This is a genomic window from Thermodesulfobacterium sp. TA1 (genome assembly GCF_008630935.1).
Classification (GTDB): Bacteria; Desulfobacterota; Thermodesulfobacteria; order Thermodesulfobacteriales; family Thermodesulfobacteriaceae; genus Thermodesulfobacterium.
This window is the reverse complement of the sequence record NZ_CP043908.1, coordinates 451,139-564,181: the sequence shown is the minus strand read 5'-3', so window position 1 is coordinate 564,181 and position 113,043 is coordinate 451,139. Positions and strand designations below refer to the sequence as shown.

At 36.1% G+C, this 113,043-nt stretch carries 124 protein-coding genes, 1 tRNA gene and 1 pseudogene (1 of these 126 running past the window's edge); 39 read left to right on the top strand and 87 right to left on the bottom strand.

The annotated features are described in order from the left end of the window. Positions 1 to 166: 166 nt before the first annotated feature. The 11 genes from F1847_RS09200 (at position 167) to F1847_RS09195 (ending at position 9,190) form a co-directional block, all read left to right on the top strand. Positions 167 to 325, top strand: coding sequence for a hypothetical protein (locus tag F1847_RS09200; RefSeq protein WP_168194248.1), 159 nt, complete (start codon positions 167 to 169; stop codon positions 323 to 325). A 478-nt stretch (positions 326 to 803) separates the two neighbouring features. Next, a complete protein-coding gene (locus F1847_RS02995; protein WP_150071625.1) occupies positions 804 to 2,084 on the top strand; it encodes an ATP-binding protein in 1,281 nt (426 codons plus the stop codon). Then, positions 2,077 to 3,174, top strand: a complete 1,098-nt coding sequence (locus F1847_RS02990; RefSeq protein ID WP_150071624.1) for a hypothetical protein — start codon at positions 2,077 to 2,079, stop codon at positions 3,172 to 3,174. Before F1847_RS02995 ends, F1847_RS02990 begins: the two co-directional genes overlap by 8 nt. Then, positions 3,171 to 3,374, top strand: a complete 204-nt coding sequence (locus F1847_RS02985) for a hypothetical protein (protein WP_150071623.1) — start codon at positions 3,171 to 3,173, stop codon at positions 3,372 to 3,374. Before F1847_RS02990 ends, F1847_RS02985 begins: the two co-directional genes overlap by 4 nt. A gap of 5 nt (positions 3,375 to 3,379) precedes the next feature. After that, the gene (locus F1847_RS02980; RefSeq protein ID WP_150071622.1) at positions 3,380 to 3,631 is read left to right on the top strand and encodes a hypothetical protein; all 252 of its coding nucleotides are present in this window, start codon (positions 3,380 to 3,382) and stop codon (positions 3,629 to 3,631) included. Between the two features lie 224 nt (positions 3,632 to 3,855). After that, positions 3,856 to 5,547, top strand: a complete 1,692-nt coding sequence (locus F1847_RS02975; protein ID WP_150071621.1) for a DUF2357 domain-containing protein — start codon at positions 3,856 to 3,858, stop codon at positions 5,545 to 5,547. 12 nt (positions 5,548 to 5,559) lie between these two features. Beyond that, on the top strand, positions 5,560 to 7,719 hold the full coding sequence (locus F1847_RS02970) for an McrB family protein (protein ID WP_150071620.1): 2,160 nt from the start codon (positions 5,560 to 5,562) through the stop codon (positions 7,717 to 7,719). Between the two features lie 30 nt (positions 7,720 to 7,749). Further along, positions 7,750 to 8,091: a hypothetical protein gene (locus F1847_RS09330; protein ID WP_240702838.1), complete on the top strand. Its 342-nt coding sequence runs from the start codon at positions 7,750 to 7,752 to the stop codon at positions 8,089 to 8,091. Between the two features lie 39 nt (positions 8,092 to 8,130). Continuing rightward, a complete protein-coding gene (locus F1847_RS09325) occupies positions 8,131 to 8,487 on the top strand; it encodes a PD-(D/E)XK nuclease family protein (protein ID WP_370516786.1) in 357 nt (118 codons plus the stop codon). Between the two features lie 246 nt (positions 8,488 to 8,733). After that, the gene (locus tag F1847_RS02960) at positions 8,734 to 8,985 is read left to right on the top strand and encodes a hypothetical protein (protein WP_206202418.1); all 252 of its coding nucleotides are present in this window, start codon (positions 8,734 to 8,736) and stop codon (positions 8,983 to 8,985) included. A 46-nt stretch (positions 8,986 to 9,031) separates the two neighbouring features. Continuing rightward, positions 9,032 to 9,190 (top strand): hypothetical protein, encoded by a 159-nt coding sequence (locus tag F1847_RS09195; RefSeq protein ID WP_168194248.1) that lies wholly within the window; start codon positions 9,032 to 9,034, stop codon positions 9,188 to 9,190. A 35-nt stretch (positions 9,191 to 9,225) separates the two neighbouring features. Here F1847_RS09195 and F1847_RS02955 read toward each other — a convergent pair whose 3' ends face one another. The 9 genes from F1847_RS02955 to F1847_RS02915 form a co-directional block, all read right to left on the bottom strand. Next, on the bottom strand, positions 9,226 to 9,840 hold the full coding sequence (locus F1847_RS02955; RefSeq protein ID WP_168194247.1) for a transposase: 615 nt from the start codon (positions 9,838 to 9,840) through the stop codon (positions 9,226 to 9,228). Next, the gene (locus tag F1847_RS09510) at positions 9,789 to 9,923 is read right to left on the bottom strand and encodes a transposase (RefSeq protein ID WP_150072748.1); all 135 of its coding nucleotides are present in this window, start codon (positions 9,921 to 9,923) and stop codon (positions 9,789 to 9,791) included. The genes F1847_RS02955 and F1847_RS09510 overlap by 52 nt, the downstream gene beginning before the upstream one ends. After that, positions 9,905 to 10,093 carry a hypothetical protein gene (locus F1847_RS02945; protein ID WP_150071618.1) on the bottom strand — a complete coding sequence of 63 codons (189 nt, stop codon included), beginning with the start codon at positions 10,091 to 10,093 and terminating at the stop codon, positions 9,905 to 9,907. Before F1847_RS02945 ends, F1847_RS09510 begins: the two co-directional genes overlap by 19 nt. A gap of 468 nt (positions 10,094 to 10,561) precedes the next feature. Next, the gene (locus F1847_RS02940; protein WP_150071617.1) at positions 10,562 to 11,083 is read right to left on the bottom strand and encodes a hypothetical protein; all 522 of its coding nucleotides are present in this window, start codon (positions 11,081 to 11,083) and stop codon (positions 10,562 to 10,564) included. Between the two features lie 329 nt (positions 11,084 to 11,412). Beyond that, positions 11,413 to 12,333 (bottom strand): M48 family metallopeptidase, encoded by a 921-nt coding sequence (locus F1847_RS02935; RefSeq protein ID WP_150071616.1) that lies wholly within the window; start codon positions 12,331 to 12,333, stop codon positions 11,413 to 11,415. 1 nt (position 12,334) lies between these two features. After that, positions 12,335 to 13,405: a hypothetical protein gene (locus F1847_RS02930; protein WP_150071615.1), complete on the bottom strand. Its 1,071-nt coding sequence runs from the start codon at positions 13,403 to 13,405 to the stop codon at positions 12,335 to 12,337. A 21-nt stretch (positions 13,406 to 13,426) separates the two neighbouring features. Continuing rightward, positions 13,427 to 14,800, bottom strand: a complete 1,374-nt coding sequence (locus F1847_RS02925; protein WP_150071614.1) for a caspase family protein — start codon at positions 14,798 to 14,800, stop codon at positions 13,427 to 13,429. After that, positions 14,785 to 15,471: a hypothetical protein gene (locus F1847_RS02920; protein ID WP_150071613.1), complete on the bottom strand. Its 687-nt coding sequence runs from the start codon at positions 15,469 to 15,471 to the stop codon at positions 14,785 to 14,787. Before F1847_RS02920 ends, F1847_RS02925 begins: the two co-directional genes overlap by 16 nt. A gap of 17 nt (positions 15,472 to 15,488) precedes the next feature. After that, on the bottom strand, positions 15,489 to 16,268 hold the full coding sequence (locus tag F1847_RS02915) for a DUF4384 domain-containing protein (protein WP_150071612.1): 780 nt from the start codon (positions 16,266 to 16,268) through the stop codon (positions 15,489 to 15,491). A gap of 740 nt (positions 16,269 to 17,008) precedes the next feature. On the opposite strand from F1847_RS02915, the gene F1847_RS02910 reads away from it, so the two are divergent. Further along, positions 17,009 to 17,197, top strand: coding sequence for a hypothetical protein (locus F1847_RS02910; RefSeq protein WP_150071611.1), 189 nt, complete (start codon positions 17,009 to 17,011; stop codon positions 17,195 to 17,197). Next, the gene (locus tag F1847_RS09505; protein WP_150071610.1) at positions 17,173 to 17,307 is read left to right on the top strand and encodes a transposase; all 135 of its coding nucleotides are present in this window, start codon (positions 17,173 to 17,175) and stop codon (positions 17,305 to 17,307) included. The genes F1847_RS02910 and F1847_RS09505 overlap by 25 nt, the downstream gene beginning before the upstream one ends. Positions 17,308 to 17,717: 410 nt before the next feature. Here the strand turns inward: F1847_RS09505 and F1847_RS02900 are convergent. From F1847_RS02900 to F1847_RS02875, 6 genes are all read right to left on the bottom strand, one after another. After that, a tRNA-Leu gene (locus F1847_RS02900) sits at positions 17,718 to 17,802 on the bottom strand. A 2-nt stretch (positions 17,803 to 17,804) separates the two neighbouring features. After that, a complete protein-coding gene (locus F1847_RS02895) occupies positions 17,805 to 20,324 on the bottom strand; it encodes an EAL domain-containing protein (RefSeq protein WP_150071609.1) in 2,520 nt (839 codons plus the stop codon). Positions 20,325 to 20,392: 68 nt separating this feature from the next. Further along, a complete protein-coding gene (locus tag F1847_RS02890) occupies positions 20,393 to 20,917 on the bottom strand; it encodes a nitroreductase family protein (RefSeq protein ID WP_150071608.1) in 525 nt (174 codons plus the stop codon). An 18-nt stretch (positions 20,918 to 20,935) separates the two neighbouring features. Beyond that, the gene (locus F1847_RS02885; protein ID WP_150071607.1) at positions 20,936 to 21,418 is read right to left on the bottom strand and encodes a TlpA disulfide reductase family protein; all 483 of its coding nucleotides are present in this window, start codon (positions 21,416 to 21,418) and stop codon (positions 20,936 to 20,938) included. A gap of 65 nt (positions 21,419 to 21,483) precedes the next feature. Beyond that, entirely contained in the window at positions 21,484 to 22,419 is a 936-nt protein-coding gene (lpxK, locus tag F1847_RS02880) for a tetraacyldisaccharide 4'-kinase (RefSeq protein WP_150071606.1), read from the bottom strand. Positions 22,420 to 22,431: 12 nt separating this feature from the next. Beyond that, entirely contained in the window at positions 22,432 to 23,406 is a 975-nt protein-coding gene (locus tag F1847_RS02875) for a flippase-like domain-containing protein (protein ID WP_150071605.1), read from the bottom strand. 107 nt (positions 23,407 to 23,513) lie between these two features. Here F1847_RS02875 and F1847_RS02870 point away from each other — a divergent pair, with 107 nt between their 5' ends. From F1847_RS02870 to F1847_RS02860, 3 genes are all read left to right on the top strand, one after another. Then, positions 23,514 to 24,008, top strand: coding sequence for an HIT domain-containing protein (locus tag F1847_RS02870; RefSeq protein ID WP_150071604.1), 495 nt, complete (start codon positions 23,514 to 23,516; stop codon positions 24,006 to 24,008). Between the two features lie 183 nt (positions 24,009 to 24,191). After that, the gene (locus tag F1847_RS02865) at positions 24,192 to 26,333 is read left to right on the top strand and encodes a methyltransferase domain-containing protein (RefSeq protein WP_150071603.1); all 2,142 of its coding nucleotides are present in this window, start codon (positions 24,192 to 24,194) and stop codon (positions 26,331 to 26,333) included. Between the two features lie 22 nt (positions 26,334 to 26,355). Further along, the gene (locus F1847_RS02860; RefSeq protein WP_150071602.1) at positions 26,356 to 27,081 is read left to right on the top strand and encodes a SapC family protein; all 726 of its coding nucleotides are present in this window, start codon (positions 26,356 to 26,358) and stop codon (positions 27,079 to 27,081) included. A 10-nt stretch (positions 27,082 to 27,091) separates the two neighbouring features. On the opposite strand, the gene pyrF is transcribed toward F1847_RS02860, so the two are convergent. From pyrF to F1847_RS02800, 12 genes are all read right to left on the bottom strand, one after another. Then, complete coding sequence (gene pyrF / locus F1847_RS02855) at positions 27,092 to 27,832, bottom strand: orotidine-5'-phosphate decarboxylase (RefSeq protein WP_150071601.1); 741 nt, start codon at positions 27,830 to 27,832, stop codon at positions 27,092 to 27,094. After that, a complete protein-coding gene (gene nrdR, locus F1847_RS02850; protein WP_150071600.1) occupies positions 27,813 to 28,274 on the bottom strand; it encodes a transcriptional regulator NrdR in 462 nt (153 codons plus the stop codon). The genes pyrF and nrdR overlap by 20 nt, the downstream gene beginning before the upstream one ends. A 46-nt stretch (positions 28,275 to 28,320) precedes the next feature. Further along, positions 28,321 to 29,283 (bottom strand): RsmB/NOP family class I SAM-dependent RNA methyltransferase, encoded by a 963-nt coding sequence (locus F1847_RS02845; RefSeq protein ID WP_150071599.1) that lies wholly within the window; start codon positions 29,281 to 29,283, stop codon positions 28,321 to 28,323. Further along, on the bottom strand, positions 29,264 to 29,923 hold the full coding sequence (locus F1847_RS02840) for an HAD family phosphatase (protein WP_150071598.1): 660 nt from the start codon (positions 29,921 to 29,923) through the stop codon (positions 29,264 to 29,266). The genes F1847_RS02845 and F1847_RS02840 overlap by 20 nt, the downstream gene beginning before the upstream one ends. A gap of 13 nt (positions 29,924 to 29,936) precedes the next feature. Beyond that, on the bottom strand, positions 29,937 to 30,212 hold the full coding sequence (locus F1847_RS02835) for a DUF167 domain-containing protein (protein WP_150071597.1): 276 nt from the start codon (positions 30,210 to 30,212) through the stop codon (positions 29,937 to 29,939). 13 nt (positions 30,213 to 30,225) lie between these two features. Then, a complete protein-coding gene (locus F1847_RS02830) occupies positions 30,226 to 30,510 on the bottom strand; it encodes a YggT family protein (RefSeq protein WP_150071596.1) in 285 nt (94 codons plus the stop codon). Then, positions 30,511 to 31,503: a PhoH family protein gene (locus F1847_RS02825; protein WP_150071595.1), complete on the bottom strand. Its 993-nt coding sequence runs from the start codon at positions 31,501 to 31,503 to the stop codon at positions 30,511 to 30,513. 82 nt (positions 31,504 to 31,585) lie between these two features. Next, the gene (locus F1847_RS02820) at positions 31,586 to 32,869 is read right to left on the bottom strand and encodes a diguanylate cyclase (RefSeq protein WP_150071594.1); all 1,284 of its coding nucleotides are present in this window, start codon (positions 32,867 to 32,869) and stop codon (positions 31,586 to 31,588) included. Between the two features lie 77 nt (positions 32,870 to 32,946). Next, positions 32,947 to 33,192, bottom strand: coding sequence for a transposase (locus tag F1847_RS09500; RefSeq protein ID WP_150071593.1), 246 nt, complete (start codon positions 33,190 to 33,192; stop codon positions 32,947 to 32,949). Continuing rightward, positions 33,149 to 33,565 carry a transposase gene (locus F1847_RS02810; RefSeq protein WP_240702836.1) on the bottom strand — a complete coding sequence of 139 codons (417 nt, stop codon included), beginning with the start codon at positions 33,563 to 33,565 and terminating at the stop codon, positions 33,149 to 33,151. Before F1847_RS02810 ends, F1847_RS09500 begins: the two co-directional genes overlap by 44 nt. Then, complete coding sequence (locus F1847_RS09495; RefSeq protein WP_150071591.1) at positions 33,514 to 33,654, bottom strand: transposase; 141 nt, start codon at positions 33,652 to 33,654, stop codon at positions 33,514 to 33,516. The genes F1847_RS02810 and F1847_RS09495 overlap by 52 nt, the downstream gene beginning before the upstream one ends. Before the next feature lie 21 nt (positions 33,655 to 33,675). Continuing rightward, the gene (locus tag F1847_RS02800; RefSeq protein ID WP_150071590.1) at positions 33,676 to 34,035 is read right to left on the bottom strand and encodes a transposase; all 360 of its coding nucleotides are present in this window, start codon (positions 34,033 to 34,035) and stop codon (positions 33,676 to 33,678) included. Positions 34,036 to 34,183: 148 nt separating this feature from the next. Between F1847_RS02800 and rpmB the strand changes: the two genes are divergently transcribed. Beyond that, positions 34,184 to 34,381: a 50S ribosomal protein L28 gene (gene rpmB / locus F1847_RS02795; protein ID WP_150071589.1), complete on the top strand. Its 198-nt coding sequence runs from the start codon at positions 34,184 to 34,186 to the stop codon at positions 34,379 to 34,381. Here the strand turns inward: rpmB and F1847_RS02790 are convergent. The 5 genes from F1847_RS02790 to xseA all read right to left on the bottom strand — a co-directional run bounded on the left by F1847_RS02790 (position 34,378) and on the right by xseA (position 41,036). Continuing rightward, complete coding sequence (locus F1847_RS02790) at positions 34,378 to 36,585, bottom strand: bifunctional (p)ppGpp synthetase/guanosine-3',5'-bis(diphosphate) 3'-pyrophosphohydrolase (RefSeq protein ID WP_150071588.1); 2,208 nt, start codon at positions 36,583 to 36,585, stop codon at positions 34,378 to 34,380. The genes rpmB and F1847_RS02790 overlap by 4 nt on opposite strands. 69 nt (positions 36,586 to 36,654) lie before the next feature. Further along, on the bottom strand, positions 36,655 to 38,526 hold the full coding sequence (dxs, locus tag F1847_RS02785) for a 1-deoxy-D-xylulose-5-phosphate synthase (protein ID WP_370516778.1): 1,872 nt from the start codon (positions 38,524 to 38,526) through the stop codon (positions 36,655 to 36,657). Next, complete coding sequence (locus F1847_RS02780; RefSeq protein WP_150071586.1) at positions 38,523 to 39,428, bottom strand: polyprenyl synthetase family protein; 906 nt, start codon at positions 39,426 to 39,428, stop codon at positions 38,523 to 38,525. Before F1847_RS02780 ends, dxs begins: the two co-directional genes overlap by 4 nt. Further along, positions 39,418 to 39,666 carry an exodeoxyribonuclease VII small subunit gene (gene xseB, locus F1847_RS02775; protein ID WP_150071585.1) on the bottom strand — a complete coding sequence of 83 codons (249 nt, stop codon included), beginning with the start codon at positions 39,664 to 39,666 and terminating at the stop codon, positions 39,418 to 39,420. The genes F1847_RS02780 and xseB overlap by 11 nt, the downstream gene beginning before the upstream one ends. A gap of 5 nt (positions 39,667 to 39,671) precedes the next feature. After that, a complete protein-coding gene (gene xseA, locus F1847_RS02770) occupies positions 39,672 to 41,036 on the bottom strand; it encodes an exodeoxyribonuclease VII large subunit (protein WP_168194245.1) in 1,365 nt (454 codons plus the stop codon). Between the two features lie 243 nt (positions 41,037 to 41,279). Here xseA and F1847_RS02765 point away from each other — a divergent pair, with 243 nt between their 5' ends. Beyond that, the gene (locus F1847_RS02765; protein ID WP_150071583.1) at positions 41,280 to 42,200 is read left to right on the top strand and encodes a TIGR01212 family radical SAM protein; all 921 of its coding nucleotides are present in this window, start codon (positions 41,280 to 41,282) and stop codon (positions 42,198 to 42,200) included. 3 nt (positions 42,201 to 42,203) lie between these two features. Here F1847_RS02765 and F1847_RS02760 read toward each other — a convergent pair whose 3' ends face one another. Then, positions 42,204 to 42,617, bottom strand: coding sequence for a BON domain-containing protein (locus F1847_RS02760; protein ID WP_168194244.1), 414 nt, complete (start codon positions 42,615 to 42,617; stop codon positions 42,204 to 42,206). Between the two features lie 13 nt (positions 42,618 to 42,630). On the opposite strand from F1847_RS02760, the gene F1847_RS02755 reads away from it, so the two are divergent. After that, a complete protein-coding gene (locus F1847_RS02755; RefSeq protein ID WP_150071581.1) occupies positions 42,631 to 43,020 on the top strand; it encodes a hypothetical protein in 390 nt (129 codons plus the stop codon). Here F1847_RS02755 and F1847_RS02750 read toward each other — a convergent pair. The 15 genes from F1847_RS02750 to F1847_RS02680 all read right to left on the bottom strand — a co-directional run bounded on the left by F1847_RS02750 (position 43,017) and on the right by F1847_RS02680 (position 53,766). After that, positions 43,017 to 43,952, bottom strand: coding sequence for a D-alanine--D-alanine ligase (locus F1847_RS02750; RefSeq protein WP_150071580.1), 936 nt, complete (start codon positions 43,950 to 43,952; stop codon positions 43,017 to 43,019). The genes F1847_RS02755 and F1847_RS02750 overlap by 4 nt on opposite strands. After that, the gene (locus F1847_RS02745; RefSeq protein ID WP_150071579.1) at positions 43,897 to 44,508 is read right to left on the bottom strand and encodes an HD domain-containing protein; all 612 of its coding nucleotides are present in this window, start codon (positions 44,506 to 44,508) and stop codon (positions 43,897 to 43,899) included. Before F1847_RS02745 ends, F1847_RS02750 begins: the two co-directional genes overlap by 56 nt. Before the next feature lie 8 nt (positions 44,509 to 44,516). After that, the gene (locus F1847_RS02740; RefSeq protein WP_150071578.1) at positions 44,517 to 45,293 is read right to left on the bottom strand and encodes a CDP-archaeol synthase; all 777 of its coding nucleotides are present in this window, start codon (positions 45,291 to 45,293) and stop codon (positions 44,517 to 44,519) included. Further along, positions 45,283 to 46,020: an isoprenyl transferase gene (locus F1847_RS02735; protein ID WP_150071577.1), complete on the bottom strand. Its 738-nt coding sequence runs from the start codon at positions 46,018 to 46,020 to the stop codon at positions 45,283 to 45,285. Before F1847_RS02735 ends, F1847_RS02740 begins: the two co-directional genes overlap by 11 nt. A gap of 5 nt (positions 46,021 to 46,025) precedes the next feature. Next, on the bottom strand, positions 46,026 to 46,580 hold the full coding sequence (gene frr / locus F1847_RS02730; RefSeq protein WP_150071576.1) for a ribosome recycling factor: 555 nt from the start codon (positions 46,578 to 46,580) through the stop codon (positions 46,026 to 46,028). Positions 46,581 to 46,595: 15 nt separating this feature from the next. Then, positions 46,596 to 47,312: a UMP kinase gene (gene pyrH, locus F1847_RS02725; protein ID WP_150071575.1), complete on the bottom strand. Its 717-nt coding sequence runs from the start codon at positions 47,310 to 47,312 to the stop codon at positions 46,596 to 46,598. A gap of 1 nt (position 47,313) precedes the next feature. After that, a complete protein-coding gene (gene tsf / locus F1847_RS02720) occupies positions 47,314 to 47,910 on the bottom strand; it encodes a translation elongation factor Ts (RefSeq protein WP_150071574.1) in 597 nt (198 codons plus the stop codon). A 21-nt stretch (positions 47,911 to 47,931) separates the two neighbouring features. Beyond that, positions 47,932 to 48,774 (bottom strand): 30S ribosomal protein S2, encoded by an 843-nt coding sequence (gene rpsB / locus F1847_RS02715; RefSeq protein WP_150071573.1) that lies wholly within the window; start codon positions 48,772 to 48,774, stop codon positions 47,932 to 47,934. A 166-nt stretch (positions 48,775 to 48,940) separates the two neighbouring features. After that, positions 48,941 to 49,567 (bottom strand): imidazole glycerol phosphate synthase subunit HisH, encoded by a 627-nt coding sequence (gene hisH, locus F1847_RS02710; protein ID WP_150071572.1) that lies wholly within the window; start codon positions 49,565 to 49,567, stop codon positions 48,941 to 48,943. After that, complete coding sequence (locus tag F1847_RS02705; RefSeq protein WP_150071571.1) at positions 49,564 to 50,019, bottom strand: hypothetical protein; 456 nt, start codon at positions 50,017 to 50,019, stop codon at positions 49,564 to 49,566. The genes hisH and F1847_RS02705 overlap by 4 nt, the downstream gene beginning before the upstream one ends. Before the next feature lie 4 nt (positions 50,020 to 50,023). Next, the gene (gene scpB, locus F1847_RS02700; RefSeq protein WP_150071570.1) at positions 50,024 to 50,563 is read right to left on the bottom strand and encodes an SMC-Scp complex subunit ScpB; all 540 of its coding nucleotides are present in this window, start codon (positions 50,561 to 50,563) and stop codon (positions 50,024 to 50,026) included. Between the two features lie 6 nt (positions 50,564 to 50,569). Next, a complete protein-coding gene (locus tag F1847_RS02695) occupies positions 50,570 to 51,523 on the bottom strand; it encodes a radical SAM protein (RefSeq protein WP_150071569.1) in 954 nt (317 codons plus the stop codon). A 105-nt stretch (positions 51,524 to 51,628) separates the two neighbouring features. Next, positions 51,629 to 51,973 carry a prepilin-type N-terminal cleavage/methylation domain-containing protein gene (locus F1847_RS02690; RefSeq protein ID WP_150071568.1) on the bottom strand — a complete coding sequence of 115 codons (345 nt, stop codon included), beginning with the start codon at positions 51,971 to 51,973 and terminating at the stop codon, positions 51,629 to 51,631. A 41-nt stretch (positions 51,974 to 52,014) separates the two neighbouring features. Further along, positions 52,015 to 52,362 (bottom strand): prepilin-type N-terminal cleavage/methylation domain-containing protein, encoded by a 348-nt coding sequence (locus F1847_RS09445; protein ID WP_150071567.1) that lies wholly within the window; start codon positions 52,360 to 52,362, stop codon positions 52,015 to 52,017. A gap of 204 nt (positions 52,363 to 52,566) precedes the next feature. Then, positions 52,567 to 53,766, bottom strand: coding sequence for an IS110 family transposase (locus tag F1847_RS02680; protein WP_150071129.1), 1,200 nt, complete (start codon positions 53,764 to 53,766; stop codon positions 52,567 to 52,569). Here F1847_RS02680 and F1847_RS02675 point away from each other — a divergent pair. Further along, positions 53,722 to 53,979 (top strand): hypothetical protein, encoded by a 258-nt coding sequence (locus F1847_RS02675; protein ID WP_150071130.1) that lies wholly within the window; start codon positions 53,722 to 53,724, stop codon positions 53,977 to 53,979. The two genes, F1847_RS02680 and F1847_RS02675, sit on opposite strands and share 45 nt — an antisense overlap. 26 nt (positions 53,980 to 54,005) lie before the next feature. After that, positions 54,006 to 54,512, top strand: a complete 507-nt coding sequence (gene purE, locus F1847_RS02670) for a 5-(carboxyamino)imidazole ribonucleotide mutase (protein ID WP_150071566.1) — start codon at positions 54,006 to 54,008, stop codon at positions 54,510 to 54,512. A gap of 4 nt (positions 54,513 to 54,516) precedes the next feature. Here purE and purD read toward each other — a convergent pair whose 3' ends face one another. Next, positions 54,517 to 55,797: a phosphoribosylamine--glycine ligase gene (gene purD / locus F1847_RS02665; protein ID WP_150071565.1), complete on the bottom strand. Its 1,281-nt coding sequence runs from the start codon at positions 55,795 to 55,797 to the stop codon at positions 54,517 to 54,519. A gap of 300 nt (positions 55,798 to 56,097) precedes the next feature. On the opposite strand from purD, the gene F1847_RS02660 reads away from it, so the two are divergent. After that, on the top strand, positions 56,098 to 56,301 hold the full coding sequence (locus tag F1847_RS02660) for a rubredoxin (RefSeq protein WP_150071564.1): 204 nt from the start codon (positions 56,098 to 56,100) through the stop codon (positions 56,299 to 56,301). A gap of 47 nt (positions 56,302 to 56,348) precedes the next feature. On the opposite strand, the gene groL is transcribed toward F1847_RS02660, so the two are convergent. The 3 genes from groL to F1847_RS02645 all read right to left on the bottom strand — a co-directional run bounded on the left by groL (position 56,349) and on the right by F1847_RS02645 (position 59,970). Further along, the gene (gene groL / locus F1847_RS02655) at positions 56,349 to 57,965 is read right to left on the bottom strand and encodes a chaperonin GroEL (protein WP_150071563.1); all 1,617 of its coding nucleotides are present in this window, start codon (positions 57,963 to 57,965) and stop codon (positions 56,349 to 56,351) included. Between the two features lie 61 nt (positions 57,966 to 58,026). Then, a complete protein-coding gene (gene groES, locus F1847_RS02650) occupies positions 58,027 to 58,317 on the bottom strand; it encodes a co-chaperone GroES (protein WP_150071562.1) in 291 nt (96 codons plus the stop codon). Between the two features lie 105 nt (positions 58,318 to 58,422). Beyond that, entirely contained in the window at positions 58,423 to 59,970 is a 1,548-nt protein-coding gene (locus F1847_RS02645) for an AAA family ATPase (RefSeq protein ID WP_150071561.1), read from the bottom strand. A 381-nt stretch (positions 59,971 to 60,351) separates the two neighbouring features. Here F1847_RS02645 and lon point away from each other — a divergent pair, with 381 nt between their 5' ends. Next, positions 60,352 to 62,718 carry an endopeptidase La gene (gene lon, locus F1847_RS02640; protein WP_150071560.1) on the top strand — a complete coding sequence of 789 codons (2,367 nt, stop codon included), beginning with the start codon at positions 60,352 to 60,354 and terminating at the stop codon, positions 62,716 to 62,718. Positions 62,719 to 62,795: 77 nt separating this feature from the next. Further along, on the top strand, positions 62,796 to 63,371 hold the full coding sequence (locus F1847_RS02635; protein ID WP_150071559.1) for an NUDIX domain-containing protein: 576 nt from the start codon (positions 62,796 to 62,798) through the stop codon (positions 63,369 to 63,371). On the opposite strand, the gene F1847_RS02630 is transcribed toward F1847_RS02635, so the two are convergent. From F1847_RS02630 to F1847_RS02615, 4 genes are read right to left on the bottom strand one after another with little or no spacing between them, the layout of a single operon-like run. Continuing rightward, positions 63,340 to 63,990, bottom strand: coding sequence for a bifunctional precorrin-2 dehydrogenase/sirohydrochlorin ferrochelatase (locus tag F1847_RS02630; RefSeq protein ID WP_240702874.1), 651 nt, complete (start codon positions 63,988 to 63,990; stop codon positions 63,340 to 63,342). The genes F1847_RS02635 and F1847_RS02630 overlap by 32 nt on opposite strands. A gap of 1 nt (position 63,991) precedes the next feature. Next, positions 63,992 to 65,155, bottom strand: coding sequence for an RNA ligase (locus tag F1847_RS02625; RefSeq protein ID WP_150071557.1), 1,164 nt, complete (start codon positions 65,153 to 65,155; stop codon positions 63,992 to 63,994). Then, on the bottom strand, positions 65,133 to 66,188 hold the full coding sequence (rtcA, locus tag F1847_RS02620) for an RNA 3'-terminal phosphate cyclase (protein ID WP_150071556.1): 1,056 nt from the start codon (positions 66,186 to 66,188) through the stop codon (positions 65,133 to 65,135). Before rtcA ends, F1847_RS02625 begins: the two co-directional genes overlap by 23 nt. Next, on the bottom strand, positions 66,176 to 66,910 hold the full coding sequence (locus F1847_RS02615) for a creatininase family protein (protein WP_150071555.1): 735 nt from the start codon (positions 66,908 to 66,910) through the stop codon (positions 66,176 to 66,178). The genes rtcA and F1847_RS02615 overlap by 13 nt, the downstream gene beginning before the upstream one ends. Positions 66,911 to 66,972: 62 nt before the next feature. Between F1847_RS02615 and miaB the strand changes: the two genes are divergently transcribed. Together miaB and F1847_RS02605 are read left to right on the top strand one after the other, a co-directional pair. Then, positions 66,973 to 68,313 carry a tRNA (N6-isopentenyl adenosine(37)-C2)-methylthiotransferase MiaB gene (gene miaB / locus F1847_RS02610; protein WP_150071554.1) on the top strand — a complete coding sequence of 447 codons (1,341 nt, stop codon included), beginning with the start codon at positions 66,973 to 66,975 and terminating at the stop codon, positions 68,311 to 68,313. 169 nt (positions 68,314 to 68,482) lie between these two features. Then, the gene (locus F1847_RS02605; RefSeq protein ID WP_150071553.1) at positions 68,483 to 68,839 is read left to right on the top strand and encodes a hypothetical protein; all 357 of its coding nucleotides are present in this window, start codon (positions 68,483 to 68,485) and stop codon (positions 68,837 to 68,839) included. 4 nt (positions 68,840 to 68,843) lie between these two features. Here the strand turns inward: F1847_RS02605 and F1847_RS02600 are convergent, their stop codons facing one another. Continuing rightward, on the bottom strand, positions 68,844 to 70,199 hold the full coding sequence (locus F1847_RS02600; protein ID WP_150071552.1) for a sigma-54 dependent transcriptional regulator: 1,356 nt from the start codon (positions 70,197 to 70,199) through the stop codon (positions 68,844 to 68,846). After that, on the bottom strand, positions 70,169 to 71,491 hold the full coding sequence (locus tag F1847_RS02595) for a nitrogen regulation protein NR(II) (RefSeq protein WP_150071551.1): 1,323 nt from the start codon (positions 71,489 to 71,491) through the stop codon (positions 70,169 to 70,171). Before F1847_RS02595 ends, F1847_RS02600 begins: the two co-directional genes overlap by 31 nt. A 39-nt stretch (positions 71,492 to 71,530) precedes the next feature. On the opposite strand from F1847_RS02595, the gene F1847_RS02590 reads away from it, so the two are divergent. The 3 genes from F1847_RS02590 to F1847_RS02580 are packed head-to-tail and all read left to right on the top strand — an operon-like array spanning position 71,531 to position 75,693. Then, complete coding sequence (locus F1847_RS02590) at positions 71,531 to 72,388, top strand: glycosyltransferase (protein WP_150071550.1); 858 nt, start codon at positions 71,531 to 71,533, stop codon at positions 72,386 to 72,388. Between the two features lie 32 nt (positions 72,389 to 72,420). Then, the gene (recG, locus tag F1847_RS02585; RefSeq protein ID WP_240702834.1) at positions 72,421 to 74,853 is read left to right on the top strand and encodes an ATP-dependent DNA helicase RecG; all 2,433 of its coding nucleotides are present in this window, start codon (positions 72,421 to 72,423) and stop codon (positions 74,851 to 74,853) included. A 21-nt stretch (positions 74,854 to 74,874) separates the two neighbouring features. Further along, entirely contained in the window at positions 74,875 to 75,693 is an 819-nt protein-coding gene (locus F1847_RS02580) for a prephenate dehydrogenase/arogenate dehydrogenase family protein (RefSeq protein ID WP_150071548.1), read from the top strand. Here the strand turns inward: F1847_RS02580 and lgt are convergent. Genes lgt through alaS form a run of 4 tightly spaced genes read right to left on the bottom strand, consistent with a single transcriptional unit; the run spans position 75,658 to position 80,329 of the window. Beyond that, entirely contained in the window at positions 75,658 to 76,449 is a 792-nt protein-coding gene (gene lgt / locus F1847_RS02575; protein WP_150071547.1) for a prolipoprotein diacylglyceryl transferase, read from the bottom strand. The two genes, F1847_RS02580 and lgt, sit on opposite strands and share 36 nt — an antisense overlap. Further along, entirely contained in the window at positions 76,427 to 77,065 is a 639-nt protein-coding gene (nth, locus tag F1847_RS02570) for an endonuclease III (RefSeq protein WP_150071546.1), read from the bottom strand. The genes lgt and nth overlap by 23 nt, the downstream gene beginning before the upstream one ends. Then, positions 77,031 to 77,729, bottom strand: a complete 699-nt coding sequence (locus F1847_RS02565; RefSeq protein WP_150071545.1) for a hypothetical protein — start codon at positions 77,727 to 77,729, stop codon at positions 77,031 to 77,033. The genes nth and F1847_RS02565 overlap by 35 nt, the downstream gene beginning before the upstream one ends. A gap of 2 nt (positions 77,730 to 77,731) precedes the next feature. Continuing rightward, on the bottom strand, positions 77,732 to 80,329 hold the full coding sequence (alaS, locus tag F1847_RS02560; protein WP_150071544.1) for an alanine--tRNA ligase: 2,598 nt from the start codon (positions 80,327 to 80,329) through the stop codon (positions 77,732 to 77,734). Positions 80,330 to 80,512: 183 nt separating this feature from the next. Between alaS and metK the strand changes: the two genes are divergently transcribed. The 4 genes from metK to F1847_RS02540 are packed head-to-tail and all read left to right on the top strand — an operon-like array spanning position 80,513 to position 84,502. Continuing rightward, positions 80,513 to 81,676 (top strand): methionine adenosyltransferase, encoded by a 1,164-nt coding sequence (gene metK / locus F1847_RS02555; protein WP_150071543.1) that lies wholly within the window; start codon positions 80,513 to 80,515, stop codon positions 81,674 to 81,676. A 24-nt stretch (positions 81,677 to 81,700) separates the two neighbouring features. Next, complete coding sequence (gene ahcY / locus F1847_RS02550) at positions 81,701 to 82,957, top strand: adenosylhomocysteinase (protein ID WP_150071542.1); 1,257 nt, start codon at positions 81,701 to 81,703, stop codon at positions 82,955 to 82,957. Positions 82,958 to 82,960: 3 nt separating this feature from the next. Beyond that, positions 82,961 to 83,614 (top strand): riboflavin synthase, encoded by a 654-nt coding sequence (locus tag F1847_RS02545; protein WP_150071541.1) that lies wholly within the window; start codon positions 82,961 to 82,963, stop codon positions 83,612 to 83,614. A gap of 27 nt (positions 83,615 to 83,641) precedes the next feature. Beyond that, positions 83,642 to 84,502 carry an NAD(P)-dependent oxidoreductase gene (locus F1847_RS02540; protein WP_150071540.1) on the top strand — a complete coding sequence of 287 codons (861 nt, stop codon included), beginning with the start codon at positions 83,642 to 83,644 and terminating at the stop codon, positions 84,500 to 84,502. 38 nt (positions 84,503 to 84,540) lie between these two features. Here the strand turns inward: F1847_RS02540 and F1847_RS02535 are convergent, their stop codons facing one another. Then, positions 84,541 to 85,740: an IS110 family transposase gene (locus F1847_RS02535; RefSeq protein WP_150071129.1), complete on the bottom strand. Its 1,200-nt coding sequence runs from the start codon at positions 85,738 to 85,740 to the stop codon at positions 84,541 to 84,543. Between F1847_RS02535 and F1847_RS02530 the strand changes: the two genes are divergently transcribed. From F1847_RS02530 to F1847_RS02520, 3 genes are read left to right on the top strand one after another with little or no spacing between them, the layout of a single operon-like run. Continuing rightward, positions 85,696 to 85,953: a hypothetical protein gene (locus F1847_RS02530; RefSeq protein WP_150071130.1), complete on the top strand. Its 258-nt coding sequence runs from the start codon at positions 85,696 to 85,698 to the stop codon at positions 85,951 to 85,953. The two genes, F1847_RS02535 and F1847_RS02530, sit on opposite strands and share 45 nt — an antisense overlap. A 25-nt stretch (positions 85,954 to 85,978) precedes the next feature. Continuing rightward, positions 85,979 to 86,533: a ferredoxin domain-containing protein gene (locus tag F1847_RS02525; protein ID WP_150071539.1), complete on the top strand. Its 555-nt coding sequence runs from the start codon at positions 85,979 to 85,981 to the stop codon at positions 86,531 to 86,533. Between the two features lie 8 nt (positions 86,534 to 86,541). Then, complete coding sequence (locus F1847_RS02520; RefSeq protein WP_150071538.1) at positions 86,542 to 87,153, top strand: phosphoribosylanthranilate isomerase; 612 nt, start codon at positions 86,542 to 86,544, stop codon at positions 87,151 to 87,153. Here F1847_RS02520 and amrB read toward each other — a convergent pair. The 23 genes from amrB to F1847_RS02405 all read right to left on the bottom strand — a co-directional run bounded on the left by amrB (position 87,150) and on the right by F1847_RS02405 (position 111,331). Further along, a complete protein-coding gene (amrB, locus tag F1847_RS02515) occupies positions 87,150 to 88,349 on the bottom strand; it encodes an AmmeMemoRadiSam system protein B (protein WP_168194243.1) in 1,200 nt (399 codons plus the stop codon). The genes F1847_RS02520 and amrB overlap by 4 nt on opposite strands. Further along, positions 88,349 to 89,131, bottom strand: coding sequence for a ParB N-terminal domain-containing protein (locus tag F1847_RS02510; RefSeq protein WP_150071536.1), 783 nt, complete (start codon positions 89,129 to 89,131; stop codon positions 88,349 to 88,351). Before F1847_RS02510 ends, amrB begins: the two co-directional genes overlap by 1 nt. A 26-nt stretch (positions 89,132 to 89,157) precedes the next feature. Then, a complete protein-coding gene (ftsZ, locus tag F1847_RS02505; RefSeq protein ID WP_150071535.1) occupies positions 89,158 to 90,285 on the bottom strand; it encodes a cell division protein FtsZ in 1,128 nt (375 codons plus the stop codon). Position 90,286: 1 nt separating this feature from the next. Then, positions 90,287 to 91,531, bottom strand: a complete 1,245-nt coding sequence (gene ftsA, locus F1847_RS02500) for a cell division protein FtsA (protein WP_150071534.1) — start codon at positions 91,529 to 91,531, stop codon at positions 90,287 to 90,289. Positions 91,532 to 91,535: 4 nt separating this feature from the next. Continuing rightward, on the bottom strand, positions 91,536 to 92,264 hold the full coding sequence (locus tag F1847_RS02495) for a cell division protein FtsQ/DivIB (protein WP_150071533.1): 729 nt from the start codon (positions 92,262 to 92,264) through the stop codon (positions 91,536 to 91,538). Then, the gene (gene murB, locus F1847_RS02490) at positions 92,257 to 93,168 is read right to left on the bottom strand and encodes a UDP-N-acetylmuramate dehydrogenase (RefSeq protein ID WP_150071532.1); all 912 of its coding nucleotides are present in this window, start codon (positions 93,166 to 93,168) and stop codon (positions 92,257 to 92,259) included. The genes F1847_RS02495 and murB overlap by 8 nt, the downstream gene beginning before the upstream one ends. Beyond that, a complete protein-coding gene (gene murC / locus F1847_RS02485) occupies positions 93,152 to 94,555 on the bottom strand; it encodes a UDP-N-acetylmuramate--L-alanine ligase (RefSeq protein WP_168194242.1) in 1,404 nt (467 codons plus the stop codon). The genes murB and murC overlap by 17 nt, the downstream gene beginning before the upstream one ends. Continuing rightward, positions 94,548 to 95,627, bottom strand: coding sequence for an undecaprenyldiphospho-muramoylpentapeptide beta-N-acetylglucosaminyltransferase (gene murG, locus F1847_RS02480; RefSeq protein ID WP_150071530.1), 1,080 nt, complete (start codon positions 95,625 to 95,627; stop codon positions 94,548 to 94,550). The genes murC and murG overlap by 8 nt, the downstream gene beginning before the upstream one ends. Beyond that, positions 95,624 to 97,018, bottom strand: a complete 1,395-nt coding sequence (murD, locus tag F1847_RS02475; protein WP_150071529.1) for a UDP-N-acetylmuramoyl-L-alanine--D-glutamate ligase — start codon at positions 97,016 to 97,018, stop codon at positions 95,624 to 95,626. Before murD ends, murG begins: the two co-directional genes overlap by 4 nt. 10 nt (positions 97,019 to 97,028) lie before the next feature. Further along, positions 97,029 to 98,108, bottom strand: coding sequence for a phospho-N-acetylmuramoyl-pentapeptide-transferase (gene mraY, locus F1847_RS02470; RefSeq protein ID WP_150071528.1), 1,080 nt, complete (start codon positions 98,106 to 98,108; stop codon positions 97,029 to 97,031). Further along, positions 98,109 to 99,512 carry a UDP-N-acetylmuramoyl-tripeptide--D-alanyl-D-alanine ligase gene (gene murF / locus F1847_RS02465; RefSeq protein WP_150071527.1) on the bottom strand — a complete coding sequence of 468 codons (1,404 nt, stop codon included), beginning with the start codon at positions 99,510 to 99,512 and terminating at the stop codon, positions 98,109 to 98,111. It abuts the gene before it with no gap. Next, entirely contained in the window at positions 99,509 to 101,011 is a 1,503-nt protein-coding gene (locus F1847_RS02460) for a UDP-N-acetylmuramoyl-L-alanyl-D-glutamate--2,6-diaminopimelate ligase (protein WP_150071526.1), read from the bottom strand. The genes murF and F1847_RS02460 overlap by 4 nt, the downstream gene beginning before the upstream one ends. Continuing rightward, the gene (locus F1847_RS02455) at positions 101,008 to 101,982 is read right to left on the bottom strand and encodes a hypothetical protein (protein ID WP_150071525.1); all 975 of its coding nucleotides are present in this window, start codon (positions 101,980 to 101,982) and stop codon (positions 101,008 to 101,010) included. Before F1847_RS02455 ends, F1847_RS02460 begins: the two co-directional genes overlap by 4 nt. Beyond that, positions 101,979 to 102,335, bottom strand: a complete 357-nt coding sequence (locus tag F1847_RS02450; RefSeq protein WP_168194241.1) for a hypothetical protein — start codon at positions 102,333 to 102,335, stop codon at positions 101,979 to 101,981. The genes F1847_RS02455 and F1847_RS02450 overlap by 4 nt, the downstream gene beginning before the upstream one ends. Beyond that, entirely contained in the window at positions 102,332 to 103,150 is an 819-nt protein-coding gene (gene rsmH, locus F1847_RS02445; protein ID WP_240702832.1) for a 16S rRNA (cytosine(1402)-N(4))-methyltransferase RsmH, read from the bottom strand. Before rsmH ends, F1847_RS02450 begins: the two co-directional genes overlap by 4 nt. Before the next feature lie 45 nt (positions 103,151 to 103,195). Further along, on the bottom strand, positions 103,196 to 103,645 hold the full coding sequence (gene mraZ, locus F1847_RS02440) for a division/cell wall cluster transcriptional repressor MraZ (RefSeq protein ID WP_150071522.1): 450 nt from the start codon (positions 103,643 to 103,645) through the stop codon (positions 103,196 to 103,198). Between the two features lie 496 nt (positions 103,646 to 104,141). Continuing rightward, entirely contained in the window at positions 104,142 to 105,500 is a 1,359-nt protein-coding gene (locus tag F1847_RS02435) for a deoxyribodipyrimidine photo-lyase (protein ID WP_150071521.1), read from the bottom strand. Next, a complete protein-coding gene (locus tag F1847_RS02430; RefSeq protein WP_168194240.1) occupies positions 105,500 to 106,399 on the bottom strand; it encodes an EAL domain-containing protein in 900 nt (299 codons plus the stop codon). Before F1847_RS02430 ends, F1847_RS02435 begins: the two co-directional genes overlap by 1 nt. Before the next feature lie 202 nt (positions 106,400 to 106,601). After that, a complete protein-coding gene (locus tag F1847_RS02425) occupies positions 106,602 to 107,297 on the bottom strand; it encodes a LytTR family DNA-binding domain-containing protein (protein ID WP_150071519.1) in 696 nt (231 codons plus the stop codon). Continuing rightward, the gene (locus tag F1847_RS02420; protein ID WP_150071518.1) at positions 107,275 to 108,369 is read right to left on the bottom strand and encodes a sensor histidine kinase; all 1,095 of its coding nucleotides are present in this window, start codon (positions 108,367 to 108,369) and stop codon (positions 107,275 to 107,277) included. The genes F1847_RS02425 and F1847_RS02420 overlap by 23 nt, the downstream gene beginning before the upstream one ends. Positions 108,370 to 108,380: 11 nt before the next feature. Then, positions 108,381 to 109,829 (bottom strand): FAD-dependent oxidoreductase, encoded by a 1,449-nt coding sequence (locus F1847_RS02415; RefSeq protein WP_150071517.1) that lies wholly within the window; start codon positions 109,827 to 109,829, stop codon positions 108,381 to 108,383. 13 nt (positions 109,830 to 109,842) lie between these two features. Further along, positions 109,843 to 111,051, bottom strand: a complete 1,209-nt coding sequence (locus F1847_RS02410) for a methyltransferase domain-containing protein (protein WP_150071516.1) — start codon at positions 111,049 to 111,051, stop codon at positions 109,843 to 109,845. 31 nt (positions 111,052 to 111,082) lie between these two features. Continuing rightward, a complete protein-coding gene (locus F1847_RS02405) occupies positions 111,083 to 111,331 on the bottom strand; it encodes a hypothetical protein (protein ID WP_150071515.1) in 249 nt (82 codons plus the stop codon). A 302-nt stretch (positions 111,332 to 111,633) separates the two neighbouring features. On the opposite strand from F1847_RS02405, the gene F1847_RS02400 reads away from it, so the two are divergent. The 3 genes and pseudogenes from F1847_RS02400 (at position 111,634) to F1847_RS02390 (ending at position 112,266) form a co-directional block, all read left to right on the top strand. After that, positions 111,634 to 111,984, top strand: coding sequence for a hypothetical protein (locus F1847_RS02400; RefSeq protein WP_150071514.1), 351 nt, complete (start codon positions 111,634 to 111,636; stop codon positions 111,982 to 111,984). Then, a pseudogene (locus F1847_RS09490) lies at positions 111,960 to 112,016 on the top strand (hypothetical protein); the annotation flags it as partial. The gene F1847_RS02400 and the pseudogene F1847_RS09490, both read left to right, overlap by 25 nt. A gap of 7 nt (positions 112,017 to 112,023) precedes the next feature. Further along, positions 112,024 to 112,266 carry a transposase gene (locus F1847_RS02390; RefSeq protein WP_150071512.1) on the top strand — a complete coding sequence of 81 codons (243 nt, stop codon included), beginning with the start codon at positions 112,024 to 112,026 and terminating at the stop codon, positions 112,264 to 112,266. A 179-nt stretch (positions 112,267 to 112,445) separates the two neighbouring features. Here F1847_RS02390 and F1847_RS02385 read toward each other — a convergent pair whose 3' ends face one another. After that, a protein-coding gene (locus F1847_RS02385; protein ID WP_150071511.1) for an ATP-binding protein crosses the window boundary here: on the bottom strand, positions 112,446 to 113,043 show its 3' portion. Its footprint extends 251 nt past the window's final position; 598 of the gene's 849 nt are visible here — the last part of the coding sequence; the start codon falls outside the window, past its right edge; it ends in the stop codon at positions 112,446 to 112,448.

Here is a 113,043-nt window from a genome sequence, read left to right as displayed (position 1 = left end):
TACCAAACTTGATATTGTATAACAAAAAAATACTTTATCCTCATAAATACCTCCTTTATAAAATCTAAATAAATTTTTTATAATTTAAATTTTAAAATTGTCAATATAGTAGTATTTAATTTCAAAAAGCAAATAGTGTCTCATTAATTGTGTAAAGACTTGAAAAATGATAGGAGGATTGGTAGCTTCCTCAAGAGAACAAGTAAAGATTACTAAAAAAGGAAGGGAAGCTACCGTGAAACAACAAAAGCTAAACTTACTTTTTCATTCCTTAGAAGAGACATTAAACTTGTCTCATCAGGAATTTAACAAGTATCTATCTTGAAAAGCAAAAATAATAGGCAAACGGTTTTTATACCAGAGATTTACTTTTCGTGTCTTCCTACTTCCTGAAAGATTATTATACTTGATCTTGAAAGAACTGAATGAGAGGTTAAACTCAAGGAAGTTAAGAGGGTTTAATGAAATTGAATTGGGGAACTACCATGCCTTTCCCGGAAAAATTTTTACACAATAAAAGGGACACTATGTTAAAATAATCCTAAGATTTAGCGAAATTTTCTTTAAATTATTAGAAATTTCTTTATTTTTGAACTTGACAAAATTATTGTTTTATCTATACATTAAATTAATCAAATATCAAACACATTCTGGATTTAACAATGGAAAATCCAGGGATCGAAGAAAAGGGATTTTCTCCCCACTTAAATTAAGTTTTATTCTTTTTTCTCGGCTAATACTTATTCTTTTTACTTTAATTACCATTATCCTTAAAATAACCCTTCTAAATAAGGAGGTAACCTATGCTTCCACCAAAAAGGAGAGATAATTTAAAAGAAAAGATAGAGGGAATAACTAATAAGCTTGGTGTTTCAGCTTATACCAGAGTTCTTGATTACGAAATCTTTCAGACGATAAAATCCTATCTTCTCAAGCTCTATAATGGAGATAAAGTCGTCCCTCCACCTTCTGAACTTCCCTTTAAAGTAGAAGATGTTTTTTCCTTTATTCCTCCTGGGATCCTTACTTTTCCTACTATTGTAGGAATTGATCCTCTTGAGAATTATGCTTCCTTTGAAAATGCTCTTCTTGCTATCGTTAGATATAACGATAAAAGATATTTCCTTTCACTTCCCATCATTCCAGATAGGTTTGGTAACCTTTATAGTATTTTTGTTGTAGGTGAGGATCCAGAGGAGTTGTACTCTATTGAACTAACAAATTTATTAACAAAGCTTGCTATAAGAAATTCAGGATATTATGGTAAATTCCTAAGATTATCTCTTGTTGGAGAAAATATTGAAAGAGTAAAATTTAAAGTTTTACCTTCTCCCACAATTACTCTTAATGATATTTATTTAAAAGACAAATCAGATCTTGAGGATTTCATTGAGGCAGTAAAGAGGAAAAACTACGGGCTTAGATACCTTTTTGTTGGGGAACCAGGGACAGGAAAAACTGATACAGTAAAGGCTATAATAGCTGAGTGTTTAAAATCAGAATCAGATGGAATTACCGTAATTGAGGTGGACGCAGGATGCAAAATACCTTTAAATATAATCTTTGAATACGCAGAAATATTTAGCCCGGTTTTACTCTGCATAGATGACATTGACCTTTTAGTTGGAACGAGGGATAAATTGTTTAACCCAAAAGAATTATCAAGTGCTCTTCAGGCTTTAGATGGCTTTGTTAAAAGGGATGATCATTACCTTATAGCTACCACAAACGATAGACATCTTGTTGATATAGCCTTAAGAAGACCGGGAAGGTTTGACCTTATCATTGAATTTAAAGAACTTGATCCAGACTTTTACCCTTCTCTAGTTTTAAGAGAATCAAAAGATGAACGCTTAAGCGAAGTCTTTAAAGAAGAAAAGATAAGAAAGAAGTTAGCCATCCTTAAAGTAACTGGAGCCTTTCTTGTAACCTTAGTTAAACATTTACTTAAACAACGGTATAACGAAACCAAATACGACCCTCACACAGTATTAGCCTTGATAGATAAGCTTCACAAATCTTTTAAGTTTGAGGTTAAACAAGAAGAAAAATTGGGATTTGTAGGGGGTTTTGAGCATGAATAAGATTGACCTTGAAGCCCAAAGACAGATTGCTAAAGAACTAACCGATGAGGCTATTGCTTTAGGGAATCCTTATATATGTCTTACCGGATTAGATAGTCTTTTAAGAAATAAAGGGGTAAATATTTACAGATATACCAGAGAACTTGATAAAAAGGAAAGGAGAGCCATAGACAGAGAGATTTGTAATCAGCTTATTAAATGTGCAAACGAGATTTTAGAAAGATTTGAAGCTGAACCTGTTTTAGATAAAAGAAAAAAGCTTGAACGAGAATTTTTAGAAATACTTAGGATGTTTGCTAAACTGAAAGATATTGATTCGGCATATCATTTAATGCATGATTTTTACTACTATTTCAATCCCTATGATTATAACTACATTCTTATTTTAAATGAACTGAGGAGACTGAATCTTGACCCTGAAACCGAGATGGTAGCACTTAAAGTTAAAGATATTATCAACATTGATGAAGATCAGAAATCAGCCGAAGAGCAAGAGGTAGTTCAAGATAAAGAAATAGAAAAGATGTCTGTTTGGGAATATCTTGAGCGTAGATGTAAGGATGAGCCAACAGTAGAGCTACCGCAATGTGAGTGCGAAGAGGAAGAGTATCCCCTTGACCCCATCATTCAGGCAATCGAAGAATTATTTGCCAACCAAGCTGATGCTAAACCAACCTTAGAGATGGCAAAGGATTATTTAAAAACTAAAGGGCTTACCCTTGAGACTTTCTCCAAGAGGGAGCTTATAGAGTTTTTAAACGTCTTAGCCTCTTTGATAGCAGATAGAATACTCTTTGATAACGAAGAGTTAGCTAAGATTTATGATAGTATGTGGCTTGAAAATATCAACGTCTATTGCTTAAAAAATCCAAGTCCTAAAAATCCTTACTGCAGGGTGATGTATCTCTTTTATTTGGACATAATCGGAAGGTATGGTGCTGAGAAGGCATCCTACGAAGCTTATGAATTTGTAAAGAAAAGGGTTGAACCAAACGAGGTTGAGAAACTTCTCATTGAACTTTTAGAGGATGAGCTTAGCAAAAGGCAAATAAGAGCCAAGACCAAACCAAGCAAAGGGGGTAAAAGATGAAGCTCTACAAAACTTCATCCAGTTCTAAATATTGTGCTACTTGTGAGTATTGGGGTGCAATGAGGCAAGCCAGAAGTTCTTACGTTGAAAGCGAAGAATGGGGCATATGTTCTAACAGAAGAGGCAGTTTTTATGGTAAGGAGGTGAAATACAAGGACCGTTGCACTAAATATGTGAAATGGATCGTGCTTGAGAGGTAGATTTTATGCAGATTTATTTTACTGAAGATAAGACGGTTGTTGATAAAGTAACAGGAGAAGTTTTTAATCTTGAAGAAGAATTAGGGGTATGGACTTGGGATAAGAAAATATATGTTTATAGCAGAATTCCAAAAAAGGAAAAACTTAAGACACTAATTCATGAGATTGTAGAGTGTTTTTTAGTGGTCTATTTAGGTATAAATCAAGAAAAAGCCCATAAGATAGCAAATTTAGTTGAAAGAATAGCAGGTTTTTGAAAATAGCAAAGGGGAAAGTTATCCAAATACTAATATGTTGTGTTACTTGTGAATTTTAGGAAAGATTTAATATGTATATATGGTTATCGTGTGGAAAATAAAAAAACGGGAAATGTCTTCCAATAGGTGCAATTATAGAAAAGAGAAAAATATAGAGATTATTGTGGTAAATACTTACATTACATTAGATTGCCTTGGATATGAGATAAAAAGGAGAGCAAAGTATGTGGAAAGAATACACAGACATTAACGATAAACGAAAAAAAATTTGTTGGGAAAAAGATGATTTTAAAATAATATTAGAAGGGGAAAATATAGAAATTACGAATGAAAGTGTAAAACAAAAATGTTCTGAACTTAATTTTGATATAGCTAATGTTATAGTTCAAGAATGGAAAGAAATTTGGGTATATGTAAAAGATGATATAGAAAAAATTGAAATTGAAAAGGTTTATTTTGGAGAAGAAAATGCTGAACAAAGACCTAAAGGTTGCTGGAGTTTTACCTTTAGAAATTATCTTGGAAAAAGTTTTATAAAAGTAAAATTTAAAAATGGTCAAGAAATTAAGACGGATCCAATAGAGATTATTTCAAGTAAAACCCCAATTAATAATGAAGAAGATCCTCTTTTTTATCCAAAATTTTTAAAAAACTTAATTGACGAAATAATAGAGTATATCATTTCAGCTCCATTTTATTTAGGATCACCAACTGAATTTCCAACTGAAGAACATACTCAAATTCAATCACCTATTTTTGTTCTTCATCTTTTAACCCAAAAAGCAGACGATATTATTCAAGCCTTACAAACAATTTCACAAAATCCTTATAGAAGCTTAATTACTCATGAAAGATGGGTATTACCTAATGAAGTAAAAAGTGTTGATGAAGACACTATTATTATGATGTTTCATCATCCAGAATATTTGCGTAAAGTTTCTTCAAGAAGTATTTTAAAATTCTTAGCAAATAGGCTAAAGGGATATCTCCCAGAGAGAGTTTTTGAGCGTCATGTTATAGAAACCCTTGATAATCTAGAAAATCGTTTTATTAAAAGTTTTATGGACATCATTCTCTATTGGTGTGAAGAATTTAAAAAGCGTAACTTTTGGGAAAAAGCTAAATCCTGTCAATCAAAATTAGAAGAATTAGAAAACTATGTTCGTTATTTTAGGAGTGGTTCGCTTTTTGGAGATGTAGGTAATGTGACTTTTTTGCCTTACTCTTCTCAAGTTTTGTTGAAAAGAGACGGATATCGCGAATGTTTGAGTATTTATCGACTTTTGAATATTTCAAGATTACCCTTGTTTAATGAGCTAAAAGATGCTATAGACAACAGAAGGATAGATAAACTCTATGAGTATTGGTGCTTTTTTGAGCTTGCCAAAAGATTGGCAAAAGCCTTAGGTAAAGACTTATCAGAGCTTAAATTTCAAATATTTGAAGCTCAAGAAGGTGGACTTGCATCAGAGATTAAAGCAGATTTAGGAGATAGTTATGAACTTGTATATAACAAAACTTTTAAAAGAGGAGAAGAAAGTTATTCGATTAATTTGCGCCCTGATTTTACACTTATTAAAAACAAAAGGGAGATAAAAGCTGTTTTTGATGCCAAGTTTAGGTTTGACTTAGTGAGAGAAGAGGAGATAGATAACGAACTTGAAGAAGAAGCCTTTAAAATAGGAGATTTAGAAAAGTTGGTAAAAATTCAAGACCTTTTTAAGATGCACACTTATAGGGATGCATTGGGATGTGAATTAGCATTAGTGTTGTATCCAGGAAGTGAAAATGTGTTTTATGATGCTAATAATACTAAAGAAAAAAATAAGTTTGATTTAGAATCAATTTTAAATAAACAGGGTATTGGTGCCATAGCTATGGTGCCAGAAAATAAAGATAAAAACAAGAGTAAATAAGGGGGTGATAAGATGGATAAGTTTCTCATTAACAAGCCAAGACTTGAGGCTTTGTTAAACATTTATGCTGGCTTTTTAAATGAAAACAAAGAATATTTAGAGGAAAGAGAAAGCAATTTAAAATTTTTTAAAGATATTTTAGAAAAAATTAAAATGAATCAACTTATAAAAGGAAATATAAAAGAAATTTTTAATAAAAAGAGACTTTATACTACTCCTCAATATTTAAAGCTTAATAACGAACTTAATAACAAATTAGTACAATGGCTGAATAATATAGTAGAAAGGGTGAATAAAGCAGAAAAAGAAAATAGAAGACTTTCAGATGGTGAAATTAAGGGAATTGTACTTAAACTAAAAGATAAAAAATATAAGGCTGTAACTACAGAAATACTCTGTGTTTTTTATCCACATCACTATTGGATTCAAAATGAAAAAAAATATAAAGAAATGATAGATAAATTAAAAAGTTTAAAAGTATTGGAACTTTTTAACTTTCAAATAAAAAATTATGTAGAAAATTATGAACATATTGGAGAGCTTCAACAAGAGATTTTAAACATTATGCAGAATAATAATAATTTATTGAACACTTATAACGAATTAATTGGTAGGAAAGAAATAAACTTTTATGATGTAGATGGATTTCTGTTTTGGTTGATAGATAAAAAATACGAAAATACATATAATGAAGATGTTTTAAATCAAGAAATTGAGAAATATCTAAAAAAAATTAATCTTGCTTCTTACTTTCTATCTGAAGGCTTTTATTTCAATCCTGATCAAATTACAGCTTTTTACTCTGCCCTCAAGACCAAAGGTTTTGTAATTCTCTCTGGACTTTCGGGAACAGGAAAGACAAAATTGGCTCAACTTTTTGCTGAACTATTGTGCCCCTGTGATAAATGCCATAAAAAAAACAGTCAAGAAACAGAAATTAAACCTGATACCGAATGTGATACTTGTACTCATATCTTTCTTTCTGTTAGACCCGATTGGAGAGATGGAAAAGCTTTGCTTGGATATTACAATCCAATCACAGAAAACTATGAAAGTACACCATTTCTTAAATTTATTTTGAGAGCAAAAAATGATTACCAGAAAAATAAAGAAAATGCTAATCCATACTTCATCATTCTTGATGAAATGAACCTTTCACATGTTGAATATTACTTTTCGGATTTTTTAAGTGTATTAGAATCTGGAAGAGATGAAAATGGTTGGACAAAGGAAAGCATAAAACTTCACTCACTTGAAAACGTTAAAGACCTAAGGGAAAATGAAATTCCTTCGGAAATTAAACTTCCGCCTAACCTCTACATCATAGGAACTGTAAATATAGACGAAACAACTTACATGTTTAGTCCAAAAGTTTTAGACCGGGCCTTTACTTTAGAGTTTAGAGAGATTGATTTTGATAAATATGCTTTTTCTAAAATTGACGAAGATGGATCAAACCGAACAGCCAAAGAAATTAGTCAAACAATACTTCAAGATTTTAAAAATAACGGAAATTTTTGCGGAGCTATAGCTGATAAAACAGAAGTTGAAGAGGCTATAGAGAACTTAAAAAACAACGGAAAACTAACTGAACTTATTAAATTAAACAATAATTTACAACCCTATGATTTACACTTTGGCTATAGAGTCTTAAATGAAATAGCCTTATTTGTAAAATATGCTACAAATGCACCAGATGTTGTAGGGAAATTGGATGAAAATACCGCCTTAGACTATGCAGTTTTAATGAAAGTTTTACCTAAATTTCACGGACCAAGGCAAAAATTAGAAAGACCTTTGTGGCTAATTTTGAATTGGTGTTTAAAAAATCCTGTAGAAAATTATGAAAATGAAAAATTTGATGACTTTAAAAAGAAAGTCTGGAAAATATTAACAGGGATTGAAAGAATACCAATTACTGATGATTTAGCCTTCTTCATTGAAAAATTTCAGGATAAAACCTCAAAAAATGTTTATCAAGAAAGTACCCAACAAGATCAATCAACACAGCAGAAACAACAGCTATCAGAAGAACCTAATCAATCTGAAAGTCCTGTCCAACAAGTAAAACAAACAGGACAGCGTGATGCAATTAAATATCAAAACGCAGCTAAAAAAATCTTGTTAATGCTTAGGCAACTTTATGAAACAGGATTTGCAAGCTTTGCTTAATAAAAATAATAAATTGCAGGAGGTAACGAAATGGCTAAAATTAAAACATCTCAAATTAAATTGAACCCCAGTAATCTTGGGCAGATTTTGCTTGAAGATTTTTGTCCTCAGTGTTTTTGGTTTACTAAAAAATTTCCTCTTGAAGATAAGCACCCCTTTAGTTCCCCAATGCCTGGAATTGTGGGTATAGCAGATTCTTATATTAAAAATGTAGTTAAATGGCACATACAAAATTTTAGAATACTTCCCTCGTGGATCTTAAACCAATTAAATACCATATACCCTAATTTTGATTTTCAAAATTCAAAACAAATTAAAACTGGATGGTGGGAAGTTCTTCTTTTTAACAATTCTTGCGTTTTAAGAGGATAAGCAGACGAAGTCCTTGAATTTCCAGATGGCTCTTGGTTTATCATTGACTACAAATTAGCTTCTCTCACCGAAAATCAGAAAAAATTACTACCTTTATACGAGGCTCAACTTAATGCTTATGCCTACTTAGCTCAGAAAAAATTTAGAAAACCGATAACAGGCTTAGCTTTATTATACTTTGTCCCAGAACACAAAGACCTTCAAGATGAAATTATTTTACACCGAACTAAAGACCAATTCCTTTTTGGCTTTAAACCAACCATCGTCCCAGTTAAACTTAGGGGACCTGAATGGGTAGAAGACTTGTGTAAAAATCTTTTTGAAATACTTTCTTCAGATAAACCTCCTAAAGGAAAACCAAATTGTCAAGGATGTAATCTCCTATTTGAATGCTAAGTAAAATTAACAATTATTTGTTATAAAATAACCTTAGAGGTAAAGACATAATGGAAGAAATCAAATACACAGGGTTTGGTGGCTTCCAGAAGCTTTATCTTTTAATAAAGTTAATTACTTCATTTAAATGCTTTTTAAATTTTTCTAAATCCTTTCCAAATATTATACTTTTAGACTCTGTAATTTCAATATTTTTTACCATGATAAGATGAATTTTAACTTTAACCTGCTAAGTATGAGCTCAAAATGAGCATATCTAAGCAAGGGTCGATTTTTCTCAGAAATGTCCTTTCCCAAATAGCAGTAGGTGTAGTAAAATGGAATTTTTACTTTAGGGCTTATTTTATACATAAGAAGAAAAACTTTATCAGTTATAAGAAAGCTATGATAGCAGTTGCAAACAAACTTATAAGGGGTATCTATGCAATTTGTATAAAAAGAACTTTCTTTAATCCTACTTTTTCTAAGTTTACTGTTCTGGAGGTCTCTCATGTTTAATTCCTATTTTCGGTAGTGTCTCATTAATTGTGTAAAGCCTTGAAAAATGATAGGAGGATTGGTAGCTTCCTCAAGAGAACAAGTAAAGATTACTAAAAAAGGAAGGGAAGCTACCGTGAAACAACAAAAGCTAAACCTACTTTTTCATTCCTTAGAAGAGACATTAAACTTGTCTCATCAGGAATTTAACAAGTATCTATCTTGAAAAGCAAAAATAATAGGCAAACCATAGTGTCTCTTTTATTGTATAAAAATTTTTCCGGGAAAGGCATGGTAGTTCCCCAATTCAATTTCATTAAACCCTCTTAACTTCCTTGAGTTTAACCTCTCACTCAGTTCTTTCAAGATTAAATATAACAACCTCTCAACAGAGCCTTCATCCGGAAATACTTCTATTACCTTTATCCTCCTTTTTATCTCTTTCGCTAACCTCTCAACCTGATTAGTTGTATAAATAAACTGCCTTATCTCTCTCGGATACCTCAAAAAGGTTAATAATGCATACGCTTTATCCTCCCATTTCTTCACTACCTTAGGATATATCTTACCCCATCTTTCCCTTAATCTTAATATCCCCTCCTTAGCTCTTTCTTCTGTTTCTGCTCTATATATCCTTTTTAAATCTTCTGCAAATAAACCTCTATCTTTTGCCCGCACCTTATTTAAAGAATTCCTTACAGTATGTAATACACAAAGTTGCCATTCCGAAGCTGGATAAACCATCTTTATGGCATTTTCTATCCCAGGCAAATCATCCGTAATAAAAAGTTGAACTTTCTTTACCCCACGCCGATTTAACTCTCTTAAAGGTTTTCCCAATTCCTGGCACTCTCCCTGGCATACCCAAATATCCAAAATCCAAGTATCTCTCTTCTCCCATCAGGCTTTATCCCTAAAACTAAATATACTGGCTCCTTTGCTACCTCATTTCGACGAATAGATAAATAAGTTTTTTAACTTCATCTTCAGTCACCTTTATTAATCGGGAAATGCTTTTCAGCCCTCCTTCTTTCAGGAAGTAGGAAGGCACGAAAAGTAAATCTCTGGTATAAAAACCGTTTGCATAGTCTTCTTGCTCTTCTAAATAAATCCTTCTTTCTTCAAGCATAAGGTTTTCTAAAAGGTTTTTAATAAGATTGTTGACTTCTTGCTGAAAAAAGTTTAGAATCCCTTCTATAGGTTGTTTTGTTAAAGTTTTAGTTTTTTTTCACGGTAGCTTCCCCTCCTTTCTGGTAGTTTTGGTTATTATGCATTGGGGAAGCTACCATACCCTTCCCTTTCCCTCAATGCTTTACACAATTAATGAGACACTACCTTTCGAAAAAACCATACTCGGAAGTATAATCAGAGTAAATGGATCAATGCGAAAGTTTTTCTCCATTTTATCCTCAAATAACAGTTCTTTTTTAATGACAATTACAACACTTAATACTGCTCCTTCTGCCTCAACAGCGATCTTAGTCTTTTATACAACTTCTGCTATGGTATAGACAAGTAATAAAGGCATGATAAAATTTTCATTCTTTGCCAGAGTTCATGGTCTATATCGTTTTAAAAGTCACACTTTGAGTACTGATTATTGGTCCGGTTGGTCCGGTTTATCTTTCCCCATAATCAAAGACATTTCTCTCTCCTGAATCAGGGAATAGATATTTACTCCTATGGCGAAAATAAAGAGGAGAGCTGTTAGAAAAAATCCAATCTCGCTATTTAATTGTAACATTCCTCCTGTTTCTTTCATAATATTTTTATCAAGCTTTAATTTAAGTATAAGAAGCAAACTTATCCCAGCACCTCCTACTGCAACGCTACCTACAGCCCTCCTTTTTCCCTTTAGTAAGAAATTCAATCCTAAACCAGCAATAGCAGCCAATAAAATGAGGATTGCAATGGGCTCGCCTTCTATCTTTCTTTTCTCATTTTTCTGGTTTACGCCCAACTCCAGAGGCATCTTAGGTTCCTCGATAGTCGTTCCTGTAACCAACTGAATCCCGGTAACAGTTATAATCTTTTGTCCTTGACAGGAGACACTAAACCATGGAAGAAAAAAACAGAGAATAACAATCCCGAAAAGTGCTGGTGAGATTTTTTTAGTCATTAAGGCCCTCCTTTTGATATTTATTTTATCGTTTTAATACTTTTTTAGCGCAAGCCATATTTTTTTACTTTCTTAAATTTACAGGTTTACTGGTGCCTTATAAACTTCAAATAACTCCATCTTATACTAAACTAATCCTATCATAAGAATTTTCAATTACTTTTTTGCCGTGTTTTAAATTCTTTTTTGTTGGCTATCAATGTTTTTTAGTCGTTGGAGTGTTTTCATCTTGCACTTTTAAATCTCCTCCTGTTCCCAAACCGCCTTCTTTATGTTGCATTGTAAAGGTTTTTATGGAATATTTTGGGCACTCCTCTTAAATTATTAGGTCATAGGCAAGGTTTAATTATTACCTTGTTTTGATTTAAAATAGAACAAAATTGTTCTTTTTTATGCACAAGAAGAGGCTGTAAATCAGCTCTTTTATAAAAATTTGGATCCGTGAATCCAAATTTAATTGCTTTCTCGATTGAAATAAGGGCATAGTCATACTCTTTGCGATTAATGTGAGCGATAGCTCCTACGTAATGAAGGAACCCATCGTCTCCTGCTTTTTCTAATCCTTCTTTATAGGTATCTACTGCTAAATTATAGTTCTTGGATTGAATGTATGCCGAAATTAAGTTAGCATATGCCAGAGTGCATTTTGGTGAGATAGCTATAGCCTCTTTAAATTCCTTGATAGCATCTTCAAATTTCTTGTTATTTGCAAACTGAACGCCTAAATCAATGTACCTCTTTGCGTCTGGACTGCATTCATTCTTACTTGCTACAGACTTACTTGCTTCAGAGGTCGGTTTGGGTTCTGATATTTCATCTTTTTTAGGTTGGGCTGAGGCAACGATAATTGGTTTCCCATCTATGATGATTACGGTTGCTTGTTCAGCTAAGGAAAAAATATCCATTTTGATGTTCTTTGCTTTATTTAGTTCTGTTTCGTTATACACTGCCTCATATTTTTTTAGTTTCTTCTCCCAGGTCTTTAGGTCAGATTCACCTCTTAACATATCTTGCCAATTATAGGTAATGACTTTCGCCTGTTTTCCATCAAAGAAATGAACTTTCATATTTCTAAGGCTATACTTAACATTTTGTTCTTTTAAGTAGTCTACATACTTAGAAAATAAATCCCAGGCATTACCACCAGCTAAAAAAACACTTCTCCCCTTAGCACCTTTATCAGAAGTACAAGAAATTATAAGAAAAAGGGAAATCAATAGGCAAAAGATTTTTGATTTTATATTCAACATATCACACCCCCTTCTGACTATGAGCTTGAATCTTTTGATTTATTTCCTCTATTTTTTGATTAATTTTGTCTTTATAAATCTTTAATCTGTCCTCTCTTTCAAACTTTGAACTAAACGATGTTCTTATTCTATTTTCAATTTCTTTATATAAGCTAAAATTATTTTCTTTAAATTTTTTATGTTTTTGGGTTGCCAATACTAATTGCTTCTTTTTAAGATAAACAAAAGCATCTTCTTGTCCTTTTTTAACCATAATATGTTTATACTCAAAAAAACTAACAACTAAACCTAACAAAACAGTAAAAAGAAATATTCTTACATCAAATTCGTCCCCTAAACCTCTAACTGCAGCAACAAACAAGATAAGAATAATTCCAATGAGTATGGGAGCATATATAGAAAAATACAATTCAGTTTTTGACTTAGGTTTATAAACCCCAGCTCTTCTTTCATTCGCAATTCTTTCAAGATGAGCAGCTCCATACCCAAGCAATCCGCTACCAACCGCTAATAAGCCACCGTAAATTAAAACAAAAGGATTAAAACCTTCCCCACCTAATATAGCTTGTATAAGAAGAATTACTACTTCTGCAATTGCACCAAGAATGAAAAGAATAAGCCACCTAATCGGATTTGCTCTACAAAGTTCGACTAAATTCCTGTCTCCATATAGTGTTTCATAGTAACTTATATCTTTTTGCCACTTGGAGTCTTCCTCTGTATATTTATTCAAATCACTCAAAATATCATTAACTAATTCTGGAGCGTAATGATCTTTCAGTCTCTTTAATATCTCATCTACTTTTAATTCTTTATTTTCCTTCTGCATCTGATCAAATATGAGGTTAAGGTCTTGATCAATCTGAGATTCTTTTAATTTTAAAAAATTTTCTATTGAATCATTCAAAATGTTTTGATCCACTTCTTGCTTGATTATATTATCTATTAAGTTTCTCTCGATTTTATATAAAGTATCCATCTCATTGCAAAATTCTTTTCTTTTATTTGGCGGAATATTCTCTAAACCAGCCCTATCTCCTAGCTCAAGTTTAATCCCCTCAAACTTTCCCATAGCCCCTCCTTTACCTTTTTTTTAAAAAACCGGATCTAAATTCTTCTTGTTCTTTATGTAAAGCGGAGTTTGCCCCTCATCAGAACATTTACTTTCTATATACCTTGACTTTATACTTTTGCAAGCCTTGGAGGAAGTTTTTTTTATGTCATCAAAAGTTAATCTATAAGTTAATTCACTGTTATACTCGCCCTTTGGTAGTTTGCCAAAGTAGAAATAAGTAAACACTCCGAAAGAAGTCCCTCCCATTTCATACTCCATGGCTAATTCATTGCCGCTTGCCGCAGAGATGTAAATAAGATCTTTATCAATTGAATGAATAAGTTGGCTAACCACCTTGGGTTCAGGGCTATACACCTCATCCTTTAATCTTTCTATTAAAGGCTTTAATGCAGTCCCGCTGTAGCAAGCATCAACAATTGTAATAACCCTCATAGGCTTATACGTAGAAGTTATAATCCTTAATACATCTGAAATTTTTAAGGAATTCTCTAACAATCTGCACATCTTGTTTGCCGTTACTATTATATCTCTTGCTCTGGCTGCTCCTTTTTCTCTTTGACTTACATTAGTTAACGCTCTTTCAAGTGTTTTACATTTTTCTTCTTTAATATTTGTATCATACATTACGAAACCGATTATGCCATTTGGTTCTATAGGTGCTCCATGAGTTGAGATATATAATAAAAAAGTCCCATATGGTTTTACTTCGTTTACTTCTTTTTCTATTGTCTGTATAACATTCCTAAGAGTTGCATTTTTATCTTTTAGCACTATAGTATTATATCCTTGTTTTTTTAGAACTTCAGTAACTAAGTTTGCATCATTTGTTGGACCATCAAGCTTTGAAATCTTTGTATCTTCATATTCTCCTACCGCTATCACAACGGCTGTTTTTTCTTTTAATTCTTTAGCCTCCTTTAAACATTTTTTTTTCTTTTCTTTATGTGGAACTTCTTTCCTCTCTCTCTCAGGTGGTAAGTAAACAAAGGTTTTCTTCTCTTCAAAATATGGCGAGTATGAATAAGTTTTACATTCTTTAGGATTTCCAAGTATTAAATAAGATAGACATTTTTCAGCTGTTTTAGTTTTGATTACCGTAACTTTTGGGTCGTAGGCAGGAGAAACCTTCCCAACACCTGCTCGTGCCTGTGCAATCATGAAGGCTGATAAAAACTCATCATAATCCTTATACACCCCCCTTAGTTCAATTTTTTTGTCAGCTTCATTAAGTTGAATATCCCCCTTTTCAATTCCAGCAACTTTAAATGCTTTTTTAATATCATCAAACAAATTCTCTATCTCTATTTCGGCATAATCTTGTCCTAACAGAGGAGTTTTTAATCCCAAAATAATAATACCCATTAATAACAATGTTCCTATCTTATTTCCCAATCTACTTCTCCACTTGTTTTTTGCCCTAAAGCTATGACCTCTAACTTTAGCTTATATTTTCCCTTGATAGCCCCAGGACAGACAGGAAAGAGCCATGATATTGCGGTCTCTCCCTGAATTATGGGAACTAATTCTTCAAATGTTCCGAGGTAATCAAAGTTTCTATATAAATGAAATAGATATCTCACATTTACTGCCTTTTTAGGGTCAAAATCAAGTAAAGTGTGCTTTATGACTAACATAACATATTCATTTTCCTTGAAGATTGTCTTTGGTCTTAGCGAAGAATGATCTACTGTCTCAATTTTGTTTATTTGTAAAAGAGGGGGGCGATATGTTTTAGGTAATTCATAAGGACTTTTTGAAAGAAGTAAGTTATACTCATTAATTGCGTATACTACCGCTACCCCCATTCCTGCGATCGTGTAAAATACGCATCTTTCTTTAGCTTTGTCTTTATCTTTGTGAAGCATATTGTCAAGTAGACAAACAATTAAGCCTCCTCCCAAACCTTTAATAATATCTTTTGATGCTCGATCTATAAGAGCAATCTTAGGACTATTATTAAATAGGTCTTCACAACTATTAGAAAATCCGAATGACAACAAAGGGGTTGATAGAATTAAAAAATTACTAATCAAAAAACATAAGAATTTCTTTGCTATAAACATTTCACAACTTTGAAGATTTACTTATGCCTCAACTCTATTAATGCTACGATAGGTTTTGTATTTTTATTATGAACCTCTGAAATCGCAAAATTAGCTCCATCTTCAAACTTAATCAAATCTGCAGTAGAAGTAAGAATTATATCTCTACTGCTTACTCTTTTGGTTTCAATTTGTGATTTCAATCTATAACATACCGGAAGATAATTTGAAAATTCGTCATTATATTTGATAGACTGTTGGTCAGTATTATCTACAAGAACGATGTCTCTAACTGATGTATATTGTTTAAGAATTTGTTCCTCAACTTTGCAAGGATAAAACTCAAAAATTAATTTTTCTTTACCTTTAGTATTTATAAATTTAAAAGTTCCTTCATTAGGTGGTAATTGTGTCATCATAAAACCTTTTTTGATTATCCATGTTCCAAGATGATTAATTCGATTCTTAGGATTTATGTTATAAACCTTAACTACTCCTGGAACGTTAGTCTGAAATTTCACAATAAATTCATCTCCGGTTTTGAAACGATACTGTTGTGGATTGACCGAAATACCTTTACCATTTTCAAATTTAACAACCTCTATACTCAAACCGCTTGGAATTTTTACTATACTTTTCGTATCTTTCTTTGAATCTTTTTTAGTTGTTGGTGAGGAACTTTGTTTTTTATCAGTTTCTACTACAGAGCCTGCTGTAGTCATAAAAAGGTTTCGTGCACTAACCTTTTCATTTGAAAAGGGATAAGCTTTGCTTGAAAAAAATAAAATTAAGACTGCTAAATAAGTTAATACTTTCATTCTAACCCCCTTCTTTTGATTAATTACACTTCATCTCATTTTTTAAAACATTTTTTATGCCCTAAAGTTGTAGAGGTCAGGTCGCAAATTCATTAAGCCAGATAACATCTTCTTTTATTGTCTTCATTTCATGATTCTTACAGAAGCAAGCATCTTTGGCCTTCGGATTGCAGAGGACTGCCATATCTAATACCGTTATCATAGAACTTTCCTCCCTCTTAACGAGAGGTTCCAACCAACTACCTTCTTCGTGTACCAGTCAAGCACTATTGCCAGATATACCCAACCAACTGCCTCGAGGCTCTCTACCTTAGGATTTCTCCCTTGAGACTTCATCTTTTGTCCACTTAATACCCTCTCTTTCTATCTCTACAATTTGCTTGCCAGTAAGAAGCTTCTTTAGCCTCTCTATCTCTGCCTTGTAATAGGGCTAAAAACAAGGTTAACCTCTACAACTTTAGTGTATCAAGATATTATAATAAAAAATTATGTAACATCATTTTTAAAAAAGTCAAGAAGGTTGTTGTTTTTTTAGTAGTGTCTCATTAATTGTGTAAAGACTTGAGGGAAAGGGAAGGGTATGGTAGCTTCCCCAATGCTTAATAACCAAAACTACCAGAAAGGAGGGGAAGCTACCGTGAAAGAAAACTAAAACTTTAACAAAACAACCTATAGAAGAAATTCTAGACTTTTTTCAGCAAGAAGTCAACAATCTTATTAAAAACCTTTTAGAAAACCTTATGCTTGAAGAAAGAAGGATTTATTTAGAAGAGCAAGAAGACTATGCAAATGGTTTTTATACCAGAGATTTACTTTTCGTGTCTTCCTACTTCCTGAAAGAAGGAGGGCTGAAAAGCATTTCCCGATTAATAAAGGTGACTGAAGATGAAGTTAAAAAACTTATTTGTCTATTCGTCGAAATGAGGTAGCAAAGGAGCCAGTATATTTAGCTTTAGGGATAAAGCCTGATGGGAGAAGAGAGATACTTGGATTTTGGATATTTGGGTCTGAAGGGGAAAGTGCTAAGAATTGGGAATAAATTTTAAGATGGATATATAGACTAGAAAAAGCTAAAGTAAGATTAAAGGGAAGATGGGGTAAGATATACCCTATAATTAAGCTTTGAGATGGTAGCAAAAGAGATAAAGAAAAGGGAGAAGGTGGTAGAGGTATTTGCGGGGTAAGGGGTAGTGTTTTTATTGTCCTTTTTCTCTGACGTAGGCTCTAAACACTAATTTTCCTTTAATTAGGTAAAGGTTTTTTATACCTTTATACATTGTATATACATCTTTTTAAGTTTTTAAAATCTAAAAAAGGCTTTTTTTATATATTTAAAAATTTGGTGTGGTGTGGTGGTGTGGTGTGGTAGGATCAGGTGTTCCTTCTACACCTGATAAAAAGCCAGATATTACACAGGGGGGTGTTACGGAGAATTTTGATTGTGAAAAGTGCCGGGGGCGGGATTTGAACCCGCACGGGATTAGCTCCCACTGGATCCTGAATCCAGCGCGTCTGCCTATTCCGCCACCCCGGCTATTAAACAGCTATAAAAGGATATTTAGCAAGAAGTTCTTCTTCTGGAAGAGGTATTTCAAACAAAAATCCTTGTACGTAATCGCAACCAACCTGTTTTATTATATCAAACTGTTCTTGCGTTTCAACACCTTCTGCTAAGGTCTCTAAGCATAATCTTTTAGCTAAAAAGCTTATTACCTCAACTAGATCCCTATCCTTTTGGTTGTGGGCAATATCTTTGATAAAACTACGGTCTATTTTTATCAAATCAACAGGTAGTTCCCTAAGATAGCTTAACGCACAGTATCCAGTTCCAAAATCATCTATAGCAATCTTTATGTCTTTTTCTTTGATTTTATTTATCGTGTTTGTAGCATATTCTACGTCTTCTATAAAAACCCTTTCGGTAATTTCTATATTAACTTTCTTACCTTTAAATTGCAACAAAAATTTATCTATAAAACCCTCCCGACTAAAAGACCTACCAGAAATGTTTACTGAAATAGGAACCTTAAACTTCTTTGTTTTCTGGCTTATCTCTTCTAACATCCATTCCTCAAACTTTGGTAAAAATCGACTTTTTTCTAAATAATCTATAAATTGATAAGGGGTATAAACCATATTATCTACCTTTATTCTAACTAAAGCCTCAACCCCTGCCAAGGAAAGGTCTTTTGTTCTAAAATAAGGCTGATAATAAAAAACAAAAAGCCTTTCTTTTAAAGCCTTTTCTAAAAGATGGTCTAAGGAAACCAACTCCTGCGCTTTTAGTTCCATTACTGGATTAAAAAATTTTATCTCCCCTGCCCCGATTCTTTTAGCCTCAGTTAAAGAAAGAGAGGCCTTCTCGATAAGATCTTTTAAATTCTTACCATCTTTGGGATAAAAACTTACACCGATATTGGTAGATATGTTAAATATTTTATTATCATACTTAACATTGATTTCCTTAAGCTGGGAAAGTTTTTCTAATAAGTCTTGAATATCTCTATATTCTTCTTTAGGTAAAAAACAGGCAAACGAGTCGGCACCTATACGAGCTATTAAACCATTCTTTGGAAAAATAGCTTTTAGAAACTTTCCTACCTTCCTTAAGATTTCATCGCCAACCTTAAAACCATAAATCTGATTTAGATATGCAAAGTAAAAAATGTCTACAACAAACAAACATCCCTCGAATACTTTATCCAAAACTTGGGCAAACTTTTTCTCTAATCCTTCTAAGTTTAAAAGCCCTGTAAGGGGATCGTTTAAAGTAACCTGTTCTAATTTCTCGATTAAAGCCTTTTCACGACTAATGTCCCTTGCTATAAATAAGAACCTTCTTTCCTTTTCAGAAACATTTATCCCATATATTTTGGTTTCTAAAAATCTTTCATGCACCGGACAATATAAAACATCTGAAAACACTCCTTCTCCCTGGGATACAAATTGTAAAAACCTTTGGTAAAAATCATAATCAATTCCTTGGATAAATAAGTCTTTTACATTTTTTCTTAAAATTTCTTCAGTGGGAACTTCGCATAAGTTTGACATCGTCTCGTTAGCATAAAGTATATTTCCTTTTTCATCTAAAATCATTATCAACAAAGGAGATTTGATAAGCGCTTGAGAGATGATTATATTATTTTTGATCTCTTCTATCCTTTTTAAGGCAAACTCTATGTCTCCCTTTAGTTCTTTCAGAAGGTCTAAAGTCTCATCTGTGAAGAAATTTGGCTCTTTGACATAAAGGGCTAAAACACAATAAGGTTTATCTTCTTTACAAATAGGTATAGCTGCTACCGAAAGATATTGCCTCTTTAACGCTTCTTCTCTCCAAGGGGAAAAATTAGGGTCGATCCTTGTTTCAGGAATTATAGTTACCCTGTTTTCTCTTAGAGCTGTGCCTACTGGTCCTCTTCCTTCTGGGGCATCGTCCGTTACCAAAACTTTAATCCTTTCTAAATATCCTGCCTCATATCCGAAATAGTATTTAGGCTTGACAAAGCCTGTTTCCCATTGAGGAAAACCTATCCAAACAAACTGAAGACCTATTTTTTCTACTAAAGCTCTACATATTTTTTCAAAAACCTCTTCCTCTGTAAGTGATGAGGTAATGGTTTGATTAACCTCTCTTAGCATTAAGACTATGTTTTCCAGTCTTTTTTGTTTGGTAAAATCTATAAAAACTACAAAACCTGCGGGCTTTTCTTGATAAAGGATGGTATTAGCAAAAGTAAGGGTATGTCTTATCTCTCCGTTTTTTCTCAAGATTTTCATCTCATGATAAACTCTGGTAAACTTTTCTCCTTTTAACCTTCTTTCAACCACAGCCTTCAAAGGTTCTCTCTCTTCAGGAGGAAAGATTTCTAAAATATTCATGTTGTTTAATTCTTCTAAGGAATAACCGGTTAGTTCTAAGAAAAACTCATTAGCATAAACTATGTTTTCTTGATAGATTAACACCCCTATAGCAGGGGCGTTTAAGATAGCTTGAGCGATGTCTCTGAGATGAGCACATTCTTTGAGGTTTAGTTCTTGAACTTCCAACCTTTTCACCTTTTTTATCTCTTTTATAAAATTTTAAAACAAGAATCTAACAAAGTAAAGGATAATTTTTTTAAAATTTATTCCTCCAAAACCACCTCTTTAATAGGTCTTCTTGGGGGAGGGGGCGGTATTTTAGCAGGATATCCCATAGGGATAATAGCTACAGGCCTTACTTTGCTGTTTAAACCCAAAATTTTTCTTACTGCCTCTTCGTCAAAGGCTCCTACCCAACAGCTCCCAATGCCTAAGGAAGCTGCGGCTAAAAGCATGTTTTGGATAGCGGCTGCTGTATCTTGAAGGCAATATAGTTCTTCTCCTCTTTTCCCATACCGAGAGCTTGATACCCAAGGCAAAGCACATACAACGATAACCACAGGTGCTTGAGAGATAAAGGTTTGGTTTAAAGCAGAGATAGACAAAAGCTTTTTCACCTCTGGATCCCTTACTACCACAAAATACCAGGGTTGTAGATTACCTGCCGAGGGAGCCCAGATTCCTGCTTCTAAAATTAATTTTAAATACTCTTCTGGTATGGGGTCCTTTTTAAAAGACCGAATACTTCTTCGGTTTTTAATGACCTCAAGCACAGGGTTTAGTGCCATCAAAGGACCTCACTTTATTTAATTACAGCTTACATATTTACTTAAAAGTTGTAAAAAGGCGTTCGATGACTTAAAACCTACTATTCGTTCTATCACCTTACCTTCTGGGTTTAAAAGATAGGTTGTGGGCACTTTAGAAAAATCTGGAAAAAATTTGTTAACGTTAGCTGGAGCTAAGCCAACCTCATAGGTTAAGCTTTTAGAAGCAACAAGCTTAGGAAGAAGATAGCTTGATTCTCTATCTACCATAAGAGATACTACTTGGACCTTAGAATTAGGACAGGCCTTAGAAACCTTGTTTAGGGAATTTAATTCTATCATGCAAGAAGGACAGTAGCTGGCAAATAAATTAAGCAAAACATATCTTCCTTTATGGTTCGCTAAGCTTTGTTTTGCCCCTTGGTAAGTATAGTATTCAAAGTTAAGGGTAGAAGCATAAACGCAAGAAAAACTAATAAAAAACAAAAAAATCAAAATCAGCACCCACTTTTTAACCACCATCTTGAACCTCCTTCCTTTTTTCCTTTTTTTAAGTATTATACCATTTTAAATTAAAAAAACAAAAACTAAAGATTTAGCCTTTCTTTTATAAAAGCTAACAACCCTTCCACCCTTATCGAAAAATCCAAAAAAAACAGGTTCTCAGACCATGGTAGTTTTACTCCGTCTTTTAAGGTAGTTAGATAGGTTTCATAAGGGAATAGATTAAACCCTCGGTAGTTGTAGTGGTCTGGTAAGGGAATAAACCGCTTAATTTTAAGGCCTAAATGGTTTAAGATGTGTAAAAACTGTTGATTATCTCCAAGCCCGCAAAAGGCTATAAACTCCATCTCCTTTGGATTAACCACTTCCAACCTATGGTTTAAAATCTGCCAGTTTTCTCGATAAAGTTTAAACACCGGTTTTTGGTTAAAGCTAAAATCAAAGGGAGAGAGTTCTTGATAGGTAAGGATGAAGGCTGTAGCCCTTTTTAAGGCAGAAAAAGGTTCTCTTAGTTTTCCAAAGGGCAAAACCCGTTGAGATAAATCTTTCTTTTTTAAAAGCACGAAATCTATATCTCTAAAAAGCCTTCTGTGCTGAAAACCATCATCAAGAAGGATAAGGTTTGCCCCAAAATCTTTAATTGCCTTTTTTGCCCCTCTTACCCGGTCTTCATCAACTATGATCACCAGGTCTACTCCCTTTTTCTCAAAGACCTTAGCCAAAAGATAAGGCTCATCTCCTGCGTTTTCTATGTTTTGAACTACCTTTTTTTGATGGTAAACCAGCTGAAACCCTTTAGACCTTCTCTTATATCCTCTAGAAACTATAGCAACTTTCCTTAAGGAGGAAAGCTCCTCAGCAAGATATCTTACTAAGGAGGTCTTTCCGCTTCCCCCTACCGAGAGGTTTCCTACAGAAACAACCGGGGCCTCTACTTTAAATATTTTTAAAAACCCATGGTCATAAAGCCAGTTTCTTAATGTAATCAAGTAGAAATAAGGATTTAGAAGGTTTAGCATTTTTAATGAAAACTATTTCTCATTATTGGATTTCCATAAAAGGTCTTTAGCTCCCATAATAAAAAAGATGATACCACCTATTACAGCACTGAGGTATTGGCTAATTATCCTCAAAAGCATCGCAAAAATCCCTAAGGCTGAGGCATCTAAAAAATCTTTAAAAATTACTATCGCCCCCAACTCCCCTACCCCACTTCCTCCAGGTGTAGGACTTATAAAAATAGCGTAAAGCAACGGAAGTTGGTTAAAAAAAACCTCTAACAAACAGACTTTTTGATTAAAAGCCTTAACTAAAAAAATACCTACCATAAGAAAGGAAAGATACATTAAAAGGCTAAACAAAATAGCTAAAAAAAGCACCTTTTTATTTTCTTTTACAAAGAACTTACAGGTAAGTAAGTACTTAAAGAAATTAAATTTGATTTTAAACCAGAGACTTTCAGAGACGATACGATGCCTTTTTTTAAACAAAACTTTTACTATCACATAACCTAAACCACCGATCAGAAATATCACCCCAACTATTAACAAAAGTTGTAGCCCCTCTTCCGGATGGTTTAAGAGGTTGTGTATCATAAAAGGGAAAAATAAAAGATAAAAAACCAGCCCTGAAAATCCTTTAAGGGTTATAATGCTCATGATTTTAGGTATTTCGCCACCAACCCTTCTTAATGTATAAAAAGGCAAAAACTCACCACCAAGATGAGCAGGGGTGATGGTAGCCCCAAAGGTGCTAACTAAAGAAACCTGATACCCATACCAAAAAGAATACCTTAAACCTAAGGTCTTAGAAATTAGAAACACCCGCAGATTATCGAAAGTATGATAAGAAAAAAGCGATAAAAAAGAAAAAAACAAATGCTTTTTGTTTAAAGAAAAAAGAACCCCCTTTAAATTAGGAGGAATATGTCTAAAAAAAATATATAGAAAAGAGAAGCCTACTACCAAAAGGGTTAGAAAAATGCCGTAAACAATATTTTTATACATATAAAGTTATAAATATCAAAAGCTAACAATTTACAACCATCCATTTTATGCTATGATTATGTATTTATCATTTTACCCTTAAACTTCATTTTAGAAAGGGGGAAATTATGGAACGAAAGATCTTGTGGGCTCCTTGGAGAGGAGAATATGTATCTGGCAAAAAAGACCCAGGTTGTATCTTCTGTCCTCCTGAGGGAGAATTGCCAGACGAAGAAAGGCTCATACTTTATAGAGACCACCTGGTTTTGGTTATCATGAATAAGTTTCCTTACAACTCAGGCCATCTTTTGGTCTCTCCAAGGAGGCATGTAGCTGAATTAGAAGAGTTGACCTCTGAAGAAATAACCGCCATGATGAGAATGGCACAAGAGGCTATCAAAATACTAAAAGAGGTTTTCAAACCCCATGGTTTTAACGTAGGGTTTAACTTGGGTAAGGTCGCAGGGGCTGGATATCCTGACCATCTGCACCTACAAATCGTCCCAAGATGGGATGGAGATGTCAATTTTTTGGCAGTGCTTGACGAAATAAGGGTTATTTCTCAACATCTTTTAACCCAATACCACACTTTATTTCCCTATTTCCAAAAGATTAAACTTTAGTCCTCAACACCTAACAATAATCCTTGTTTTATTGCCTTTTTAACCCAATATAGAGAAAATTTGATGTTCTTGATTTTCCCAAACCAACTAATAAGGCTTCTTTGAAAATAGTTAAAAATAGGTATAATTTTTGATAAAACTGTTATAGTTAAAAGGGATAAAACCATTAGGTTGGAGGAAAAAATGCTTACTGTTCAAGCTAAAACAAAACTTGATTTTGAATTTAACGGGTATAAGTTTAATTTAAAACCTGGAGAAAAGCTTCTTTTTGCAAACGATGTTTTTAATCTTCTTCCTAAGAAAATTCAAACTAATTTTGAAAAAACCAATTCAGCCTTACCGCCTTTTTATGAGGGAGAAGATCTAAACGGAAAAACCCTTTTTGTGTTTATGCAAGGAGCCATAGGAGACGTGCTTTGCTCAACGGTAGCTTTGCGTGAAGTAAAAAAACGCTATCCAGAATGCAAGTTGTGGGTAAGCGTCTCAGGGAAGGCTCGCCCGATTTTAGAGAACCTTCCTTACATAGACAAGCTTCTTCCTCATCCTGCTCCTGTAAAAGAAATCGTTAAAGCTAACTATATGGTTAAAGCAGTAGAAATGGTAAATGCCCCTCATTTTGACCACCTTAACCTGGTAGAATGGTTTTTATGGAAGTTTAGACTTTATTTCGCTGAGGATGAAACACCTGATGTTTGGGTTGACCAAGCGGTGGTTGAAGAAATGAAAAAAGTTTTTGAAGAAATAAAAAAAGTTTCAGGAAAAAATAAGGTCCTACTTTTTCATTACTTAGCTTCTTCTGTTCACAGAACCCTTCCTCCCAGACTGCTTAAAGAAATAGAAGACCTTATCTCTGAAGAGTTTGTGCCGGTAATTTGTAGCCTACCTGACGAAGATTTGACGGTTGAAGTAGCCCTTGACCTTTATGGAATAAAAGCAGCCAACCTTTCTGCTTTTATGCAAGATATAAGGTATTTAGTGGCTTCTGTTTATCTTGCTGACGCTGTTATTACGGCAGATACTTCTACTTTACACATAGCAGGAGGTCTGAAAAAACCTACGGTTTTTATAACCGGCCCTATTGAAGCTAAACTAAGGGCTGATACTTATAAAACGGTTATTCCTGTCCAACCTAATTATACCGGGAAAATTTGCAAGTCTCCTTGTGGGCTCCATGCTACTAATGAACCTTGTGCTGAGGCTAAGAGTAATCATCAATTTTACAGTCCTTGTATTGAAAGCATACCTCCCAAGGTTATCTATTTTGCTTTAAAAGATGCACTTTTAGCCTACCAAAAAGATTTTGAAAAACCTAAAAATTGCCCTTTATGTGGTTTTAACGGACCTTTTAGCCTTTTTGAAGTTATAAACCAGCATCGTATTTTTGAATGTCCAAGTTGTGGGCTTCAGTTTCCTTATCCTCCTAAGGCGATGGACTACGATAAGGCTTATGAAAAAGAGGTTGAAGACCTTTTAAGTTTTGGGTCCATAGATTATGATTGGGCCAAACAGGTAGAAAAGGATGAAATAAAAGAAAGGAAAAAATGGGAAAGGGTGCCAAGGTTTAACGTACTGCTTCCTATTTTAGAGGTTTTACCTAAGGGTAGACTTTTAGACGTGGGATGTTCAAGTGGTAATTTTATGTTGATTGCCAGAGCTAAAGGTTTTGATGTCTATGGTATGGATGCAAGCGATAAAGCGGTCGAACTTGCCAGAAAAAACTACAAGCTCAAAGTGGTTAAAGCTTTAACCTTTAAGGACCTTCCTCCAGATTTTCAAGGACCTTATAAAGTGATTACAGCTTTTGAAATCATAGAACACTTGGAAGAACCGTTTGTCTTTCTTAAAGAACTCTATGAACTTTTAGAAGATGGGGGTTTTGCTATCCTTAGTTGCCCTCCTTATTTTGCCTTCAGATACTTAGCAAACTCTTATTTAAAATATCAATGGTGGGGACATGACTATCCTCCACACCATTTAAATCGTTTCAAGCCCTGGACTTTATATTATGGTTTAAAACTTGCTGGGTTTGAGGAAGTAGTGGTTTTTACCGAACCTTTAATTACCGGCACTGTGCTTGAAGGAATAAATCCTCAGAGTGTTGAAGTTGAGACTGAAGATAACCAAAAGATAATCCTTTCGTCTGACTTGATAAAAAATCTTATTCTTGAAAACCTTAAACCTCTTTACCTCAATGCCCGTTATCTTGGAAACTTTCAGTATGCCATAGGGGTTAAAGGAAAAAGTGGGATTGACTGGGAAAAAATCTTACAAAGGGCAATTAGAATCTCTGCAGTAGACATAATGTGGAAAGACGATAAAAGATAAATCTATAAAAAAGGAGGTTTTCATGTTTACTCCGCCCCAACTTTTTAAAAATCCTATTATCCTTGAGCCAGAGGAACATAAAAACTTAAGGATTTTTAAACCCCTTAACTATAGCTTTATGTCTGGGGTAGAAATGATACCTTTGGGGTATTCAGAAATCCTTCCGGCTACAATCTATTATCCTGTATTTTTTGGTATGGCTGAAGGCTTTGTATTGCCTTTTGTCGTGCTTGGTGTTCAAGGGAAAAATCCTTATTTAACAAAAGAAGGTTTTTTTAAAATAGATTTTATCCCTAAGTTAGCTCAACTCTATCCCTTTGGCCTAGTTTACCTTAAGGAGGGTGAACAAGAAAACTTTTTGGTTGCCGTAGATGAAGAAAACACCTATACTGACGAAGGAGAGATTGTTTTTACAGAGAACGGAGAAGAAACCGCTTTTTTTTCTGAAATCAAACAAGAACTAACTCAATTTGCTTTAGACCTTAAAAAAGCTATGGAATTTGGCCAAAAAATCTTAGAAATAGGCTGTATAAACCAAACTTCCTTTGTGATGAACGGTCCTTTAGGGAGGGCTGAATTCAAAAACGTGCTTATCGCCAACATCGAAACTTTAAGGCGCCTTCAACCAGAAAAGCTTTATTATCTTAACACCGCAGGCTATTTGCCGGTCCTTTATGGAGCTTATTTTAGTATAAGAAACTTTAAAATCTTTGAACTTCTGTATGCACAAACCATAGAAATTTTTTAAAAATAAATCTTTATACTGGTTCTTTGGGGGTTTCTTTATGGAGTAAAGCTTTTTCTATTTCTTCAGCTATTTCTCTACAAGTTTTTTCAGGAGAAAAGGATTCTCTTATCGGTCTTCCTATAACCAAATAGTCCGCACCTGCAAGAACTGCTTCATAAGGGGTTACTACTCTGACTTGGTCATCCTTTTTTGCTCCTTCTAACCTGATACCAGGAACTACGGTAAAAAATTCAGGATATAGTTCCTTTACTTTGGAAACTTCCTTAGCTGAACAAACTATTCCATCGCAGCCTGCTTGATAAGCCAGTCTGGCTAATCTTAAGACTAAATCTTTAACCTCTCTTACTAACTCAGCGTTAAAACCTAATTCCATGAGGTCTGCCCTTTCAAGAGAGGTTAACACCGTAACCGCTACTATCCTTAAGTCGTTGTAAGCTACGCTTACAGCACTTCTCAAGCTTTCCAATCCAGAAAGTGCATGCACGGTTATCCAGTTAACCCCTAAATTTGAGGCCACTCTCACCGTCCTAAGAACGGTGTTAGGAATGTCGTTTAGTTTTAAATCTAAAAAAATCTTATTATCACTTCTCTTTTTAATCTCTTCGATTACCTTAGGGCCGCAACTGGTATAAAGCTCAAAACCAACCTTAAACACCCCTACCAAGTCTTTAAGCCTATCAACCCATCGTAAAGCTTCATCCATCCGGTCTACATCTAAAGGAAAAACTATTTTATCCTTTGGGTTCATCATGGTTTAACTCTCTTATTTGGTCCAAAAATTCAGAAATATCTTTAAATTCCTTATATACTGAAGCAAACCTTATGTAAGCTACCTTATCCCATCCTTTTAAAGCTTGCATCACTTTTTCTCCTAAATATTCAGAAGATACCTCTTTTTCCCCACGTTGAATAAGGTCAAGCTCAAGCTCGTTAACAAAACCTCTGATGGTTTCTTCACTTATAGACCTCTTGTGACAAGCTTTTCTTATGCCTGTAAGTAATTTCTCTCGATTGTACGGTTCTCTTCTCCCGTCTTTCTTAACGATCATAATGTCTAACTCAAGCTTTTCGTAAGTGGTAAACCTATAACCACAGTTGGTGCACTCTCTCCTTCTTCTTATGGTATATCCTTCTTCTATCACCCTTGAATCTATCACCTTAGTCTCTACCTCTTTACATCTCGGACATTTCATAAAGGTTATTATACTTTACTTTGGAATTTTTAAAATTAGCCAATGGTTACGTTAATTTAATAATTTTTGCCACAAAAAACCCTACGGCGTCTATCTTATGGGTATAATATCTTTTGGTGAGTTTTAAATCGGGATGATAGGGTTTACCTTCCCATTCAGTAACCCCTTCTTGATAAGGTAGCGGAGAGTTCCAGTCTATCAATTTAGCTTGTCTTTTTCTTAAAAGATAGTCTACTACCTCTTCGTTTTCTTTAGGGTTTATCGTGCAGGTGCTATAGACCAAAACCCCTCCTGGAGCCAAAAGGTCAAAAGCCCTTACCAACAAGCCTTTTTGTATAGACTGTAGGTTAGCTCTTCCCTGCCCTTTCTGATAAAGAATTTCCCCTTCTAACCCTACTCTGTATCTTCCTTCTCCAGAACATGGTGCATCAACCAATATCTTATTAAAAGGCACTCCAAAGGGAAACTGTTCTCCCCGGTAGCGGGTGGTAATGGCTGAAGCAACCCCAAGACGTTTTAGGTTAGCTACTAAGGCAGTCAGACGGTCTACCCTTTTGTCATTAGCCACCACAGTAGCTTTATCTTGAGTAAGGATAGCCATGAGACAGGTCTTACCCCCTGGAGCGGCACACAAATCAAGTATTAAATCGCCTGGTTTTGGCTCAAGGGCTATCACCGGAAGACTGCTTGCTAAGGTCATAGAATGAATAAGCCCCAAACTATATTCCTCTAAATTCCCTAAGGAAACCTCTTCGTTGTTAACCACCCTGTAAAAATAAGGGACCTCTTTAACCGGCTCAAAATGGATGTTTTGTTGTTTTAAAGCTGTTAAAAGCCGCTCCTTTTCTTCTAAAGTTTTAATTTTAAGAGTATTTATGCAAAAATACTGACGATGGTTTTTTTTTAAACATTCCAAAAACTCAAGATAATCAGGAATTAAGCCTTGATATTGAGCAAAATAATCTCTATGGTCTAAAGGCTCTTGTTTTTTACATTTTATCTTTCCCATTTAATAAAACCTCTTTTAACTCTGTATGATCTTTTACCACCAAGTCTGCTAACCTTAAGTGATGTTCTGGTAAGGTGGTAGTAATGGCTACACAAAAAAGGTTGGCTCCTTTAGCAGAAGTTACCCCAGCAGGTGAATTTTCTACTACCAAGGCCTGATTGAAATCTGCGTTTACGGCTTTTAACGCCTCTAAATAAGGGTCTGGATGGGGTTTTCTTTTCTTTATCCTGTCGCCTGTTAATACTACCGAGAAATAGGTATAAAAATTTTTAGGCAAAACTTCGTCTAAAATTTCTGCATGAGAGCTGGTAACCAGAGCTAAAATTTTTTTTTCTTTTCGTAAACTATCTAAAAGAGTTGGAACCTCAGGGAAAGGGTTAACCTTGGAAGCATAACGACTAAGAAAGATAGTCTTTTGTTTTTTAAAAAGGTCCTCAAAAAACTTTCGGTCGATGTTAAACCCTTTTTTTTGGAATATATCCCTTACTGTTTCAAATTCTATCGCCCCTTCATAAAGATAAACCTCTTCCTCTTTAAACTTTATTCCATATTCAGCCAAAGCCTCTATCCAGGCCTTAGCATGATAAGGCATACTGTCAATAAGGGTCCCGTCAAGGTCAAAAAATACAAAGGGCTTCATCTTTGCTCCTCTTTTATTCTTTCTTTAAAAATTTTTTGATATAGACCTCAAATTGTGATTGGTCTAAACCTTCAAGGTTTACCAACTTTTTAGGCTGAGTTTTTCCCTTAATGATTTTTATTTGTCCTTCTGATATTTTAAAAATTGTGCTTAAAAGCTGTTTTAAGGCTTCGTTAGCTTGATTGTTTTGTGGTTTAGCCCTAAGCTCTACCTCTAAAAAATTAGGGAGCTTATAACCTAAAACTCGGTCTTTCTTTTTTTCAGGATGAACCTTTACTTCTAAGACCATAGCAGAAGATTCTTTAAAAGATTAAATATCTAACCAACAAATATTGCATCAAATTTTGGATAAAATAAATCAAAAAAATCACGGCTATAGGACTTAAATCTAAACCAGCTATAGGAGGAATAATCCTTCTTGCTGGTGCAAGCACCGGCTCGGTCACCCTATATAAAAACCGCACCACCGGATGATAGGGATAAGGGTTCACCCAGGAGATGATGCACCTTGCGATGATTATCCAAACATAAACGCTGAGAAAAAGGTCTATCAACTGAAAAAGTGATTTTAGTAATACCCCTAACATTTATGATTCTTTCTCCTTTCGTTCTTTTTTTTCGTAGGCCTCTATAATCTGTTGAACTATAGGATGTCTGACTACATCCTTTTTAGTAAAATAAACGAAAGAAATACCTTGAATACCTTCGAGCACCTCTATTGCCTCAAGAAGACCTGATTTTTTAGGGTCTGGAAGGTCTATCTGGGTAACATCCCCGGTAATCACCGCTTTAGAATTTTGACCAAGACGAGTAAGAAACATCTTCATCTGCTCTGAAGTTGTGTTTTGAGCCTCATCCAAGATGATAAAAGCCTCATTTAGGGTCCTTCCTCTCATAAAAGCTAAGGGAGCAATCTCTATCGCCCCTTTCTGAAACAGTTTTACTACTTTATCAAAAGAAAGCATATCATAGAGTGCGTCATATAACGGTCTGAGATAAGGATTAACCTTTTCTGCAATATCCCCCGGTAAAAACCCAAGCTTTTCACCTGCTTCTACCGCAGGCCTTACCAAAATAATCCTGTTAACCTCACCCTTCATCAAGCAAGAAACTGCCATAGCCACCGCTAAATAGGTCTTTCCAGTGCCTGCTGGGCCTATACCAAAAACCACCTCAGACCTTCTTATAGCCTCTATATATTTTTTTTGAGTTATTCCTTTAGGAGTAATCACTTTTCTACCTGAAGTAACAAAAATGGTATCCAAAAAAATATCCTTAAGATTTGCCTTAGGATTCTCCAAAATAATCTTAGAGGCATACTCTACATCAGAAGGATAGATGGTATAACCTGATTTGACTAATCCATAAAGCTCACCTATAGCCTTTTCTGCAAGCTCAAGGTCTATAGGCTCTCCTTTAATAAAAATATGATTACCCTTCAGAGAAATCTGCACCCTAAAAAAACTCTCTAAAATCTTAAAGTTGCTACCCCTTTCTCCATAAAGGGTCCTAACGATAGGATAATCCTCTAACACCATTTCTTTGGTGCTTACTTCTGATTTTACCTCTTGTAAACTCATAAAAATACTACACCTCTTTTATAGAAATTTAGTTATTTAAATAATAGATAAAAAATCAAGATTTTCAAGTGCTAAAAATATTTTAAAGGAATTCTACCCTGTTTTTACCTTTAGATTTTGCTATATAAAGCGCTTCATCTGATATTTTAATAAGCTCTTCTAAAGACTTTTCTGGATAGCGATCTAAATTGGTTACACCAAAACTTGCAGTCACTTTTATACCCTCTACCTCAGAAGCTTGCAATTTTTCCCTTATCTCTTCTGCTTTGGCTATGGTTTGTTCAAGGTTAGCATGAGGCATCACAACCAAAAATTCTTCTCCTCCATATCTTACAGCATAGTCTGTCTTTCTTATACATGCTAAAATTATCTGAGCAAAGTTTTTAAGCACCTTGTCCCCGGTAAGATGACCGAAATTATCGTTTATTTTTTTAAAATTGTCTAAGTCTGTCATGATAAAACCCAACCCATACTTATATCTTTTAGCCTTTTCTAACTCCTTTTTCAAAAACTCGTCTACGACATTGCGGTTGTAAAGCCCGGTTAAAGGATCTATAAGATAAAGGCCTTTTAAATTTTGTAATTCTTCTTTTAAACGATCGATTATTTTCTTTTTAGTAATATGATTTAAAACTTTTATCAAAACCTCTTCTTCAAGAGGTGGCTTTACAATATAATCGTCTGCCCCTGCTTTAAAAAGTTCTATCTTCCTTACAGGGTTATCATAACCAGTTAAAACTATAATGGGAACATCACCTTTTGCTTGATTTTCTCTTATATTTCTTATCAAGTCTAACCCAGATTCTCCTTTATCCAAAATGAAATCTGTAATCACAAGGTCTATGTCGTTTTGTTCAAAAACTTCTAAAGCCTCCTCTACTGTGTTAACAGTAAAGATCTTTAGTTTAGTTTCTGCAAAAAGTTTGGTTAAAAAATTTATATATAGGTTGGTATATTCTAAATAAAGAATGCTTCCTTCCAAATTTTTCAGTTGGATAATCTTGGCAAAATCTCTTAAAACTTTAGGAAGTTTTTGACACAAATCTTTTTTTAAAATAACCTCAACTACACCCTTCTTTAAAGTCTTTTCTTTTAACTCTGGGTCATCTTCTGAAGTCAATAGAATTACAGGAATTTTTTTAGTTTTTGGGTTTTTTTCAAGGCCGTTTAATAAATCAAAAACATCTCCGTCTTCTAAAACATAAGAAGAAATTATCAAATCTGGAACTTCCGGATTGTTTAGCAAGTCTATGGCTTCTTTTATGTTAGAGACCAGATCTATCTTCTCAAAATAGTTTTTTAAAATATCTTCTACCACCTTTCTTAAAAAGGTTACCGGAATTACAACCAAAACCTTTCCTTTCATAAGTGTACCCTATAAATAAATTATGTTTTAAATTTGCTTAATTTAAATCTATACAAATTAAATTCATAGTGTCCCTTTTATTGTGTAAAAATTTTTCCGGGAAAGGCATGGTAGTTCCCCAATTCAATTTCATTAAACCCTCTTAACTTCCTTGAGTTTAACCTCTCATTCAGTTCTTTCAAGATTAAATATAACAACCTCTCAACAGAGCCTTCATCCGGAAATACTTCTATTACCTTTATCCTCCTTTTTATCTCTTTCGCTAACCTCTCAACCTGATTAGTTGTATAAATAAACTGCCTTATCTCTCTCGGATACCTCAAACAAAAAGGTTAATAATGCATACGCTTTATCCTCCCATTTCTTCACTACCTTAGGATATATCTTACCCCATCTTCCCCTTAATCTTAATATCCCCTCCTTAGCTCTTTCTTCTGTTTCTGCTCTATATATCCTTTTTAAATCTTCTGCAAATAAACCTCTATCTTTTGCCCGCACCTTATTTAAAGAATTCCTTACAGTATGTAATACACAAAGTTGCCATTCCGAAGCTGGATAAACCATCTTTATGGCATTTTCTATCCCAGGCAAATCATCCGTAATAAAAAGTTGAACTTTCTTTACCCCACGCCGATTTAACTCTCTTAAAGGTTTTCCCAATTCCTGGCACTCTCCCTGGCATACCCAAATATCCAAAATCCAAGTATCTCTCTTCTCCCATCAGGCTTTATCCCTAAAGCTAAATATACTGGCTCCTTTGCTACCTCATTTCGCCGAATAGACAAATAAGTTCTTTAACTTCATCTTCAGTCACCTTTATTAATCGGGAAATGCTTTTCAGCCCTCCTTTTTTCAGGAAGTAGGAAGACACGAAAACCACCATTCCTGACCCGGGGCACTTTTAAATCTTGGACCTTCCCATACTTTGTAAGTAAATCTCTTGTATAAAAACCGTTTGCATAGTCTTCTTGCTCTTCTAAATAAATCCTTCTTTCTTCAAGCATAAGGTTTTCTAAAAGGTTTTTAATAAGATTGTTGACTTCTTGCTGAAAAAAGTTTAGAATTTCTTCTATAGGTTGTTTTGTTAAAGTTTTAGTTTTTTCTTTCACGGTAGCTTCCCCTCCTTTCTGGTAGTTTTGGTTATTATGCATTGGGGAAGCTACCATACCCTTTGGGATTCTTCAAGGCTTTATACAATTAATCAAACACTACTATAAAATAAGCTATTGTATTAAAAATAGAGTTGTTTTTTTGCAAATTTATTTTATATTTTAAAGGTCTTAAAAAGACTATTTTAAAGATGGAGGAAGGGTTATGTCCAAGATTTGTGAAATTTGTGGAAGAAAGCCTCAGGCAGGAAACCAGATAAGCCATTCTGCTAAAAAATCTTCACGGTGGTGGTACCCTAACATTCAAAGTGTAAGAGTAAAACTGGAAAATGGACAGATTAAAAGGATGAAGGTTTGTACCCGTTGTTTAAAGGCAGGAAAAGTAAAAAAAGCGGTAAGTTAAACCAGTTTTCTTTCTACGGAAAGGACTCCATTTATCTTAAAAAGATTAGAAATAATTTTATCTAAATGTTCTTTGTTGTTAACCTCGATGTAAAAATCAAAAAAGGCTTTTTGGTCAGAGGTGGTTTTCACCTCTGCCTTTAGTATATTACTTTCTGAAGCAGCAATAACCGAAGAAATGTTTGCAAGCAATCCTTTACGGTCAGAACAAACTATAGATATATGCACAGGATAGTAGCGGTTTTCTATCTTTCCCCATCTTACCTCTATCAACCTTTCTGCGTCTAAATCTTTTAGGTTAGGGCAATCAGCCCGATGGACCGAAACACCTTTACCTCGAGTGATATAACCTATGATTTCATCTCCGGGAATAGGTCTACAACACTTAGCTAAATGAAAAAGCACATTATCTGCCCCGTCTACTACTACTACATCTTTTAGATTTTGGGCTAAAAGTTTTTCTACTAACCCTTCTTTAATTCCTAACTTCTCAACTTGCTCCTCTATCGAAAGGTCTGGTTGAGGTTCTTCTACCTTTTTGGTTTCTATATAATTTTTTAATATTTGCTTAGGGGTAATCTTTCCAGAGCCTATAAGAAAATAAAGATCTTCCATGTTTTTAATCTTAAACTCTTGAGGAATCTTGATCAGGTCTTCTTCTTTAAACAAAGAAAGATTTAACCCTTGTTTTTTGAACTCTTTGTTTAGCAGTTCTTTCCCTAATTCTACCAATTTTTGTCTTTCTTCTCGGTTTAACCATTGTTTTATCCTACTTTTTGCCCTTCCTGTAACCACTATCTTTAACCAATCTCTGCTGGGGGTCTGGTTGGGTGAAGTTTCGATTTTAACTACATCTCCTGTCTGAAGTTTGTAATCTAAAGACACAAGTTTATCGTTCACATAAGCTCTTACACATTTATTTCCCACCTCGGTATGAACTGCATAAGCGAAATCAAGAGGAGTAGCCCCTACAGGAAGGGTGATGATATCTCCTTTAGGGGTAAATACATAAATTTCATCAGGGAAAAAATCAAGCTTCAAAGATTCCAGAAACTCTCTTGGATTTTTAAGCTCTTTCTGTAGTTCTATAAGTTTACTCAACCATTCTAAATATTTGTACTGACCATGCTTTGAAGTAAAAACCCCTTCTTTGTATAAAAAATGAGCAGCTATTCCTTCATTAGCTATTTTATCCATGTATTCAGTTCTTATCTGTATCTCCACTTTCTTACTCTCTGGACCTAATACCGTAGTATGCAAACTTTGATACATATTAGGCTTAGGAAGGCTTATAAAATCTTTAAACCTCCCAGGAATAGGAGGCCAAAGAGAATGAACCAACCCCAAGGTTTTATAACACTCTTCTACCGTGTTTACAATAACCCTAAAACCTATAATATCATAAATCTGGTCTAAATCGTTTATGGTAAGGTTATATTTAAGTAATTTTTTGTAAATACTATAAAGGTGTTTTACCCTTCCTAAGACCCTACCTTTGATACCGTGTTTTTCTAAAAGGTCTGTTAAAAGGGTTTTAACCTTTTCTATATACTGTTGAGAGGCTTCTACCCTTTTCTCTACCTCTTGTTTTAGTCTACGATATTCTTCAGGATATAGATATTTAAAACTTAGATCTTCTAATTCATTTTTTACCCAGTCTATACCTAACCTACCAGCCAGAGGGGCATATATTTCAAGGGTCTCTCTAGCAATCCTTATTCTCTTATATTCTGGTTGATACTCTAAAGTGCGCATGTTATGAAGTCTGTCTGCTAACTTTACCAAAATGACCCTTAGGTCTTTTGACATCGCAAGAATAATCTTTCTTATGTTTTCTGCCTGCTTGGTAAGTTTATCAGTAGAGGTAGGTTTGTCTGCAGGATTAGGAAGGTTTTTAAGCTTGGTTACACCATCTACGATAAAGGCTACTTCTTCTCCAAATTCTTTTTTTATCTCCTCTAAAGTTATGCTACTATCCTCTACCGCATCATGTAATAACCCAGCAGCTATGGTAGGAAGGTCAAGCTTCATAAGGGCAAGAATATAGGCAACTTCCATAGGATGAGAAAGATAAGGATCTCCAGATTTCCTGACCTGACCTTCATGAACCTTAGCAGCCAAGAAGTAGGCCTTCTCTACCAAACGAGTATTACATCCCGGTAAATAACTCTGTATCTGATCTAAAATTTTGCTTAACGTAACCATGTTAATTAAATATATTAAACATGTTATGTTTTTTTACAAGCTGGGAAAAAAGCCTATAATTGATATTTTTTAAACCAAGAATTCCTTTATTTTAAGAAGAATTCCTTCAGTATCAAGACCATATTTAGAACGTAAAGTCTTTAGGTCTCCATGTTCTATAAATTTATCTGGAAGCCCTAATCTTTTTACCTGAATATCTTTTATCCCTTTATCCATAAATAATTCAACTACCGCTGAGCTAAAACCACCAATAAGGGTGTTTTCTTCGACCACAAGTACTTTTTTGGTTTTTTCAGCGGATAGCAAGATTAGTTCTTCGTCAAGGGGCTTAATAAACCTTGCGTTTAAAACCTCTACAGAAAGACCAAATTTTTCTGCTTCTAAAGCAGCTTTTAGGCTTGGATGGACCATATGACCTACGGCTATGATGGTTAAGTCTTTACCTGATTTTATTACTTCTCCTTTACCAAAAGGTATTTCTTTAAACTCCCAATCTAAGCTTACTCCAACCCCAGTTCCTCTTGGATATCTTATGGCTACAGGACCAGGATACTTTAATGCACTATAAAGCATATGCTGAAGCTCGTTTTCATCTTTTGGGGCCATAACTACTAAGTTAGGAATAAGCCTTAAGTAAGAAAGATCAAAAGCCCCATGATGGGTTGGGCCATCTTCTCCTACCAACCCTGCACGGTCTATCGCAAAAATTACTTTAACTTTATTTAAGGCTACATCATGGATTATCTGGTCAAAGGCCCTTTGTAAAAAGGTAGAATAGATTGCACAAACGGGAATAAAACCCTCTAAAGCTAAACCTGTGGCAAAGGTAACTGCATGTTGCTCACAAATACCCACATCAAAAAACCTTTTAGGGTATCTCTCAGAGAATTCTTTAAGGCCGGTCCCTGAACGCATCGCAGCGGTGATAGCTACCAATCTTGGTTCTATTTCTGCGAGCCTTAACATAGCTTTACCAAAAATTTCTGTATAAGAAGGAGGGGCATTAGAAGATTTTAAAGGTTTACCTGTCTTAACCTCAAAAGGCCCTATGCCATGAAAGGTTTCAGGGTCGGCTTCAGCATAAGGATAACCCTTTCCTTTCTTAGTGATAACATGTAATAAAACAGGACCTTTTAACGATTTTAGATTATTCATTATTTTTATCAAATCCTCTAAATCATGCCCATCAACCGGTCCTATATATTCAAAGTTTAAAGCAGTAAAAAGAGCCCCTGGAGTGATGGCTACTTTAAGAAGTTCTTCTCCTTTTTTAAGAAGGTTCAGTAAGTTTTCTCCACCTGGGATTTTATGGCTAATAGCCTCTATTTCTCTTTTAATAAATCGTACTAAATTTCCTGTAAGTCTTTTTGAGATAAAAGAGGAAAGGGCTCCTACATTAGGAGCAATAGACATCTCATTATCATTAAGCACTACCAAAAGGTCTTCCTTCGAAAATCCTGCGTTGTTTAATCCCTCAAAGGCTAAACCTGCGGTGATAGACCCATCTCCTATAACGATAATTACCTTGCCTTTTTCTTGTTTAAGTCGTAAGGCTGTTGCTATCCCAAGACCCGCAGAAATAGAAGTGCTACTATGCCCTGTATCAAGAATATCATGAGGACTTTCTGACCTTTTAGGAAAACCCGCTATACCTCCGTACTGTCTCAAAGTAGGAAAAAAGTCTCTTCTTCCGGTTATAAGCTTATGAGTATAACATTGATGTCCCACATCCCAGATGATTTTATCTTGAGGAGAATTAAATACATAATGTAAGGCTAAGGTCAATTCTACTACCCCTAAATTAGGGGCCACATGGCCTCCATTTTTAGAGGTAACCTCCAAAATATATTCCCTTATCTCTTGACTCAGAGCCTTTAAGTGAGATAGCTTAAGTTTCTTTAAATCTTGAGGAGAATTTATCTTTTTTAAAAACTTCATCAATACACCCTGTTTAAAACAAATTCAGCTATAGCCCTTAAAGGTTGAGCCTTTTCTCCTAAAACCTCTAAAGATGAGATGGCTTTTTGCGTATGTATTTCTGCAAGGTCCTTGGTTTTTTCAAGCCCCAAGGTAGAGGGATAGGTAAGTTTTTGTTTTTTTATATCAGAAAAGGTCTTTTTACCCAAATTTTTTTCGTCCCCTATAATGTCTAAAAGGTCATCTACTATCTGAAAGGCCATCCCAAGATGTTTACCATAAGACTTTAAAGCTTGCAACTCCTTTTTTTTAGCCTTTGCCAACAAAGCTCCTGCTAACAACGAGGCTTCGATAAGTTTTACGGTTTTATTAAGATGGATCCATTTTAGCACCTTCAATCCTGCCTTCTTACCTTCCATCAAAAGATCAGCCATTTGACCTCCTACCATTCCTTCAAGACCTACTGCCTGAGAAACCAAATGAACTGCCTTTAAAAGACGAATTTTGTTCACTCGTTTTACCTGCTCAGGATGGGTAAAAAACCAAAAAGCCAAACTTTGCAACCCGTCTCCAGCTAAGATGGCGGTTGCTTCATCAAAGGCTTTATGACAAGAAGGTTTTCCTCTTCTAAAATCGTCGTCATCCATAGCAGGAAGGTCGTCGTGAATTAAAGAATAAGTATGAAGACATTCAATCCCAGCAGCAAAAAAAACTACATCTTCATCCCTTCCTCCTACTGCTTCACAACCCGCTAAACATAAAACAGGACGAATTCTCTTCCCCCCTGCAGAAAGACTATAGAAAGCAGCCTCGATTACACGACTACCATACCCTTTAGGCTTAGGAAAAAATTCAGTTAAAACCTTTTCTACCTTCTCGGCCTTTTCTTTAAGATATGCCAAAATATCAAATTCTTTAATTTCCATCTTTTAAAATCTCTGAAGCCCTCTCTAAGGTTTCAAGGTTAAACCCTTTTTCATCTTTAAGGATAACTTCTACTTTAGCCCTGGCTTTTTTAAGCTTTTCTTCACAAAACCGTATTAAAAACATCCCCCTTTCATAAAGCTCTATAGCTTTTTCTAAATCAAGGTTTTTATTTTCTAATTGCTTTAGGATCTGCTCTATTTCGTTTAAAGCCTCTTCAAAACTTAATTCTCTCTCCATCTTTTCTATACCTCATCCTGAATTCTTAACACCTTAACTATCAAACTTCCTTTACTAAGTTTTATTTCTAAAGGTTCGTTAACTTCCACCTCTTTAGCAGATTTTACCACTTTCTTAGTATCCACCTTTCTTACTATACTATAGCCTCTTTCTAAAATATTTAAAGGTGAAAGAGAACGAAGAAGATTTTTAAAATTAGTTACTTTATTTTCGTAGGTCTTAAGGTAATTTTCAAGGCTTAAATCAAGAAACTGCCTATAGGTTTGCAGACGCTCAAACTCTATCTGCAAGATTTCCTTTGGATGGTGTCGTTTTAACGCACCTTTAAGCTCAAAAATCCTTTTTTCTTGGAAATCTAAAAAACGATTAAATATGAGTTCTAACTTATTTGACCTATTTTTTAAAAAATTTTCTAAATGGTACACGGTTTTTAACGGGCTTTTTTCGGTTAAGTCTAACCTTACCTGATAGAGGCTGTTTTGTTTTCTTGAAAGGATTATATCTAAAAACTGCTTCAACTTCTTCTTATACAACCCAAGTTTTTCAAGCCATTTAACTTTATCAGGAATAACCTCTTGAGCAGCAGCCGAAGGGGTAGGACAACGTTTGTCTGCTATCATATCACAAATAGTGTAATCTCTCTCATGGCCTACCGCAGAAACTACAGGTATTTTTGAAGCTCTAATCCCTAACACCACCTCTTCTGTATTAAACGGAGCAAGGTCTTCAGCAGACCCTCCCCCTCTGGTAATAAAAATGATGTCTACATCACTAAAGTATTCGTTTATATCTTTTATAGCCTGAACGATTTCTTTTTCTGCACCTTCTCCTTGCACCCTTGATGGATAGATCAAAACTTGTAATTCCCATCTTTCAGAAACGATTTTTAAGAAATCTTGCAGGGCAGCCCCAAAAAGAGAAGTAATTACTGCTATTTTTTGCGGATAAGGTGGTAAAGACCTTTTGTTGTTAGGATCAAACCAATGATGATATTTTTGGATTAATTGTTCTTTTCTAAGCTCAATAAGCCCTTTACCTATAGGTTCTACCCTTCTTACGATAAGATAGACCTCTCCGGTCTTAGGATAAAAATTTAACTTACCCCAACATAAGACTTTAAGCCCGTTTTTTAGATAAGAAAATATCTCTCCGTTTTTCTGGCCGTTAAAAATGATAGCCTTGATACCAGCATCTTCTTCGGTAAGATTGAAGTAAACATTACCGTTTTGAGCATACCTAAGATTGGTAATCTCTCCTTCTACCCACAATAAAGAAAAACCCTCTTCTATCAGCGTTTTAACCTTTTGAGTAATTTCCTTTACCGTAAAACAATTCTTCTCTAAACTATCGACTGTTTGACTAGTCTCCAACTCAAGGTTTTGCCCCATAGTTTATTAAATTAACACAATTTTTAAGTTTTACATCAAAGAATCTTTAAATGAAAAAATTGCTCTTAGTTTAAATGGTCTTGAAATTAGTTATCAGGTTCATGCCTAAATATAGGCTTCCTTAGATAATACTTCTTCTCACAAAAGAGCTTGTTTACATATGGGTGACAAGCCCATAGACCATTTGACGTTGAAAAAAACTAAAAAAACTCTATTATTTAATACATGAAAAACCTTATATTTTATCGTTCTTTAAACTCCTTTTTAAAACAAAAATTTGGCGAAAAAGTAAAAAAAATTCCGTTAGATGCAGGGCTTAGTTGTCCAAACCGTGATGGAACTAAAGGATACGGAGGATGTATTTACTGTGATAGTAAAGGTTCTGGAACAGGGCTTTATGCAGAAGGGAGAACCTTAGAAAAACAAGTATTGTATTTTCTTAATATATATAAACCTAAAGGTTTTAACAAATTCATCGCCTATTTTCAGTCCTTTAGTAATACCTATGCAGACCCTGAAACCCTTAAAAACCTTTATGATATAGTTTTTTTAGACCGCTCAATCGTTGGACTTGCCATCGGAACCAGACCTGATTGTATTTCTCAAGAGGTAGTAGAGCTTCTCCTCGGTTATGTAAACTTAGGTTATTATGTATGGGTTGAGCTTGGGTTACAAACCATACATAATGAAACCTTAAAAAAAATAAACCGAGGCCATACTTTTGAAGACTTTTTAGAAGCTTATCAACTATTAAAAAAGTTTGGTCTCCCGGTGGTGGTACATATCATCTTTGGTTTGCCAGGAGAAACCAGAGAAATGATGTTAGAGACCGTTAAAACCCTGGCTAAACTACAGATTGATGGTATTAAATTTCATGCTTTATACATACCTAAGGGTTCTCAACTTGAGGTCCTATATCATCAAAAGCAAATTACACCTTTGGACAAAGAAGAATATGTCTCTTTGGTAGCAGAGGCCCTAACCTATCTACCTGAAAATACGGTTATCCATAGACTCTGCTCAGAGGCTCGCAAAGAAGATTTGGTAGCCCCCTTATGGGTTGCAGAAAAAAGAGAGGTGGTAGCTCTAATCCAAAAGTTTATGCAAGCTCATCAGCTTTACCAAGGGAAAAACTATAATTCTTAGTCTCTATTTACGTTTTATTTGCAGGTTGTTGATTATTGCCTTAACCCCAGGCACACTTTTAGCTATTTCTACCGCCTTAGCCTTCTGATATTCGTTTTCTACTATACCGGTAAGGGTTACCACTCCGTTTACCGTATCTACATCTATAGAAAGGGCTTTTATATCCTTATCTTCTATCAATTTAAGTTTAACTTGAGAGGTTATTTTAGCATCATCTATCTGGGTGCCTATGCTTCTTGGGTCAGTAGCAGCTTTATATCCAACCGCCGCCCCACCACCCACTAAAACCCATCCACAGCCAACAAGGTTAAAACCTAACCCTAAAACCGCTAAAAATAACCCTAACTTTTTTAGGTTTTGACTAAAGATTCCTTGATTTTTTCCGATTTTATTTTTAAAATAAAAATAATTACCCATAGGAGCCTCCATTATGAAGATAGAAAACAAACACTTAACCGTTTCTAATTTTACCATAAAACCTGAAAAAACTGAAGAGAGAGTGAAGGGCTTTGAAGAGCACCTTAAGATAGCCCTTTCTGAGCTGGAAAAAGAGGAATTTATCCAAAAAACCCAAGAAGAAAAAACAACCCTTGCTTTAAACAAATTAGAAGAAACGTTAGCCGTTTTAGAACACTTTATTAACAGCCCGGTTTCTCTTTCTAAAGCTGAAACTGTTGGGGACTTTTTACTTTCTCAAGCCTTAGAGATAGATAAAATCGTCTCTTCTCTTCCTGAGTCTTTTACCAAAAATTTTATCAAAGATTGGGCTTTTCTTCTTGGGGTTGAGGCCCAAAAGATAAAACAAGGCTTTTATTCTTAGAATTTTTCTTTTAAAGTAAGGTCTAGAAGTTTTTGTATTAAACCTTCAAAGGAATAGCCCGCCACTTTAGCAGCAAGAGGTAAAAGGCTGGTTTCTGTCATACCTGGAATGGTATTGGTTTCCAAAACATAGATTTCTTCGTCTTTTATTATCATGTCTGTTCTGCTGTAATGTCTTATCTTTAAAGCTTTGTGGGCTTTAAGTCCGTATTCTTGGGCTTTTTTGGTCAAATTTTCCCCTATAGGTGCAGGACAAATTTCTTCTGCCAACCCTGGAGTATATTTAGTGGTATAATCAAAGGTTTCAGAGGCTTTAGGAACGATTTCTACTACCGGTAAAGGCTCTTCGTCTAAAATACCAACGGTGATTTCCCTTCCTTTTAGGTACTGCTCTACCAATACTTCTTTATCGATAGCATAGGCTTTTTCTAAAGCCTGAGGCAATTCACTTTCTTGTTTTGCTATGGTTAGACCTATGCTTGAACCTTGGGTTGCTGGTTTTACTACCAAAGGATAACCCAAGGTTTTAGCCCAGGCCTTTACCTTTTCCAGCCCATCTTCCGGAGTAAACACCTGACCCTCTGGCACCTTAAGTCCTGCTAACCGATAAAGTTCCTTGGCAATTCCTTTATGCATGGCAAGAGCACTGCCAAGGACCCCTGCTCCTTGATAAGGAAGGCCTATAGAGTCTAAAAAACCCTGAAGGGTCCCGTCTTCTCCTCCAGGACCATGCATTACCAAAAAAGCGCAATCAAACTCTTTAGCCCTTTTGGCTAATTCAAAAAGGTCGGTTGCTGGGTCAAAAAACTCATATTTATGTCCTAAGGCCTCAAGTGCCTTTTTTACTGCTTGAGCCCCTTTAAGTGAAACCTCTCTTTCAGAGGACTTCCCTCCTGCAAGTAGAGCAACCCTTAAAACAGGCCTCGAAGACATCCCTTACCTCCTTACTAAACTTTTCTAACTCTAAAAGTTTATCAGGTCCAAAACTTAACCCTTTAAAAATCCTGTTTTCTACTACGTAAGAAATCTTTTCTAAAAAATGAATCCTTATTTGAGACCTTAAGGTCTTTCCATATCTTTTTTTAAGGTCAGAAAATCTCTCTTCAAGACCTACTATCTCTTCGTGTTTTACCCTTTTATCTGTATAGTAAACGATTTCTTCTTCATTAACAGGACCTTTTAGAGTGTTTAAATCTAAATATACATGAGCTTTTATAATAGAAGCTACTTCTGGATATCCTAAATTTTTTAAAAGACTATAACCTGCTAACGCATGATTAACCCCTTTTATGATGGCTTCGTATTTTTTTATATCATGTAATAACGCCCCTACCACCAGTAGAGGAACGTTAAGCTCTAAATTGGTCTCTTTTTTTAGTTTGCATCCTAAGTAAAGTGAAGCCAGGGCTACTTTCTCAGAATGCCTGATGATATGAGCAGGAACTCCTTCTTTTTTCAACAAATAATAACAATCGTTTATAGAAAGCATTTTATCGATCAACCTAAAAATTTCAGCCAAAAAAGGTAGATAGGTGAGGCCACCAACACCCCATCAATTCTGTCAAGAAGGCCTCCATGCCCCCAAATAATCTTACCAGAATCCTTTTTACCTACCATTCTTTTAAAGGCAGATTCCAAAAGGTCTCCAACCACAGCACCCAAAACCAAAACCAAACTTGTTAAAAGATTTAACTCAAAACTAAAAATTTTAAAGAGTTGATTACAGAGAATCCCTACTAAAATGCCTGCTAAAACCCCTCCCCAAAATCCTTCCCAGGTCTTTTTAGGAGAAAGTTTAGGCACAAGAGTCCTTTTCCCTAAAAGCTTCCCTACTATATAAGCCCCTGTATCATTAGCAAAAACTACTGAAAAAAAATAGACTAAATGTTCTCTGCTAAAACCAGACAAAAACTCTAAAAAAGGATAAAGCCCTACCCCAAGGTAAAACAAACCTAAAACCCCAGGAAAAAAACTTTTAGCAAAACTATCTTTTTCGTAATTTTTAAGAAAAGGTAAAAAAGGAAAAACTAAAAAGGCATAAAAACTTAATAAAGGATTTTTTAGCCCATAAAAACCTATAAACGCAAGGCTCCAAAGAACTGATAGACCTAAAAACCAACGAAAATTTAAATCGTAAAGTTTTATCCATTCGTAAAGACAAACCAAACCAGATACCCAAACCAAGGTTATAAGAAGAAACTTAGGACCTTTCATCAATAAGAACACAAGAAGAGGAAAAAGGAGTAAGGCAGTGACCACTCGTTTAAAATTCATAAACCTTACCAAACCGCCTTTCTCTCTGTTGATAAGAGTAAAGGGCTTTTAAATATTCTTCTTCGTTAAATTCAGGCCAATAAACCGGGGTAAAATAAAGTTCAGTATAAGCCGTCTGAAAAAGCAAAAAGTTAGAGAGCCTTTCTTCTCCGCTTGTGCGAATAAGCAAGTCTGGGTCAGGGATATCTTGAGTATAAAGGTGCTTTCTAAACACCTCCTCATCTATCTTTTCTGGGTCTAATAAGCCTTGTTTTGCTTTTTGAGCTATCTCTTTTACGGCTTTTAAAATCTCATCCCTCCCCCCATAACTTAAGGCTAAACATAAATTAAGTCTTGAGTTATGTTTGGTCTCTTCCTCTACCTCTGCTATAAGATTTCTTAGGTCTTCAGAAAGGTCTTTTCTATCGCCTATTACCTTTAATCGAATACCTTTTTCCAGCAAAAAAGGCCTTTCTTTTTGAAGATATATCCTAAAAAGCTCCCAGATACCTTCTACTTCTTCCTTAGGGCGTCCCCAATTTTCTTTAGAAAAGGCAAAAAGAGTAAGATAAGGAATGTTTAGTTCATAAGTTTTTTCTATGATTTTTTTAGCGGTTTCTGCCCCTACTTTATGACCATAAATCCGAGGCAACCCGTGTTTTTTAGCCCATCTACCATTACCATCCATGATGATGGCCACATGCTGAGGAAGTTTAGAAAAATCCAAAGAAAATGAACAAGAAGACATCGGTTTTATACAGAAAGGATTTCTTTTTCTTTTTCCTTTAAATGGGTATCTACCTTTTTGATATAATCGTCGGTAAGTTTTTGCACCTTTTTCTCAAGCTGATTGTAGTCGTCCTCAGAGATTTCTCCCTTCTTCTTGGCGGCTTTAAACTTTTCAAGCACATCTCTACGAATGTTTCTTATAGCGATACGAGCCTCTTCAGCTAATTTATTGACTATTTTTACCAACTCTTTCCTTCTCTCTTCAGTAAGAGGTGGCATCACTAACTTAATGGTTTTTCCGTCAGAAGTGGGGTTGATACCTAAGTCAGATTTTTGTATAGCCTTTTCTACCTCTTTTACTAAACTTGCATCCCAAGGCTGAATCACTATAGTCTTCCCCTCAATAATGTTTACGGTTGCTATTTGAGGGATAGCCATCTTTGTACCATAGCAATCCACTTTAATACCCTCTAACAAAGCTATAGAAGCCCTGGAAGTCCTTATATGGGAAAATTCTTCTTTTAAGTTTTTAACTGCCTTTTCCATTCTGTTTTTTGCATCATCTAAAGCTTGGTTCACAAACCTCACCTCCCCTTAAGCTTTTATGTAAGTTCCCACCTTTTCTCCTAAAACAGCTTTTTTAATATTACCATAGTCTAACAAGTTAAACACCAAAATAGGAAGTTTGTAATCTCTGGCTAAAGAAAAAGCAGTAGCATCCATTACTTTAAGCCTTCTTTGTAAGGCTTCATCAAAGGTAAGCTCATCAAATTTTTGTGCGTCAAGATGTTTTTTTGGGTCTTTATCATAAACCCCATCAACTTTGGTTGCCTTAAAAAGAACCTCACACTTAAGCTCAAGTGCTCTTAACACTGCCGCTGTATCGGTGGTAAAGAAAGGATTACCTGTACCACATGCAAGGATAAGCACCCTACCTTTTTCTAAATGTCTGATAGCTTTTTCTCTTATGTAAGGCTCTGCGACCTCGATAACCTCAAGGGCAGACATTACCCTGCAGGGCACTCCTTGAGCTTCTATAGCATCCTGCAGGGCTAAGGCATTGATAAGGGTAGCAAGCATACCCATATAGTCTGCACGAGCCCTGTCCATCCCTTGTTTTTCTCCAGCTACTCCTCTAAAGATGTTTCCGCCTCCAATAACTATCCCTATCTCAAGCCCATACTGATAAGTCTCTTTTAACTCTTCTGCTATTTGGGTAATTACCTTAGCGTCAATACCAAAGGCTCTACCTCCAAGAAGAGCCTCTCCTGAAATCTTAAGGAGTATCCTTTTATACTTTAAATCAACCACCTTATTCCCCTACCTGAAATCTAGCAAACCTCTTGATAACTATTCTTTCTCCTGTTTTAGCTATCAACTCGTTTAAAAGGTCTTGAATGGTAACCTCAGGGTTCTTAATAAATGGCTGTTCTAAAAGAACATTCTCTTTATAAAATTTTTCCATTTTACCCTCTACGATCTTAGGAATAACGTTTTCAGGCTTTCCACTTTCTCTTACCTGTTCTTCATAAATTTTCTTTTCTCTTTCTACGACCTCTTGAGGCACCTCTTCTCTGGTAACTGCTACAGGGTTGGTAGCTGCAATCTGCATGGCTACATCATGGGCAAACTGCTGAAACTCCTCAGTCCTAGCCACAAAGTCGGTCTCACAGTTTACCTCAACAAGAACTCCGATTTTTTTGTTGCTGTGAATATAAGCGGCTACTACCCCTTCGCTGGTAGCTTTCCCCGCTCTTTTAGCTGCGATAGCAAGCCCCTTTTTCCTTAAAATGTCTACTGCCTTTTCTATATCCCCTCCTGCCTCTTCTAAGGCTTTTTTACAATCAGAAAAACCCGCAGCCGTTCTTTCTCTGAGCTGTTTTATAAGGTCTACACTAATCTGAGCCATCTTGTAAAACCTCCTTTTCTTTTAGTCTATGTTTTTAGCAAGATCTTCAAGTTCGGTTTCTTTCTTTTCTTCGGCAAGGATCTCCTCTAAAATAGCCTCAGCCGTAGCCTCTTCATCCTTCTTTAAAAACTCTTCCTCTAAACTCAATTCTTTATCCGATTCAGCCGTCACTCTTTCTTTATAAATCTCTAACCCTTCCAAACAAGCATCGGCAATTTTTCCGGTAATAAGCTTTACTGCCCTTATAGCGTCGTCATTACCAGGGATGATGTAGTCGATTAAGTCTGGGTCGCAGTTGGTATCAACGATAGCTACGATAGGTATACCCAACTTTCTTGCCTCTTTAACCGCAATCTCCTCATGCACTGGATCCACCACAAACAACGCCTGAGGAAGGGTTTCCATCTCTTTAATACCCCTTAAATTCCTGTCAAGTTTGTTTTTCAAACGTTCAAGCCTTAACCTCTCTTTTTTAGGGAACCTTTCTATAGTTCCGTCTTCAAACCAAGACTCAATCCTTTTTAATTTTTCTACACTCTGCCTTATAGTCCTAAAGTTAGTAAGGGTGCCACCCAGCCAGCGGTAATCCACATAATACATTCCGCATCTTTCCGCCTCTTCTCTGATGGTGTCTTGAGCTTGCTTTTTAGTCCCTACAAAAAGAAGCTTTCCCCCTTCAGCTACCAAGTTTACCACAAACTCGTAAGCAATCTCAAAATACTTAAGGGTTTGCTGAAGGTCGATGATGTGGATTCCGTTTCTCTCCCCAAAGATAAAAGGTTTCATCTTTGGGTTCCAACGACGGGTCTGGTGCCCAAAATGGACACCTGCTTCTAACAGCTGTTTCATCGTAATGTGGGCCATCTCTAAACTCCTCCTTTTGGGGTTTTAGCTTCCGTCTAAGGTGGTGTGAAAAACTCAAGACCCCGTTAACATAAAAACGGGGCACCCCAACCCTTAGACGTGCTTTTTTTACGCATTTTTCTAATTAAAACATAGATTTATATTTTTTCAACTAAACAAAAAAAACTTAGGGGTTCCAACGACAAAACTGGTTTAAGATTTGAAGACCTGGCTTTCCGCTTTTCTCAGGATGAAACTGTAAAGCTACTAAATTTTTATAAGCTATGGCCGAGGGGAAATAAATACCATGAAAGGTTATCCCATATATTATCTCTTCTTCTTCTGGCACTATATAATAGCTGTGAACAAAATAATATTCGTATTCTGGGTCAAGTCCCTGGAAAACAGGATGAGGTTTTTGCCAAACTACCTGGTTCCAACCCATATGAGGCACTTTAAGTTTTTCCTCTTCAAAAACAAGAGGTTCAGGAAACCTCTTTACCTTACCCTTTAATATACCTAAAGTTTTTGTTCCTCCATCCTCTTCGCTTTCTTCAAAAATCACCTGTGTACCAAGACAAATCCCTAAAATAGGCACCCCTCTTAAAAAAGCCTCTTTTAAAAACTCGTCTAAACCTGTCTCTTTTAAACTATCCATAGCGCTTTTAGCTGCCCCAACCCCAGGGAAAATAATCCTTTCTGCCTTTTTAAGCTCCTCTGGCTTGTGAGAAATAATCCATTTATACCCAAAAAAAGAAAGAGCTCTGGCTACACTGGTAAGGTTGCCAGCCTTGTAATCTACTATTCCTATCATAACCTTTCCACCTCTCTTTTAAACTCTCGCAGTTCCTCTTTGGTAGCCACCTTTTCTAACCCAAGCCCCAATCTCTTCAAATCAGCTTCAAACCTTTTTAAAAGCCTTTTTAGCTTTCTTCTTAAAACTCCATCTTTAAATTCCTCCTCTAATCCAGAATTTTTAATAAAATTTTTCAATCTTCTTACGTTAACAGCCGCTCGAGAAATGCCCCGATAAAAAGGCTTGGCTATAAACTCAGCAGTAAGGTCTCGCTCTATAATAACTAAATACCGCTCTATTACCGATTTTTTTAAGGCTTTAAGCTCTTCTTGGGTAAGACTTAGGCCTAACCCTTCAGGAGGAGGAGAAGTGAGATAAAAAAAACAATTCCAAAAACATACCTCAGGGATTTCCCCTCCCTCATAAAGAATAAACTCTACTTCCTGTAAAACCTCTTGCCTTATAACCATCTGGTTAATCTTCCCTTCCTATCAAGCTCTTTAATTCCTCTATAGGCGGAAGGTCTTTAAGAGATTTTAAACCAAAATACTCTAAAAAAAAGGGAGTAGTCCCGTAAAGAAGAGGTCTTCCTGGGACGTCTTTTCTACCAACCACTCTGATAAAGTTATTCTCAAGTAACGTTCTAATAGAAGCCCCTACATCCACCCCTCCTCTTTTGGCAGAAATTTCAGCCCTGGTAATCGGCTGAAAATAAGCTATTATCGCTAAGGTCTCAAGAAGGGCTTTGGTCCATTTAAAACCTTTAGGTTTTAAAAAGGCCTTAAGATAGTCTGCTAATTCAGGGGCGGTTTCTAACCTGTATCCCTCTGCTACCTCAACCAGCCTAACCCCCCTTTCTTGATAATCCTTCTTTAACTCCTCTAAAAGGCTCCGCAAATCATCCTTAGGTAGGTTGTCACAAACTTGGCACAACTCCTTCAGACTAACCGACCTTCCAGCCACAAAAAGCACAGCCTCTATCACTTTTTTATAAAATTTTTTTTCGTGAAACATACCTTATTAAGCTGTGTAGTAGATTTGCCCCTCTAAGGTCTTTAAGTGTAAAAGGCCTTTTTCACAAAGATGTTCTATAGCCTTCAACAAAACCTTTGGTTCAACCCCAAAGGCCTGACTTAGTTCTTCAAGCTGGGCTGGTCTTCTTTTTACGTAAGCTACTATCTCTTTTTCTAAGTTTTCTAAACTAAGGGCTAAAAGCCTTCTTTCAAGCCTTTCTTTACTAACTATGACCTCAGACTTTTCTCCTAAAAAAGTTGCTATTTCCTGCAACCTCTTATAAGAAACAGGCTTCACCCCTTGATAAGCCACCGGCCTTACGGCAGTGTTTAACTGAACCCTATGAGGGTCTATCTCCTCTATAGCCTTTTTTAAGGCTTCTAAATCCTCTCTGGTATCGTTTATGCCTGCAAGAAAAAACACCTCAAGCCACATTTCCCCTTTCATCTCTCTTCTTAAACACCTTAAGCCTTCTATTATCCTCTCTAAACTTACTTCCTTAGCCGGACGGTTTATAAGAAAAAAAGTCTCCTCTCTTGCAGAATCAAGAGAGGGAAGAACAAGGTCTGCCTCACACAAAGCCTCCCTCACCGAAGAGAGGTGTAAAAAAGTGCTGTTGGTAAGCACTGCCACAGGCTTTGAAAGGTGTTTTTTGGCTAAAAAAAGGGTCTCTTCAAAATAAAGGTTTAAAGTAGGCTCTCCACTTCCGGTTATGGTAAAAACATCAAAAAGATCCTGTTTTTCTTTAGCAGAGAAAACAGCCTCTTCTATCTCCTCTTTGGTAAAGTAAAACTTCCTTTCAGTAGTAAGAAAGGTGGTCTTTCCTACCTCGCAATAAAGACAATCCATAGAACAAACCTTTCTTGGGACTAAGTCTATACCAAGAGACCTATCCAGCCTTCTTGACCTAACCGGACCAAAGAGCAAACGCTTTTTTTCCCTCGGTTCCTTTTCCTCCATCAAACCCTCTCAATTTTTTTACTAAAAAATTATAACACCGTTTAGGTTTTTAAAAAGAGAACTAAGGAAAACTCTTGTTTTGACCAAACAACAGAGAAACAATCTTTAAATATCGATGCAGGAAATAGCACCAGAGGTCTCGTTGTAGCTACAAGAAACCTCTCCTGAGATAGAGGTTGCAGTAAGCTTTATAGGAGATACAGACTCAAGAGTTAGGCTTTGAGTATATTTAGACTTAGGACATCGGGCTACCACCTGAGGTAGAGAAGCATTAGGGTTTTCTTGCTTAGCGATAACAAGTTCGCTAATACAGTTTCTGAGATCAGAAAGAAGAGAAGCTCTGATAGCTTTTGGTAAATATTGATGATAAGCTATTATAGCCATCCCTACAAGGATGGCTATAATAGCTATGACTATTAAAAGCTCTACTAAAGTAAAGGCTTTAGACATAAAAAATCCTCCCCTCTTGGGGAGGATTTTTAACTAAACCATTATTGACAACTAACCGTTCCGTTAGAATAAATCGTACAAGTTACACCAGTAGCAGCCCCTTTACAGGGGGCAGATGCACTAATAGAACCTGTAGCGTTATCAATAGATATTGTAGGTGTTCCCATACTAGCTGTTGCATTTCCTTGAGGACAACTTGTTGCCTGAGGATTTTCTGCAAGATAGGCTGCACATTGGGTAACCGCATTTCTCAAATCAGATTGGCAAGCAGCGATGGCAGCGTTTTTCCTGTACTTTGTAAACTGAGGGATGGCAATAGCTGCTAAAATAGCGATGATAGCTACCACGATCAAAAGCTCAACTAAAGTAAAACCTTTACTTCTACCCATAACCCACCTCCTATTGTTTTTACTTTTTATAAAAAAATATTATCTCTTTTTACTTAAAAGTCAAGTCTTTAATAAAATTTTTTAAAGAAAGGCAACTTGCAATAGGGATAAAAACAACCTTTGCCTTTTATTCTTGCTTTTCTTAAAATCTTTGCTATTTTAATTACAATCTATAAAAAGGAGTCAACTATCAGAAAATAGGAATTAAACATGAGAGACCTCCAGAACAGGGAACTTAGAAAAAGCAGGATTAAAGAAAGTTTTTTTTCTACAAATTGCATAGATAACTCTTATAAGTTTGTTTACAACTGCTATCATAGCTTTCTTATAACTGCCAAAGTTTTTCTTCTTACGTATAAAATAGGATCTGAAGTAAAAATTCCATTTTACTACACCTACCGCCATCTGGAAAAGAACATTTCTGAGAAAGCTCGACCCTTGCTTAGATATGCTCATCTTAGCTTTATACTTACCAGATTGTTTTGTTACTGGGTCTGTGCCCGCAAACTTTATGAGCTTTTTGGCATTAGAAAATCTTTTTACGTCTCTGATTTCAGCCAAAAAGAGACTTGCAAGTTTAGAGGAAATACCTTTTATAGAGGAAATGAGCTTAATTTGTTCTTGCTGGTCTTCATCCATTTTCTCTACAAGCATCTCTTCAAGCTTTTTTATTCTTGGCTCAAGGAAAAAGAGTTTTTCGATGTAGATGATAAGAGTTTGAGAGAGATAAGGATTGTCAACCCCGATAGAGTTTTTAGCAAGGTTTATGACTTCATCGGGAGAAAAGGAAGGGGTTTTACCTTTAGGAACAGAGGATTTAATAATTTCGGAAATTTCATTTGGTTTAGCTTTTTTAAGGGTTTTAGCAGAGGGGAATTTAAGGAGTATGTTAAGGAAGGAGTGGGAGTAAATATTAAAGTGCTTTTCAGCTTCTGGGAAAAGAACAGTGAGGGCGTATTTGATTTGAGTTTTAGCTTCAGCAAGTTCATGTTTAAGTTTTTGGATAAGACGAGAAGCACTACGGAGTTCAGAGTTTTCAGGATAGGATTTAAGGAATTCAGGGTTATTAAGAGCGAAGAGTGCAAGGATTTTGGCATCTTTTGTGTCGTATTTAGAGGGGTTGTTAGCGGAGATAAATTCAAAGAATCTGTGGACGATTTTAGGGTTAAGGATGAAGGTTTGGATATCTTTTTCAACGAGGAAGCAGTAAAGGGGGATGTGGAACCTACCAGAGGATTCCATAACAACGATAGGGTCAGAGAGGGTTTTGAGAAGGTTAAAGAAATCAGAGAAGCCTTGAAGAGACATAGAGAGTTTGCCGGAGGAGAGGGTTTTAGCTTCATGGTTAAGGATGCAGAAGTGGAAGTTATCTTTAGAAATGTCAACACCGATGTAATGGGTCATGATGCTACCTCCTTTTTAAGATTTTTGTCCCTCACACCATCCTCCCGAGTAGCTGGGGCTTTGGTAGCCCAACCAACTTATCGGGTGTTGAGGGACAGAGGGACATACTCCTTAAGAGGCTCAAAGGCCTACCAAAAATGGAGTCCCTGTCCCTCTCTAACTTATAAGCTTTTGTTTTATTATACAAAACAAAATGTGTTAAACAAACCTTAACATAAAAATTGCAGGAGGAGATAAAAATGAAGGTAGGTGTTATCATGGGAAGTGATTCAGACCTTGCAGTGATGAAAGACGCTTTAGAGACTTTAGAAAAATTTGATATACCCTTTGAAACAATCATAGCCTCTGCCCACAGAACCCCTGAGAAGGTTCATGAATGGGTTACCACCGCAGAAAAAAGAGGGATAGAGGTAATCATCGCAGGTGCAGGCATGGCAGCCCATCTACCTGGTGTGGTAGCCTCCTTAACCACCCTTCCGGTGATAGGTGTTCCTATTAAAGGTAAGGCCTTAGAAGGACTTGATGCCCTTTTTTCTATAGTGCAGATGCCACCTGGCATCCCGGTTGCAACCGTAGCGATAAACGGTGCCAAAAACGCAGCCCTCTTAGCCCTGCAAATCCTTGGGATAAAATATCCTGAGGTAAAACAAAAGCTATTAGACTACAAACAAAAGATGAAAGAAGAGGTGCTTAAAAAGGCTGAAAAACTTGAGACCTTAGGGTACAAAAAATATTTAGAAGGCTAAATTTTTAAGAAATATATTTAAAATAACGTTTTCCGATGTCTCTCCGGTAGTGAGCTCCTTCAAACTTAATTAAGGATACCGCCTGATAGGCACGTTCTATGGCTGAGGGGATGTCTTTTCCAAGGGCAGTAACCCCTAACACCCTTCCGCCTGCGGTGTAAAAGGCATCCCCTTCTTTTGTGGTGCCTGCATGAAAGATGATCACATCTTCAAGTTTTTTAGCCTCGTCTAACCCCTCTATCTTCTTACCCTTTTCATATTTTTCTGGATAACCTTTGCTTGCCATCACCACGCATACGCAAGACTTCCTACTTTCAACTAAGTCGATTTTATATAACTCACCCTTGAGGGCTGCTGTCAAGAGTTCAACAAAATCGTTTTCTACTCTTGGAAGGATAACCTGGGTTTCAGGGTCTCCTAAACGACAGTTAAACTCAAGCACATAAGGGGTGTTGCCTACGATCATCAATCCTGCATACAAAAACCCAAGATAGGGATGACCTTCCTTAGCCAAGGTCTTAAGCACAGGAGAAATAACCCGAGTTTCTATCTCCGTTTTAAGCTCTGGGGTAATAAGTGGGGTAGGAGAATAGGCACCCATGCCTCCGGTGTTAGGCCCTTGGTCTCCGTCTAAAAGCCTTTTATGGTCTTGAGAAGTAGGTAAGGCTTTAAAGTGTTCTCCGTCCGTAAGGACGATATAAGAGGCCTCTTCTCCTTCAAGTTTTTCTTCTATTACCACCCTTTTGCCTGCTTCTCCAAAGATCTTTTGTTCCATTAACTTTTCTATAGCCTGAAAAGCTTCTTCTTTGGCATCACACACAAAAACCCCTTTGCCTGCACAAAGTCCGTCTGCCTTAACCACAAGAGGAGCGCCAACTTTCTCCACATATTGTTTGGCTTTATCAGGGTCGTCAAATACCTCAAACCTTGCAGTAGGAACCCCAGCCTTAACCATCATCTCTTTAGCAAAAACCTTACTACCCTCAAGGCTTGCACCAAAAACATCAGGACCAAAAACCTTAATCCCCTCTTTTTCAATAAAATCTCTTACCCCTTTTACCAAGGGCTCTTCAGGACCTGGTAAAACTAAGTCTATGTTTCCTTTACGACAAAAGTCTAAAAGCTCAGAAAAATCGTTGGCTTTAACCCCTTTAGGAACCTCGGCTATCTCTTCAATCCCTCCGTTTCCAGGGATACAGTAAAGTTTTTCAAGACTTTTTGATTTTCTAAGCACATAACAGATGGCATGTTCTCTACCTCCACCACCAAGGACCAATATCCTCATAACCTACTCCTCAATCCTTAATCTTTTGATTAATATTAAATTATTATAACTCTGAAATTTTTCAACAAAAAAATAAAGATTTTAGGGAAATTTCCTTGTCTAAAAACTTAGATGGATAAAAAATGAAAACCTCTAACTGTCCTGTGTAAACATGAAGAGGCTTTTAATAAAATAGAAAAAATCAGACAGGCTTCAATCTTCTTTAAATTTTTTACAACATTTTAAACAATTTTTATTGACTGTTTTTTTATTTTTGATTAATTATTTATTATAGAAAACTTTTAAAAGTGAGGTGAGGTTATGATAAGCAAAGATTTAAAAAATGCATGGGTATGTATGGTACCTAACTGTGGTTACATTTATCTTCCTTCTAAAGGGGACAAACTAAATCATATACCTCCGAACACACCTTTTGAAGCCCTTCCAGAAACCTGGACCTGTCCTAACTGTGGAAACGTTAAAAACAACTTTAAAAGATTAAAAGAGTTAGTAGAAGAAAAATAAAAAAAGCCCCTGAGTAAAAGCTCAGGGGCTTAAACCTTACTCAGAGGTTAGAACTCTCCTCCGGGCATAGGAGGCATTTTTTCTTCTTTTTTAGGTTTCTCAGCCACCATAGCTTCAGTAGTTAGCAATAACCCAGCCACAGAGGCGGCATTTTGAAGGGCACAACGGCTTACCTTCTTAGGATCGATAATACCGGCAGCAACTAAATCTTTAAATTCTCCAGTAGCAGCGTCAAAACCAAAGCTATCTTTTCCTTCTTTTACCTTTTCTACGATGATAGACCCTTCAAATCCAGCGTTAAAGGCAATCTGACGCAAAGGCGCCTCTAAAGCCTTTTTGATGATTTCTATACCATACTGCTCATCTCCGTCAAACTTTGCAGCCTCTAAAGCTGGTAAGCACCTAATATAGGCAGTGCCACCACCAGGAACTATACCTTCTTCTACAGCAGCTTTGGTAGCGTTAAGGGCGTCTTCAACCCTTGCTTTCTTTTCTTTCATCTCTGTCTCAGTAGCAGCACCCACGTAAATCACCGCTACACCACCCACAAGTTTAGCCAATCTTTCCTGAAGTTTTTCACGGTCATAATCAGAGGTGGTCTCTTCAATCTGGGCACGGATTTGTTTAATACGGGCCTCGATGTCTTCTTTCTTTCCGGCACCATCGATGATAGTAGTATTTTCTTTGGTTATTACCACCCTTCTTGCCCTTCCAAGGTCTTTAAGCTGAACGTTTTCAAGTTTCATGCCAAGTTCTTCTGATACAAAAGTACCACCGGTTAAAATGGCGATGTCTTGAAGCATGGCTTTTCTTCTTTCTCCAAAACCAGGAGCTTTTACAGCGCAGCACTGAAGCACTCCTCTAAGCTTGTTTACTACCAAGGTAGCCAAAGCCTCGCCTTCTACATCCTCAGCAATGATTAAAATAGGCTTGCCAGACCTAGCTACCTGCTCAAGCACAGGCAAAAGGTCTTTCATAGAGCTGATTTTTTTATCATAAACTAAAATATATGGGTCTTCTAATACACATTCCATTTTTTCAGGATCAGTCACAAAATAAGGAGAAATATATCCTCTATCAAACTGCATACCCTCAACTACTTCAAGGTAGGTTTCAAGTCCTTTAGACTCTTCTACCGTGATAACTCCTTCTTTTCCTACCTTATCCATAGCATCGGCAATAAGATTTCCGATGGCAGAGTCATTATTAGCAGAAATCGTAGCTACCTGGGCGATTTCCTGACGAGATTTGCAAGGTTGAGCTATTTTTTCAAGTTCTTTTACCACGATGTCTACAGCCTTATCGATACCACGTTTAATAGCCATAGGATTGATACCGGCAGCTACAAGCTTGATACCCTCTTGAAAGATAGCCTGGGCAAGTAAAGTAGCGGTGGTGGTTCCGTCTCCGGCTACATCGTTAGTTTTAGAAGCAACTTCCTTTACCATCTGAGCGCCCATGTTTTCAAATTTATCTTCTAACTCTATTTCCTTAGCTACAGTTACACCGTCTTTAGTAATCAAAGGAGAACCAAAAGACCTTTCTAAAATGACGTTTCTTCCTTTAGGACCAAGGGTAACTTTTACAGCATCAGCTAACTTATTGACACCTTTTAAAATTTTGTCCCTCGTATTAGCCCCATAAATAATTTCTTTTGCAGCCATAACATCCCCTCCTTTCGGTATTTTTAATAATATATTTTTTAAAAATCTTTTTCTTTACTTTTTAGTCTTCGATGATAGCTAAGACGTCATCTTCTCTCATGATAAGATATTCTTCTCCTTTGATTTTGATCTCAGTTCCAGCATATTTGCTAAAAAGGATTTTATCTCCTTCTTTAACGGTTAAAGCCTGCTTTTGGCCATTTTCTAATACCCTGCCATCACCTACAGCAATGACCTTTCCCATAATAGGCTTTTCCTTGGCTGTATCAGGAATGATGATACCAGATTCAGTCCTCTGTTCTTCTTCAATACGTTGAACTAAAATACGATCATGTAACGGCCTAATCTTCATACTTCCACCTCCTCCTTAATGATTTTAGATTTTTAAAAAACTCAAAGGATTAAATCACGAGAAAAAAAATAATCATTCAATTTTAAAAGACAAGTGGGGGAAAGACTAAATTTTTAAAAATTTTGTGAGCTCAAACATAAGGGTTTCGACTGGTTGAGTGGTGTCTAATTTTAGCAATGGATTACATTCTGTAGGAGGCTCAAACTTTGTCTTTTGCGCTAAATAAATATCCCACAAAGCGTCAGAATAAGTGTCTTCTTTTCTCAAAAGCATTCTTTGTTTAACCACTTCGTCCTCAGCAGTACACCATATCCAAAAAACCTCAGCCTTTACCCCTTTAAGCCCATCAAACAACCAGCTCCTGTACCTTATATCCCTAAAAGTTGCATCTAAAATCACATCTCTACCATAAGAAAGCTCTTCCTTTGCCATTTCTATCATTTTTTGATAGATCTTCTCAGTAATTTCAGGGGCATAAATACCTTTTTCAAACTCTGCATAATAGTGCTGAGATTCATTTAAAGATAACAAACGTTTTCTGATTAAGTCTGACGAAAGATAAACTGCAGGAAGTTTAGAAAGAAGCCTTTGGGAAAGAAAGCTTTTCCCAGTGCCTGAAAGACCCATAAAAATTATAAGCTTAGGAATACCAGCCGCGTAATGATAAGCAAGGTCAAAATACCTTCTTGCCTTCTCCAAAACTTCGTTCCTTTCAGGGTCTCCCTCTTCTTTTGAGGCATAGGTAAAACAGCCTACCTTACCCCTAACATAAGCCCGATAGCATTTATAAAAGTTTAAAAGTTCCTTAGTACCTTGGTCTTTACTTTGAGAAACATATTGAGTTATAAAGTAATCAGAAAGGGCTCTTTCTTTATGAAAGTCTAAGTCCATCGCCAAAAAGGCTATGTCTGAGCATACATCTCCGCATCTAAACCTTTCGTTAAACTCTATACAATCAAAAATATAAACCTTTTTAAGATTATCAAAGCAGATGTTGGCTGAATAAAGGTCCCCATGACCATCTCTAATAAATCCTTGGTCTATCCTTGCCTGAAAAAGGTCTTTTTGCTGTTCTAAAAACCCACGGGTAAACCGGATAATATGGTCATATTTGTAATTGGCTATGGCTATACCTACAAAATCTTTGGTTTGCACAAAATTTTCTTCGGTATTAAAACTTATTACCTCTATGGTTCCATAAGAATTTACCTTTTCTCCTGTTTCTGCTTGTTGATAAAAGGGAACAAGCACAGAAACGATTAAGTCTATATGAGCGTCAGATATACTTTTTTCTTTTAAAAGAAGAGACATCATCCCTTCTTCAGGGAGTTTTTTCATCTTTACCGCATAATCTACCAACTCACCCTCAGCCTCAAACTTATATCCTTCTGAGGTTTTTACTACAGGAACTACCCCTAAATATATTTCAGGACAAAGCCTACGGTTAAGGACTACTTCTCTTTCACAAAAATATTTTCTTTTCTCTAAGGTAGTGTAGTCTAAAAAACCAAAATTGACCGGCTTTTTGATTTTATATACATAAAGGTCTGTAATAAAAACATAAGAGATATGAGTTTGCACTATCCTTAAAATTTGAGGTTGAAACGGAAAAGAGTTAAAATCTATCAAACGTTCCCAGGCTGTTATTTCCATAAGGCTATTTTAACGAAAACCTCATTTTTAGCAAGTTTTTTAATAGTAATTTTTTAACACATCTCCTTTTGTCTAAGAAAAGGCTTAAACCTTGATATTTGGGCTTATATTGATAAAAAAATTGTGCATTATTTTAATATCAAAAAGTCGTACTTTGTTCTAAACAACAAGACAAATAGATCCTTCCTTTTGCTCAACCAACCAAAGAAAAGGTCCTTTGGAGACTAACCTCATATAAAGCGGGGTAATGCAAGCGTCAAGATAAAGTGCTCCTTTAGCAAACTCTTTATTAATGCAATATTTTTCCTCTATTTCTCTTGAAATAATCAGGATAAGGTTTTACATTTAGTAGCATAAAAATTTTAATTAAAAGGGAGTAATATGAAAGAAGGGTTAGAGGTCAATTTTGCTGAGGTTTCAGAAGGAGAAATCATAGACGTTCCAGAAGTATTGCCTTTGATGGCTATAAGGGATATCGTGCTTTTTCCTTCGATGGTGGTTCCTCTTTTTGTAGGTAGACCTAAATCCTTAAAGGCTATAGAAGAAGCTTTAGCTAAAGACAAGCTAGTCGTTCTTTCTACTCAAAAAAACTCACGTATAGAAAACCCTAAACCAGAAGATCTTTATAAAATTGGAACCATCGGTCTTATTCTAAAAACCCTAAACCTCTCAGAAAACCGTCTTAAAGTAGTAGTTCAGGTGCTTTCAAGATGCGAAATACAAGAATTTTTAGAAATTGACCCTTGTTTTAAGGTTAAGATAGAGCCTTGCAAAGAAAAAGAGCCTGAAATCATCACTCCTGAGGTAGAAGCTTTAATTCGCACGGTTAAAGAAAACATAGAAAAACTCTTAGTATTAAAAGGAATATTAAATCCTGAGATTTCAACTGTCATTAATTCTATAGAAGAACCAGGAAGACTGGCAGACCTAATCACCGTATATCTTAAACTAAAGATAAAAACCGCCCAAGACCTTTTAGAAACCTTAGACGGAATAGAAAGACTGAGAAAAGTTTCGGAAATACTTTTACAAGAGATAGAGATTACTACTCTTCAAAATAAAATACAGGCTCAGGCTCAAGAAGAAATCGGTAGGTCTCAAAGGGAATATTTTTTAAGAGAACAGCTTAGGGCTATCAAAAGGGAATTGGGGGAGTTTGAAGACATCGAAGACGAGCTGGAAGAGTTAAGGAAAAAAATTAAAAAGGCTAAGATGCCTAAGGAAGTAGAAAAAGAGGCATTTAAACAGCTTAAGCGTTTAGAATACATGCATCCTGACTCCTCGGAGGCGGCTGTTATAAGAAATTACTTAGATTGGTTAATAGACCTACCCTGGAACAAATCTACTAAAGATAATCTAGACCTTAAGCATGTTAAAAAGGTCTTAGACAAAGATCACTATAACTTAGAAAAGGTTAAAGATAGGATAATAGAATTTTTAGCAGTAAAAAAAATCAATCCCAAGGCTAAAGGCGCCATTCTTTGTTTTGTAGGACCACCTGGAGTTGGTAAAACCAGCCTTGGTAGATCTATTGCTGAAGCCTTAGGAAGGAAATTTGTAAGGGTAGCCTTAGGAGGAGTAAGAGACGAAGCAGAAATAAGAGGTCATAGAAGAACCTATGTAGGGGCTTTACCAGGCCGTATCATTCAGGGGATAAAACAAGCCGGAGTAAACAACCCTTTGTTTTTGCTTGATGAGATAGATAAACTATGTAGTGATTTTCACGGAGACCCTGCAGCCGCTCTTTTAGAAGTGCTTGACCCTGAACAAAATAAAGACTTTGTAGACCATTATTTAGACGTACCCTTTGACCTCTCTAAGGTCCTGTTTATTGCTACAGCCAATATGATAGAACCTATCCCCAGAGTGCTTTTAGACAGAATGGAGGTGATCTATCTTTCAGGATACACCTATCAGGAAAAATTAGAAATTGCTAAAAAGCACATCCTACCCAAGCTTTTAAAAGAACATGGACTTAAGAAAAACATGCTTAAAATTTCCGATGAAGTAATTCTTAAGATTATAGAAGAATATACTTATGAATCTGGGGTTCGCGAATTAGAGAGAAAACTGGCAGCTATCTGTAGGAAGATTGCTAGAAAACTAGCAGAAAAAGAAAAAGGACCTTTTGAGATAACCGAAGATAATTTGGTGGAATTTTTAGGCCCTCCTGAATACATAGAGGAACTCAAGCAAGAGGAAGACGAAGTAGGAGTGGCTACGGGCCTTGCTTGGACCCCTAATGGAGGAGAGGTTCTTTATGTAGAAGCGGTGGTTATGCCTGGAAAGGGCAACTTAATCCTTACGGGTCACTTAGGAGAGGTTATGAAAGAAAGCGCCCAAGCAGCCTTGTCTTACATTCGTTCTAAACATAAAGAGTTAGGGATTGACTCCAAATTTTATTCCAAATATGACATTCATGTGCATGTTCCCTCTGGAGCCATACCTAAGGATGGCCCAAGCGCAGGCATCACCATAGCTGTAGCGATGGTTTCTGCCCTTACCCAAAAACCTATATCTAAGGACTATGCGATGACCGGAGAAGTAACCCTTAGAGGTAAAGTCCTTCCTGTAGGTGGGATAAAAGAAAAAAGCCTTGCTGCCTTAAGAAAAGGGATTAAAAACGTTCTTATCCCTACCAAAAATCTAAAAGACTTAGAAGATATTCCTAAAGAACTAAGGGAAAAAATCAACTTTATCCCGGTGTCTTGTTTAGATGAGGTTATAAAATTGGTTATCAAAAATTAATGACAAAGTCTTTATTTTTTTTATTTTTCTGTAATATTTATACTTTTAAATATAATTAAAAAGGTATATATTATAAAATGAATGAAAAATCTAAAAAAGGAAGGAAACCTAAAGAGACCCCTGAAAGCCGTAGAAGAGAACTGTTGGAGGCTGTAGATGAAAACTGCAACCCTATTACCATCTTAAAACGAGAGGAAATCCATCAAAAAAGTTATTTTCATAAAACAGTACACATCTTTCTGTTTAACAAGCAAGGAGAAATATATCTCCAAAAAAAATCTAAAATGGTAGAGGAAAATCCAGGGTTATGGACTTCTTCTGCTTCGGGACATGTGCTTGTAGGAGAAAGTTTTTTAACCACAGCCCAAAGAGAGCTTAAAGAAGAGCTTTCTATCCGAACTAAATTAGAAGAAGTGCTTCGTATTGCCCCTAAGGATACCAATAACGAAACAGACTGTTTAGTTCTTTTTACCGGTATTACCAATAAAATACCTAAGCCCAATCCCTTAGAAATAGAAACTGGGAATTTTTTCTCTTTAGAAGTTGTAGACCGATGGGTTCAAAAAAACCCAGAAGATTTTACTCATTCTTTTAAAATACTATGGAAGCTTTATTGGAAGGTTATGACCCAAAAAACTCTGAAGGGAAAATAAGTCCTTCTTTCTCAATAATCACCTTCAAAAGGTTTAAGTCTCCATCTCTTATATATTGAGGTATAGGGGCTATAGCAAGCCTATGTAGTTTTTCCTCTTTTTCTTTAGGAGAAAGATTCAACCCAAGGATTTGTTTTCTTAAATTTTCCATAAGTTTTAAATAAACCTCATATTCTAAGCCAAACTGGAGTTCTAAGCCCTCTCTTATCCTTCTTGCTACTGCAGGACTTGCACCAGAAGTAGAGATAGCTATGGTTAAACTTCCTCTTTTAATAACTGATGGCACGATAAAACTGCAAAACTCAGGCACATCTACTATGTTACAAAATACCCTTTTATCGTTTGCTTCTTGGTAGATAGATTTCTGGACTAAAGGATCGTTGGTAGCGGCTACCACCAACCAGGCTCCTTCAAGGTCTCCTGGTTGATATCCTCTTCTTTCCCAGATTATCTGTCCTTCCTCTGCTAATTTTTGAAGCGCAGGGGTTGCCTCAGGAGAAACAAGTTTAATTAATGCTTTAGCCTCTAATAAAGACCTAACCTTTCTTTCTCCAACCTTTCCTCCACCTATAACTACACAAAGTTTCCCTTCTAAATTTAGAAAAATAGGAAAATACACGTTAGTCAACCTCTCCCCATCCCTCAAGTTTAGACCTCCAAAATTGCGTAGACTTAGGATATAGTTTTACAAACTCAACCTTTAAATATCCTTTTTCTCTGACTACTTGTTTGACCTCAATGTTTAATTTAGCTGCCCTAAAATGAGCAAGCATAGCCAAATAACTGTTTTCTTTCTTAAACCTTACCCTAAAGGTCTCGCTAACCACCTGATTTTTTTTAAAAAACCGTAAAACCTCCTCAAACAGGTTAGCCGGTAATTTATTATAAACCTCTTCTTTAAATTCTTCAAATTCATAAAGATTTAAAGCAAGTCTTATCAACCTTAGATAAATAAAATGTGGATCTATCTCACCTAAATAGGGAAAAACTACCCTCAAATCTTCCAGATTAGAAAATGGGGTCACATATTTAATCCTACATGTTCCGTCTTCAGACTTAAAAACTACCCCCTCTCTTTTTTCTTGATGATAACGTCTTATAAGTTCTTTTATGTTTTCGTAATCCTCCGTAGGGTTAAAAGGGCCATAGATTTCTGGGGAGTTAAAGCCATAAATCTCAAGCAGTTTTAGTTTTTCTTTTTGAGTAAGAAAACCGCCTCTACCTGTTTTCATAAAATCAAAAACAAAATAATTAACATCTTCTTTGATATATGCAGGATATTCGCTTACAAAAGGATTTTCTGGACCTGCTACTTCTGCACAAATCACCAAATTCGGATGCTTTTCAAAAAATTCAGGAAGGTTCGGTAAAAAATCTTCCCAACGGTCTGTAGCAAAGGGACAAACATATCCCCTCCGAGTAAAAGCTAAAATTTCGTCTCCTATTTTAAAAAGTCTTACGTTGTATCCTTCTACCTTTTCCTCAGCATAAAAATCAGAAGTCATATATCTTACCAATCCTGTCTTTAACACATAAACTCGAGGAATTTGAGGATAACCCCTAACCAAAACTTTATCGTTAAAAAAAGTTCCCATAGGAAAGTTTTTAAAATCCTTATTCATCCTAAAAAAACCTTGGTCCTTCCAGGCAAAAAAAACGATTTTTCCGTTTTGTAAACCCTTTTCCCATTCTTCTAAAGGGTATCTTTTAAGTTCTATGTTGTTTTTCCAACAATCAACAAGATATTGCTTTACTTCTTTTTCATCCCAAGTAAAGGTTAACATATCCTTTTTCTCCTTCTTTTCCTTCAACAATAATTTTTAATTCTGGAAAAAACTTAGGAATTAACCAAGCTTGGGTAAGAAGATGTTTGGTAATCTTAGCTACAGAAAATTCAAAGAACTCGGAAGGTTGAACTTTTAAAAAGACTAAGCTTAAAGGTATCAAAACCTGGTCTGCTAAATGTTCTTCAAACTGAGCTTTGGTGCTCAAAAAATTTTTCCATTCTTTTCCCACCTTTTTCCCTACCTCTTCTGCTGGATAGCCCTTTTTACCTAACTCAGTAAAACCTGCATGTAAGATCTTTTCTTGATCTGTAGCCCCTAAAAACACAAAGGTTCCGTCAGATTTAGCCTTTACTCTTTCTTTATAGACTGAAACTTTCTCAAAACCTTCTAATTCTGTTAATGCTCCGTTTAGTTGCCTTTCAACGATATGAAAAGGTAGTCTTTCAGAAACTATGCTGTAAACGCTAATCTCTCCAGGAATAAAGCTTTCTGGTAGTTTGGGTAAAGAAAATCTTTCCCAGGGCTTAACCACAGCCTTTATTCTTCCTCCTCCTGCTGGATAAAAACCATAGGACTCAAGGGAAAGGTCTCCTTCCAATCCTAAAAGTTTTACTGTAGGTAAAAAAACCTCTTTGATGTAATGATAACAGGGGCTAAAAGGCACATGAGTGCCTCCTTCTATTAAAACCTCTCCTCCTTTACTTAAACTTAAGGGATAAAGCACTGTCTGAAACAAAAGCAAAGTAGAACCGGCTGTTCCTATGTTAAACCGATAGCAACTTCTTTCTGGAAGTTTTTTAGGAATAAAGGTTAATTCCTGAGAACCTAAGATATCACCTTTTACTTCTGCCTCTGCTAAATGCGCTGTAGCTTTTACACAGGCTAAATGTTGAGGTTGAAGTCCTGGTTTAGGTCTATTAGCTCTTAAGTTAAAAATCTTAAAAGGCTTTCCGGTTATTACCGAAAGAGACAAAGCGGTCCTTAAAACTTGACCTCCTCCTTCTCCGTAAGCGCCATCTATAAAAAGCATTTTTCCTCAAGTTCCTGTTCCATCTTTTCGATTTCTTTTATCAAAAATTGTACCAACCAGTCCACCATCTGTTTCCCCTTTTCTAAAGAAGCTTTTCTTGGATCACCCCATATTCCAGTACTCCAATATTTTTCTTTGTCCGAAACTATTCTAAACTTAGGAAACTTAGGGTAGTCTTCAAAACCTCCTTCTTTGACTAAATCTGGTCTTAAATAAAGCATAAGAGAAGTTTCCCATTCTCCTGCATGAGAATCTTCTTCTGGGATACCAAGTTCTTTTAAACAGGGTTTAAGCAACTGAAAAATATCTGCTACAAAAAAATTGCAATAAGGTACTATTGATATAAAAGACTCGGCTGCGTCTATTAAATAGGCATTGTGGGTGCCCCCGGCATGCCCAGAAAGAACCATAAAGTTTTTAAAACCAGCAAGATAAAACTGATGAAAAAGGTTAAACATCAATTTTTTCAGAACTTCTCCTGTAAGACTGATTGTCCCCGGAAGAGAGCCGGTACTTCTACAAAGCCCATAGTAAAGAGGCGGGGCTATCAGTACCTTCTTTTTCTGAGATACTTTTTTACAGACCTCATAGATAGTATAAAGGTCAGTAGCTAAAGGTAGATGAGGTCCGTGAGCTTCCACAGAACCTACAGGGAAAATAACTGTTTTTACTTCTTTTTTAGCCTTTTCAAAGGCTACAGAGGTTATTTCTTCCATCAACATTTTCTAAAACCTTTTAAAAAAATATTAAAATTCCCTAATTTTGAATTATAATTAAATTTGCTATGAAAAAAAGGGTTTATGTAAAAACTTTCGGCTGTCAAATGAACGAAAACGATACGGAAAAAGTGCTTTTTCTTTTAAAGGATGAATATATACCTACTGACAATCCAGAAGAAGCAGACCTTATCATAATAAATACTTGCTCTGTAAGAGAAAAACCTCAACATAAAGTTTATAGTGAAGTAGGAAGATATAAATCCTTAAAAAAGAAAAAACCTCAGCTTCTTATAGGGGTTATGGGATGTGTGGCTCAACAAGAAGGAGAGAACTTGCTCGTCAGACTTCCTTATATAGACTTTGCACTTGGCACCCAAAGTTTTTATCGAATAAAAGAAGTATTAGAACAACTCCCAAAAAACCCTAACCCTATAGTATTAACTGAATTAAACCCAAATTTTAAACCTCCTTTGGTCCTTCCAGAAGAAAGTTTAATAAAGGACCCGGAAAGAGTTACTGCTTTTGTAACCATCATGCAAGGATGTGATAACTTTTGCTCCTATTGTATCGTCCCTTATGTAAGGGGAAGAGAAACCAGTAGACCTCCAGAGGAAATTATCGAAGAAATAAAAAGGTTGGTAGATTTAGGGGTAAGAGAGATAACTCTTTTAGGACAAAACGTAAACTCTTACGGCCTTAAAGAAACAGGTTATCCTGATTTTTCGGAACTATTAAACCTTATCTCACAGATAGAAGGACTTTGGAGGATAAGGTTTACCACCAGTCATCCTAAAGACCTTTCAGACCGTTTGATAAAAACCATGGCTGAAAATCCTAAAATATGTCATCATCTCCATCTTCCTCTCCAAGCAGGTTCAAACAGAGTGTTAAAAAAGATGAACCGTAAATATACTAAAGAAGAATATTTAGAAAAGGTAGCTAAACTTAAAGCACTAATTCCTGACATTGCTCTAACCACAGATATCATCGTAGGTTTTCCAGGAGAACGAGAAGAAGACTTTGAAGAAACCTTAGAGATGCTAAAAATAGTAAGATACCATGAAATTTTTTCTTTTAAGTATTCAGACCGTCCGTTTACGGCTGCTAAAAACTTTACAGATAAAGTACCTGAAGAGGAAAAAGAAAGAAGGCTTGAGGCGGTTCAGAAATTACAAAAAACCATTACTGAAGAAATCTATCAAGAATATGTAGGAAAAGAAGTAGATGTGCTGGTAGAAGGTTTTAGCTCAAAGTCTAAAGATAAACTTATGGGACGCACCACCACCAACGTGATAGTAAACTTTTCAGCCCCAAGACTTAACCTTAAAGGGAGGTTGGTAAAAGTCAAAATAGAGGAAGCAGGAAAACACTCCTTAAAAGGGATTTACCTTCAAACCTTAAAATAAATTTTGTAATTTTTATAAAACTTTACAAAATTTGCAATTTTTGCAAACTTAAGTTTGGTATTTATTTAAGCTATCTCTTTTTTCGCAACCTTTTAATAAAATTTTTTGGAAATAATTTTTAGGCATTTTTTTTGCTATATTGTAAACCGATTAAGTGAGGAGGTAATTTATGAAAACTTTAGTTAAAGTTTTTGGGTTTATTAGTCTTTTTGGATTGTTAATTTCAGGAATATCTTGGGGTAAAAAAGAAGGTATGGTAGGAGGTAAATATTATCCTCCTAATGTTAATCCGAGTAAGGTTAAAGAATTTTGCCAAGAAATACAACCTTTATGGCAAAAACAATGGCAACTTTCTTCTGAAGTGCTTAATTTGTGGGGTCAAAATCCTCCTAACTGGGAGGCTATTTTACAAAAAGAAATGGAAATCCAAAGGCTTAGGGTTGAAATCCAAAAAAAGGCATATGAGAAAGGTCTACCTTATGGTCCAAGGAAAGGTCTAAATTTTAGAAAACTTTGCGGATGGTAAAAACTTACTCTCCTTCGATTTTAAGGTTGTATTCTTTTATTTTATAATAAAGAGTTCTTAAAGAAATACCTAAAAGTTTAGCTGCTTCCTTTTTGTTACCCTTTGTTTTCTTTAAAGCCTCTATGATAGCGTTTTTTTCTAAAGACCTAAGGTCTATTACCTCTTTAGAAGACATATCTTTTTCTACTAAAGGTTTGTGGTTTATGTTTAAAGGAATAACAGGTTGGTCTAAATCTATCTCTTTTCCTGTTGCCATCACAAAAGCTCTTTCTAATAGGTTTTCAAGTTCTCTTATATTACCTGGGAAAGGATAGTTTAACAAAAACTCCTTTAACCTTTGGCTTAAGGGTAAAGGGTCTTTTTGTAACCTTTGAGCTAACTTTTGGATAATATATTCAGCGATTTTCAAGATAGCCTCTTTTCTTTCTCTCAAAGGTTTAATCTCGATAGGAAACACGTTTATTCTAAAAAAAAGGTCCTCCCTAAACTTACCTTCTTTAACCAACTTTACCAAATCTTGGTTGGTAGCAGTGATAAACCTGACGTTAGCCTTGATAGGAGCCAGACCCCCTAACCTTTCGAAGGTTTTATTTTGCAAAAAGGTTAAAAACTTAGCCTGAACCGTAAGGTTCATCTCAGAAATTTCGTCTAAAAACAACGTTCCGTCCTTAGCTGTCTCTATTTTACCTGGTTTGGTTTTTAAGGCCCCGGTAAAAGCTCCTTTCTCATACCCAAAAAGTTCAGATTCTATCAAAGTTTCGGGAATGGCTGCACAGTTTACCTCTACAAACCTACCTGGTCTTTTGCTTAATCGATGGATTACTCTGGCTATCAAAGATTTTCCGGTGCCTGTCTCACCATATAAAGTAACGGTAATATCGGTAGGAGCCACTTTTATCACTTTTTCGTATACATCTTCTATATCTAAAAAAAGTATTTCTAAAGGAGGAAGTTCTTCCTGCTCTTCTTCGAAGGTTTCCTTTTGAGATTTTTTGAATAAAAGGTTTTGAACTAAACTTAAGAACTCTTCAGGACTCCCCAGGGGTTTGGTAATATAATCTACCGCCCCTTTTTTCATAGCCTCTACTGCTGAACTTACCGTAGCATAAGCCGTTATCACCAAAAAAAGGGTATCTGGTAAAAGTGCCTTTACTCTTTCGATAAACTCTATACCGCTCATTTTAGGAAGCCTTAAGTCAGTAATGATAAGGTCGGGACTAAAATCAACCACCCTTTTCAAAGCAACCTCAGGGTCTTCACAGGTTTCCACCTGATAACCCTTTTCCTTAAGCAAAACTTCTAAAAGGGTAGCAAAAGAAAGGTCATCCTCTAAGATAAAAACCTTGGGATTTCTAACCATATACTTGTTCCTTCCCCTTTTTGGGTTTGAAGGTTAATTTTTATCTTCATTGCCTCACAAAGTTTTTCTACTATAGCCAAACCTAAACCTGAACCTTTAGGTTTAGTAGTAAAAAAGGGATCAAAAGCCTTTTTTAAGGTATCTTCATCCATACCTGGACCGTTATCCACTACTCTAACCCTTAAACTTTCACCATAATCTTCAACTTCTATTTTAACCTCTTTTTTCTCTTGGTTGGTTTCTAATACAGCATCAAGGGCGTTTTGTATTAAATTTACCACTATTTCTTTAATTTTATCAGGGTCGGTCACTACTTCAAAATTTTCTCCTTGAGTAAAAAACTTTAACTCTACCTGAGGGTATTTATCTTTAAAGCTAAACCAAACCTCTTCTATCAACTCTTTAAGGTTAAAATTTTTAGGTTCCACTTTAACTGGATTGACATAAAGGATTAACTCATCGGTTAACCTTTCTATCCTTAAAGCCTCTCTAAAAATAATCTCTAAATATCTACTAAAACTTGGGTCTGGAATTTTTTCCCTTAAATACTGAGAAAAACCTTTAATACTTCCTAAAGGGTTCCTTATCTCGTGCGATAAAATCTTTGCCATCGTGGAGATGCTTTCTAACTCTTTCATCTTAAGCTGCATGCGTTCATAACCAATAAGAAACTTAGTACCTATGAAACCTGCAATCAAAAGGCCTAAACAGGCTAACATCTTAAGAGAAAATAAAAATTGTGCCCTTTTTATGATAAAAGAAAAAGTAGCTATGTTTAACCCTACCCTAAGATAAAGGTTATACTTCTGAGTATAAAAGTTAAAATCCGCGATAAATATTTTTTGGTTTAAAGCTTCATCTTCTTGGTCTAAATAAAAACGATAATAGGGAAGTTTACAATTTTTGATAAAGTTTATTTCTTCAGGAGCTAACCTGTAGCCTATCAATTCTGGATTAGAATGAAGGATAATGTCTCCGTCTTCATCATATAGCATGATAAACTCAAGGTTTTCCCAGTTTTGACTTAGAATGATGTTTAAAAAGGCATTGTAGTTCATCTCCTCAAGGTTAGTGTAGGTCATAACACCTTGAAGGGTAATAGCTATCATCATCGCCTGGTCTTCAAGGGCTTTTTGAGCTAAAACCTTTGAATTTTTATAAGAAAAAACAGCACTTAAAAAGAGGGTAGCAATAGCCAAAACCAACACCACCCATAAAATCAACACAGACTTAAAGCTTGTTTGACCTAAAACTTGCTTTAACCTTTTCATCTCAAGTTTAATATACCACAACTTTGTCAATCTCCTAAAATAAGGGTATAATTTAACCCGATGAAACACCCCTTAATAAGCGTAATCATTCCTACTTATAATCGGGCTTACATTCTGTTTAAAGCAGTAGAAAGTGTACTAAACCAGACCTTTAAAAACTTAGAAATCATCGTAGTTGACGATGGATCAACAGACTTAACACCTAAACTTATTACTCAGTATCCTGTGGTTTATGTAAGAAAACCCAGAAAAGGAGTAGCCCATGCAAGAAACCGAGGACTTTTCCATGCTAAAGGTAGCTACATCGCTTTTTTAGACAGTGACGACCTTTTTGTCCCTACCAAACTTGAAGAACAATTAGCCTTTTTTGAAAAAAATCCCAATTATAAAATAGTTCAGACTGAAGAAATCTGGTATAAAGGGGAGAAAAGGATTAATCCTAAAAAAATCCATAAAAAAGCTGAAGGGTGGTTTTTCGAAAGAGCGGTTAAGTTATGTGTGGTTTCCATTTCTACGGTTTTGATAAAAAAAGAACTTTTTGAAGAGATAGGGCTTTTTGATGAGGATTTTTGGGTATGCGAAGACTATGAGTTTTGGTTAAGGGTAGCGGTAAAATACCCTGTAGGATTGATCCCTAAACCTTTAGTAATCAAAAGCGGAGGAAGGGACGACCAGCTTTCTGCAACCAAGGGGCTTGATTATTACAGAACTTTAGCTTTAATAAAACTCTTTAAAAATCAATCAAAAGATTTAAGTTTAGAACAAAAACTTATCCTCTTGGCAGAAGCCAAAAAAAAGTTTAACATCTTTTATCAAGGTGCTTTAAAACATGGAAACTTAAAACATGCCTTTAGATTGCAAAAACTTTTTGAAGAAACTTTTAAAGATTTAGTGTTTAGCCCTTTTAAAGCCTTATGAGAGAAGATAAAACACTCACAAAAGAAGATTGGTTGCTAAATTTTGTAAAACCCTTAGAATTTGCCTCTAAAAACCAATTTCAAAATCTACATAAAATAAAAGATTTAGGTAAAACACTTTTAGCCTTAATAGAAAGGATTCCCCAAGAGTTTGAGGGACATAAAGATAGACTTTTAAGTCTTTGTAAAGGATTAGACGAGGCTTCTTTAGAAGAGAAAAAAGAAAGAATAAAAGTTCTGCTTGAGGTTGCTATCTCCTTAGGTTTTTCGAGAAAAGAACCTTCTAAAAACGAAGAACCTTTAAAGGAAATTTCCTTAGAGGTTTATCAAGAGCCCAAACTTTCTTTAGAGGAATACAGAAAGGCTAAAGAAGAGTTAAAAAAATCGGTGCAGTTCTTAAAAGGTGTAGGTCCTAAAGTAGCTAAAAAGCTGGCTAAAAAAGAAATTCACACGATAGAGGACTTGTTGTTTTTCTTGCCAAGAGATTACGAAGACCGTAGGCGATTAATCCCTATCTCAGACTTAAAGGAAGGACAAAAAGCCGTAATTTTTGGAGAAGTAATTAAAAGTGGAATTGCCTATACTTCAAAAAGAAAAGTATTTGAAGCTTCCCTCACTGACGGCACAGGTTTTATCACCTTGCGTTGGTTTAATTTTAACGAATTTTATTTAAAAAACCTTTTACGTCCTGGTAAAAATTTTTACGCAGTAGGAGAAGTCACAAGGTTTGGTAGAACTATCGAAATGGTTCATCCTGAAATCATTCCAGAGGGAGAAGAAGAAAAACTTGAGTTAGAATTAGGAAAAATAGTTCCGATTTATTCCTCAGTAGAAGGACTTAGCGAAAGACAGATTAGAAAAATCATAAAAAATGCAGTAGAAGAGTATGCAGATCTTTTAGAAAATTTTATCCCAAGAAGTTTTTTTAAAAAAAGAAAACTTTTACCGCTTAATGTAGCCATTAAAAACCTGCACTTTCCTGAGAACGAAGAAAACCTTTCTCTACTTAAAAAAGAAGAAAGTATTTATCACAAAAGCCTTGCTTATGACGAGTTCTTTTTCTTAGAGCTGGCTCTTGCCTTTAAAAAAGGCAAGGTTAAAAAAGAAAAAGGTATTTCTTTTAAAACCGACGGAGAAAAGGTAAGGTCCTTTTTAGCTAAACTTCCTTTTGAGCTTACCTCTGCCCAAAAGAGGGTTTTAGAAGAAATTAGAAGGGACATGGCAAGCGGTCTGCCGATGAACCGACTTTTACAAGGGGATGTGGGATGCGGAAAAACGGTCATAGCCTTTATAGCAGCCCTTATAGCCATAGAAAACGGATATCAAGTAGCGATGATGGCCCCTACAGAAATATTAGCTGAACAACACTATCATAACTTTAGACGTTATGCTCAACTTATGGGGGTAAACGTAGCCCTACTTTCGGGAGGTATTACCCCTGCCAAAAAAAGAGAGATTTATCACGGATTAACTACAGGTTTTATAGATTTTGTGATAGGAACCCATGCCCTTTTCCAAGAAAAGGTTGAGTTTAAGAAATTAGGACTGGTTATCATAGACGAACAACACCGGTTTGGGGTATTACAAAGGGCGGCTTTACGTGAAAAGGCAAAAGGAGTAACCCCTGATACTTTAGTGATGACCGCTACCCCCATTCCCCGGACCTTAGGACTTACCATTTACGGGGATTTAGACCTTTCTATAATAGATGAGATGCCTAAAGGAAGAAAGCCCATCATAACCAAACTGTTTTTAGAGTACAACAAACACAAAGCCTATGAAGCCGTTAAAGAAGAATTAAGGAAAGGACACCAGGCCTATGTTATCCTTCCTCTGATAGAAGAATCAGAAAAGCTTGACCTTAAAGCGGTTACTACCTATGGGGAAGAACTACAGAGCAAAGTTTTTCCAGATTTTAAGGTAGGTATTCTACACGGAAAAATGAGCTCCTTAGAAAAAGAAAGGGTTATGCATCAGTTTAAAAGGAAGGAAATCGATGTTTTGATTTCTACCACCGTGGTAGAAGTGGGGGTAGATGTACCTAACGCTACGGTGATGGTGATAGAACATGCTGAAAGGTTTGGATTATCTCAACTTCATCAACTAAGAGGAAGGGTGGGAAGAGGGGAAGACCAGTCCTATTGCTTTTTGATAGCTTATAAAATTTCTATGGAAAGTGAAGCTTTCAGGCGTTTACAGATACTCTGTCAAACCAACGACGGGTTTAAAATAGCAGAAGAAGACCTAAAACTTAGAGGACCTGGAGACTTTTTAGGAACCAAACAGTCTGGATATCTTGAATTCAAAAAGGCTGATCTGATAAAAGATTATCAGATCCTTTTATGGGCAAGAGAAGACGCCTTTTCTTTAATAGAAAAAGACCCTGAGCTTATACAACATCCCATCCTTAAAGAGGAATTGATCAGAAGGTGGGAAGAAAGGTTAAAACTTTCTGAAATAGCTTAAATTTAAAGAAGGAGTTTTAAAATGGATGACAACTTTAAGATAGGTATCATCGGTGGAAAGGGGAAAATGGGTGAGTTCTTTACCAGGTTTTTTCAAAAAAAGGGTTATGAGGTCCTTATTTCAGATAAAAACACCAAACTTGATAACCGTAGCCTCTTAAAAGAAACTAAGGTTATCATCCTCTCTGTGCCGATGTCTGTTTTTCCCCAAGTAGTAGAAGAAATAGCAAACTTAACTACTGAAAAACATTGGGTTTTGGATGTGTGTTCGCTAAAATTGGAGCCGTATAAAGTAATGAGGAGCTTACTTAAAAAACCTGAGGTGTTGGCTACCCATCCGCTTTTTGGTCCCTATGAACCCTCGTTAAAAGGCAAAACCATCGCCTATTTTCCGATAAGAGGAAAAAACTTGTTAAAATGGTTTAGCCAAGTTATGTGTGAAGAAGGATTAAAATTAGTAAAAATACCCCCTAAGAAGCATGACCAGATTATGGGTTTGGTACAGGTGTTAAACCATTTTTGGTTAATTCTTTTAGGAAACCTAATCAAGCAGTCAGGTTTTACTCTTGAAGAAATAGTATCTCTGGCCACCCCCAGTTTTTTAAAACAGCTTGAAATTTTACAGAGGTTAGCCTATCAAGACGAAAAGCTTTATGGAAAGATTCAACTGGATAACCCTTACGGGAAAAGGTTTAGGAATCTCTTTTATAAACAGTGCCAAAAGCTAATCAAGGTCCTTAATTCTGACCAAGCACAAACCCTTTTTGAGACAAACTTTAAGGAGGTTAAAGCTTTAGCTAAGGAATTAGAAAACCTTTTGAAACCCCTGTCTCTTAACTAAATAAAGTAATAGACCTCCTGCGGCTATCATCCCCAAGCAAAGAACCTGTCCCATCGTCATCCAACCGAAAATAAGGTCAAAGCTTTGAGCAGGCTCTCTTAAAAACTCAAACAAAAACCTTAATATCCCATAACTTATCATAAAAATGGCAAATTTTGTTCCTGGAGCCCAATCTCTTTTTCTCAAACTCCAGAGGAAAAGGAATAATAACAGTCCGGTTACCAACCCCTCATAAACCTGTACCGGATGCCTTGGAACAGGACCGCCTTCAGGAAAAACCATACCCCAAGGTAAAGAGGTGGGCTTTCCGTAAATCTCTCCGTTGATAAAATTTCCTATCCTTCCAAAAAAAAGTCCGATAGGAGCGCAAACAGCTATTAAATCAGCCCACCACAAAAAGGATTGCCCTTTGCTTTTAACATACACATATCCGGTTAACAACCCTCCTATTAAACCTCCGTGAAAGGACATGCCTCCTTTCCACACCGCGATAATCTCCCAAGGATGGGTTAAAAAATAATCAGGATAGTAAAAAAAACAAAAACCTAACCTGGCACCTATTATCAGTCCTAAAAAACTGTAAAAAAGGAGGTTTTCTAAAAAAGGATAAAGATTGGTAAGGGCTCTTTCTTTTAGTTGATACCTGGTTAACATTAATACACAAAAAAAACTGATTACATACATCAACCCATACCAACGTGCCTCAAAAGGACCTATTTTAAAAATAACCGGATCAATTTGCGGATGTATAAGCATCACAAAGCTCCTTGATAACACATTTCTCACATTTAGGTTTTCTGGCTAAACATACCTTTCTTCCATGGGCCTGCAACAAATGAGGAAAAATAAACCATTCTTCCTTAGGCACTATTTCCATCAATTCTTTTTCTATTTTTTCTGGCTGATTAGACTTCACTAAACCAAGTCTTTGTGAAAGCCTTCTTACGTGGGTATCAACCGGGATACCTTCTACTATTCCATAAGCATTAGCCAGCACGATGTTAGCCGTTTTTCTAGCAACACCTGGGAATTCTAAAAGCTCCTCCATGGTTTTAGGAACTTCACCGTTGTGTTTTTCTACTATAATCCGGCAAGCCTCTTTTATATACTTTGCCTTTTGCTGATAAAATCCTGTGCTTTTAATGTCTTCGGCTAACTCCTCTAATGAAGCATTAGCAAAGTCTTCGGCTGTTCGATATTTTTTAAATAGCTTTTCTGTCACTTCGTTTACCCTTTCATCAGTACATTGTGCAGAAAGAATGGTAGCTACCAAAAGTTGTAAAGGGTTTTCAAATTTAAGGGCTATCTTAGCCTCTGGATAGGCCTCTTTAAGTTTTTTAACGATTAACCTTACTTTTTGGTAAAGGTCCATTAGACTTGCCTCCTATTTCTATAAGCCCTTGTATAAGTTTTTGGTGATAAGCTTTTTTTTCTTCGTCAGAGAGTGAAAAGGTTAAACCTTGAAACCCAAGGTTTAATTTTTGTTCTACCTCTTTAGCTCGATTAACCAATCTTTCGGTCAAAGACCTTTCTAAGGTTTCTACAGCATCAAAAAACTTAAGTAAACGTAAAAATTGTTTTTGGTTAAAACCCTCTAAAGAGGAGCCTTTTTCTAAAATTTCTTCAGCCTCAAGAACAAGTTTTTTCAATCTATCAAGAAGGGGTATCTGCACTTGTTTCCTAAGTTGTTCCTCTAAAAGTAAAAACTCCCAAGCTATCCTCAAAAGGTTTTCTTCTTTAAAGTCCCTATGAAGTAAGACTTCACGAAACCAAAAGGAAAATTCTTTGCGTAAAAGGTCTACCAAGTACATGAAATCAAATTCTTGATGATTAAAAAGGTTTTCTAATTCTTCCAAACTGACCCCTAAGTTTTTAAAGATTTCAGGGAGGTCCTGTTTTCGATAGATATGAACTAAAGCTAAGAAGAAGTGTTGAGGTCCAAACCCTACTTCCTTTTCTTCGAGAAAAAAACTGCCTTCACTCTCCACAAATTTTTGAAACACCCCTTTTATCCATTCTAAGGTATAAAACCCCATCTCTACTTTAAAACCTCTTTTTTTATCTCTGCTTTAATCTGGTTTATATCAGGAATTTCATTAAAACTTCCCTGTGCAAGAAGTTCTTTTCCACCTCCTTTAAGCCCAAAAGGTTGTAAAACCTTAAAAATTTTAGAAGCTGGATATTTTTCTCCCAAGTCCTTGGTAACCATACAAAGGGCTAAAGCCCCTTTTTCCTTTTCTCCTATCAACAAAACTACACAAGAACCTAATTTGTTCTTAAACCAATCACCTATTTCTCTTAGGTCTTCCATCTTTTCAGTCTTAAATGAGGTTACCAAAATTTTAATCCCGCCTACCTCTTCTACCTCAGAAAGTTTCTTTTCCAAGTCTTGCTTTAAGTCGAAACTCTTAAGACGTCTAAGCTCTTTTTCTTGTTCGTCAATAAGTTTTAAAAGACCTTCTATCTTTTTTTCTAATTCTTTAGGAGAGGTTTTAAGAAGATCGGCAAGGGTGGTAATCCGTTTTTCTTGGTTTTTAACCCATTGATAGGCTTTCATCCCAGCTACAGCCTCTATTCGTCTTATTCCTGAGGCTACACTGCTTTCTGAAACGATTTTTACTAAACCTATATCTCCTGTATGTTTAACATGGGTTCCTCCGCAAAGCTCCATAGAAATTTCATCGATTTTAACCACCCTTACGATATCCTGATATTTTTCCTCAAAAAGGGCTATTGCTCCCATAGCCTCTGCTTCTTCACGACTAACCCACATAAACTCTATAGGATGGTTTTCTAATACCCATCGATTGATAAGCTCCTCTACCTGGGTTATTTCTTCCTGGGTCAAACCAGAAAAATGGGTAAAATCAAACCTTAAGCGTTCTTCTTCTACTAACGAACCAGCTTGTTTTACATGACTTCCTATAACCTTTCTTAAGGCTGCATGTAAGAGATGGGTAGCTGTATGATGTCTGGCAATATGGGCTCTTCTTTCTGCATCTACCTTTAACCAAACCTCTTCGTTTTCTTTAAGCATTCCTTGAACTGGCTTAATCTTATGGTAGATAAGTTCTCCTACCTTATAGACCTCTAAAACCTGCGCCCTTCCCTCTTTACCTATCACCCATCCTTGGTCATAAACCTGACCACCGCCTTCTGGATAAAAAGGAGTAAGGTTAGTAATTAGGTAATAAAACCCTTGGTCTTCTTTTAAGACTAAAATTTTGGCTGAAGTTTCTAAGGTATCATACCCTATAAAAAGGGTTTGCAAGCCCTCTTTTACCTTTTCTTTTATAATTTCAGGCAGTTTTTCAAGGGTTCCTTTCCAGGTTTTTCTGCTTTCCTCTCTTGCCTTTTCTCTTAACTTCTCAAACCCTTCAATATCTAAATTAAAACCTATCCCTATAGCATAGTCTCTTACTAAATCATAAGGAAAACCATAGGTATCGTATAGTTTAAAAATAAGTTCTCCAGGGATAACCTTACTTCCCTTTTCTTTAAGCTTCTCCACTTCTCTTGCAAGGATGTTAAGACCCACCTCCAGGGTTTCTAAAAATTTTTCTTCTTCAAACTTGATAACCTTTTCTGCAAACTCCTGGTTTTGTAAGACCTCTGGATAGACGGAATTATATTCTGATACTACTGCAGGAACTATTTTATATAAAAAAGGTTCTTTTAAACCTAAAAGACGACCAAATCTCTCTGCCCTGCGGATGACCCTTCTCAAAACATAGCCTCTTCCTTCGTTAGAAGGGACTATTCCTTCAGCTAAGAGAAAGGTAGCAGCTCTTATATGGTCTGCTATAACCCTAAAAGCTACCTCAGTGTCCTTACTGTCTTTAAAACCCCTCCCGGTAATTTCGGCTATTTTATCCATAATTCCTTTAAAAAGGTCAGTCTCATAGTTAGAAGATAAGCCTTGAAGGACAGCGGTTATTCTTTCAAGCCCCATACCTGTGTCTATACAACCTTTGGGAAGGGGCTTTAATTCTCCCTTCTCGTTTCTTTCATACTGCATAAAAACCAAATTCCAAATTTCCAGGAAACGATCACAATCACACCCAGGACCACATTGAGGGGAACCACAACCAAAACTCTCTCCTTGATCAAAGATGATTTCTGAGCAAGGCCCACAAGGACCGGTATCTCCCATCATCCAAAAATTATCTTTTTCTCCAAGTCTTATAATCCTATCTTCAGAAAATCCTGTTATACTCTTCCATAAATCTGCCGCCTCGTCATCTTCTTTATAAACAGTAACGTATATTCTATCCTTAGGAAGCCCTAAAACCTGAGTAATAAATTCCCAAGCATAAGCTATGGCCTCCTTTTTAAAATAATCCCCAAAAGAAAAGTTACCCAGCATCTCAAAAAAGGTATGGTGTCTTGCAGTGTAGCCTACGTTTTCCAGGTCGTTATGTTTTCCTCCTGCCCTCATGCATTTCTGACATGAAGTAGCCCTCTTATAAGGTCTAGTCTCTTCTCCTAAAAAAACCTTTTTAAACTGAACCATCCCTGCGTTGGTAAAAAGAAGGGTTGGGTCGTCTACAGGAACTAAAGGTGAGCTTGGGACAACCTCATGACCTCTTTCCCTAAAAAATCGTAAAAATTTCTCTCTTATTTCAGAACCTTTCATCTTCTCACCCCATCTTAACTTTTAAACATAGCTTAACCTTTAAGGTTTTTTTAGAAGTTTTATTTTAGAAGTTTTTCAGCAATTTTCAATAAAATATCAAAAAATTTTTCTTTATTCTTGCTTTATTTTAAAGATATAGTAAATTTTTCTTCAAAGTTAATCACTTTATGTAGGAGGTATACTATGCTTGTACAAAACTTTTTGTTTACTTCTGAATCGGTTACCGAAGGCCATCCTGATAAGGTAGCGGATCAAATTTCAGACGCTATTTTAGACGCTATCTTAGAAAAAGATCCCTATGCTAGGGTAGCTTGCGAAACCTTAGTAAACACAGGTATGATACTTATTGCTGGGGAGATTACTACTGAAGCTCGGATTGACTATCCTACCATAGCCCGTGGGGTAGTAAAAGAGATAGGATATAACCATTCTGACTTAGGTTTTGACTACCAGACCTGTGCGGTACTTATTAGTATAGATAGACAAAGCCCAGACATTGCTATGGGAGTTGACAGAGACGGAGAGATAGGCGCCGGAGACCAAGGACTTATGTTTGGGTATGCTTGTGACGAAACACCTGATTTCATGCCTATGCCTATTTGGTATGCCCATAGATTGGCCATGAGGCTTGCTGAAGTAAGAAAAAAAGGCATTCTTCCCTTTTTAAGGCCAGACGGTAAAACTCAGGTAACTGTCCGGTATGAAGCGAGAAAACCGGTAGACGTACACACTATCGTTATCGCAGCCCAGCATGACCCTACGGTTACTTTAAAAGAATTGAGAGAAGCCATTACAGAAGAAGTAATCAAAAAAGTTATAGTCCCCGAACATTTAAGACCAGATACCAAAATCATCATAAACGGAACAGGAAGGTTTGTAATAGGAGGACCTTTAGCTGACTGTGGTATGACAGGAAGAAAAATCATTGTAGACACCTACGGGGGAAGAGGGCATCATGGAGGAGGTGCTTTTTCTGGAAAAGACCCAACAAAAGTAGACAGAACACCTTCTTATTACGGAAGATATGTAGCTAAAAATTTGGTAGCAGCGGGAGTAGCTAAGGAACTTGAAGTACAGGTAGCTTACGCCATAGGTGTACCAGAACCTTTAGCGATAAACGTCAACACTTATGGAACTGAAAACATTCCTGTAGAAAAAATTTTAGACATCATCAATACCCTTTTTAATTTTAGGCCTAAGCACATGATAGAATACCTTAACCTAAGAAGGCCTATTTTTAGAAAAACAGCTTGTTATGGACATTTCGGTAGAAATGAGCCTGAGTTTACTTGGGAAAAATTAGATATGGTAGAAAAGATTAAAGAACTTGCTGGTTTTGATAAATAACTGATTTAAGGAGGATAACTGCTGATGGAATATCATGTGAAAGACCTAAGTTTAGCAGACGAAGGACTAAGGCTTATAGAATGGGCTGAAATGGACATGCCTGTTTTAAGGCAGATAAGAGAAAGGTTTGCCAAAGAAAAACCCTTAAAAGGGGTCAGAATAGGTGCATGCTTACATGTAACCACAGAAACCGCTAATTTGGTAAGGACTTTAAAAGAAGGCGGAGCTGAGGTGTTTTTATGTGCTTCTAACCCTCTTTCTACCAAAGATGAAGTAGCTGCTGCCTTAGTAAAATATTTTGAAATTCCTGTCTTTGCTATCAGAGGCGAAGATAGAGATACTTATTACTCTCACATAAACGCAGTGCTTAACCAAAACCCTCAAATTACCATAGACGATGGTGCAGACCTGGTAAGCACTCTTCACAAAGAAAGACAAGACCAAGCTGAAAAAGTTTGGGGAGGTACAGAAGAAACCACCACCGGAGTTATCAGACTTAAAGCTATGGCTAAAGATGGTCTTCTCAAATACCCCATTATTGCAGTAAACGATGCCTTAACAAAACACCTGTTTGATAATCGTTATGGCACAGGACAGTCAACCCTCGACGGGATTTTGAGGGCTACCAATCGACTGCTTGCGGGAGCTGTTTTTGTGGTTTGTGGTTTTGGTTGGTGCGGAAAAGGACTTGCCATGAGAGCCAGAGGAATGGGGGCAAGGGTAGTGGTGACAGAAGTAGACCCACTTAAAGCTTTAGAAGCTGTGATGGAAGGCTATTTGGTAATGCCTTTAGATGAAGCCGCTGAAATAGGAGATTTTTTCTGTACGGTTACAGGCAATAAATCGGTAATACGAAAGGAACATTTCTTAAAAATGAAAGACGGAGCCATCGTCTGCAATTCAGGCCATTTTGACGTAGAAATAGACCTTAACTCATTAAAAGAAATCTCCAACCAAATAAGAACCGTCAGAAAAGAGGTAGAAGAATACACCTTAATCAATGGAAAAAGAATTTATGTCCTTTCTCAAGGAAGGTTGGTAAACTTAGCCTCTGCTGAAGGCCATCCTTCAGGGGTAATGGACATGAGTTTTGCCAATCAGGCATTGTCTGTAGAATATATCGTCAAGAACCATCATAATCTTCAGAAAACAGTTTATTCTGTGCCAGAGGAAATCGACAAAGAGGTTGCCAGACTTAAACTGGAAGCCATGGGTATTAAAATAGATACCCTTACCCCAGAACAACAAAAATATCTTACCTCTTGGGAAGAGGGAACCTAAAACTTGTTTACCGGACTAATAGAAGGAGAAGGTAAGATTACCTCCCTTCTCCCTGAGAAGGGAGGGCTTACTATCGAAATTCAACCCCCTTTTGATATAACCGATGTTAAAATAGGCGATAGCATTGCGGTAAACGGGGTATGTTTAACTGCTATCGAAGTCAAAGATAAAACCTTTAAAGCCCATGTTTCTCCAGAGACCTTAAACCGAACCACCTTTAAATACAAAAGACAAGGAGACTGGGTTAATTTAGAACGATCCCTCCGCTTAGGAGATAGGTTAGGAGGACACCTTGTTTCCGGCCATGTAGACGGCATAGGTAAAGTTTTAACCGTCAATCCTTTAGGAGAGTTTTACAGATTTTTGATAGAAATACCTGAGACTTTGGCGGTTTATTTAATAGAAAAAGGGTCTATTGCTGTAGACGGGATTAGTCTTACTATAAACAAAGTAATAGAAAATTCCTTTGAGCTTATGATTATCCCTCATACTTATCAGGTAACTACTTTAAAACGCCTAAAGCCCGGAGATTTGATTAATATAGAGATAGATATGATAGCTAAAATGGTGCACAAATGGCTTTCTCCCTATCTAAAAAAGGCAGAAAAAAGTTCTCAACTTTCTATAGAGTTTCTCAAACAACATGGATTTTTTTGATTTTATAACCTCTTGGAGAGTTTAAACATGGAAGTAGGGTTTGTAGGATTAGGACTTTTAGGACAAGCTATGGTAAAAAGGCTTTCTTCTCAGGGGGTAAAAGTTACGGTTTGGAACCGGTCTTTAGAAAAAGCTAAAGTTTCTGGGTTACCTTATGTAGAAACCTTGGAAGAGCTTATAGATAAAGAGGAGACTATTTTCTTATGTGTTAAAGATAGTCAAGCAGTTGAAGACCTTTTGACCCAAATGTCTCCATATCTAAAAGATAAAATTATCATAGATACCTCTACCAATTGCCTCTCTAAGGTTTTAGAATTTCATCGTTTTTTAAAAGAAAAAGGAGGTTTTTATTTAGAGTGTCCTGTTTTAGGAAGCGTTATCCCAGCAGAAAAAGGACAGCTTACCCTTCTTATAAGTGGAGAAGAAAAAGTTTTTGAAAAGGTTAAACCTCTTTTACAAATCTTATCCCAACGGTGTTTTTATCTCCAAACACCTGGTAAAGCTACCAAAGCTAAACTAATCAACAACTATCTTTTAGCCTTGATTATGGAGGCTTTAGCTTCTGCCATAGTTTTAGGAGAAAACATAGGGTTTAACAAAGAAGAACTTTTAAACATATTAGAAAACGGGGCGGGAAATTCTTATGTGTTAAAGGTTAAAAAAGAAGCCCTGCTAAAAGAAAACTTCATCCCTCATTTTTCTTTGGAAAACTTGATAAAAGACTTAAACTACGCTGAAGAACTTTTTAAAACCTTTTCAGGAATAGCCTTAGAAGGAGCTTTGGTAAAAGAACTATACAGAATTGGGATTAATTTAGGGTTAAAAGATAAAGATTTTTCGGCTATATATTATGTTTTAAAAAGTCTACAAACTCAGACATCTGGATAAAATTAATCCTCAAGGAGTCAACTATCAGAAAATAGGAATTAAACATGAGAGACCTCCAGAACAGGGAACTTAGAAAAAGCAGGATTAAAGAAAGTTTTTTTTCTACAAATTGCATAGATAACTCTTATAAGTTTGTTTACAACTGCTATCATAGCTTTCTTATAACTGCCAAAGTTTTTCTTCTTACGTATAAAATAGGATCTGAAGTAAAAATTCCATTTTACTACACCTACCGCCATCTGGAAAAGAACATTTCTGAGAAAGCTCGACCCTTGCTTAGATATGCTCATCTTAGCTTTATACTTACCAGATTGTTTTGTTACTGGGTCTGTGCCCGCAAACTTTATGAGCTTTTTGGCATTAGAAAATCTTTTTACGTCTCTGATTTCAGCCAAAAAGAGACTTGCAAGTTTAGAGGAAATACCTTTTATAGAGGAAATGAGCTTAATTTGTTCTTGCTGGTCTTCATCCATTTTCTCTACAAGCATCTCTTCAAGCTTTTTTATTCTTGGCTCAAGGAAAAAGAGTTTTTCGATGTAGATGATAAGAGTTTGAGAGAGATAAGGATTGTCAACCCCGATAGAGTTTTTAGCAAGGTTTATGACTTCATCGGGAGAAAAGGAAGGGGTTTTACCTTTAGGAACAGAGGATTTAATAATTTCGGAAATTTCATTTGGTTTAGCTTTTTTAAGGGTTTTAGCAGAGGGGAATTTAAGGAGTATGTTAAGGAAGGAGTGGGAGTAAATATTAAAGTGCTTTTCAGCTTCTGGGAAAAGAACAGTGAGGGCGTATTTGATTTGAGTTTTAGCTTCAGCAAGTTCATGTTTAAGTTTTTGGATAAGACGAGAAGCACTACGGAGTTCAGAGTTTTCAGGATAGGATTTAAGGAATTCAGGGTTATTAAGAGCGAAGAGTGCAAGGATTTTGGCATCTTTTGTGTCGTATTTAGAGGGGTTGTTAGCGGAGATAAATTCAAAGAATCTGTGGACGATTTTAGGGTTAAGGATGAAGGTTTGGATATCTTTTTCAACGAGGAAGCAGTAAAGGGGGATGTGGAACCTACCAGAGGATTCCATAACAACGATAGGGTCAGAGAGGGTTTTGAGAAGGTTAAAGAAATCAGAGAAGCCTTGAAGAGACATAGAGAGTTTGCCGGAGGAGAGGGTTTTAGCTTCATGGTTAAGGATGCAGAAGTGGAAGTTATCTTTAGAAATGTCAACACCGATGTAATGGGTCATGATGCTACCTCCTTTTTAAGATTTTTGTCCCTCACACCATCCTCCCGAGTAGCTGGGGCTTTGGTAGCCCAACCAACTTATCGGGTGTTGAGGGACAGAGGGACATACTCCTTAAGAGGCTCAAAGGCCTACCAAAAATGGAGTCCCTGTCCCTCTCTAACTTATAAGCTTTTGTTTTATTATACAAAACAAAATGTGTTAAACAAACCTTAACATAAAAATTGCAGGAGGAGGGAAGATGAAGCTTAATCCAGAGTTAGAAATAATAGAAGCTTTAGCTAAACAAATACTGGTGGCAGCACGCACCGCTCCTAAAGCCAAGGGGGTAGATGACTTAGTTTTTGGTTTGATTACCGACCCCGCAGAAAAAGAAAAACTGGCCCAAGAGATGGAAAAAATCGCTGAAGAAAAAGGTGCAGCCTTTAAGTTTTTTAAAAGAGATGCTGACAATGTAAGAAATTCGGAAGCGATTATCTTGATAGCCCTTAATTTTACTAAACCCTTAGGGATGGACTGTGGAATCTGCGGATTTAAATGCGAGGAATTGATGAAACAAGAAAAAAGTCAGCTTGATTTTGATGGGCCTGTTTGCGGAATAAAACTTTTAGACATGGGAATTGCTTTAGGTTCAGCTGTGGCTAAGGCTAAAGACCTTTGTGTAGACAATCGGATCATGTATACCATAGGCGTAGCAGCTAAAAGATTAAACCTGATTAAAGGGAACGTAATCATGGGAATACCCTTAAGTGTAAAAGGAAAGAACATCTATTTTGACAGGCCCCCTTTAAAATAAAGACTTTGATGAAACCCAAAATAAAAATCTGTGGTTTAACCCGTAAAGAGGATGTTTTGTTTTTAAATCAATTTCCGGTAGATTATATAGGTTTTGTGTTTTATCCTCGGTCCCCAAGGTATGTAGGAGAAAATATAGACCAACTTTTGGGTTGTGTAAGAGTAGGGATTAAAAAAGTAGGGGTATTTGTTAATCCTAATTACGAAGAGGTAAAAAAGGCCTTAGACATTGGGATAGATTTAATTCAGCTTCACGGAGAGGAAACGGTTGAATTTGCTCAAAAAATAGGGCTTACAAGAGTAATAAAGGCCTTTAGAGTTAAAGATAAAATAGAACCAGAAAAGGTTTTACCTTGGAAAAAAGCTTATGCCATTCTTACCGATACGTTTGTAAAGGGGATACCTGGAGGAACAGGTCAAACCTTTAACTGGAGTTTAGCTAAGATTCTTGTCGACCAAGGTTATAAAGTCTTTTTAGCAGGAGGCTTAAACCCAGAAAACGTAAAAGAAGCTATTTTAACCGTATGTCCTTATGCCATAGACCTTTCTTCAGGAATAGAAGCCTCCCCTGGAATAAAAGACCATCAAAAAATAAAAAAGCTCTTTGCCCAATTAATTTAAACTACATATCCTGCAGAGGATACAGAAACTGCCGAGCCCTGACCAAAAGGAACAAACTCCTGATGGTATAGGTCTAATTTTCCTTTAGCCCCTAATTTTTCCATGATAAGTTTAGTAAGATAAAGAGTAGAAAGACCGCATACTTTTAAAGGTAAGGTTTGTTTAGCTTTTTCTAAAAACTCCTCTTTGGTTCCATCAAAAGTAAGTTGTAACAAGGCTTTATCGTTTTCTAAGGCTATTTGGGCATGTTCTTCAGAAACCTCAAAGGGGTCTCCATATCTTAATCCGAGATGACAAAAATCTATACCTAAAACCAAATAGGTATGTTCATCTTCCATCAACTGGGCTAAACCCTCGACAAACCTATTTGTAAGTTCTGGATTTTCAAAAAGAGTAGGCATAGGACCTACTAAAACAGGTAAAACCATAAACTGGTCTTTTAAAAGATAATGCAAAAACAGGGCTTGAAATTCTATAGAATGTTCTAACCGATGGGCTATGTGGTCAGGGAAAACCTCTATCTTTTTAGAATTAGTTAAAAAAAATAAGCCTCCCCTATCGTTTTTTATCAACCCAAAAGGAGTAGCTATGTCTTTAGTAAGCACAGAAAAAGGAAGGTCTAAATGATGTCCTACCCCTAAAATTATTATTCTAGCCCCAGGAGGTAATTTAAACCTGTTATAACTTTCAGCATAAGATCTAGCAGCTGCTTTTATGTCTATATGAGGGGCTATCAAAATTTTAGGGGGATTGGCAGACTCAGAAGAACCAAGTTTTAGGATGTCTTCAACAAAAAATTTTGCCTCGGCTGCAGATAAAGGATAGGCTGAATTAGCATGAGCCATAGCCCTAAAAGGATAAGAAAACCATTTAGAATAAGCTTTTTCTTTGATTTCTTCAAAGGTTTTAGACCATAAAAGACCTTTCTCATCTAAAAATTTAACTATTTTTACTACTTCTTCTAAAGGTACCATCTGACCAAACTGTTTGGTTGCTTCAGACTGTAAGTCTCTTAGGTCGTTTTGTCCGTTCATCAAGGCAAGCAAAAAAGCAAGATATTGAGGCACTACTACCAATTCATCTATAAAACCTAAAGGGTCTCTTAAAAAAAATACCGGTTGACCTTCGTGCTCAGCAGGTATTACATCTACATACCTTAAAATGGGCTTATAATCCAAAGGATATTCTAATTCCATCATTCTTCCTCTCCAAAATCTTGTGGAGTCAGGCTTTCGCAAGCCTGTTTTACCAATTTTATAGCTGAATAAAACTCTTCTTCAATAGTTCTTACCCTTACACCAAAGGCTTTTTGTACTGCCTTTCTAACGATCTCTCCTTTAAGAAGAGCGTTATCCCAACCAAACTCTGCATATTTCTGATTAACCACTTGGTTAAGCTCTATCAAAGCTTTCGCCCTCTTTCTTCTTTCTTCTGCTGACTCTTTTAATGGTTTTCTCAAAAACTCGTCTATTTTAGACACAAAACTTTCATAAAAACTGGCTGGAAACTTTGGGTCAAACTCTTCTATAGCAAAACCAAAAGTAATAAACATCGGGTCTTTAAAATAGGTAAACAGCTCTTCTTCTATCAAATTTTCATCTTCTTTAAGCAGGTCTTGATACAATCGATAGGCTTGTTTTGACTTTTCTTTAACGTTTGGGGGCTTTTCGGTGTTAAATTCTAAAATATGATGATAAAGGCTTTCATCTACGATTATTCCCACTATCTCTCTTGCACCTATGTCCTTCATCGCCTCTAAACGATGCTGTCCGTCAACGACATAATATTTTCCGTTTTTATTTACCACTACTATCGGTGTTAAAAACCCTAACTTTTCTATAGCCATCTCTAAATGTTTTTTTAAACTTTCTGAGATATCCCGCTGAAAAGGTGGTCTATGGATTTCTTCTAAATCAAAGATAGCTAAAGTGAGGGGTTGTTTTCTAACAGGGTCATCAAAAGTGGCTATCTCTTTCATAGTCCCCCTCTAATTAATCTTAATCGTTAATCTGCGTTTCTTCTAAGAAAGGTAGGTATATCAAGTACTTCTTCCTCTTCTAAAGAATATTCCTCTATCTTATTAAACTTTTCTTTGCCTTCTCTCCTTCTTAATCCCTCTTCTATGGTTACTACTTTGCCGTTTTTTTCTTCTTTTTTGGATGATTCAAGGCCTGTAGCAATCACCGTAACCCTTAAAGCATCTCCTAAGGATTCATCAAAAACTACACCCCAATATACTTTAGCGTCTGGATGAAGCTCTTTGGCTATCATGGTGGTTATAAATTGAGTTTCTTGAATAGTCAAAGTTTCAGAATGTCCGCTTATATTAAGTAATACACCTTTAGCACCTGAAAGGGTAAGGTCATCTAAAAGAGGACTATAAACTGCCATCTGAGTAGCGATTTCTGCCCTAGAATCTCCTACAGCCTCTCCCATTCCCATCAAAGCCATACCTCCACTTTCACTCATCACTGCCTTAACGTCTGCAAAGTCCAGGTTGATATAACCTGGAGAAAGAATAAGGTCTGAAATACCTCTTACAGCATAATATAATACATCGTCTGCTTTTTTAAACATATCCGACAATCTTTCTTGTGGAGACCCAAGGGTAAGTAAACGGTCGTTTGGAATAGTAATCAAGGTATCTACAAACTTGGAGAGTTCTTCTAAGCCTTGTTCAGCCAATTTTATCCTGTGTCTTCCTTCAAAAGTGAAAGGTTTGGTTACTACCGCTACTGTTAGGATTCCAAGGTCTTTACAAATGTTGGCTATCACGGGAGCTGCACCGGTTCCTGTACCTCCTCCCATACCTGCAGCTATAAAAACCATGTCTGCATCTTTTAACACATCTCTTATCTCTTTTTCGCTCTCCTCGGCTGCTTGTCTACCTACTTCTGGCTTTCCACCTGCTCCCAGTCCTTTAGTAAGTTTTTTCCCCAATTGAATTTTAATCGGGGCTGGGTTTAATTCAAGGACCCTGTAGTCTGTGTTAGCCACTACAAATTCTACCCCTACAAGTTTATTTCTAATCATGTTAGCGATAGCATTGCCACCAGCTCCACCTACTCCCACTACCTTAATGTTAGGTTGAACCTTCACTTCTTCATCTAAGAGCTCAAAAGAGATACCCATGTTATCCTCCTTTTAAAAATTTTTTGTATATTTTTTTTAATTTTTCTAAAAATCCTTCTTCCTTTTCTGTTGGTTCCGTTTTTTCTCCATAATTATAGGCATAAAGAAGCATACCTACTGCAGTAGAAAATTGGGGATGAGAAACTTCCTCTGTAAGTCCTGCAAGTCTTATAGGATAACCTATCCTTGCTGGGAGGTCAAACATCTGGTCTGCCAAATAAACTAAACCAGGAATAAGAGAAGAACCACCGGTAATTACTATTCCACTTCCTATCTTAGACTTTAGATCAAAACCTCTAAACTGGCTTGCAACCTCTTTCCGAAGTTCTCTCTCAATCAACTCAAAAAGCTCTTTGACTCTTGGTTCTAAAATCTCTGCCAAAAATTTCTTATTTACCTTTCTCGGAGGACGATTACCGATACCTGCTACTTCTATAATTTCGTCCTCTTCCACCAGTTCCCTTAAACATACCCCTTTTTCTATTTTAAGTTTTTCTGCTTCTCTTCTTGAAGTCCTAAGCCCAACCGCCAAGTCGTTAGTTAGATGCTCTCCTCCTACCTGAATAGAAAAAACATCTCTTAATACGTTATCCCAGTAAATGACCACATCCGTAGTGCCTCCTCCAAAATCCAAAAGCACTACCCCTAATTCTTTTTCTTCTGGGGTTAAAACCGCCTCGGCTGAAGCAAGCCCCTGAAAGATAACCCCATCAACCCCTAAGTTAAGGTTCTCAAAACATCTAAGCAAGTTCTGCAAAGAAGAACGATTACAAACGATAAGTTTTACATGAGCTTCCAACCTTACCCCTGTCATTCCTACAGGCTGTAAAATACCCCCTTGTTGGTCTAAGATAAACTCTTGCGGTATTACATGTAGGATTTCAGTCTCAGGGGGTAGGTTTAAATTTTGAGCTGAACGGAGCACCTCTTCTACATCCTCTTCTGTTACACACTTTTGCTTTAAAGCTACAACTCCCATTCCTGGAATGGTTTTAATGTGAGCACCTGCTATACTCACATATACACTTCCTATTTCTACTTTAGCCTGTGTTAAAGCCTTTTCTATAGCATTCTTAATACTCTGGGTGGCTTCATCAATGTTTAAAACCATACCCTTTTTTAAACCTTGAGAAGGTGCTATACCGATTCCAGTAACCCAAAGTTCTCCTTCTCTTTCTTCTCCTATCAAAGCACATACCTTGGTAGTCCCTACATCTACCACCAAAATCCCTACTTCCTTGCCCATCTTATCACTCCCTAAATTTAATTAAAGCTTGTCCTACAGGGTAGTCTAATCTAATCAACTCTATCTTTTCTGTCTGCCCTTTTTCATACAGATATGCCATTATTTTGTCTAAATTTTTATAAAAGTAAACCCAATCTTTTTCAGCAATCAAAGGTAAATAGATTTTTATCTTATTTTTAGTAAGTATAATCATTTTACTGTCTTCTAATTCAATTTTAGAAATGTTTTCGTAAACAGGCAAATAATTTTTATTGTTTTTTAACCAATAAAGAAACTCAAAAAGTTTATCTTTTAACATCTCATTTTTAATTTCTAACACCGGATAAAAGAAGTAATCTTCCGGTAATATCCCCTCCATAATAACGCCTTTTTTGTCTACTAAATACCCTTTATTATTTTTGATTAAAATAGCCAATGGTTCTCTTTCCTTAATAATAAACTCTAAAGTACCAGGTAAACGCCGAACAATCGTTACTTCCTCTATGTTTTCATTAGAAAGGATCCTTGCCCTCAAGTCTTTTAAAGAAATGGTAAAAAAGCGCTCCCCTCCTTTAAGCTCAGCAAGTTTAATAATTTCTTCTTTACTTACCCTTTTAGTAGGAGAAACCTTAACCTCTTTCAAAACAAAAAGGTCGGTAAAATAAAGCACATAAAACACTAAGGCTAACAACCCTAATATCCCGATAGTTCCCCAAAAAAAAGGACGTTTTAATAAACTAAAAAATCTACCCATTTTTTATCCCCAAGAACTTTACCTCAGGCTCTAAACTCACCCTAAACTTTTCCCAAACCTTATTTCGGGCTATTTTCATCAACTCTAAAACCTCTTTAGCCTTAGCTTTACCTAAATTTACGATAAAGTTAGCATGTTTTTTAGAAATCTCTGCCTCTCCTACCCTATAACCTTTTAAACCACAGGCCTCTATCAACTGTCCAGCATAATAACAAGGAGGGTTTTTAAACACCGAGCCAAAGGTTCTTTTAGAAAGGGGTTGGGTAAGCCTTCTTTTATTTAAAAACTCTAACACCTTACTTTTTACCGCCTCTTTCTCTGTTTTTTTAAGTCTAAACTCTACTTCTAAAATCACTCCTTCTTTTTTAAACCTTCTATAGCTCCAGTCTTCTTCTTTGGGCTCAAAATAGGTTAATACTCCTTCTTGGTAAAGATAGACCTTTTTTACTATTTGAGAAATACTCCTTCCAAAAGCCCCTGCGTTCATCTTAACTATTCCACCTATAGTGGCAGGAACCCCTGCCAAAAACTCTAACCCAGAAAACCCTCTTTTCAAACACAAACTTAAAAGCTCGTTAACACCAACACCAGCCTTGACCTTCAGAATTACTTCTTCTTTTTCTTCTTTTACGAACTCTATCCCTTTTAACTTTCTAAAACTTATTACCATCCCGTTAAATCCTTCGTCGGCTACTAAAAGATTGCTTCCTCCACCTAAAATATAATAAGGAAATTTTATACTCTCTAAAAACTTTAACAATCTAATCAAACTCTCTTCTTCTGACGGAAAAACAAAAAAATCGCAAGCCCCGCCTATCTTGATGGTAGTATAAGGAGCCAAAGGTTCTTTTTCTAAGTAAACAATTTTATTTTTTTCTAAAAATTCTTTAATTTTTTCTTTCATCGCTTTCTAAAATCAAACGATGTAGTTTATAAATGTTTCCTGCACCCATCGTGATGACCACCTGGTTTTCATCTACAATCTCTTCTAAAAATTCTTTTACCTTTTCCAGATTTTCTCCAAAAAAGGTAGGCTTTCCTCCTCTTAAGTTCTTAAGGTTTTCAAAAAGAATAAAACCCGAAACCCCAGGAATAGGATTTTCGCTGGCAGGATAAATCTCGGTCAACACCAAAATATCAGGTTCCTTTAAAACTAATAAAAATTTATCCCAAAGAAACTTAGTCCTGGTATAACGATGGGGTTGGAAAACCAATACGATTTTTTTATCTTTATAAACCTTTCTTAAGGCCTCAAGAGAAGCTTTTATCTCAGTAGGATGATGAGCATAATCGTCTATCAAAACCGACCCTCTCCAAAAACCTTTATGTTCAAGCCTTCTTCCTGCCCCTTTAAATTCCTGTAAAATTTCTATCACTTGTTTTATAGGTAATGCGAGCTCTAAACCCACCCCTATAGCTGCTAAAGCGTTACAAACATTATGTTTACCAGGGATAGAAAGCCTCATCTGTCCTAAAACTTTTTCCTTAAACATAACCTTTACTAAAGGATACCCTTCATCTTCGTCTAAAATCTCTGCCCTCAGTTGATTGTCTGCCGAAAAACCATAAAGTAAAAAGGGACCCCTAATCTCTTGGAGCACCTCTTTTATTCCTGGATCATCTCCGCATAAGATAACCTTTCCTTCTGGAGAACATTTTTTTATAAAATTGATAAACGCCTTTTTAATGGCATTAAAGTCTGCATAAAAATCTAAATGTTCTACATCGATGTTGGTAATTACCTCTATGTAAGGGTTATAACATAAAAAGGAGCCGTCGCTTTCATCGGCTTCAGCTATTAAATAATCTCCTTTACCTAAAAGAGAATGAGTTTTTATGTTGGTTATGATACCTCCTACTACTACCGTAGGGCTTTTATCCAATTTAAGCAACATCTCTGCTATCATGGAGGTGGTTGTAGTCTTACCATGAGAACCTGCAACCACGATACTTTTAGGGTAAAGGTTCATTACCTCAGCTAACATCTGTGCCCGAGGAATAACCCAAATGCCCATTTCTTTAGCCTTAGAAAGCTCTGGATTATCTTGAGAAATCGCAGAAGAATAGACCACTACATCTATTTTTTTAAGATGGGCTTCATCATGTTGATAATAGACTTTGATACCCTGTTTTTCAAGCATTTCAGTATATTTGCTTTTATTGATATCGCATCCGCTTACCTTGTGCCCTAAGGAATGAAGGATCATCGCTAAACTGCTCATTCCTACACCGCCAATTCCTATAAAATGTATCCTCTTAGGTCCTTCTTTATGCCCCAAAAACTTAAACATTATGCAACCTCTCAAGTTCTTCGATGATAATCCTTTCTGGGAAAGGGACATAAAAACTTTTCATAGCCTCAGACATTTCTTCCAGTTTTTTCTTATCCTTAAGCATATCTTTTAACACCTCTAAAACCCTTTCTGGGGTAGCTTCTCTTTGATCTATAACTACTGCCCCTCCTTTTTCTGCTACCCTTAAAGCATTTTTCTTTTGATGGTCTCTGGTAGCATAGGGAAAAGGTATAAAAACAGCCGGTAATCCTACCGCAAAAAGCTCTGCCAGGGTTGTAGCCCCTGCCCTTCCTAAAAACAGGTCTACTTGAGAATAAGCCCATCCCATATCCTCTATAAAAGGGAAAACCTTAAGTCTTTCTTGAAAACTTTTAGAAATTTTTTGTGCATAACCAGCTTTAACCTTTTCGTACTCATCAAGGCCTGTCTGATGAATAATCAATAAATCTTTAAATTCCTCTAACAACCGAGGCACTATCTCTACCGATAACTCATTGATAAACTTAGCCCCCAAACTTCCGCCTAAAATCAAAACCCCTAAACCTTTATGTTCCTTAGGTTTTTTGGTTAAAATAGTCTTTCTCACAGGATTTCCTGAAAAAACTACCTTTTTTGAGGGGAAAGCCTTTTCACTTCCCTTAATACTTATAAAAACTTTGTCTACCAAACGAGAAAGTATCTTGTTGGCTAATCCTGGCTCCACGTTTTGCTCATGAAGGGCGGTTATTTTTTTTCTTAATTTACCTGCAAAAACCACAGGAAAAGAGATATATCCCCCTGTAGCAAAAATAATGTCTGGATTAAGGGTTTTTATAATCTGGTCAGCCTTTAAAATAGCTTTTAACATCTTTAACCCAGCCCTAAATTTATCTAAAACCGACCTTCCTAAAAATCCTTCTGCCTCAAGCTCATAAACTTTAAAAGGTCTGTCTTTAAGGATGGTTTTTTCTATCCTTCTTGTGCCAGAAACAAAAAACACCTCCCTACCCAGCCTCTGCAATTCTTCAGCCACAGCTATCCCTGGGAAAAGATGGCCTCCTGTTCCTCCAGCAACTATCAACCACCTCAATGGTACACCTCGTTTATTTCTTTCTCTTTAAGGAAGAGGGGGGCGTATTTTAAAACTAATTCTCTAAAAACTTCTCCTCTTTCTTCGTAGTTTTTAAATTGGTCAAAACTAGAGCAAGCAGGGGATAAAAGTACACAATCTCCTGGTTCAGCCAATTTTAAAGCTATGGCTACAGCCTGGGACAAAGTCTCTGCAAGGTAAGTTTCTACTACCTGTCCTAATTCTTCAGTTATCACATACCTTGCTTCCCCCATCAAAACTAAAGCTTTAACCTTTTCTTTAATATAAGGAATTAAAGGACTATACGAAGCTCCCTTATGTTTTCCTCCCATGATAAGGATAAACCTGCCTTCAAGCCCTTTTAAAGCCTGAAGGGTAGCGTCTACATTAGTAGCCTTAGAATCGTTAATAAAACTTACCCCTCCCACAGAGGTGATATATTCAATCCTATGAGGAAAGCCTTCAAACTCAGTTACTAACTTTTCTATACTTTCTTGAGAAGCTCCTATCAGTCGAGCCCCTAAACTTGCAGCTATATAGTTTAGTTTATTGTGTAAACCTAAAAGCCTAAATCCTTCTAAAGAATATACCTCCTCTTTTCCCTCTATCCTTAACACAAAATGCTTCTCATCTTTTAAATAGGCTTGGGCTCCGTCTTCCTCTTTTTCCGAAAACCGATAAACTTTACCCTTTACCAAGTCTTTAAACTTTGAAAACCAAGGTTCTTTTAAAGGAAGGACGCTATAATCTTCTAAGGTCTGATTTTCAAAAAGCCTATATTTAAAATAGGCATATTCTTCTTCAGATTCATACCTTTCTAAATGGTCAGGGGTAATGTTAAGCAAAAGCCCTACCTTAGGTCTAAAGGTATAGATGGTTTCCAGCTGAAAACTTGAGACTTCAAGCACTAATTTATCTACCTTGGTATTAAGGTAAATCAACTCCGAAAGAGGTATCCCATAGTTACCTCCGGTAAAAACCTTATAGCCTGAAAGCTTTAAAAGTTCTGAAACCATAGCGGTGGTGGTGGTTTTACCGTTGGTCCCGGTAATAGCTATAGCCTGGTCTTTTTTTTCTAAAAACTGCCAAGCAAGCTCAAGCTCCCCTAAAACGGGAATACCCTTTTTTAAACAATCTCTATAAACCTCTCTTGGAATACCTGGACTTACCACTACTAAATCAGCCTGGGAAAAGTCTTCTAAAGCATGCCCTCCAAACTTAAATTCAACCCCTTGGGTTTCAAACTGAGAGATAAGAGTAGGGTTAAACTTTTCTCTTGGATTAGCCTCAGAAACCAAAACTTGAGCACCTTTTTTTATTAAAAGTTTAGTAGCCGCCTGTCCACTTCTACCAAAACCGATGACTACAACCCTTTTACCTTCAACTTCCATTTTCTTTCACCTACCTAATTTTTAAAGTGCTTAAGGCTAAAAGTCCAAAAATTATAGAAATAATCCAAAACCTTACCACTACTTTGTTTTCTGGCCATCCTAAAAGCTCAAAATGATGGTGTAGTGGAGCCATCTTAAAAATTCTTTTCCCGTGAGTAAGCTTAAAATAACCTACCTGGAGCATCACCGAAAGGGCTTCCATAACAAAAAGAGCTCCAGCTATCACCAACAAAAATTCTTGTTTTACTAAGATCGAAATAGCCCCTAATCCTGCCCCCAAACCTAAGGAACCCACATCTCCCATAAAAATTTCTGCTGGATACGAATTATACCATAAAAACCCTAATCCCGCTCCTATAAATATGGCACAAACGATGGCTAATTCACCGGCATAAGGGATGTAAGGCAACAAAAGATAGGTAGAAAACTTCATGTTTCCTGCTACATAACTTAAAACACTGTAAACCCCGGCAACTACTATAAAAGGCACTATGGCCAATCCATCAAGCCCGTCTGTAAGGTTCATCGCGTTAGAACTGCCAAGAATAACCAACATACTAAACAGCAGATACCCTACCCCTAAGTCTAAGGCTAAGTTTTTAAAAAACGGAAAAACCAACTGAGAAGAAAAATTAAGCCCATTAAAAAGTAAGAGATAGAAAACCCCTACCAAAAAAAGTTGAAGTAAAATTTTTTCCCTAGCCTTAAGTCCTAAATTTTTCTTTCTTTTGATCTTAAGATAGTCATCCAAAAATCCTATCAAACCAAAACCTATGGTTACCAAAAGAACCAACCATACAAACGGATTAGAAAACCTACACCAAAGAAGACAAGAAATTAGAATAGAAAAAAGAACTATCGTCCCTCCCATCGTAGGAGTTCCAGTCTTTTTTTTATGATGTTCAGGTCCCTCTTCTCTTACTATCTGACCAAACTGTTTTAGTTTCATAAACCTGATAAACGGAGGCATCAAAAAATAGACCAAAAAGAAAGCGGTAATAGCCCCGCAAATCATTCTAAAAGTAATGTATTTAAAAACGTTAAAAACCGAAAAATAGTCGCTTAAAGAATATAAAAAATAGTAAAGCATCTATTCAAGCTCCTCCAAAAGTCTTTCTACTACCCTTTCTAATCTTAATCCCCTTGAGCCTTTTACTAAAATAGCGGTATCTTCAGTAAACATCTCTTTAAGTTTTAAAAACCTGAGGTTTTCCAAAAATTGTTCTGTAGTTTCAAAAACCTCACAAGGCTTAGGGGAAAAGGTGCAGGCATAAAATTTAGCATTTCTTCCTATAAAATAGCCTTGGTCAGCTACTTCCTTAGCCAGATCTCCTATCTCCTCATGATACTTTTTGCTTTCAGGACCTAACTCTAACATATCTCCTAAAATAACCACCTTCTTTAGATATCCTGAAAGGTCTCTTAAAAGCTCTAAAGCTGCCCTCATAGAGCCTGGATTGGCATTATAAGTATCGTCTATCACCAAAAACCTTCCCTTTTTGTAACTCTTAGCCCTTTGATAAAAAGAAATTTCTTTTTCTACTTTCTCTAAAATAGCTTCCCACTCTAAGTTAAGGCTTAAACCTATCCCTATGGCTGCAAGAAGGTTTAAAAGATTATGCTTACCTATATCTGGCAAGTGAAAGGGTTGCTTTTGATTTTTAAAAATCCATTCCCCTTTAAGTCTATCTCCCTCTATACTTAGATTTTGAACCCTCAAGTCTGCCCCTTCTTCAAAACCAAAAGAAATCTTTTCTTGATTAAAAACCTTTACCCTTTCTCTTAGGTTTTCTTGATCATAGAAATAGACCAATCTTCCGTTGGGGTCTGTGTTTTTAAAAAGAGATACTTTTTCTTCTAAAACCCCTTCCAAAGAGCTAAGACCCTCTAAATGAGCAGGGTATACACAGGTAATCACAGAAACCTGAGGGAACACTATTTCTGACAAACGTGCTATCTCGCCAGGGACGTTAGTCCCGAGTTCTAAAACAGCTACCTCGGTACCTTCTTTGATAGAAAGAATAGAAAGGGGGACCCCTATCAAGTTATTATAGTTGGCTAAGTTTTTATAGGTTTTAAAAAACTTGGAAAGAATTTCAAAAGAAAGTTCTTTTGTTGTAGTCTTTCCGCAAGAACCGGTTATGGCGACTCCTACAAAGTTAAGCTTTTTTCTCCAAAATTTAGCAAAATCTCCTAAAGCTTGCAAAGTGTCTTTTACCAAAATAACGGTTAACGTTTTAGGCAATTCTTCTAATCTAAAACCTGAAGGAAAACGAGAAATAACCAACCCTTTAGCCCCTTTATCTAAAGCCTCTTTCCAGAAATCATGTCCGTCAAAGTTTTTCCCTTTTAAAGCCCAAAACAAATACCCTGGCTTTATAACCCTGGTGTCGGTAGAAATCCCTCTAAAACTTGAGCTCATGTCTCCGTTTAGCAAAATCCCAGAAGCAGCCCTTACAATCTCTTCAGTCAAAAAATGGTTATCTATGTTCATTTTAGATACTCCTTGTTTAGTCTTTTAATAGTCTCTAAAACCTCGTCTTGGTCAGAAAAGGGATATCTTTTTCCTTGAATTTCTTGGTAAGTCTCATGCCCTTTACCTGCAATTACCAATATATCTCCTTTTTCTAAAAGGTTTATAGCAGCCTCTATGGCTTCCTTTCTATCAGGGATAACCTTACAGGGTTTTACCCCTTTTAATCCTTGTTTGATATCTTGAATTATACGCTCAGGGTCTTCAAATCGTGGGTTATCAGAAGTAATGATTAAATAATCAGATAGATTCTCAGCCACCTCCCCCATAAGAGGCCTTTTGCCAGGATCTCGGTTGCCTCCACAACCAAACACCACTATAAGCCTATTCTTTTTTAAAGGAAGTAAACTTTTTAAAACATGTTCTAAAGCAGATGGGGTATGCGCATAATCTACAAAGATTTTAGCCCCTCTAAACTCTGCAACCAGCTCTAACCTTCCTACTGGATTTTTAAGGGTTTCTAATCTGGAACATATTTCTTCCTTAGAATAGCCCAAGGCCATCAAAATCCCAACAACCGTAGCCAAATTTTTGGCTTGATATTCTCCAAAAAGGGAAGTTTTAACCCTGTATGCCTCCCCTGTATTTAAAAACTTTAACTCTACCTCAAGGCCCTCTTCTAAACCTAAAATTTCTACCCTTAAAGTCCCGTTGTTTACAACTAAAATCCTATCTTCAGACAAGAAGTCTTTTAATTCTTGATAAAGTCTCTTACCAGATTCTGTTTCGAAGGACAAAACTGCCTTTCCCTCTGGGGCTAAATATTCGGTAAAAAGCTTTTTTTTGGCCTGATAATAGTCTTCCATCGTTTTATGGTAGTCTAAATGATCTCTTGAAAGATTGGTAAAGCCGGCTACCTCAAACTTAAGCCCTGTTATCCTTCCTTGATCTAAGGCATGAGAAGAAACTTCCATAACACAAGCTTTAAACCCTTTTTCTACCATTTCTTTCATCAGACCCGCCAATCTTATGAGAGAAGGCGTAGTCTCTGTAGCAGGAATTCTCCTTTCTATTTCATAAAAAATAGTTCCCACATAACCGGTTTTTATCCCCAAGGTTTGTAAAAGGGTTTTAGTAAAATAACATACAGATGTTTTTCCATTAGTTCCGGTAACTCCTATAAGGGTTAATTTTTTCTCAGGGTGGTCAAAAAAATTAAGCACTATCTGAGAAAGGGCTTTTTTAACGTCTTTTACCCGAATTTGATAAACCCCTTGCAGTTTTTTTTCGGTTTCTACAGGTGTTTCTCTAACGATAACTTTAGCCCCTCTTTCAACCGCCTCATCTATAAAATCTTCTCCTCTAAAAGAAGTCCCTTTTCTGGCAATAAAAACATAACCTTCAGAAACTTCCTTGGAATTGTCTGAAACACCATAAACCGGTTGATTTAACCAACTCTCATCCTTTGGATAAACCTCTAATATTTCTACTTCTTTTAGTATCTCTTTTAATGGTTTCATAACAGTTCTGCAAACCAGGCATCAAATTTTTCAGAAGCTGGACTAAGTTTGTTATCTTCCTTGTTACCTTCGGGAGCACCAGATTTTTCCTTTAAAGCCGCTATCAACATCTTTCCGTCTTTAAAATAAACCCTCACCACCGTTTTATCAATAAAAAACATTCTTTTTTCTTTAGGAAAACTGCTTAAATCAGGATTACAAATCCTGTTCGATTTTTTAACAAAATCCACAGACATCTCCTTTCCACAAAGATTGGTTAAAAAGTATCCGCCCAAATCCCATAAACTTATTTTTTGATTCTTATTAGGGATGCCAAAAATTGATGAAAGATAGGTTTCTTCAAACAATGGTTTTTCTTTATCGTCTATGTAAGCCAACACCTCACCGGTAGAAAGGTCTATCTCAGCTAAACCCACTTGATACCTACTTTCTAATTGTTTTTTAACATTTATAAACTTTCTTTCCTTTTTCAAGTCTAACGATAAAACCAACGGTTCTCCCTTTTGCAAGAGATGATCAAACTTTTTTTCTAAACCAGATACTCCATAACCGTTAAAAGTCTCTCCAATAAGAAAGTCCATCTCTGGGACAAGGTTTTTTCTCTTAAAAGACCTTTCTATAAGCACATTTTCTTCCTTAGCCAGTTTTTCTACCTCATCTAAGGTCAGGTCTTCAGAAAGAAGAACTATTCCTTTTTTGGGTAGGTTTAAGGTTGAGGGTAGATAATTTTTAACGACTGGAGGGATGGTGTTAGCCATCCAATTATCGTTTTTAATTACATAATAGGCCTTGTGATTTTCCAAGGTAATCACCAAAGGTTCTAAGTTCCTATCAAAGATGTAGCCGCGTTTTACCTCAGGGACAGAAGGTTTACCGGTAACCTTTTCTACAGAAAAATTAAGCACCACAATCAAGAAAAGAAAAAAGGCACACAAAAAACCCCATAAACTATAATAATCTCTTTTACTCATTTTAGCGAAATGTAATCTCCTTCTTGAGGTGGTCTTAATCCAAGTTTTTTAGCCTTTTCTAATACCACCTCTCTGCTGGTTAAGCTATAAAACTGGCTTTTCAATTCTTTATTTTTACTAAGAAGCTGATGTTTTTCTACTTTTAACCTAATCCATACGTAAGTTTTATAAGCAGTGGCGACTGACATCACAAACAACAAAACTACGGTTAAAATTAAAGAGACATTAAACACCCATTGCTTTATCCAATCTTTAAGACAAACTTTTTCTGTATTTTTTTTCTGATCGGTTGAGGTCTTATTGCTTTTAGAGTCTAAATGGGGCCTATATACCAAAGTTCTGTTAGCCATCATATCCTTTCTCCCACCCTTAATTTGGCACTACGTGCCCTTGGATTTCTTTTTATCTCTTCTAAGGTTGGCACAACCGGTTTTTTTAACACCGGTTTTAACCTTGGGTCTGATTTAAACCAGTTTTTTACCACCCTATCTTCTAAAGAATGGAAAGAAATTATCGCTATCCTTCCCCCTGGTTTTAAAACCTCCGGCACCTCGTTTAAAACCTTTTCTAAGTTTTTAAGCTCTTCGTTTACCTCTATCCTTAAACTTTGAAAAATAACAGCCAAAAGACTTTTTCTGGTGGTTTTATAAAACTCTTTGACCGCCTCTACCAAATCTTGGGTGGTTTTAAAGGATTTTCTTTTTCTTTTTTCACCGATAAACTGAGCAAATCTTATAGCGCTTGGGACTTCACCTTTTAAAAACACTTGCGCAAGTCTTTTTACATCATAGGTATTCAAAATCTTTTCGGCGGTAATCTCTGTTTCTAAGTTCATCCTCATGTCTAAGGGTTCATCCTTTTGAAAGGAAAAACCTCTTCCAGAATGTTCTAACAAAAAAGAAGAAAGGCCAAGGTCTAAAACTATTCCGTCTGCCAAAACCCCTTCTTTTTCTAAAACATCTTTTATATAAATAAAACTTTTATTAAACAGTTTTACCCTATTTCCGTATTTACTTAATCTTTTTTTAGCCAACTCAAAAGACGGTTCGTTCCATTCAAAACCATATAAAACCCCTGTAGGAGAGGATCTTTCAAGAATGGCTTCGCTATGCCCCCCCATCCCTACCGTTCCATCTACATAAACCTTATCTTTGGTTACCTGAAGCAAACCTAAAACCTCCTCCAAAAGCACAGGCTCATGGAAAAAAATACCTTACCCCCTGGTAAGATAAGGGTTTATCATCTGCATAATCTGATTAAAGTTGTCTTTCGTTTGTTTAAACCTGGCCTCTAACTGAACAGGGTTCCATATCTCAAAATGATAAAGCATACCTAACAGCACTACCTCTTTTTCTAAAGAAAACTCTTCTCTCAATGATTGTGGTAAAAGGATTCTTCCTTGCTTATCAGGCTGACATTCCTCAGCAGAGCCTAAAAAATACCTTATGTATTCTCTTACCTCAGGTACGTCCCAAGGTAGACTTAACAACTTTTCTTCTATCTTTTGCCATTCCTCTACAGGATAGGCTACTAAACACTCAGGATAGTTGGTAATCACTAAGTTTTCACTCCCATACTTAACCCTTAGAACTTCTCTAAACTTAGCAGGAAGACTGAACCGCCCTTTTTCATCTAAACTATGTTTAAACTTTCCTCTAAACATTTTATTCCACTTTTTACCACTATATACCACTTACAATATTAAAAACTCATTAAAAGTCAAGACCAATTTTTTAAATTTAAAAAAATATTTTATAAAATATTTTTCTAAATGAGAATTTATCTAAACATAAGTTTAGATGTTAAGTCAGTTAGCCTTCAAAAAATTTAGTGCTGTGAAGCATGGATATTTAACAAAACTTTAAGATATAACCGGTTAGATTGGATATCCATAAAATGTTCTTCAATTCTCGTTTTTAATATAACAACCTTTTTACTGATCTTTTTACCTAAAAGCTTGCTATTCAGTACTTTCTTGAAGAGTTTATTAACACCTCATGAAAGCTGAAAGAAACATCTTCCTTGAAAATCAACCTGATAACAAAGTCAATGATTCCTATCAAAGAGTAAAAGCATCACTTACTGAGCTTTCAAGGTAAATAAAATTGCTCCTACTATTCTATTAAAATCTGGTTAAGCAATATTTAACTAAAGATGCTTCAGGCTCTTGCTTTTGGAATTACAGAGGATAGCAGAAAGTATTTTTTTACAACTCTTGCCCTATCAAAATGGTTGACGATGGGTTGAAGATAGGGAAGTTTATACCGCAAGGGGTTATGAAGCATATAAGGAGGTAAATTCTTTAACTCAGGAAGGTATCTCTTTATGTACTTTGCTTCAGGGTCAAAATTTTTAGCCTGAAGGATGGGGTTGAACATCCTGAAAGGCTTTAGATCAACTCCCACAGAAGCTACCCATTGCCAATTTCCTGTGTTCACTACTTCATCGTAATCGATAAGATGTTCTTTGAAGAAGGCTTCACCAAGCCTCCAATCGATAAACAAGTCTTTAGTTAAGAAAGAGGCAACGATCATCCTTGCCCGATTGTGCATGAACCCCTCTAATAGTAACTGCCTAATTCCAGCATCAACAATAGGATATCCAGTTCTTCCATCTATAAAGGCTTTAAAAAGTTTTTCATCATTTTCCCAAGGAATGTTCCTTCTCTTTTCCTGAAATTCTAATTCTTTAAGTTGAGGAAAATAGTGCTTTATATGATACCAAAACTCTCTCCAGGCTAATTCTTTAATAAATTGGCAGTCTTTTCCAGCAACCTCTTCAGCCTTCTTAAATATCTTTCGAAGGGAGAGGACTCCAAATCTTATATAGGGCGAAAGCTTTGATGTGCCGTCAAGGTCAAGCCTATTTCTTGTTTCATTATATCTTCTAAAATCAAAGTTGTTCAATCTCTGAAAACCAAAATCTAAGGTAAAATGTCTGTTTTCTTCATACTCCAATTTTTGCAAGAGGTTATCCAGAGTGCTAAAAGGCATTTCTGGAACGTTGATTTTGGTAGGAATTGGTTTGCAATCAAGCCTTAAATTTTTTAACCATTCTTTTAAAAAGTGGCTATAAATTCTCTTGAAAGGTATTTTTGTTATGTCGCAAAGAAAGTTTCCTAAGTAAACATGGAAATCTATGCCAAAAGAAAGGCAGATTGACCTTATCTCGCTTTCAATTTCCTCTCCCGTGAAGGAAAAGTCTTTATTAGTAAAAACTCCCTGAGCTTGAGAGGTCTTAATTATCTCTGAGAAGATTTCTCTTGGCTCGCCAACAAAGACATAGAGCTTACCTCCAAGATTCCTTAAATCTTTGTCAAGCTTTTTTAAGGCTGATACAATAAATCCAAGTCTGTCTTTTCTTTTGCCAAATATTTCAAAAAGGCTTGGAATAAAAATAAAGATAGGGATAATCTCCTCTGCAAAAACAGAAGCTTCAAACAGAGCCTCATTATCCTCAATTCTTAAATCCCTTTTAAACCAAACAATAGCCCTTTTATACCTTTCTTTTTCTTTCATTATTTGAGCCAGCTAAAGTCGAGCTGATATATCGGCTCTGGATAGGGTTTTGCAAAAAGGAATCCTTGCATTAATCTTACACCAAGTTTGTAAAGAGTTTTGGCTTCTTCTACCCTTTCCACTCCTTCAGCTATTACTTCAATTCCATGGGAGCTTACCGCATGGATAAGTGCCTTTATTAAATCAAACTTGATAGGGATTCGATCTATTCCTTCAATCAATTCTCTACTAATTTTGATATAATTTGGTTGTAATTTTATTAAGGCCTCAAGGGAGCTAAAACCAGTGCCAACGTCATCTAAAGCGGTTTTTAATCCATGCTTTCTGTAGTATTCAAGAATTTTGTTAAGATGTTCAAAGTCCTTTAATTTTTCGGTTTCTACCACCTCAAAGACTAGATTTTCAGGATTCCAATCTAATTGAAAAGCCCATTTTATTGTAGTTTGCAGACAAAAAGCAGGATCATAGATTACAGTTGGTATAAAGTTAATGAAGATCTTATGATCTTTAAGACCTTTAACAGCGGCGGTCTTTATGCAAATCTCTCTGCAAATTCGGTCAAGAAAAAAAAGCGTGTCAGTTGCCCGAGCAGCCTCAAAAAGATAGGATGGATTTAAAATCTCTCCGCTTCCCTTAACACCCCTTATCAAGCATTCAAAACCATAAATTTCCTTTCTCTCCAAGTTCACAATAGGATGAAAGTAAACGGTAAGTCTCCTCCTTTCTAAAATCTCAAGGTATTCAGTATACCTTAAAATAGCTAAATAAATGCTCAAGGGTTTTAATCGAGGGATAACAGAAAATAAATTTTCTCCCTCTGTAAGAAATCCGACTTTCAACTCTTCTTTTTCAACTTCACTGAGAGGTTGATTGGTAAGGATCGATATTAATTTTTCCATATTCACCTCTGGAATTAGTATCTGACCTTGAAGTAGGGTATACGAGAAGTTGTTTTCAAAAAGAAGCTTTACAATTTTTTGTATTAGGAAATCTATGGAGGAAAAGATAACCACGTCAACTTTACCCTCTGGAAATTTTGGCAAAATTTCACACTTTGGACAGGGTTTTTCGTGCATAAGCCACCTCTCTTGCTATGATATTTTATATTTTTAAAATTTCCCGCAATTTTTTAGCCCCAAGTTTGCTTGTTATGATGTTTTTTTCTATCTCCTTAAAGGTAATTTCTATCCTTCCGTCAGGAAGTGAAGTTATATTCTTAATCTTTTCTAAGTTTACAAGGTAGGACTTATGCACTCTCAAGAACCCATAGAGTTTCAATACCTCCTCTAAGTACCCTATACTTTTTGGGCAGTGAAAACTTCCTTCCTTTTTAACGCATTGGCTGTGTTTTAGCTGTGCTTCAAAGTAATAAATCTCGTTCAATGCTGTGGGAACAAGTTTTCCCTCTTTATTGAAAACAAAGATTCGAGGTTTTTCTCCTTTGAATTTTCTTATTCGATTCAAAACCTTTACTATATCGTCAAAAAAGAAGGGTTTTATTAAATAGCCAACAGCTCCGACTTCAAAGGCTGGTAAAGTATACTCATCGTAGGCGGTTTGAAAAACTATGAATACATCATCCCTTTCTCCTAGGATCTCTCGAGCAAGTTTAAGACCATCTTTCCCAGGCATACGGACATCAAGAAAAACTGCATCTACATCTGGATTAATTTCCAGTATTCTTTTTGCTTCATAAGCATTCTCAGCTTTTAATATTTCTTGTAGACCAGCCTCCTTAAGAAGACGTTCAAGCCTTCTTAAAGCTAAAGGTTCATCATCTACTATTAGAACTTTCATAGGCTATTTTATAACCTTTTATGGATAGTATTGGTAGTTTAACCATAAAACAAGGTGGATTTTTACTTTTAAGTATAAGTTTGCCTCCTTGAGATTCAAGCTTTTTTGCGAGTAAAGACAATCCAATCCCTGGTTGAAAATTAGATATGGGATTTCCATTATTCAGCACGCATAGAATGATATACTGTCCATTCCTCTTAGCACTTATAGAAATCTCAAAGTGCTTGCTTTTATCTTCGGGTAGTCCATGTTGAATTGCATTTTCAATGATGGGCTGAAGGATAAGCGCAGGAATAGGCTCGTTCTCTAAATTCTCATCTACATCTGTCGTAAAAACAATATCCCTTCCTTTGCGAATTTTTTCAATGAAAACGTAAGAATTAACCATGCTAATTTCCTCTTTCAAAGGAATAATTTTAGGAGAGGTTAGAGCCCTTCTTTGGTAGTTTACTAAATGTTTCACATAACATTCAAGCACCTCTTTATTCATATCCATGAGCTCAAGTAGGGTGTGAAGGGAGTTTGAAAGAAAGTGAGCATTAAGCATCCTTAAAGTTAGCTTATAGTTTGCTTCAAGAGTTATCCTTTCAATAGCTTCTTTGCGATTACGCATTCTTACGAATTGATAGACCATCAATCCCGTTAAGTAGGTTAAAATCCCAGTGGAAAGTGAGGCAATTAGAAATTTCTCTTTCTGCGTAAGAAAAACAGGGACCTTAACTTTAAAAAGAAGGAGTGTCTTAAAGGCTAAAAGGAAACCAAAGAGCCCAACCACAAAGGATAGTATCCCCCAAACAACCCACCAGAGGAGAACTTGCTTAATCTTTGGAAGGACATTTTGATTATTAAAGTAAATTACAATATAAGATAGCAACCCAATGTACATTCCAAGCAGGAATCCATGAAGTAAACCTCTTGAAAATCCCTCTCCCAGCAAAGAATAGAAAAGCCCTACAAGCACTCCTCCATAAAGTAGTCCAATGACAAGTAATAACATACCATCAGTTATTTTAATCTTTAGGTCAACAAAGGGTTCAACAAATTCTAAATTCCTTGCCTCAACTTCTAACATCTTTCACCCCCTTAGTCCTTTGCCTTTCTATTCAAGCTGTAGTAGAGGTTCAAACAACCGAGGGCTATTCCCATAAATCCCTGTCCGGCAAAGGCATGGTCACAAGCAAGATACATTCCATTAAAAGGGGTAAAATTATTAGGTATGCTCCAAAAGGGTGTGTCTACGCTTGCCGAAAAACCACCAAGGCTAACTCTATGTACATAACGTTTAAAAGTGTGAGGTGTTGCTGAAAAGACTTCAACAAAATCACTTTCCTTTATTTCAAATCTTTTTATTATTATTTTTATAATTTTTCTTTCAAGCTCAACTTTCAACTTCTTAACCTCTTCCTCATCAAGATTTGCCCAAAGCTTAATTGGTGTGTGCGTAGAAACGGTAAAGGTTGCGAATTCTCCATTTTCCTGCTCAAGGATTGATAAATGTAAATAGCTTGAAGTTCCTTTAAGACTATCCCTGTCTCCGATTATCAAATAATGCTTTGCTGTAAAGTTTGCTAAAACTTTCTTCTTAATCTTACCATAGACCACAAAGGCAGAGTAGGGACTGAGCTTACAAGTAAACCTACTAAAATATCTGTACAAGTAACTCTCACTATCAAACACTGAAAGATTTTCTAAGAAAGGAAAGGATATGATGATCTTTTGCGAAAATATCTTTTCATTTATAATATTTATTAGGTATCCTTCTCCCAGCCTTTCAATCCTTTTAACAGGACAGTTGAAATTTACGGTTAATCCTTTGGCTAAGGTTTCGAGAAATCCTCCTACGCCTATCTTTGAGTAAGCAATTCCCGTGAAGTTGTAACCAATTCCTAAGGTTAAAGCAAGGGCATTTGCCTTCTCAAGTTCAACCTGCCCAACGATAAAAGTTTGAGCTTTAAAGTATTCTAATAATTCTTTAGGCACATTCTTGTAAAAAGCACTTAAAAGGGATAGAGTTTTCTTTTTTGCTAAAGGAAGATAGGGCAGTAACCTTAAGTTTTGAATCTTAAAGAGAGATTTAAGAGGCGAGATTATTCCTCCGTTTAGATTAAATTCAAAAGGTGTTGTAAGTAATGTTCTCGTTGTTCTTTCAACAAAGGAAAAGAATGTCCTGTGCCCCTTTATGGGAAAGGCTTGTGAGAATTCCTCACAAGTCCTTTCCGGATCTGCAAATATTCTTACCATCTTTCCATCTTCAAAGCTAACCACGCATACAACATCTAAAAGTTTATAGCTCTTTTTCACTTTATCGTGAAGATTAAGTAAGGTGAGAAGTCTTTCTAATGGGTAGTTGGGGTTAAGACCTGGAATAGTTGTTGCTCCAGCATTATACATTACTCCATTTCTTTGAAAAGTTTCGGCACAGCCTCCGATTTTATCCCTCGCTTCAAGTAAAGAAACTTCGTATCCAAGGTGTCTAAAAACCAAAGCCCCGAATATGCCTCCTATTCCAGCACCAACGACTGCAACCTCCATTCTTTAACTTCTCCTACGAAACTCTTTCTCCATAAACCACGTAGAGAGGATCTGATAGGTTACAAGCTATGCTCCATTTGTCATCAATCGGACGGGTATATCCCCTTAGGGAGTAAGTTTTTAAATTTCCTAAACCTTCAGTTCTTGTCAAAAGCTCAAGCACAAATCCCATCCTCTCAAATTCATGCATGTCTATCCAACTTCTTATAACCTTGGATGGAAAATATCTGTTTGAAAAGGAAAAGAAGAACTTTCCACCCTTTTTTAATACTCTTTTAACCTCTTTGAGTAGTTCAAGAGGTTTAATAACGTATTCAATCGAGAGGTCACAGACAATTGCGTCAAAAAATTCATCCTTGAAAGGAAGCGAAGGCTCTGCGTTCAAATCTTTAACAATTCTCTCATTAAGCTGTAAATTTTCTCTAAGCTCTATCTCATTAATTCCAAGACCCCAAATCTCGTACTCACCACTCGGTAAATGGGATTCATAGGAGCTCATAAGGTCAAGTATTCTACCAGATTTAGGTAGGTTTTGTGCATAGAATCTAACGAGGTTTTCATGGCATACTCTGTCAATATGTCCTATCAAACGAGGTTCAGCATAGAAGATAGTATCAGGGGACTTATCCTCTCGCAAGAATGCCTCTTTTTCATCTATACCAAAATCAGTTGGTTCATTATAATACCGAGCCTGCATCCCAGGTCCAAGTAGAAAGATTTCCATGTGATCTTTGCACCTTCCACCAAGTTCCGATGTTTTTTCAAAGATATTTAAAATCTTTGCCTCAAACTTTAAATCGTAGTAAGAAAGGGGATGGTTTGCATCAAGAATGAAATCTCCATTATTTTCTATCGCTAAAATCCTTCCTGGATAGGGATTTCCTGCATAAATCCCTGGAATGCCACGGAAATATCCAAGAGGATAAAATCTTCCCTTTCTTAACTTGATATGTTTTAGTTTATCTGGTGGGCTGCATTGCCAAGCCTTACACTCAAAGACCTTTTCCTTATTGAAAGGTAAAAGTTTCCCAGCTTGATAATTAACCTTAATGCTTTCCCCAACTGCTCCATCTCTAACAAGACCACGTAATTCCTCAGGGAAAAGGTCGCACTCCCTCCAAACATTCACCTTACAAAAATACTCATCAACATGTTTAGCAAGTTTCGATTCCCACTCAATCCTTAAAATCAGCTCAACCCCTCTTTTAATGTAATCTATCATTATTATACCTCCTGCAATTTTTATGTTAAGGTTAGCTTAATATCTCTTGGATATTAACTATTTCTGAAGAAGGATAATATAAAATATTTACTCTTATTTTATCTTTTGTAATCTTTTTAATACTACTCGGAGAATAAAAAAGCTTTTCCTCTTTTGGACCGATGTTTAAAAGTATCCATTCTTCATTGGCAATCTTAATCCTTTCTTGAGAATACCCTAAAATTAAACTAATAAAAAAGATAATAAAAAATAAAAACATAAAAATAGAAATCCTTTTCATAGCCCCCTCCTTCTTGTTTTTATAAAAAAATATATTCTAATTTAGAATTTTGATTCCAATTTTTGGCTGATTATTCTTTGTGGAATTTTAAAATAAAGAAGGGGGCTTAAAGCCACCCGTTTGAACTAACCTTTAGAGATTGCTCCTTTTTAGCTTTCTCGGTAAGAAGAAAGCAATTTTCCCTTTGCTTCAAAAAAACCTGTAGATACAACTATGCTGAAAAGAGCAGAAGAACTTGAAGTAGAGAAACCCGAGGATAGTGTCTCATTAATTGTGTAAAGCCTTGAGGGAAAGGGAAGGGTATGGTAGCTTCCCCAATGCATAATAACCAAAACTACCAGAAAGGAGGGGAAGCTACCGTGAAAGAAAAAACTAAAACTTTAACAAAACAACCTATAGAAGAAATTCTAAACCTTTTTCAGCAAGAAGTCAACAATCTTATTAAAAACCTTTTAGAAAACCTTATGCTTGAAGAAAGAAGGATTTATTTAGAAGAGCAAGAAGACTATGCAAACGGTTTTTATACAAGAGATTTACTTTTCGTGCCTTCCTACTTCCTGAAAGAAGGAGGGCTGAAAAGCATTTCTCGGTTAATAAAGGTGACTGAAGATGAAGTTAAAGAACTTATTTGTCTATTCGGCGAAATGAGGTAGCAAAGGAGCCAGTATATTTAGCTTTAGGGATAAAGCCTGATGGGAGAAGAGAAATACTTGGATTTTGGATATTTGGGTCTGAAGGGAAGGGGGTTAGCGAAAGAGATAAAAAGGAGGATAAAGGTAATAGAAGTATTTCCGGATGAAGGCTCTGTTGAGAGGTTGTTATATTTAATCTTGAAAGAACTGAATGAGAGGTTAAACTCAAGGAAGTTAAGAGGGTTTAATAAAATTGAATTGGGGAACTACCATGCCTTTCCTGGAAAAATTTTTACACAATAAAAGGGACACTATGATCTTCGGCTTCTTATGTCATTAAAATTATCTGATTAATTTTTAAAAAGGTAATTAAAGAATATAAAGCTTATCCTGTCAATTCTGTTCCATCTCTTGTGAGAGGCTCCTTTAGGCTTCTAAACTAAACTTCTGTCCAGTTTTTACAGATTACCTAAAGTTTAGGCTTAGATGATTTTATAGATTATCTGTTCGATTTTTTGAGCTAAACTACTTTTAGAGAATTTTAAATAAGGAACTCCAGCTTTTACCGAGGCTAAAATTTCTTCAGAAAAGGGTAGGATACCTATAACTTCAATCCCTTCCTTTTTTATTTCCTCGGTAATGTATTCGCTCATCTGCAGGTTTAAGTCATACTTATTAATGATTACTTTTAGTTCTACTTTAAAATGCTTAGCAAGTTCTATAACCCTTTTTAAATCATGAAGGCCTGAAACCGTAGGTTCAGTAATCGCTATAGCCAAGTCAACCCCTGTCATAGAAGCCATCACCGGACAACCTACCCCAGGTGGTCCATCGATGATTATAAAATCTGCGTTATTAACCTCGGCTATCTCCTTAGCCAACTCCCTGAGTTTAGTAACCAATTTACCTGAGTTTTCTTGGGCAATACCTAAACGTGCATAAACCATCTTTCCGTACTCGGTGTTTGAAATAAAATAATGTCCAGAAATTCTATCGTTAAGACTTACCGCAGAAGTAGGGCAAACATAACTACAGACGGTACAACCTTCACAAGAAAGCAGATCTACCTGAAAATCTTCT

Bases quoted from the DNA above. Each gene is read 5' to 3' on its own strand.
- amrB (WP_168194243.1), bottom strand. From the start codon at position 88,349: ATGGAATTAGAATATCCTTTGGATTATAAGCCCATTTTAAGGTATGTA.
- F1847_RS02635 (WP_150071559.1), top strand. From the start codon at position 62,796: ATGAATGAAAAATCTAAAAAAGGAAGGAAACCTAAAGAGACCCCTGAA.
- F1847_RS09200 (WP_168194248.1), top strand. From the start codon at position 167: ATGATAGGAGGATTGGTAGCTTCCTCAAGAGAACAAGTAAAGATTACT.
- F1847_RS02405 (WP_150071515.1), bottom strand. From the start codon at position 111,331: ATGAAAAGGATTTCTATTTTTATGTTTTTATTTTTTATTATCTTTTTT.
- F1847_RS02420 (WP_150071518.1), bottom strand. From the start codon at position 108,369: ATGTTAGAAGTTGAGGCAAGGAATTTAGAATTTGTTGAACCCTTTGTT.
- F1847_RS09445 (WP_150071567.1), bottom strand. From the start codon at position 52,362: ATGGGTAGAAGTAAAGGTTTTACTTTAGTTGAGCTTTTGATCGTGGTA.
- F1847_RS02820 (WP_150071594.1), bottom strand. From the start codon at position 32,869: ATGAAAGGAAAGGTTTTGGTTGTAATTCCGGTAACCTTTTTAAGAAAG.
- F1847_RS02740 (WP_150071578.1), bottom strand. From the start codon at position 45,293: ATGAATTTTAAACGAGTGGTCACTGCCTTACTCCTTTTTCCTCTTCTT.
- F1847_RS02960 (WP_206202418.1), top strand. From the start codon at position 8,734: ATGAGCATATCTAAGCAAGGGTCGATTTTTCTCAGAAATGTCCTTTCC.
- ftsA (WP_150071534.1), bottom strand. From the start codon at position 91,531: ATGGGCAAGGAAGTAGGGATTTTGGTGGTAGATGTAGGGACTACCAAG.
- F1847_RS02750 (WP_150071580.1), bottom strand. From the start codon at position 43,952: ATGTCTTCGAGGCCTGTTTTAAGGGTTGCTCTACTTGCAGGAGGGAAG.
- F1847_RS02625 (WP_150071557.1), bottom strand. From the start codon at position 65,155: ATGTTAACCTTTACTTGGGATGAAAAAGAAGTAAAGCAATATCTTGTT.
- F1847_RS02890 (WP_150071608.1), bottom strand. From the start codon at position 20,917: ATGGCACTAAACCCTGTGCTTGAGGTCATTAAAAACCGAAGAAGTATT.
- F1847_RS02495 (WP_150071533.1), bottom strand. From the start codon at position 92,264: ATGGGTAGATTTTTTAGTTTATTAAAACGTCCTTTTTTTTGGGGAACT.
- scpB (WP_150071570.1), bottom strand. From the start codon at position 50,563: ATGTTTCACGAAAAAAAATTTTATAAAAAAGTGATAGAGGCTGTGCTT.
- F1847_RS02990 (WP_150071624.1), top strand. From the start codon at position 2,077: ATGAATAAGATTGACCTTGAAGCCCAAAGACAGATTGCTAAAGAACTA.
- F1847_RS02865 (WP_150071603.1), top strand. From the start codon at position 24,192: ATGCTTACTGTTCAAGCTAAAACAAAACTTGATTTTGAATTTAACGGG.
- nth (WP_150071546.1), bottom strand. From the start codon at position 77,065: ATGGACCTTTACCAAAAAGTAAGGTTAATCGTTAAAAAACTTAAAGAG.
- F1847_RS02940 (WP_150071617.1), bottom strand. From the start codon at position 11,083: ATGACTAAAAAAATCTCACCAGCACTTTTCGGGATTGTTATTCTCTGT.
- ahcY (WP_150071542.1), top strand. From the start codon at position 81,701: ATGGAATATCATGTGAAAGACCTAAGTTTAGCAGACGAAGGACTAAGG.
- F1847_RS02780 (WP_150071586.1), bottom strand. From the start codon at position 39,428: ATGGAAATTAAAGAATTTGATATTTTGGCATATCTTAAAGAAAAGGCC.
- alaS (WP_150071544.1), bottom strand. From the start codon at position 80,329: ATGAAAGGTTCTGAAATAAGAGAGAAATTTTTACGATTTTTTAGGGAA.
- tsf (WP_150071574.1), bottom strand. From the start codon at position 47,910: ATGGCTCAGATTAGTGTAGACCTTATAAAACAGCTCAGAGAAAGAACG.
- F1847_RS02520 (WP_150071538.1), top strand. From the start codon at position 86,542: ATGAAACCCAAAATAAAAATCTGTGGTTTAACCCGTAAAGAGGATGTT.
- F1847_RS02690 (WP_150071568.1), bottom strand. From the start codon at position 51,973: ATGTCTAAAGCCTTTACTTTAGTAGAGCTTTTAATAGTCATAGCTATT.
- F1847_RS02825 (WP_150071595.1), bottom strand. From the start codon at position 31,503: ATGAGTTTACAAGAGGTAAAATCAGAAGTAAGCACCAAAGAAATGGTG.
- rtcA (WP_150071556.1), bottom strand. From the start codon at position 66,188: ATGCTTTTTATAGATGGCGCTTACGGAGAAGGAGGAGGTCAAGTTTTA.
- F1847_RS02800 (WP_150071590.1), bottom strand. From the start codon at position 34,035: ATGGTAGCTTCCCCAATGCATAATAACCAAAACTACCAGAAAGGAGGG.
- F1847_RS02970 (WP_150071620.1), top strand. From the start codon at position 5,560: ATGGATAAGTTTCTCATTAACAAGCCAAGACTTGAGGCTTTGTTAAAC.
- F1847_RS02760 (WP_168194244.1), bottom strand. From the start codon at position 42,617: ATGGGTAATTATTTTTATTTTAAAAATAAAATCGGAAAAAATCAAGGA.
- purD (WP_150071565.1), bottom strand. From the start codon at position 55,797: ATGAGGATATTGGTCCTTGGTGGTGGAGGTAGAGAACATGCCATCTGT.
- F1847_RS02455 (WP_150071525.1), bottom strand. From the start codon at position 101,982: ATGAGTAAAAGAGATTATTATAGTTTATGGGGTTTTTTGTGTGCCTTT.
- F1847_RS02835 (WP_150071597.1), bottom strand. From the start codon at position 30,212: ATGGTCTTAGAAGTAAAGGTTCATCCTGAAAAAAAGAAAGACCGAGTT.
- F1847_RS02860 (WP_150071602.1), top strand. From the start codon at position 26,356: ATGTTTACTCCGCCCCAACTTTTTAAAAATCCTATTATCCTTGAGCCA.
- F1847_RS02535 (WP_150071129.1), bottom strand. From the start codon at position 85,740: ATGACCCATTACATCGGTGTTGACATTTCTAAAGATAACTTCCACTTC.
- xseB (WP_150071585.1), bottom strand. From the start codon at position 39,666: ATGGAGAGAGAATTAAGTTTTGAAGAGGCTTTAAACGAAATAGAGCAG.
- F1847_RS02435 (WP_150071521.1), bottom strand. From the start codon at position 105,500: ATGAAAGAAAAAGAAAGGTATAAAAGGGCTATTGTTTGGTTTAAAAGG.
- F1847_RS02660 (WP_150071564.1), top strand. From the start codon at position 56,098: ATGATAAGCAAAGATTTAAAAAATGCATGGGTATGTATGGTACCTAAC.
- F1847_RS09330 (WP_240702838.1), top strand. From the start codon at position 7,750: ATGGCTAAAATTAAAACATCTCAAATTAAATTGAACCCCAGTAATCTT.
- lgt (WP_150071547.1), bottom strand. From the start codon at position 76,449: ATGCTTATACATCCGCAAATTGATCCGGTTATTTTTAAAATAGGTCCT.
- F1847_RS02705 (WP_150071571.1), bottom strand. From the start codon at position 50,019: ATGGTTATAAGGCAAGAGGTTTTACAGGAAGTAGAGTTTATTCTTTAT.
- lpxK (WP_150071606.1), bottom strand. From the start codon at position 22,419: ATGCTAAACCTTCTAAATCCTTATTTCTACTTGATTACATTAAGAAAC.
- F1847_RS02600 (WP_150071552.1), bottom strand. From the start codon at position 70,199: ATGGTTAGAAATCCCAAGGTTTTTATCTTAGAGGATGACCTTTCTTTT.
- F1847_RS02680 (WP_150071129.1), bottom strand. From the start codon at position 53,766: ATGACCCATTACATCGGTGTTGACATTTCTAAAGATAACTTCCACTTC.
- F1847_RS02645 (WP_150071561.1), bottom strand. From the start codon at position 59,970: ATGGAAATAACAGCCTGGGAACGTTTGATAGATTTTAACTCTTTTCCG.
- lon (WP_150071560.1), top strand. From the start codon at position 60,352: ATGAAAGAAGGGTTAGAGGTCAATTTTGCTGAGGTTTCAGAAGGAGAA.
- F1847_RS02910 (WP_150071611.1), top strand. From the start codon at position 17,009: ATGCTTGAAGAAAGAAGGATTTATTTAGAAGAGCAAGAAGACTATGCA.
- F1847_RS02980 (WP_150071622.1), top strand. From the start codon at position 3,380: ATGCAGATTTATTTTACTGAAGATAAGACGGTTGTTGATAAAGTAACA.
- F1847_RS02590 (WP_150071550.1), top strand. From the start codon at position 71,531: ATGAAACACCCCTTAATAAGCGTAATCATTCCTACTTATAATCGGGCT.
- F1847_RS02400 (WP_150071514.1), top strand. From the start codon at position 111,634: ATGGTAGCTTCCCCAATGCATAATAACCAAAACTACCAGAAAGGAGGG.
- murD (WP_150071529.1), bottom strand. From the start codon at position 97,018: ATGGAAGTTGAAGGTAAAAGGGTTGTAGTCATCGGTTTTGGTAGAAGT.
- mraY (WP_150071528.1), bottom strand. From the start codon at position 98,108: ATGCTTTACTATTTTTTATATTCTTTAAGCGACTATTTTTCGGTTTTT.
- groL (WP_150071563.1), bottom strand. From the start codon at position 57,965: ATGGCTGCAAAAGAAATTATTTATGGGGCTAATACGAGGGACAAAATT.
- F1847_RS02845 (WP_150071599.1), bottom strand. From the start codon at position 29,283: ATGGGAAAGATAAAATGTAAAAAACAAGAGCCTTTAGACCATAGAGAT.
- purE (WP_150071566.1), top strand. From the start codon at position 54,006: ATGAAGGTAGGTGTTATCATGGGAAGTGATTCAGACCTTGCAGTGATG.
- F1847_RS02540 (WP_150071540.1), top strand. From the start codon at position 83,642: ATGGAAGTAGGGTTTGTAGGATTAGGACTTTTAGGACAAGCTATGGTA.
- F1847_RS02790 (WP_150071588.1), bottom strand. From the start codon at position 36,585: ATGGTTACGTTAAGCAAAATTTTAGATCAGATACAGAGTTATTTACCG.
- F1847_RS02985 (WP_150071623.1), top strand. From the start codon at position 3,171: ATGAAGCTCTACAAAACTTCATCCAGTTCTAAATATTGTGCTACTTGT.
- miaB (WP_150071554.1), top strand. From the start codon at position 66,973: ATGAAAAAAAGGGTTTATGTAAAAACTTTCGGCTGTCAAATGAACGAA.
- F1847_RS02425 (WP_150071519.1), bottom strand. From the start codon at position 107,297: ATGAAAGTTCTAATAGTAGATGATGAACCTTTAGCTTTAAGAAGGCTT.
- F1847_RS02735 (WP_150071577.1), bottom strand. From the start codon at position 46,020: ATGTCTTCTTGTTCATTTTCTTTGGATTTTTCTAAACTTCCTCAGCAT.
- F1847_RS02975 (WP_150071621.1), top strand. From the start codon at position 3,856: ATGTGGAAAGAATACACAGACATTAACGATAAACGAAAAAAAATTTGT.
- F1847_RS02525 (WP_150071539.1), top strand. From the start codon at position 85,979: ATGAAGCTTAATCCAGAGTTAGAAATAATAGAAGCTTTAGCTAAACAA.
- F1847_RS02840 (WP_150071598.1), bottom strand. From the start codon at position 29,923: ATGAAGCCCTTTGTATTTTTTGACCTTGACGGGACCCTTATTGACAGT.
- ftsZ (WP_150071535.1), bottom strand. From the start codon at position 90,285: ATGGGTATCTCTTTTGAGCTCTTAGATGAAGAAGTGAAGGTTCAACCT.
- F1847_RS02930 (WP_150071615.1), bottom strand. From the start codon at position 13,405: ATGGGAAAGTTTGAGGGGATTAAACTTGAGCTAGGAGATAGGGCTGGT.
- F1847_RS02755 (WP_150071581.1), top strand. From the start codon at position 42,631: ATGAAGATAGAAAACAAACACTTAACCGTTTCTAATTTTACCATAAAA.
- hisH (WP_150071572.1), bottom strand. From the start codon at position 49,567: ATGATAGGAATAGTAGATTACAAGGCTGGCAACCTTACCAGTGTAGCC.
- murB (WP_150071532.1), bottom strand. From the start codon at position 93,168: ATGAAAGAAAAAATTAAAGAATTTTTAGAAAAAAATAAAATTGTTTAC.
- F1847_RS02605 (WP_150071553.1), top strand. From the start codon at position 68,483: ATGAAAACTTTAGTTAAAGTTTTTGGGTTTATTAGTCTTTTTGGATTG.
- F1847_RS02580 (WP_150071548.1), top strand. From the start codon at position 74,875: ATGGATGACAACTTTAAGATAGGTATCATCGGTGGAAAGGGGAAAATG.
- F1847_RS02995 (WP_150071625.1), top strand. From the start codon at position 804: ATGCTTCCACCAAAAAGGAGAGATAATTTAAAAGAAAAGATAGAGGGA.
- F1847_RS02450 (WP_168194241.1), bottom strand. From the start codon at position 102,335: ATGATGGCTAACAGAACTTTGGTATATAGGCCCCATTTAGACTCTAAA.
- F1847_RS02390 (WP_150071512.1), top strand. From the start codon at position 112,024: ATGGGAGAAGAGAAATACTTGGATTTTGGATATTTGGGTCTGAAGGGA.
- F1847_RS02745 (WP_150071579.1), bottom strand. From the start codon at position 44,508: ATGCTTTCTATAAACGATTGTTATTATTTGTTGAAAAAAGAAGGAGTT.
- F1847_RS02870 (WP_150071604.1), top strand. From the start codon at position 23,514: ATGGAACGAAAGATCTTGTGGGCTCCTTGGAGAGGAGAATATGTATCT.
- murF (WP_150071527.1), bottom strand. From the start codon at position 99,512: ATGAACATAGATAACCATTTTTTGACTGAAGAGATTGTAAGGGCTGCT.
- F1847_RS02765 (WP_150071583.1), top strand. From the start codon at position 41,280: ATGAAAAACCTTATATTTTATCGTTCTTTAAACTCCTTTTTAAAACAA.
- F1847_RS02615 (WP_150071555.1), bottom strand. From the start codon at position 66,910: ATGTTGATGGAAGAAATAACCTCTGTAGCCTTTGAAAAGGCTAAAAAA.
- F1847_RS02945 (WP_150071618.1), bottom strand. From the start codon at position 10,093: ATGCTTGAAGAAAGAAGGATTTATTTAGAAGAGCAAGAAGACTATGCA.
- pyrF (WP_150071601.1), bottom strand. From the start codon at position 27,832: ATGATGAACCCAAAGGATAAAATAGTTTTTCCTTTAGATGTAGACCGG.
- F1847_RS02415 (WP_150071517.1), bottom strand. From the start codon at position 109,829: ATGGAGGTTGCAGTCGTTGGTGCTGGAATAGGAGGCATATTCGGGGCT.
- nrdR (WP_150071600.1), bottom strand. From the start codon at position 28,274: ATGAAATGTCCGAGATGTAAAGAGGTAGAGACTAAGGTGATAGATTCA.
- F1847_RS09195 (WP_168194248.1), top strand. From the start codon at position 9,032: ATGATAGGAGGATTGGTAGCTTCCTCAAGAGAACAAGTAAAGATTACT.
- F1847_RS02915 (WP_150071612.1), bottom strand. From the start codon at position 16,268: ATGAAAGTATTAACTTATTTAGCAGTCTTAATTTTATTTTTTTCAAGC.
- F1847_RS02510 (WP_150071536.1), bottom strand. From the start codon at position 89,131: ATGAAAGAGATAGCCACTTTTGATGACCCTGTTAGAAAACAACCCCTC.
- F1847_RS02565 (WP_150071545.1), bottom strand. From the start codon at position 77,729: ATGGGGTTTTATACCTTAGAATGGATAAAAGGGGTGTTTCAAAAATTT.
- rpmB (WP_150071589.1), top strand. From the start codon at position 34,184: ATGTCCAAGATTTGTGAAATTTGTGGAAGAAAGCCTCAGGCAGGAAAC.
- groES (WP_150071562.1), bottom strand. From the start codon at position 58,317: ATGAAGATTAGGCCGTTACATGATCGTATTTTAGTTCAACGTATTGAA.
- F1847_RS02830 (WP_150071596.1), bottom strand. From the start codon at position 30,510: ATGTTAGGGGTATTACTAAAATCACTTTTTCAGTTGATAGACCTTTTT.
- F1847_RS02695 (WP_150071569.1), bottom strand. From the start codon at position 51,523: ATGGAGGAAAAGGAACCGAGGGAAAAAAAGCGTTTGCTCTTTGGTCCG.
- rpsB (WP_150071573.1), bottom strand. From the start codon at position 48,774: ATGGCCCACATTACGATGAAACAGCTGTTAGAAGCAGGTGTCCATTTT.
- mraZ (WP_150071522.1), bottom strand. From the start codon at position 103,645: ATGTTTAGAGGAAAGTTTAAACATAGTTTAGATGAAAAAGGGCGGTTC.
- F1847_RS02875 (WP_150071605.1), bottom strand. From the start codon at position 23,406: ATGTATAAAAATATTGTTTACGGCATTTTTCTAACCCTTTTGGTAGTA.
- F1847_RS02410 (WP_150071516.1), bottom strand. From the start codon at position 111,051: ATGATAGATTACATTAAAAGAGGGGTTGAGCTGATTTTAAGGATTGAG.
- F1847_RS02935 (WP_150071616.1), bottom strand. From the start codon at position 12,333: ATGTTGAATATAAAATCAAAAATCTTTTGCCTATTGATTTCCCTTTTT.
- F1847_RS02460 (WP_150071526.1), bottom strand. From the start codon at position 101,011: ATGAAACCATTAAAAGAGATACTAAAAGAAGTAGAAATATTAGAGGTT.
- F1847_RS02430 (WP_168194240.1), bottom strand. From the start codon at position 106,399: ATGGAAAAATTAATATCGATCCTTACCAATCAACCTCTCAGTGAAGTT.
- murC (WP_168194242.1), bottom strand. From the start codon at position 94,555: ATGTTTAAGTTTTTGGGGCATAAAGAAGGACCTAAGAGGATACATTTT.
- F1847_RS02885 (WP_150071607.1), bottom strand. From the start codon at position 21,418: ATGGTGGTTAAAAAGTGGGTGCTGATTTTGATTTTTTTGTTTTTTATT.
- metK (WP_150071543.1), top strand. From the start codon at position 80,513: ATGCTTGTACAAAACTTTTTGTTTACTTCTGAATCGGTTACCGAAGGC.
- F1847_RS02920 (WP_150071613.1), bottom strand. From the start codon at position 15,471: ATGTTTATAGCAAAGAAATTCTTATGTTTTTTGATTAGTAATTTTTTA.